This is a genomic window from Mesorhizobium sp. M0676 (assembly GCF_040320535.1).
Taxonomy (GTDB): Bacteria; Pseudomonadota; Alphaproteobacteria; order Rhizobiales; family Rhizobiaceae; genus Mesorhizobium.
Genome location: NZ_JAMYPU010000016.1, coordinates 1 through 109,087, shown reverse-complemented (window position 1 = coordinate 109,087; position 109,087 = coordinate 1). Strand labels below are relative to the sequence as shown.

The following is a 109,087-nucleotide window of genomic DNA, read 5'->3' as shown; positions in this document are numbered from 1 at the left end:
CGAACACCGAGACCAGAAGCACCTTGTCGGCCATCGGATCGAGATAGGCGCCGAGTTCGAATGCTGGTTGAAGCGGCGGGCGATGAAGCCGTCGACGCCATCGGAAATTCCGGCAACGAGAAATCCGGCAAAGCCCAGTCCCAGCGCATGTTCAGCATCGCCAGCACCAGCACGAAGCGCAGGATGGTGATGAGGTTGGGAATGGTCAAAGGCATGTCCCGCCATGCTTGTTCTGCAGATCGATGGTGGAGATGGATTGTGGCTGCAAGGACCAGCGGTGAAGGGGCGACTGTCCACGTATTTATCTTGGGCAAAAGCCCGGTATCCTGTCGTCATCCTTGCCCCCCGAAACCATTCATGCGAAGAGCCGCCGAGGGAAACAGGGATGCGCCGACGATGAGCAAGGGCGACCGGGCCAAGCGCAAGAACGGGCTCACCTATGCCGAGGCGGGCGTCGACATCGATGCCGGCAACCTCATGGTCGAGAAGATCAAGCCGCTGGTGCGCGCGACGCGCCGGCCGGGCGCCGATGGCGAGATCGGCGGTTTTGGCGGCCTGTTCGACCTCAAGGCGGCGGGTTTCACGGATCCGGTGCTGGTTGCCGCCAATGACGGCGTCGGCACCAAGCTGAAGATCGCCATCGATGCCGGCAAGCACGACACGATCGGCATCGACCTCGTCGCCATGTGCGTCAACGACATCGTCGTGCAGGGCGCCGAGCCACTGTTCTTCCTCGACTATTTCGCCACCGGCAAGCTCGACCCCGACCAGGGGGCGGCAATCGTCGGCGGCATAGCAATCGGCTGCCGACAGGCCGGCTGCGCGCTGATCGGCGGCGAGACGGCCGAAATGCCCGGCATGTATCACGACAAGGATTACGACCTGGCCGGTTTCGCCGTCGGTGCTGCCGAACGCGGCCAGTTGCTGCCGACCGACGATATCGTCGAAGGCGACGTGCTGCTTGGCCTGGCTTCCTCGGGCCTGCATTCGAATGGCTTTTCGCTGGTGCGCCGCATCGTTGGCGTCAGCGGTCTTGCCTGGGGCGATCCGGCGCCGTTCAACGATGAGGCGACGCTGGCAGAGGCGCTGCTCGAGCCGACCCGCATCTATGTGAAGTCGGTCCTCAAAGCGATCCGTGGCACGCACGGCATCAAGGCGCTGGCCCACATCACCGGCGGCGGTTTCCCCGAAAACATCCCGCGCGTCCTGCCAAAGGACTTTTCCGCAGAGCTCGATCTCAATGCCATCGATGTGCCGCAGGTGTTTTCCTGGCTGGCGAAGACTGGCGGCGTGGCGCCGGAGGAGATGATGCGCACCTTCAACTGCGGTATCGGCATGATCCTCGTCGTCGCCTCCGGCCAGGCCGCACAGGTCGCAGCCGTGCTGCAGGAGGCCGGCGAGACGGTGACGCCGATCGGCCGCATCGTGCCGCGCCGCGACGCCGGCGTTATCTATCGGGGCTCGATCGGCCTATGAGCAGGAAACGCACGGTTGTTTTGATCTCGGGACGCGGCTCGAACATGACGGCGCTAATCGCGGCGGCGAGCGACCCGGCCTATCCCGCCGAGATCGTTGGCGTCATTTCCGACCGGGCCAACGCCGCCGGCCTCGGCATCGCGGCCGCGCGCGGTATCCCGACCAAGGTCATCGTGCGCGCCGACCATGCCAGCAAGGAAGCCCATGATGCGGCGATCGACGCCGCGCTGATTGCGTTCAATGCCGAGATCGTGGCGCTGGCCGGCTATCTGCGCATTCTCTCCCGCGGCCTGGTCGAGAAGTGGCAAGGGCGCATGCTCAACATCCACCCTGCCCTGCTGCCGGCCTTCAAAGGGCTCGATACGCATGCGCGCGCCCTGCGCGCCGGCATTCGCATTCATGGCTGCACGGTGCATTTCGTCACATCAGAGATGGATGACGGCCCGATCATCGCGCAGGCAGCGGTGCCGGTGATGGTCGGCGACAACGAAGACACGCTGGCCGCCAGAGTGCTGAAGGCCGAGCACCGGCTTTATGCGCTGGCACTCGGGCTGGTCGCCGACGGCAAGGCGCACATGGAAGGCGGCCGCACCGTGCTGGCGCATTTCGCCGACGATGCCGAAAACGGAACTTCCGTGGTGATGGCGCCCGACCCGCTGCGCGAAGAACGCGATCTCGAACATCTGGCGCGGATCACGCCGTAGGCCGACATGGCGACACCGAGACAATTGCTCCTGCTGCGCCACGCCAAGTCGAGCTGGGACGACCCGGCGCTTGCTGATTTCGACCGGCCGCTCGGGCCGCGCGGGCTGAAGACGGCGCCGCTGATGGGGAGCGAACTGGCCCGGCGCAGTTGGCTGCCTGACCTGGCGCTGGTGTCGCCGGCGCTGCGTACGCGCGAGACATGGCGGCTGGTCTCGGCGGAACTGTCGGCGAGCGTAACGGTGGAGTTCGCCGAGGCGCTTTTCGAAGCCACGGCTGGCGACATTCTGGCCGAGCTGCAGCAGGCAGTCGCATCGGCTAGCTGTCTCCTGGTGCTCGGCCATAATCCCGGCCTGGAGGACTTTGCCCGCCGGCTCGCCGGTCCGCGATCGGGTGTGGCTGCTCTCAGGAAACTTGAAGAGAAACTCCCGACCGGCGCCCTTGCCCGCTTTGTCATCGACGGCGACTGGGCGGATCTCGGCTTCGGCGCGGCCCGGTTGACGCATTGCATCAAGCCGAAGGATCTAAGCTAGACCAAGCTGCCTAACGGGCTAGCCGCAGGTGACAGCCGCAAACCGTGTTTTGAAAAGACCACGGTCAAACAAGGAGATAGGACCAATTGCTGGCGGATTGATTCAAGATCTTTGCGGCCCCGAGTCGATTGCATAAAAACAAGAGCGGTGGGCCGGGCCCACCGCTCTTTGTGGTCGTAGATTTCTCAGAAAATCAACGACCCCAGATGCCCTGGCCGGATTCCGGCTGGTTCGAGTCGCCCTTGATCGTGAAATCGCCGAGGCTGGCCGGCTTGCGGATCGAGGCGGTATAATTGTGATCGATGTTGCCGGCGGGCGCTGTTACAGCAGGCTGGTTGACGCTGTCGGAGCCGTAGTGGTCGCTGCCTGCGAAAGCGGTGCCGGTGGCAAGGAGGATGGCAGCAGCGGTAAGTGCGATCTTGGTCATTTCAGGTAATCCAGATTTTTCAGTTCTGTCCGTCAAGTGGCGTGCCTTGGGAGGAATTCGCGTCGCTCGGACCACCCCGAAATGGGTGTGCGTTGCTGCCATTGCCAATCACAAAAATGTGCGAACCGAACCGTTCGGTTCGGTCTAGGAAGGCGCGAAATGGCGTAGTTGTTGCTATATTCTATTCTCTATACGGCTCCGACCTCGCAACGCCCCTCGTTGCGTTACGCTTGCATCTCAAAAGGTCGTGAAGCCCAGTACGTCGCGCATGTCGTATTCGCGGGGCGGCCGGACGGCGACCCAGCGTGCTGCCGCAATGGCGCCGCGCGCGAACATCGAGCGGTCGGCGGCCGAATGGGAAAGCGTGAGCGTCTCGCCCTCGGCCAGCAAGCTCACGCTGTGCTCGCCGACGATGCTGCCGCCGCGCAGCACGGCAAAGCCGATCTCGCCGGCAGGGCGTGGACCTGTAACGCCGTCGCGGATGCGTTTCGCCACATCGTCCAGCCTGACGCCATGTCCGCGAGCGGCCGCCTCGCCCAGCATCAGCGCCGTGCCCGACGGTGCGTCGACCTTCATGCGGTGATGCGCTTCCAGGATTTCGATGTCGGTGTCGGGACCAAGTGCTCGCGCCGCCTGCTCGACCAGCCCGGTCAGCATGCTGAGCCCGAGCGAGTAGCTGCCGGAGCGAACGATGGCGACGGACTTCGAAGCAGTAGCGATGGCGGCGAGATCGGCCGGCTCGAAGCCGGTCGAGCCGATGACCAGCGCCGGGCCGCCGCGGGCCGCGCAAGCTTGTGCAAGATCGACGGAGGCCGCAGGCGTGGTGAAATCGATGACGACATCCGCAAGCGCCAGTGCTTCGTCGCGCTCGACCAGCCCCTCACCGATGCTGCCCGGCCTGTGAAAGCGGGCGACGAGCGCCAGCCTGGGATCGGTCTCGACGGCCAGCGCCATCTCCCTGCCCATGCGGCCGAGCGCACCGGCTATGGCTATTTTCAATGGATGCGGCATGGCGGCTTTCACTGGAAATGCGAGTCGCAACAATGATCTACCATGCCGCCCTGCCAGATTGATTCAGCCGGCGCCATGCGTCTTGAGCATCATGCCGGCGATCTCCTTGACCAGCTTGGCGGCAACCAGCGCGGTGAGATTGGAGACGTCCTGGCTTGCATTGTATTCGACGACATCGGCGCCGACGATGGGCTGGTCGATCCGCTGGATCAGGTTGATCACTTGCCGGGTTGTAAGACCACCGGGTTCGCGGTGCGACACGCCGGGCGCACAAGCCGGGTCGAGGCCGTCGAGATCGACCGAGAGATAGACCGGCGTCTTGAGATCGAGCTGCAGATCCTCGCTGAAATGCCGCGCCTCGATCATTTCGACGCCGAAGCGCTTGAGCTGGTCACGAAGCTCATCATTGAGGGTGCGCGAGCCGATCTGGATCAGCCGGTCGGCCAGCCCCTCCTCCAGGATGCGCGCGAAGGACGAGGTGTGGGACCGCCTGTTGCCCTGATAGGCATCGTAGATGTCGGGATGGGCGTCGATCTGGACGATCGTTAGCCTGGCATGGCGGCGGCGCACGGCACGCAGCACCGGCCAGGCGATGGCATGATCGCCACCGAGGCTGATCAACGGGTGGCCGGCATCCAGCGCGCGGCCGACCTCGGCCTCGATTCGCTCCCACGGATCGCCGGCGCCTGAAAAGTCGATGTCGCCGTGGTCGACGAAACTGTCCGCCACATCGAAGCCGGTTTCGCTCCACGAGCTGTGCGCGTCGCTTTTGAGTTCGCGCCGGATCAGGGCCGGCGCTGCAGCCGCGCCCTTGAGATAGGACGAGTTCTCGTCATGTGGTATTCCCAGAAGCGAAACCCTGGTCATCGGCGTGCGATCTCCGGCAACAGGCAATCTCCCTAAACCCGGCATCTGGCTGGCGATAGCAGTGCCGCTTGGGCCAGTTGCGAAGGCGATCAGGCGTCACTTCCCGATCGCGCCGCCCAGTCTTTGCCTGACGATCGCGATATGGAAATCCGTGCCGTGCAACAGCCCGTCATCGTTGAAGTCGTAGCTGGAATTGTGCAGCGGCGGCGAGGTCTCGCCATTGCCGAGAAAGACGAAGCAGCCCGGTACGTGATCGAGGAAGCGGGCGAAATCCTCCGAGGCGGTCATCGGCTCCGCCGCGATGCTGGCGGCGCCATAGGCCAGCACGCGCCTTGCGGCGACAAAGGCCGCGTCCACCAGGTCGGCATCGTTCTGCAGCGGCACGAATTCCCTGCTATAGGTCACGTCGGCGGCGACATTGTAGGCAGCGGCGGTGCCTGCCGCGATGACCCGCATCTGGCGCTCGATCTCGGCGCTGACCTCGGGACGAAAACTGCGGGCGTCACCGAGGATGCGGGCGAGGCCGGGCAATGCGTTGCGGGTGCCGTCGGTGATCAGTTCGGTCACCGAAACCACCGAAATGTCGGCCGGGCTCAGCCGGCGCGAGACGATGGTCTGCAGATTGGTGACCAGCGCGCAGGCGGCGACCAGCGTCTCGTTCCCGGAATGTGGCCGCGCCGCATGGCCGCCGATCCCCTTGAGCACGATCTCGAAATTGTCCTCCGCCGACATGAACGGGCCGGCACGGGTCTCGAAATGTCCAATGGGCAGGCCCGGCATGTTGTGCAGGCCAAAGATCTCGTCGAAGGGGAAGCGCTGCAGCAGCCCGTCATCGAGCATTGCCAGCGCGCCCTTGCCCCACTCCTCGGCCGGCTGGAAAACGAAACGCACGGTGCCGTCGAAACCGCCCTCGGCGGCGAGCAGCTTTGCCGCGCCGAGCAGCATGGTGGTGTGGCCGTCATGGCCGCAGGCATGCATGATGCCGGGGTTCTGCGAGCCATAGGCTGTCGCGGACTGCTCGGTGATCCGCAGCGCATCCATGTCGGCCCTGAGCGCAATCGCCCGGTTGCCGCTGCCGCGCTTCAACGTGCCGACGATGCCGGTGCCGCCGACCCCCTCTGCAACGTCGTCCAGCCCGAATTCGCGCAGCTTCGCGGCGACAAAGCCAGCGGTGCGCTTTTCCTCGAAACCGAACTCGGGGTGCGCGTGCAAATCGCGCCGCCAGCCCGTCATCTCCCGCTTCAGCGCATCACGATCGAGTTCAGCCATTTTTCTCCCCGACCTCTTTTGCAAGCTCACTGGCGACATCAAGCAGGATGTTGGCGCCGGCGACAAGCTCGGCATCTTCAGTGTGTTCGCGCGAATTGTGGCTGATGCCACCGGCGCTCGGCACGAAGATCATTGCCGCCGGCGCGAGGCGGGCCATCATCTGCGCGTCATGGCCGGCGCCCGATGTCATGCGCCTGACGCCGAGACCGCGGTTCTTCGCGGCCGCCTCGATCAGTTCGACGATGCCGATGTCGAACAGCACCGGTTCGAAGCGGGCGAGCCGCTCGACCGAGATCGATACGTTCTCCGAAACCTCAAGCTCCTCGAGATAGGCAGCAAGGGCCGCCTCATGCGCCTGCAGGCGCTGTTCGTCGGGATCGCGCAGGTCGATGGTGAAGACGGCGCGCGCGGGAATGACGTTGATGGCGTTGGGTTCGAAGCGCATCGTGCCGACCGTGGCCACGGTTGGCCCATTTGAAGCCCTGGCCCGATCGTGCAGGAAGGTGATGATGCGGGCGGCGGCGTGGCCGGCGTCGCTGCGCATCGACATCGGCGTGGTGCCGGCATGGTTGGCGGCGCCGTCGATGGTGATGCGCTGCCAGGAAATGCCTTGCAAATTCTCGACCGCGCCGATCGGCACGCCTTCACGCTCCAGCACCGGCCCTTGCTCGATATGAAGTTCGAGATAGGCATGCGGCTTGAGGAAGCCGGGTTCGCGGTCGCCGGCATAGCCGATGCGGGCGAGCTCCTGGCCGAGCACGCTGCCATCCGTGCCGATGGCGGCCAGCACGGCCTCGGCGCTGACGCCACCGGCATGGCATAGCGAGCCCATCATGTCAGGCGTGTAGCGCACGCCTTCCTCATTGGTGAAAGCGGCGACCGCGACCGGGCGCGACGGCGAAAAGCCCGAAGCCTGCAGCGTCTCGATCACCTCCAGCCCGGCCAGCACGCCGTAGCAGCCATCATAGATGCCGGCATCGATAACGGTGTCGATATGCGAACCGATGAGCAGCGGCGCCTGCCCGGCATTGTCGGGGCTTTGCCAGATGCCGAAAATATTGCCGACCCGGTCGATGGCGACTTCCAGCCCGGCCTGCCTGAGCCAGCCGACAAAGAGGTCACGGCCCTGTCTGTCTGTGTCGGAGGCGGCGAGCCGGATCAGCCTATCCTCACTGTCGCGGCCAACGGCGCCGAGTTCCCGGATGCGGCCAAGCAGACGCTGTGCATCGATCCCGATCATGGCTATGCCTCGGCCTTCAGCTTGCCGGCCAGCACATCGGCGGGGCTCTGCCCGACCAGCTCGGTATAGCGATGCGGGTCTGTGGCGCCTTCGGTGTTGATCAGCAGCACGCGGGATTTGTCGTCGAGCCCGAGCGCGGCCTTGTGGTCGGCCACCGCCCGGATCAGCCCGGCCAGACCGACGCCGCCGCTTTCGCCGGCGACGATCACTGGATCATTGCCAGCCGGCCGTGCCAGCCGCCGCATCACCGCGACCGCCTCCTCCTCATCCACTGTCATGAAGGCATCGGCAACCCGCGCCAGAACGCGCCAGGCAACTTGCGAGGCCTCGTAGCATTCGAGCATCGCCATCACCGTCGGCTGATCGTGTGCGACCTTGACCACGTGGCCCGCCCGGGCGGCTGCGACAACGCAGGCGGCGCGGGCCGGCTCGACGACGATGAAGGTCGGCCTGGCGTCACCGAGCACGATGGCGAGATGGCCGGCCAGGGCGGCGGCAATACCGCCGACACCGGCCTGCACGAAGACATGGGTCGGCGGCTGCGGCAACTGGCCCAACGCTTCGCGCACGATCGCCGTATAGCCCTGCATGACCAGACCGGGGATGCGCTCGTAGCCCGGCCAGGAGGTGTCGGACACCACGGTCCAGCCTTGCTCCGCTGAAACCTCGGCGGCCTGCCTGACCGAGTCGTCATAATTGCCGTCGACGCGGATCATCTCGGCGCCATAGCGGGCTATTGCTGCAATGCGCGCCTCGCTGACGCCGGCGTGAACGAAGATTGCCGCTTTCGCGCCAACCAACTGTGCACCTTGCGCGACCGAGCGGCCATGATTGCCGTCGGTGGCGCAGGCAACCGTCATGCCGGCAGCGACCGCCCGGACGTCGAACCGGTTGAGATCGGCCACGTCGACGGGCCGATGAAGCGATCGGCTCGCCTCCTCCAGCACCAGTCGAAAAACGGCATAGGCGCCGCCGAGCGCCTTGAAACTGCCGAGACCGAGGCGAAAGCCTTCATCCTTGATGTGGACGGCGCCGAGGCCGAGTTCGCCGGCCAGCGTCGGCAATGCATGCAACGGAGTTGCCAGGTGATTGTCGCGATGGGCCAGAAACCGCTCGACCGTATCGGCGCCGGCGTTCCCCAGCGTCTCGGCATCGACCGGATCGAGCGGCCGGCGGTGCAAGGCATTGCTGTTGAGCAGGAACACGGGTGGCCTCCTTTGGGTGTGACGAAATCATATTGCAGCCGAGGCGCAAATAGCGCTGTTATTGGCGCTTCGAAATGCAAGTTTGTTTCGCCGGGATAGCGCTTTGCCTCGATCGCCTTCGCTCGACAGTTTCGACCTCGCCATCCTTGCCATCCTGCAGCGGGACAACACGACGCCGCAGCGGCTGATCGGCGAAGCCGTCAACCTGTCGGCGCCGGCGGTGCAGCGGCGCATCAAACGCATGGAACAGTCCGGCGTCATTGCCGGCAACGTCGCCGTCATCAACCCCGTTGTGGTCGGCCAGCCCATCACCATTTTCGTCGAGGTCGAACTGGAGAGCGAACGCTCGGACCTGATCGACGCGGCCAAGCGGCAATTCTCGGCAGAGCCCGAAGTGCAGCAATGCTACTACGTCACCGGCGAGGCCGACTTCATCCTAGTCATCACCGCGGCCGACATGGGGGCCTATGAGGCCCTGACGCGCAGACTGTTCTTCGACAGCAAGAATGTCCGAAAATTCCGCACCTTCGTTGCCATGGACCGTGTCAAGGTGGGGCTGACGGTGCCTCTGCCGGGATAGCCAGTCTCTTTTACGCAATTCCGGACGGAAAACCGCTCACACTTTTCCTGGAGTTGCTTTAGCCCGCCGGCCGCAGCCAGACCTTGTTGTCGTGGAAGGCCGCACCGCCATAGGGCGCTGGTGCGTCGGCGCCGGTGAGCACATTGATGCCTTCGCCACGCTCATGCGCGCTGTTTGGCCAGATGCCCTCGGCGATCACCACGCCGCGCTTGAGGCCTTCGAACAGCTTTGCATGCAGCACCACCTCGCCGCGCCGGTTGCCGACCTCGATACGGTCGCCGTCGCCCAAGCCAAGCGCGGCAGCGTCGTCCGGATGCAACAACAATTCCGGCCGGCCTTCCTTGGCCTTCGACACCGGCGTTTCCGAGAAGGTCGAATTGAGGAAGTTGCGCGCCGGTGATGTCGTCAGCCGGAACGGATGCTCCGCATCCGCGACCTCGATCAGGTCGACATGGTCGGGGAATTCCGGGAGCTCCGCCACCGGCCCGAACAGGCCCATGATTTTCGGCGGCCGGTTGGGCGCCGCCTGCCCGCTCCAATTGGCGCGGAAGTGAAATTTCTTGTCGGCATGGCCGAAACCATCGATGAAATGCGCCGCCTCGAAATCCGGCTGCAGGTCGACCCATTTGTCTTCCTTGAGGCTGGCGAAGGAGCCCAGCCCGCGCTTGCCGAGGATGATGTCGATATGCTGCTGCTCGGTCAGGCCAAAGCCCGGCCGGTCTGCGACGCCGAGACGCTGCGCCAATTGCTCGATGACGAAATGGTTGGTGCGCGGCCCTTCCGGCGGTTCGATCAGCTTGGGACCGAGCGTGATGTGCTGGTTGCCACCGCCCTTGTAGACGTCGTCATGCTCGAGAAACATCGTTGCCGGCAAAACGACATCGGCGAGCTTTGCCGTGTCGGTCATGAACTGCTCGTGCACGCAGGTGAACAGGTCGTCACGCAGGAAACCCTGCTTCACCAGCCGCTGCTCGGGCGCGACATTCACCGGGTTGGTGTTCTGGATCAGCATCGCCGTCACCGGCGGGCCACCGTAAAGCGCGTCCGCTGCACCGGTCAGCACCGGGCCGATACGCGACTGGTCGAGATGGCGAATATTGGGATCGCGCATCGCGGCGCCTTCCAGCACATCCTGGTTGAGCTTGAAGATGCCGGAATTGGAATGGAAGGCACCGCCACCCTCATATTGCCAGGCGCCGGTGACGGCGGCGATGCAGGATGCCGCGTGCATGTTGACCGCGCCGTTGCGCTGGCGGGCAAAGCCATAGCCGAGGCGGAAATAGGTTTTCCTCGTCGTGCCGACGAGGCGTGCGAAAGCCTCGATCTCGGTGACGGCAAGACCGGTGATGGCGGAAGCCCATCCCGGCGTGCGCGTCTCCAGATGCGCTTCCAGCCCCTTCGGATCGTCGGTGTATCTTTCGAGATAGGCGCGGTCGGCCATGCCTTCCCTGAACAGCACATGCATGACCGCGCAGGCCAGCGCGCCATCGGTGCCGGGCTTCAGCACAAGGCCCATATCGGCCTGCTTCATCGTCGCGTTCTCGTAGACGTCGATAACGACGATCCTGGCGCCACGCTCCTTCCGCGCCTTGATGGCGTGGGTCATGACATTGACCTGCGTGACCACGGCATTGGTGCCCCAGATCACCACGCAGTCGGACTTCGCCATCTCGCGCGGATCGGGACCGCGCAAGGCGCCCGCTCCCATCATCCAGCCGGTCCAGGCCAGATTGGTGCAGATCGAGCCGAAGAAGCCGGAGTATTTTTTTGCATGGCGCAGCCGGTCGATGCCGTCGCGCTGCACCAGCCCCATCGTGCCGGCATAGTAGTAAGGCCAGACGGTCTCGGAGCCGTATTTTGCCTCGGCCGCGATGAATTTCTCGGCGACGAGATCGAGTGCGGACTCCCAGCTCGCTTCCTTCCAGATGCCATCGCCTTTGGCGCCGGCGCGGACAAGCGGCTTCAGCAGCCGGTCGGGATGGTGAACACGGTCGGCATAGCGGGCAACCTTGGCGCAGACGACGCCAGCCGTATACGTATTGGACTTGGCGCCATGGACACGGCCGATGCGGTTGCCATCGAGCAGTTCGACCTCAAGCGCGCAGGTCGACGGACAATCATGCGGACAGGCGGAGTGGCCGATGCGAAGCTTCGCGTGCTGGTTCATGAGGCGAGACTAGCTGGTTCCGGAGGCGGCGTGTAGGGCCAGAAGTGGCGCAGGCTTACCCTCTCCTGTTTCGACGCCTCGAAGCCGCGCCTTCGCATCTTGTTAGGCTCATATCCAAAATTCAACTGTAGATGGTGGTTTCTCAGAGTATTGTGGTGAGAGCTTTGCTGCGGGCGCCAAGGTCGGCGATCCCTTGGGGTGTGATCGAGAATGCGCAAGGAGGCGTTTGTCATCGGCGGGTTGGCGGTGCTTACGGGCCTGTGGGTGACGCTGATAGCGAGAGGTCTGCCTGGCAACTGGTCTTTTTCCGACGAGGCGCGTGTCGATCAAAGCACCTATTTCCGCCTGAAGTTCAACGTGGGCTACAAGGGCGAGCCGCAGCAGTTCGACATCGTGGTCGGCTGCAACGTGCACGACATCGTCTACAAGGATGGCAACACCACTCACGACGTCGGGCTGATCCCGACCGTCTATGGTCGGCGCATGAGCGACGGCAAGGCCCTCGTCGTACGCGCGCCGAATGCCTGCGGCGGTGAGACCACCGCCAACGGCCATGTGCCGCCCGACTTCACGCCGCTGCTCATCGTCTACGAGGATGCCAACAAGCTCGATTTCGGCGCCGCCTATCTTTCGCAGGATGCCTATGACAGCCCCTTGTCGCAGCTTCGCTTCGGCAAGGCCACGATCGAGGCGTCGACACGGGCGGCGTTCGATGCGTCCAGGAAAGTCGGCCCGCCCAACCTCATCCAGCCTGCGCAATACGCGCCCTGGTTCGGGACTGAACCCATGCCGCAGATGGCGCTCACCTGCTTCACCCTGGAGCGGTACCGGATCCCTGACGATATCCAAGCGAAGCTCGACCAAGTTCGTCCACCTGACGCGCCGCGCTTCTGGTGGCCAGCGACTGATGGGCGGCCGTCCCCGCTCAATGGCGCCGACTTCCAGAGGGACGATGGAGGCAAGGGCTACGACATCGGTCACTATGTGCATGAGGGTGTGAGCGATTATGGCGCGCCGCGGCGGAATGGCGGGGGTACGATCAGGCTTGGCTCAATGTCTGGCCGGCCCGCCGCTTCCTATTACCCCATCTCGATCCCCGAGTTCGGCCTGCCGGAGGGGCAGGGCGATGGCGGTCGGCCCGCGCCGGACGGAAATACGGACTACGTGGTCGACGCGCATGTCGAGAACGGCAAGTACCGTGGCTTCGCCTACTGCCCTCAGGGGCAGGAGATAGATCGATCGCGGAAGATCGTTCAACGGATCGATGGTGAGGTCGTGGCCGATGCGGTCGCGGGAAGCCGGAGTTCGATCGGGCCGCTCTTCGAGGAGCAAGAGTACTTCTACAGGTCTCAAACCATACATCTCGATTCCATGAGGGGAGGAATCTAATGCCTGAGACAGACATCAACGTTCAGGCACCTATGGAAGCTGCATTGCGGTCGTCCTGTACGGCCGAAATCTAAGTGACGGCTAAAGGCAACCCATGAAATATCGAAAGCTCGCAGTTGGACTGGTTCTTGCGGCTATCGGTGTGGCAGGCGACTTGCTCCTGTTGGGGGCATCTATTGCAAACCTCACCAGTTCCATATTCGGCGCATCTCGTATGATTTCCAGAAGCATTGGGGTGGGGTGCGGCGCAGACCCCCACCCGCTCCGCTTCACGGATCGACCGTCCCCATAAGGGGGAGGTAATCACTCCGCCGTGCCTTCCTCATATTCCGCCGACATGGTCAGCCACTTTTCCTCGTGGCCGGCAAGCTGCTGCGCCAGTTGCGAGCGCTCCTTGGCCAGTCTGGTCGCCGTCGACGAATCTTTCTCATAGACCGCCGGGTTGGAAAGCTCGTCCTCGATGCCGTCGATGCGCTTGCGCAGCCGGTCCATCAGCGCCTCCGTGGCGCGGATTTCCTTGGCCAGCGGCTCGAAGGTGGCGCGGCGCGCGGCCGCATCGCGGCGGCGATCGGCCTTTGAGGCCTTCTCGGCCTCGCGCTTGCCGCGGCGGTCGCCGGACACGCCGGTGACCAGCGTCTTGTAGTCCTCCAGGTCGCCGTCATACGGGTTGACCGCACCATCCTTGACCAGCCACAGCCGGTCGGCGGTGGCTTCCAGCAGATGGCGGTCGTGCGAGATCAGGATGACGGCGCCGGGAAACTCGTTGAGCGCATGGATCAGCGACTCGCGGCTGTCGATGTCGAGATGGTTGGTCGGCTCGTCGAGGATGAAGAGGTTCGGGCCTTCGAAGGCCGACAGGCCCATCAGCAGCCTGGCCTTCTCGCCGCCGGACAGGTCCTTGGCGGCGGTGTTCATCTTTTCGGTGGTCAGACCGAACTGGGCGACACGGCCGCGCACCTTGGATTCCGGCGCCTCCGGCATCAGCCGGCGGACATGCTCATAGGCATTTTCATCCGGGCGTAGGTCGTCGAGCTGATGCTGGGCGAAGATCGCCACTTTCAGGCCTGGCGCGACGGTCATGGTGCCGGTTTCCTGCTTCAGCCTGCCGGACAGAAGCTTGGCGAAGGTCGACTTGCCGTTGCCGTTGGCGCCGAGCAGCGCGATGCGGTCGTCGGCATCGATGCGCAGCGTCATCTTCTTCAGGATCGGCTGGCCCTCGGTGTAGCCGACATTGACGTTGTTCAAGGCAATGATCGGCGAGGCCACCGTTTTCACCGGCTCGGGGAAAGAGAACGGCCGCACCATATCGTTCACGATCGCCGCGATCGGCTTCATCTTCTCCAGCGCCTTGATGCGCGACTGCGCCTGTCGCGCCTTCGAAGCCTTGGCTCGAAAACGCTCGACGAAGGATTCCATGTGCTTGCGGGCGGCTTCCTGCTTGACGCGGCCCTTCTCCTGCAGCTCCTTCTGCTCGGTGTACTGGCGCTCGAACTGGTCGTAGCCGCCGCGCCAGAAGGTCAGCTTCTTCTGGTCGAGATGGACGATCGAGTTGACGGCGCGGTTGAGCAGGTCGCGATCGTGCGAGATCAGAAGCACCGTGTGCGGGTATTTCGAGACATAGTTTTCCAGCCACAGCGTGCCTTCGAGATCGAGATAGTTGGTCGGCTCGTCGAGCAGCAGAAGGTCTGGCTCGGCAAACAGCACGGCGGCGAGCGCCACGCGCATGCGCCAGCCACCGGAGAAGGACGAGGCCGGGCGGCGCTGCGCGGCATCGTCGAAGCCCAGGCCGGCCAGGATGGTCGCGGCACGGGATTCCGCCGAATGCGCGTCGATGTCGGCCAGCCGCATGTGGATGTCGGCGATGCGGTGCGCGTCGGTGGCGGTCTTTTCCTCCTCGAGCAGCGCGGTGCGCTCAAGATCGGCCTTGAGCACGATCTCGATCAGCGGCTCCTCGGTGCCGGGCGCTTCCTGCGCCACCTGGCCGATGCGGGTGCTCTTCGGCAGGCTGATCGAGCCTGTCTCGGAGGGAAAGTCGCCGGTGATTGCCTTGAACAGCGTCGTCTTGCCGGTGCCGTTGCGGCCGACAAGGCCGGCCTTGGTGCCGGCCGGCAAGGTCAGCGAGGCATGGTCGAGAAGCAGGCGTCCGGCCATGCGGAGCGAAAGATCGTTGATGATAAGCATGCCGGGGCTTTTGCACGGGAGGGCGGCGCTTCGCAAGGGCCTGGGCGCCGGCGGGGGAATAAGGCATGAAAACGGCGCGCCCAAAGCGCGCCGTCCATTGCAAACAGCAGACTGACTTTAGAGACTGCCTGGTTCAGGCTTTGGGTTTGCGCTTCGTCACCTTGGCCGCGGCGGCCGGAACGGCCGGCTTGCGGCCGAGGCCCGAGGACTTGGCCAGTGCCGAACGGGTCGCGGAGTAGTTCGGCGCCACCATCGGATAGTCCAACGGCAGGCCCCATTTGCCACGATATTCGTCCGGGCTAAGACCATGGTCGGTCATCAGGTGCCGCTTCAGCGACTTGAATTTCTTGCCATCTTCCAGACAGACGATGTGGTCGGGAAACACCGACCGCTTCGGATTGACAGCCGGGTTCAGCGCGGGGCTTTCCACGGCGGCAATGCTGCCCAGCTTGCGCACCGATGCGCTGACGCTGGCGATCAGATCCGGCAGGCCAGACGCAGGGAGAGGATTGTTGCCGACATAGGCTGAGACGATGTCAGCAGTCAGTTCCATAGCGGTCTTGCTGTCGATGGTGTGCAATTCTGTTTCTCCCGCCGGTCATGAAGTTGCCGGCTTTTTTTAAGACTTCTCTTGATGTATCGACCTAGCTGCACCCCCCAACGGGTCGCTAAGTCTCAATAAACGATCAAGAATCGGAACAGGAGGATGTTTCCACAAGAGGTTGCAACGTTGCAAATTAGAAAATCTAATACTTGGAAACGGCCGACTTCGCGCCAGCAGATTTCAACTGCACGGCCCCCGCAGGTTTGGAGTCGGCCAGTATCTCCAGAATGCGCTTCCAGCGGGCGCACCGGCCGAAATCTTTTTGCTCTATCGCCTTTTCGGCCTTCATGGCGGCGTAGAGCGGCGCCTCGGCGCCGAACTCCTTGAGCAGCCAGAATGCTTCCTGTCTGGCGAGGCGTTCATCGTCGTCAAGCATGTTCAGCCTCCGAGCGTTCTATGCCCACCGCAATACAGCTGCCGATGACGAGGACCGCACCGGCTATCGCGGTCAGCGTCAGCCTTTCGCCCGAAAATGTCAGCAGCAGCGTCGATGCGATCGGCGTCAGATAGGCGATGACCGCAACCTTGCCGCCGCCTTCAAGCTTCAAGGCGCGCGACCAGAAATAATATCCCAGCCCCATCGGACCGGCACCGAGATAGAGGCCAAGCAGGAGGTGCTCGCTGGATGGCCAGGCTGCGCCGTCGTGAATACACCACAGCAAGGTCAGGCCGACGCCGACCAACGCCGAAGGCAAAAGCAAACGCTCCGACGGTGTGGCCAGGCGGGCGACCGCAATCGAATAGAAGGCCATGCACAGCGCCGAGCCGAAGGCAGCGAGATAGCCTACGATGCTGCCCTGGAGAAAAGGCTGGCCGCGACCACCCGAGATCACCAGCGCCACGCCGACAAAGCCAAGCACGGCAGTCAAACCCAGCAGCGCGGGGCGTTGCCGCTTGCCCAGCACGATGACCGCCGCCGCGACCATCAGCGGCCAGGTGTAGGCGACGAGATTGGCCTCGATCACCGGCATGGAGGCAAAGGCGATGTATTGCAGCACCATGGTGCCGACCAGGCCAATAAAGCCGACCGCGACCGGCGCCAGGGTGCCGTCAGCACCCTTGGCAAAGGCTGCGTCTTGCGTGTCCCGCTTCCGGCTCGCCAGATGGATGACGGCGAACACCAGAGCCGCTCCACAAAATTGCAGCAACTGCACGAGCGACACCGGATGGCTGGCCAGCAGGGATTTGCCGACCAGCGCGTTGGTCGACCACAGGGCGACCGCGCCGGCGGCGAAGACCAGGGCCGACGGCGAGCCCGGTCCACCCCGGAATCGCCGAGACGGTGCCTTGTCCTTATCGCCGACCATGATGTTACCGACGGCCAAACCGGCGTCCACTTCTATGCTCTGGCTACCAGGATTCCCTTGACCCGCCCGGGACCGGCGCATCGGCCGCCGCCGTAACCGGACGTTCTTCCTCGAAGCGGCGATAGGCCGGCAGCTGGTTCGTCCAGACGTCTTCGGCGAGCTCGTTGACCCATTCGCGATCTTGATCATTGTCGGCTGCGAGATAGAACATGCGATTGTCGTCGACATAAGGCTTGGCCACCGAGCGCTGGTTGAGGACCAGCGTGACGCGCGAGCCGAGTTGGATCGGCGCGGTGCGGTGAAGGACGCCGAGAAACTGGCCGAGCGTGGCGTAGTTCATCTTGTGGTCGATGCGCATGACCTGGTTGCGCGGAACCTCGCGGCCGGATTCAAGGATGGCGCGGCCGGTCTCGGAATCGTCGCAGTAGATTTCGAGATGGCCGCCGACCAGCGGATTGCTGATCGACAGCGGAATGAGTTCGGTGACCGGGACACCGTCGCAATGCCAATCGACGGCGCCGTCCTTGGGATTCATGAAAGTGACGGTCGAGCCGACGATCGACAGCGGATAGGGCTCGAGCTTGGTGCCCATCATGTCGGACAGACGTTCCAGGCGCAGCTTGTCATGCAGCAGCTCCTTGATCTCCGGGATGAAGCGGTCGGCGCCGGTGATGAAGGTCAGGTCGAGGTGCTTGTGCACGGCGTGGCTGGCCTTGAGCTTCAACGCCGCCTCTTCGATGGCCGCCAGCAGCGCCGGGTCGTAGCCATGCAGATACTGCGCAACGCCGAAACCCGACACTTTCCAGGCCGTCTCATGACCGATAATGGCTTCTCGGCTCATCGCGTAGCGCAGTTCAGGTATGGTATGGGCGTTCATTCTACTTCTCCAGGATGGGGGCATCACTTGGTAAACTGTCGATTAATTTCCCTACCCCTGTAAAATTAGGAATGCTGGTGCTAGTGTAAGCCCAGCTTAAGGTCGAAACGCGTGCGTCTGCTCAGTCAGGTCAACCTCAATTCGCTGAAGATTGTCGAAAGTGCCGCCCGGCACCGTAACTTCACGCGCGCCGGCGAAGAGCAGTTTATTACTGCTTCCGCCGTCAGCCAGCGCGTTAAAAGCCTCGAGGACCAGCTGCGCTTCAAGATCTTCCAGCGCGGCGGCAATGCGGTGTCGCTGACACCCGAAGGCGAGACCTATGTGTCGCGCGTTCGCGAGGCGCTGGAGCGCATCGTGGCGGCCAGCATGGAGGCGACCGGACAGTCGCAGGCGCATGTGCTGAAGATTTCGGTGCTGCCGACGTTCGCGGCGCGCTGGCTGTTTGCCCGCCTGCCGCTGTTCCAGCGGCAATATCCCGAAATCGAGATGCGCGTCTCGACCTCCTACGCCACCAATGAGTTCGCAACCTCCGAGTTCGACCTCGAGATCCGCTATGGCGACGGCAGCTTTCCCGACCTCAAGGCGGACCTGCTGTTCAAGGAGGATTTGACGCCGGTGTGCAACAGGAAGCTGTTCCACGAAGTTCTCGGCGACAGGCCGCCGTCAAAGGTGACGCCGGACGACCTCAGGCATTTCACGCTGCTGCATTCCGACACCTGCACGCAGAACTGGCAGTCGTGGCTGGGTTTTGCCGGCGCGAGTTCCGTGCTCGGCGAGACCAAGAGCATCTATTTCGATTCCTGCATGATGTCCTATGAAGCGGCCAATGCCGGCATGGGCTTTGCAGTCGCCAACCGCGCCTATATGGCGAGCGAGATCCGCGCAGAGAGACTGGTGGCGCCGTTTGCCGTGCATCACCCCAACACCGCCGGCTGGTATTTCGTCTGCCCGGTCACCGCGCCCTACACGCGCAAGGTGGAACTGTTCAAGCAGTGGATAATGGCCGAGGCGGCGCTGACGCAGTGCCAGCTGGACGCCGGGATTGCCGGCGGCCCGGTGCTGCGCAAGGCCATTGCCTGAGGTCGGATTCTTTCCGCGGCCTTGCGGGATTTGCGGCCGTTTCTGCTGGTTTTGCGCAGACGGCACGAGCAGAACCGGCACGAAAACTGCCACCTCATGACGCAGGCGAGAGACTCAGCTATCTTCGGTTGTTGCGGCGGACCTGATATCCGCCTGGCCGGCGCTATCAGCTCACCTCCCAAGCGGCGCCGGCCTTCTTCTCCCGAAGGCTACCTCAGCCTTATCGTCCCGCTAAAACGATCATTGCGCCGGCTGATCGCCGCTGGCCGCCGGCTTTGGCGCCGAATCCGTCTGCGGGGTTTGGTCGAGCACCGGGGCTTTGGTTGGCTGGATGTCGCCGTCGCAGGCGGCGAGCGCCAAGCTGGCGGCCAACAGAATCAGAAGCCTCTTCATGGCGACCTCCTAGGTCTGCCCTCTCCTTCATAAGGCAACGAGGTGGTTCGGCTTTGGTTGCACGCTCGCAAACGACGCCGCGTCGGCTGGAACCAAACGGCGGCTCTGAGGTTGGTTGCCCAAAGGAGATCGCGCCATGATCCGTCTGCTCATTACCGGCCTTTTCGCTTACGCGACCTATCGCATAGCCAAGGAGATCATCAAGGACGTGCCCGACAATTTCGATCCGTTGCCGGTGCCTGGCGACGAACGCGCCACCTTGCGGCGCCAGTCGGCGGCAACGCGTGTAGCGCCACGGCGATAGGGGCGACTTCGGCCCGTTGCGAACAAAGCGGAAACGATGCTTGATAGGCGATGACCATCGCCATCAATGATTCGTCCTTGCAGCCCGCCTATCTGACGAAGCTCAACGCCGAGCAGCGGCTCGCCGTCGAACATGGCGACGGCCAGATCGCCGGGCCGCTGCTGGTGATCGCCGGCGCCGGCTCCGGCAAGACCAACACGCTCGCCCACCGGGTCGCGCATCTGATCGTCAAGGGCGCTGATCCCAGACGCATTCTGCTTATGACATTCTCGCGCCGCGCCGCCACCGAAATGGCCAGGCGGGTCGAACGCATCGCCGGCGAGGTGCTGGGCCGAGACGCGTCCGTCATCGCCGACGCGCTGGCCTGGGCCGGCACGTTTCACGGCATTGGCGCCAGGCTGCTGCGTGACTATGCGCTGACGATCGGCCTGGACCCCGCCTTTACCATCCATGACCGCGAGGATTCCGCCGACCTGATGAATCTTGCCCGGCATGAACTTGGATTCTCGAAGACCGAAAGCCGTTTTCCGACCAAGGGCACCTGCCTGGCGATCTATTCGCGCGCGGTCAACGCGCAGGCGCCGCTCGGCGAGGTGCTGGGTTCGGCCTTTCCGTGGTGTGCCGGCTGGGCCGAACAACTGAAGGCTCTGTTCGCCCGATATGTCGAGGCCAAGCAGGCGCAGAACGTGCTCGATTACGACGACCTCCTGCTCTACTGGGCGCAGATGGCCGCCGAGCCGGAGATCGCGGCGCATCTCGGCTCCCGTTTCGACCATGTGCTGGTCGACGAATACCAGGACACCAACCGGCTGCAGGCCTCGATCCTTTCGGCGCTGAAGCCGGACGGCGCCGGACTGACGGTGGTGGGCGACGACGCGCAGTCGATCTATTCGTTTCGCGCCGCGGAAGTGCGCAACATCCTCGATTTCCCGCAACAATTCGCGCGAGCCGCCGATGTCATCATGCTGGAGCGCAATTACCGCTCGACCGAGACTATTTTGGCGGCAGCCAATGCGGTCATCTCGGAGGCGTCGGAGCGCTTCACCAAGAACCTCTGGTCGGAGCGCAAATCCTCGCAAAAGCCGAAACTGGTCAGCGTGCGCGACGAGGCGGAGCAGGCGAACTATGTCTGCCAGGCCATCCTTGCCGAGCGCGAGGCCGGCACGGTGCTGAAGTCGCAGGCGGTGCTGTTTCGCGCCTCGCACCACAGCGGGCCGCTGGAGATCGAACTGACGCGCCGCAACATCCCCTTCGTCAAGTTCGGCGGGCTCAAATTCCTCGACGCCGCCCATGTCAAGGACGTGCTTTCGGTGCTGCGTTTTGCCGAGAACCCGCGCGACCGCGTCGCCGGCTTCCGCGTGCTGCAGCTCCTGCCCGGTATCGGCCCTTCGGCGGCGAGCACCATCGTCGAGGCCATGGCGACATCGCTCGACGAGGAAATGGGGCTGGCCCGCTACCGGCCGCCGCAACGCGCGGCTGAGGACTGGCCAGCCTTCGTTGCGCTTTATTCCGGCCTGCGCGCGCGGTCGGGGAAATGGCCGGCCGATCTCGAACAGGTCAGGCTGTGGTACGAGCCGCATCTTGAGCGCATGCACGATGATGCAACGACGCGGCGGGCCGACCTCATGCAGCTCGAGCAGATCGGTTCCGGCTATGCTTCGCGCGAGCGCTTCCTGACCGAGCTGACGCTGGATCCACCGGATGCGACCAGCGACCAGGCCGGGCCGCCGCACCGCGACGAGGACTATCTGATCCTGTCGACCATTCATTCGGCCAAGGGCCAGGAATGGAAGAACGTCTTCGTGCTCAACACCGTCGATGGCTGCATCCCGGCCGATCTCGGCGTCGGCACCAAGGAAGACATCGAGGAGGAGCGCCGGCTGCTTTACGTCGCCATGACGCGGGCCAAGGACGGCCTGCATCTGGTGACGCCGCAGCGCTTCTTCACTCACGGCCAGGCAGCGCGCGGCGACCGCCACGTCTATGCCTCGCGAACCCGTTTCATCCCGGCCTCGATTCTCGGCGCTTTCGAGCAGACCTCTTGGGCGAGCGTCCACGCAAAGGACGATCCGCGCCACAGACCTGAAGTCCGCGTCGACCTCGGCGCCCGCATGCGCGGCATGTGGAAATAGAAGCCGCCGCAACCGCGGATGCTGGCCGGGGAGCGACCTCAAGAAGCAAATCGTCCTGTCATGGCATCTCTCAGGGAACCTCGGGCCGCCGGCCGCGTTTTCTGGCGTCCAACCCGCGATCGGAGAGCGGCGACCGCCGCCTTTCCGCCCATCCAGAGAGGCCAGAATGCACGACGCGATGTTCTTCACCCCGGTTGCCGTTAGCGTTGGCGCCGGCCACAAACGCATGCTCGCCTCGCTGTTCGACATGCATGATTTCCTGACCGAATTTCCGCCATCACGCCGGCGCCTGAGCTATGGCGCGGCCGTGAGGGCCTGCGAGGCGGCGCGCGCCAGCGAAATCTCGACCGAGGCCGCACGCGATGCCCTGATCACCTTTGCAGTCACGGCAGGCATCCTCTGGCCCGCGGTCCAGCCGGCCGTCTCGGTCAAGCCGGTCGCACACGGTTATGGCGGCTACGCCGTCTGAGACGGCCGGGACCAGGCCTGCCCAGCAAAAAAGATCACTCGGACTTGCCGGCCGACGTCGAACGACAACACGTCTTGGTGATCCCACCAAGCGTCCACTTCATCTTGGAGTAACTCGGCATTGGAAGCGTCTTGAGATGTTTGATCACGAACCCAAGTTCCATGGCCATCATGCCGTATTCCTCAACCGCGATGTCGGCCTGTTCACTGTTCAATGCAAACCGAAAGCCAAATTCACTCGGTACGTCTCCATTTGAAGAAAAGGCAGGGATCGCGAGCCGTGAGTTGTGAAAACCAGAATGCCACCAGGCCGCACAAAGCTGAACAGACGAACCAGCCATCGCGCCCAGTTGTTATCGGCATGTGGGAAAAGAATGAAAGCGCAAGGACTGCATCATAGAGCCTGCCAAAAACTGCCTCCTCCGGTATCGATCGCGACTGAATGGCTTTAATCTTGAATTCGTTCGCCAGGAAAGAAATCGCTTGTGGATAATCGGAACTGACGAGATCGATGTCATCCTTACAAGGTGCCGCGTCACGCATCCATACCTTGAGGCGAACTCGAGGAGTGAAAAAGGCCCCCGGCCTAGATGCCGTGTTAAAATTCCTTTGAGTTTTTGCAGATGCTTGCCCATCTCTGAGATATTAACTGGCCCTTGAGACGTCAGACACAAATCCATTATGGCTGATCAGGAAGTTGAATATATCATGATCTTGATCAAAGGATGGAACAACGGAAACTCTACGGATTATTTCTTCTCTAACTAATTGTCATTCCAACAGTTTAGGCCGACTTCTGGATCACTGACTCATCCGATCTATGAGCAGTGGATAACGGTACAAGCCGCCGAGGCGGGTACCACGCGCGATAGCGAGCGACGCTGCAGCCACCGTTTCGCCATCGGGTTGATCCACACCTCGAAGCAGAAATGGACGGCCAACCCGCAAGCAGCGGCGGACGCAGCAAGCGAGGACTATTTTAGGTACATCTGAAGGCATCATATCGATGCGGCAGGCCAACGGATCGCAGCGCCAACCAGCAGACCGAAACACTTGCGTTAAGGAACGAGGCCTGCTGCAGTCGACACCATGGAAGCTGACGGCGCCCGCGCGTGTTCCAGGTCGCATTGCCGCGATCCGTTTGAAAAGCGCCTGCGCCCGACCGGAGCCTCGACTGGCGCCCGCATTTCAATGCAACGTCGGATCACCGGCCAGCAGGGCGCGCGGCCCGGTCGTTTCGAAACTGACCTGGTCGCGGCCGTTGGATTTGGCCTTGTAGAGGTGCCGGTCGGCCGTCAGGAACATGTCGGCATAGGTGGTGGGTCCGCTGAAGGCGACGCCACCGATGCTCACCGAGAGCGGACAGGGCCGTCCACCCGGAGCAAACTCGACCTCGCGGATGCGCCGCCGGATCCCCTCAGCAACCAGCCAGGACTGCGACGGGTCGGCGCCAGGCAGGAAGATGGCGAACTCCTCGCCGCCGATGCGTCCAACGATGTCGGCGCCGCGCAGCTGAGCCTTGATCGTCTGCGCGATCAGCTTGAGCGCTTGATCGCCGCAATCGTGGCCCAATCGATCGTTGATAGTCTTGAAATGATCGGCGTCGACGATCAGCAGGGCGCCGGCATCGACGACGGCCTGGCTGCGCGCCTGTTCGAGATAGGCCTCGACCAGCATCGAAAACGCGCCGCGGTTGAACACCGCGGTCAGGCTGTCGGTCGCCGCGACAATGCTCAGATTCTTCTGGGCGATCGCCAGCTGGCGCATCTTGTACATAAGGAAAGAGAAGAACGACCCACCCAGCACGAGCGGCAGCAACAGGTCGGTGAGCTGCGCCCAGCGCAATGCTTCGGGCGACAGCGACGGAAAATTGTAGGAATCGACAAGGAAGGCCGCCGCGATGCAGATCGCCGTGCCGACAACCGTGACTGCTATGACCCTGCCCCAGCTCGTGGGCGACAGATCGACCCGCATGCCAATTTCTCCCACTGTGTTCGCTATTTTGCAGCGGGAACACAAATGAAACCCTAAACCCTTGCCTTCAATTCTAATGTGGTTAACGGTTAATCGAAAGTGTGACCGATTGCCGTGAAGATGCCGGCGGTCACAAAAAGCCCGCCACTTGCGCGGCGGGCTTTCCGACTGGCCGGAGGCTTCTCGTCAGCGCATGTCCCTCGGGAAGTCTGGGCCATGCGGTAGGAGAGTGCCGTAAAGCCTCACGGCTGGTTCGACACTCCCGGCGAAACCTGTCTCAGCGACGCGAGATCATAAGGCATAGCTGCCGCAGATCGCTGTCGTAGGTGCCCTCACTGGCGAGCACATCGACGCAGCGCTTCTTCATACGTGTCAGCTGGCTGTTCGACATGCTGGCGACGACACCGGGTGTCCCAGGTGTGCCTGGTGTTCCAGGAGTTCCTGGAGTGCCGGGCGTACCCGGCGTACCGGGCGTGCCCGGCGTTCCGCCAATGCCGACGCCGACGCCGACGTTGATGCCGCTGCCGACGTTGACGCCGACACCGGCCTTGATACCTCCGCTGCCGCCGACCGTGGCCCCAACACCGGCCTTGATGCCACCGGCTCCGCCGACCGTCGCGCCAGCGCCGGCCTTGATGCCGCTGCTACCGCCGACTGAGGCGCCGAGGCCCGCAGTAACGCCGCTATTGCCGCCGACCGTTGCGCCAGCACCCGCCTTGATACCGCCGCTGCCGCCGACCGAGGCGCCGGCACCGGCCTTGACCCCGCCGCTGCCGCCTATCGAAGCGCCAACACCTGCATTGATGCCGCCAGCACCGCCGATAGATGCGCCGACACCGACGCCAATTCCGCCTCCTGCATTCGCGGGAGCGGCAAAAATAACGATAATTGCACCCGCCGCCAGTGTTCTAGCGATTTTCTGGGTGATATTAACCATGACACTCTCCTTGTTGCCGTTCTGCTTTGCGCATTGCAATATGCCAGCAAACCAAAGCAGACATATGCTTATGCACTCACAGCTACGCACGAGTCTTCCTTATAGTTTCTTTATTTTTTTCGACATAGGCCGTTGTAGTTCTCAATCAGTGTACTCGGTTTCTAAAAAAAAATATGTTTTTGCTTCAATATTTAAACTTTGTTGAATTTATTAAATAGAAACTCTACTGAAAAATGGAGCAGGTTGTAGCGGCCCGCCGAGCAAGGGGCGGCGCCAAAGGGCGGCACAAGCCACCGGGCAGCGTCGTGCAAACCACGGGCTTCAAAAACCCGGCTTGGGATTCTTTGGCGCTGTCCGTCGCGTCCAGAGGCGTTTCACTGGTATCGGCGGCCAGGTCGCAGACGGATGGCACAAAGGCACCGAGGGATGTCGCCTCCGGCGTCTTCAAACGCAAACCGCGGTCAAGAAATCAGGCGTAGGCGCGGCCTTCGTCGGTGCGTTGGAAAAAGGCCAGGTCGAGCTGCACCGAAGGCCGGCCGAGAATGGTCAGGATGGCGTGCGCCTGGCCGCGGTGATGGGTCTGGTGGTTGAAGACGTGTCCCAGCGCCGGCGCCAGCCGCTGCGAGACGGTGCGCATGTCGGAAACGGTCATGTAGGAGAAGCGGCCGGACAAAGCCTTTTCGGTCAAACCGCCGACCCAGTCGACGATCCGCCTGTCCTCGGCCTCACGCGCCAGCTTCAAGCCAGGCAACGCGCGGTGCAGGATGGCGTCGAGTTTTGCCGGCGCGTCGCCCTCGCCGGTGAAGCGTTTCATCCAGATGCGGTCGGTGGCCAGCAGATGGTTGAGCGTGCCCATCATCGAGCCGAAAAATGCGCCGACATCGCGGTTGAACTCTTCTTCCTCAAGTGCGGCGACGGCATCGTAGATGCGGCCATTGGCCCATTGATTGTAGGCCGCGAACATCATGAAATGCTGTTTCATCTTTTTCCCGCCGACGAGTTCCGCTTCAGCCGCAGGCGACTAATTAGACCGCGAGGGCGCAGCCGCCAATGACCATTCTGTTCAATGAACTCGTCGGACACGACGCGACCCGTCCGTTCAGCCCGCATTGCTGGAAGGAGGCGGCGGCAGCAGCTTAGGGAGTAGGCAGTAGGCAATAGGGTCCGAGCGCTGTACTGCCTACTGCCTACTGCCTACTGCCCACTGCCTACTGCCTACTGCCTGCTGCCTATTCCCCACACAAGTCTCCTGATCGCCATGCCACCACCCCTCGATTTCACCGATGATTTTCGCGCCGGGCTGGTCACGCTGCTGCGCTGGCGCCGGGATGTGCGGCGCTTCGAGCGGACGGCTTTGCCCGAGGGTACGCTGGAGCGGCTGCTGGAGCTTGCCAGCATCGCGCCGTCCGTCGGTCTCAGCCAGCCGTGGCGCTTCGTGGTGGTCGACAGCGCCGAGCGGCGGGGCGCGGTGAGAGACTGTTTCGAGCGCTGCAATGCCGAGGCGCTGGCATGCTTTTCGGGCGAGCGCGCCGCGCTCTATGCCCGGCTGAAGCTCGCCGGTCTCAATGAAGCGCCCTGCCAGTTCGCGGTTTTCGCCGACCGCACGACGCAACAGGGCCATGGGCTCGGCCGCATGACGATGCCGGCAACCATCGACTATTCGGCCGTCATGGCGGTGCACACGCTGTGGCTGGCGGCGCGGGCGGAAGGCATCGGCATGGGCTGGGTGTCTATCCTCGACGCGGCCGAGATGGCCGCAATCCTGGACACCCCGCCTGAGTGGACGCTGATCGGCTATTTCTGCCTCGGCTATGCCAGCGAGGAGCATGATCTGCCGACACTGGAGCGCGAAGGCTGGGAGCAGCGGCGGCAGCCGGTGGTGATCAGGCGGTAAGGCTGCCGATCACTTCGTCTCTTCCTTGGCGATGAGCTTGACGCAGATCGGGTCGCCCTTCGGCATCGGGGTGCATTGCCATTCGGGGCCGAAGCCGAAGTTCGTATTTGTGCGGCGACCCAAAAAGAGCAGCAGAACAATGCCCACGGCAGCAAAAATGCCGATAGTCAATAGGCTCCCTTTTATGTCGCCCGGCCTGAGGTGGTGGTAGGGCCAGCGCGTCCCGTCAAACATGGTCCGATGTCTTTCCGTTCCGTGCGTGCCTGCGCAATCGCCATTTTCCCGCAAGCCTTGCCTTTGACCAGAGCGTTGCGAACAGCCATGCGGGCGGTCGCGGCCGAATAACGCTGCCGGGGCGCGTCCCCTTGGCAATGGGCCGGGCGGCTTGTATAGAGCCCGCCACTCCACATTCCGATCTCAAGACTTTCCATCTCAAGACAAGGACGACCCCATGGCGCTCGAACGCACCTTTTCCATGATCAAGCCGGACGCGACCCGGCGCAATCTTACCGGCGCCATCACCAGGATGCTGGAAGAGGCCGGCCTGCGCGTCGTCGCCTCACGTCGCGTGTGGATGAGCCGCCGCGAGGCCGAAGGCTTTTACGCCGTCCACAAGGATCGTCCGTTCTTCGGCGAACTGGTGGAATTCATGTCATCGGCGCCGACCATCGTGCAAGTTCTGGAAGGCGAAAACGCCATTGCCAGGAACCGCGAAGTGATGGGACCGACCAACCCCGCCAACGCCGCCGAAGGAACCATCCGCAAGGTCCACGCGCTGTCGATCGGCGAGAATTCCGTGCACGGCTCCGACGCGCCGGAAACCGCTGCTGAAGAGATCAAGTACTGGTTCTCCGACACCGAGATCGTCGGCTGAGCCGACGCGAACCAATGTATGCAAGAGGCCGGCACTTCGCCGGCCTTTTTCTTTGGTCAGGTCCCGGCTTCGGCTTCATGCCGCTTTCAACGGATGAGCGGCGTGTCCCAGAGGTCGCCGAGCAGCGTTTTCAGCTCCGTGAAACGCTTCTCGCCCAGTTCCTCGGCCCATTCCCGTTCGATGTCGAGCAGGATGTCGGCCATCTTCTGGTATGCGGCGCGCCCGCGGTCGGTGAAGTGGACGACGGTCCCGCCGCTCTCATCGGGTGCCGCCGAGCGAGTGATATAACCCATCGCTTCCAGCGTCTTCAGCAGTTGATTCATGGCCTGCTTGCTCATCGCGGCGCGCTCGGCGAGCGCGCTCGGCCGAAGGCCATCCGGGCCGGGATATTGGATCACCGCCATATGCGGCGGGCTGAGGTCCTCGAAACCCGACGCCCTGAGATCCCTGATCAGCTTGCGGTGAATGGCCATGGCCGGAACGCGCAGCAGTGCACCGATCAGCGGTGGCTTCTTTGGCGGTTCTTCCCTGGAAAATGGCATTGACACTCGGGTAAATTGAGTTTACTCATTTCGGTAAATCCGATTTACCACATGGGAGGGTGAAATGCTAGACAGAGCTAGCCAGATCAGCGTCAATCCGGCCGACGAGACAATCAGCCATGGCGGCCTTGCCGTGCGCTTCCTGCTTACCGGCGACCAGTCGAACGGCAGCATCGCCGCCTTCGAACTGACGGTCGCCGGCTCGCAGCGCCTGCCCGCCCCGGCGCACAGCCACGATCACTATGAAGAGACGATGTACGGGATCGAAGGCGTGCTGATGCTGACCGTCGACGGACACCGGCACGATATCGGGCCGGGCCAGGCGCTGTGCATTCCGCGCGGCGCGGTTCACCGCTTCGACAACGACACCGCCGCGACCGCCAAGGTGCTGTGCGTGGTGACGCCGGCGGCGATCGGCCCGGACTATTTTCGCGGGGCCTTCGCCATCTTCAGCACTGGCGGCCCGCCAGACCGCACCAGGCTGATGGACCTGATGCGCCGGTTCGGCCTGACGCCGGCGCCCCCGCCGCCGCAGTCTTGATCTTAACTCGCTGCGTTGAAGCGCAAGATGTCGCGGCCGTCCTTGTCGGCGATGATCAGCTTGCCGCCATCGACACGGTATGACGCCGCCTTGGCGAGCGCCTCGAACAGCGCCTTTTCCTCGGCCATGATCTCCGGCGCGCAGGCTTTGTAGGTCGAGCCGATGTCGCTGATGACGATGGTCTCGCCATCGACCTTGGCGGTGGCGAAATAGGCGTTGCACGGGCCGCTGCCGCCCGCCTTGCCGGCTTCGCTGACCCGGAACGTCGCCTGCGGCTCCGAAATCACGCCGATACCGTCGATATACTCGACCAGCCAGCTCTGGCCGAACAGCGAGGCCGAGGTCGGCTTGTCGCTCGGCGCCACCATTTTCAGCACAATGGCCTGCGGCGCGTCGCTGAGCGGATCGACCTGATAGCGCGAGTCCGTGACGAACAGCAGCTTGTCGTCGGCGGTGATGCGCGCCTGCAGCGCATAGGTCATGTTGGGCCGGATCACCGTTGAATCGAAGCTGATCTCGAACTTGATCGGCACCTGGCCGGCCGGCGCTACCTTGCGCTCGCCGACAATGGCGGCCGGCCCATCGGCCAGCGATACATCGGCAAGTTGAACCGACAGCACGGCGTTGGGCGGCAGCGCGATGCGCTCGCGATACATCACCTCGCCCTTCAGGGTCTTCTCGGCGGCGACGGAAGGCTCGGGAACGGCCAGAACGCCGATAACCAGCGGCACAAAACCGAGACGAAGAATTCGGCGATCCTGTCCAGCATGCCCTTGCTCCCTTTTTGCCGATGCGATTTGGCCAAGGGAATGCGGTCAATACATGGCTGCGCCGAGATTTATTCGGGCCGCGCCTTCCAGCGCGCCGCAGCCTGGTCGTCGGCGTCCTTGGCCTCGACCCAGCCGCCATCGGTGCCGTCCACGCGGTGCTCCTTCTTCCAGAAGGGTGCACGAGATTTCAGGAAATCCATCAGGAAATTGGCCGCTTCGAACGCCGCCTGCCGGTGCGAGGACGCTGCCACCACCAGCACGATGTTTTCGCCCGGTGCGATCTTGCCGTGGCGATGGATGACGGTCAGCCCTTGCAGCGGCCAGCGCTGAAGCGCCTCGCCGGCGATCCGGCTGATTTCGGCCTCGGCCATGCCGGGATAGTGCTCGAGTTCCAGGGCCGACAGCTGGCCCTGCTCGTCGCGGCAAAGTCCTGAGAAGGACACTACGGCGCCGATGTCGGCGCGACCCTCGGTCAGTTTCGCGATCTCGGCGGCAACGTCGAAATCGTCGCGCTGGATGCGCACCGTCGGCGCGCCGGACATGGTGTCAGCCCCCGGTCATCGGCGGAAACAGCGCGATCTCGCGCGCGCCGGCTATCTTCTCGCGATGCTCGACATGTTCCTGGTTGATGGCGACGCGGATCACATCAGGATATTGCAGCGCGTGCTCATATTCCTCGCCACGCGATTTCAGCCAGCGCAGGAGGTCGGCCACCGTCTCGATACCGGCGGGCAGTTCGACATCCTCTTCCGGCTTGCCGATCCGTTCGCGCACCCAGGCGAAATAAATGAGCCGGGTGATCATCTCACTCGTCCATGATGTGCTTGAGGCCGGCGCGGAAATAGTCGTAGCCGGTGTAGAGCGTGACGAGGGCTGCGATCCACAGCAGCACCAGTCCGGTCTGCGTGGTCAGCGGGAAGATCTTGTCGCCGGCAGGCCCAGCCAGCAGGAAGGCGATGGCGACCATCTGGATGGCGGTCTTCCATTTGGCGAGTTGCGTCACCGGCACCGAGACTTTCAATGCCGCCAAATATTCGCGCAGCCCCGAAACCAGGATTTCGCGGCACAGGATGATGATTGCCGCCCACAACGACCAGCCTGCGATGCCGGCATGGCGGTCGGTGTCGGCGGCGAGCAGCAGCAGGCAGGTGGCGACCAGCAGTTTATCGGCGATCGGATCCAGCATCTTGCCGATGTTGGACGTCTGCTGCCAGGCGCGCGCCAGATAGCCGTCGAGATAGTCGGTGATCGAAGCCAGCAGGAAGATGATCAACGCCGACCAGCGGGCGAAGTCGCTCGATTTCAGATGCCCCTCGAGAAAAAAGCACAGCACCACCAGCGGCACCGCGACGATGCGGGCATAGGTAAGCATGTTAGGCAGGTTGAACGCGCGCTTGGCCATATCTCAGGGACTCTTTCTGCCTGCGTACTCAAATCAGAACCGGATGTAGGGGGTCAACAGGCGAGATTCGATTGGCCAGACGAAAATAGCGCGCGATTGCCGGGATTCGAGTGGCCTGCGAGAAAAGAACGGCTGCTGCCATTTGATCGGGACAGCGGCGTCACCGGCGCTCAGCTCTCATGGAAATGATTGTAGACGAGCTTGGCGACCTGCTCTGAAATACCGTCGACCTTGACCAGATCCTCGACTGCCGCGCGGCTGACCGCCTTCGCAGTGCCGAAGGCCAGCAGCAGCGCGCGCTTGCGGCCGGGACCGATGCCGGCGATCTCGTCGAGCGGGCTCTTGACCAATTCCTTCTTGCGCCGCGCGCGGTGCGAACCGATGGCGAAGCGATGGACCTCGTCGCGCAGCCGCTGGACGAAATAGAGCACGGGATCCCGCACGGGGAGCGAAAACGAGTCCCTGCCTCTGACGAAAAAACGCTCGCGGCCGGCATCGCGGTCTTGGCCCTTGGCGATGCCGATGGCCGCCACGCGATCCTCGATGCCGAGGTCGGCGAGGATCTTGCGCACCGCGCTCATCTGGCCCTGGCCGCCATCGATCAGGATGACGTCCGGCCAGGCCGGGAAGCTGCCGGAGATGTCTTCCTCAATGTCGTCGCCTGCTCCACCGGCTGCCGCGTCGTCGGGAACGACATCGCCATGTTCCTTCAGCAGCCGCGAAAAGCGCCGTTCCATCACCTCGCGCATCATGCCGAAATCGTCACCGGGCGTGATCTCGGTCGAGCGGATGTTGAATTTGCGGTACTGGTTCTTCACAAACCCTTCCGGCCCGGCGACGACCATGGCGCCAACGGCGTTGGTGCCCATAATATGCGAATTGTCATAGACCTCGATGCGCACCGGCGGCTTCGGCAGGCCGAAGGTCTCGGCAAAGCCGGCGAGCAGCCGGCCTTGCGTGGAGGTTTCGGCCAGCCGGCGGCCGAGCGCCTCGCGGGCATTCTGCAGCGCGTTGTCGGTCAAATCCTTCTTCTCGCCGCGCTGCGGCACCGAGATCGACACTTTACGGCCGGCGCGGGTGGACAGCGCTTCGGCCAACAGTTCCTGATCCTGGACGCCTCGCGACAGCAGAATGTTCCGTGGCGTCGGCTTGTCGTCATAGAACTGCGCCAGGAACGAGCCCAGCACTTCCGCCCCCTCCAGTGCCGGATCGGCCTTGGGGAAATAGGCGCGGTTGCCCCAGTTCTGGCCGGTGCGGAAGAAAAACACCTGGATACAGACCTGGCCGCCCTCCTGATGGATGGCAAAGACATCGGCCTCGTCGACGGTGGCCGGGTTGATGCCCTGATGGCTCTGCACATGCGACAGCGCTGCCAGCCGATCACGATAAATGGCGGCGCGCTCGAAATCGAGCTCCTGCGAGGCCTGCTGCATGGCGGCAGAGATTTCGGTCTTCACCTTCTGGCTGCGGCCCGACAGAAAATCCTTCGCCTCGCTGACCAGCTCGGCATAGTCGCCATGCGAGATTTCGCCGGTGCAGGGACCGGCACAGCGCTTGATCTGGTAGAGCAGGCACGGCCGGGTGCGGTTTTCGTAGAAGGAGTTGGTGCAGCTCCTGAGCAGGAAGGCGCGCTGCAGCGAATTGATGGTGCGCCCGACCGCGCCGGCCGACGCAAAAGGTCCGAAATAGTCGCCCTTGCGCGAGCGCGCACCGCGATGCTTGTAGATGCCGGGCGAGACGTGATCGCCGGTCAACAGGATGTAAGGGAACGACTTGTCGTCCCGCATCAGCACATTGAAACGCGGCCGCAAGCGCTTGATGAGATTGGCCTCGAGCAGCAGCGCTTCGATTTCGGTGCGGGTGACGACGAACTCCATCGTCGATGTCTCGCGCACCATGCGGCCGATGCGGGCGGTGTGGAACCGGCCTTGCGCGTAGTTGGTCACCCGCTTCTTCAGGCTGCGCGCCTTGCCGACATAAAGCACGTCGCCGGCAGCGTTCATCATGCGGTAGACGCCGGGCGCATTGGGCAGCCGCTTGACCAATGTCTGGATGACCTCGGCGCCGACCATGCCGTCGGCGTCGCCGGCATGCGGCGCCCAGTCTATCGCTGTGAAGGCGACATCGGGCCCGGTGGCCTCGGGCTCGACGATCTCCTCGACCGCTTCATCCTCAAGGTCGATGTCGGGCGGCATATCGTCGGCGGCGCCGGCGCGCGTCTTGTGTTTCTGGTCTGCGGGACTCATTCCACCATGCCTGTCACATCCGGCGTCTGCCATGCAAGATGCTGGCCGCCGTCAAGCGCGATCATCTGGCCGGTCACCGAGCGCGCATCCCAGAGATAGCGAATGGTGGCGCCGAATTCGGCCAATTGCGGGCCGCGCTTCAGAATCAGGCCATCGACCTGCTTCTGGAAATCATCATCTTCCTGGCGCGCATTCTTCAGCGTTGGACCGGGACCGATGGCGTTGACGCGGATGCGCGGACCGAGCGCCTGTGCCAGCATTTCGGTCTGCGTCCACAAGGCCGACTTCGACAGCGCATAAGAGAAATAGCGCGGCGTCGGCCGCCAGACGCGCTGGTCGATGATGTTGACGATCAGCCCCTCCTGCCCTGGCGGCAAGGCGCGGGCGAAGTTTTGCGCCAACAGCGCCGGCGTCTTCACATGGATGGCGAAGTGAAGGTCCCATGCCGCCCAGTCGAAGTCCTCGACGCTATCGTCGACGAACAGCGACGCATTGTTGACAAGTAGCGTGACCGGGCCGAGCGCTGCCGCGGCGCGGCCGACGAGATCGCCAACCGCATCCATGTCGGTCAGATCGGCGGCTACCACGCCGGCGCGGGCGCCTCCGTCCCTGATGCTCGCAGCCAGCGCGTCGGCCTCGGCGGTCGAGCGGTTGGCGTGGATGGCGACGGCAAAACCGTGCGCGGCCAGATCCTCGACGATCGCCTTGCCGATCCGCTTCCCCCCGCCCGTCACCAGCGCCGTTCCGGCGGCTTCGATCATCTGTCAATCCTCAATCTGCGCCTCAATTCGGCTAGCGGCACATTGTGACGCGTCCAGGGGTTAAATGCCGTTTCCACCTGGGGCAGGAATGTGGCGAAACGGCTTTTTCGCCGCCGGCACCGCCCCGGATTCGGGTCGGCAGGACCGCAATATAGGACGCTGAACCCGTTGCACCAAGCCGAGTGCAGTGCAGCATCGCCTGCGTACTGACATTTCGCTGTTGCGAAGATGCAACGTCAAGCTTCGGCCTCATTCGTGCCGGGGAATGACCCATTTTCAGGTTCGCTGCCGCCGCATTTTGACACGACATTCGGAACCGTTGAGTGCCAGATCCGTTTCACCCCCCGGACGGGTTGATGGCGCTCAGGACAAACCAGCCTACGTGTCTTGTGGCTTAAGGAGTAAACAACAATGCAAACCAATCTCAAATTCGCGCCGCTCGCGGTTGCGCTCGGGCTCTTCGCCCTCAGCGGTACCGCTTTTGCTGCCGATGTCGTCTCGGAAGAGCCCCCGGCGCCGGCCCCGATCGCCGAGCTCCCCGTCGCTTCCTGGGCCGGCCCGTATGCCGGTCTCAGCGCCGGCTACGGCTTCAGCGGTCATGCCAAAGTCCAGGACGGCGGCCCCGACATCAAGACCAAGGGCTTTGTCGGCGGCGTTTTCGGCGGCTACCAGTGGCAGCAGGAAAACTTCGTGTACGGTGCTGAAGCCGATCTCGGCTACAATGGCGTCAAGGGTGACAGCGGCGGCGTCAATTCCAAGGGCGGCTTCGAAGGCTCGCTGCGCGCCCGTCTGGGTTACGCCGTGACCCCGGAAATCCTGCTCTACGGCACCGGCGGCGGCGCCCTGAAGAACCAGAAGGTCTCGGTCCCCGGCGACAGCGACAGCAACACCATGCTCGGCTGGACGGCCGGCGTCGGCACCGACATCAAGATCACCGACAATGTGTTCGGCCGTGTCGAGTACCGCTACACCGACTTCGGTTCCAAGAGCTTCGACAGTGTCGGCACCAAGGTCAAAGAGAGCGACAACCGCGTCACCTTCGGCGTCGGTATGAAGTTCTAACTGTCGTTCAAGCCACGACACAAGAAAGCCGGGCCTCGCGCCCGGCTTTTTTTGTTTCGCCCGTTAGGCCGGCACAGCCACCTTCAGCCCCGGAAACTTCTCATCGAAACGCGCTGCCCAGCGGGTCAGGCGGCCGCGGCCCTTTTCCCATTTGCCGGCGAAGCGCAGAGAGAGGTAGCCGAGGCAGGCACGCAACGCCAGCTGGCCAAGCGTGATCTTCTTCGGCAGCTTCGGCGGATTGGCGTTGAGGAAATCGAGTGCGGCGGTGATCTTGGTCCACTGGCGATCGAGCCAGGGTTGATAGACCATCTCCTCCGGACGCGTGCGCCGCTCATAGACCATCGACAGCGCGCAGTCGCATATGCCGTCGGCCAGCGCCTCCAGCACTTCGGCCTCGAGGCGCTTGTCGGCATTGCGCGGCAACAACAGGCTCTTCGAAGCGCGGTTGAGATGCTGGGTGATCGCGCGGCTGTCATGGATCGAGCGGCCGTCGTCGAGCACCAGCACCGGAATCTTGCCGAGAGGATTGGCTGACATCAGTTCAGCAGGCTTGTCCTCGGTCTTGACTGGCACGAGCTCGACGGCAATGCCGGCATGGAGTGCTGCCATGCGCACCTTGGAACTGTAGGGGGATGAGGACGCGTAGAGCAGCTTCGGCATGATCGGTTCCCTGTTTTCGGACGGCCAGTGCATGTCGCTCAAAAATGCGGTTCCGGTCTTGAGAACGACGCGCGTAAAACAAAGGTCTAGAGCGCGTCGCCTGAACCCCATCGGATGCGACCGCCTTAGTGTTGGCCGATCTTCCCTGAGGGGCAACTGCCAGAAGGGCAAAACCAGGCGGCCAATCCGCCGACAATGAAGTCCCCAATGCATGTCGCATAGAATTGGCGTCGATTGCGAGAGAACGACATGCATCAAAACAAGACCTAAATCACAACAAAAAAGCTCCCGGGAATCTGCCAGTCGGCAAAGTTCCCGGGAGCTTTGAGATGGTCCGCTGTTACTTCTTCTTGGCGGCTGGCTTTTTGGCCGGTGCAGCCTTCTTCACAGCTGCCGTCGACTTGGCGGCGGCGGCCTTCATCGGAGCCTTGGCGGCGGGTTTTGCCGCTGCCTTGGCTGCCGGCTTCTTGGCGGCGGGCTTGGCTGCTGCCTTCGCAGCAGGCTTCGCCACAGCCTTGGCGGCCGGCTTCTTGGCGGCGGGTTTCGCTGCTGCCTTGGCGGCGGGTTTTGCAACTGCCTTAGCTGCCGGCTTTGCCGCTGCCTTGGCGGCCGGCTTTGCCGCTGCCTTCGGTGCTGCCTTCTTTACTGCTGCAGGTTTCGCGGCAGCTTTCGGTGCCGCTTTCTTTGCCGGCGCTTTCGCCGCCGGCGCCTTCGTCGTGGTCTTTGCCATGCGATGCCCCTTGCGTTTGTGCCGATGGCCGTGAGTGACCCGGCGAGCTAATGCATATCTGACTCGTGCGTATCTAGCCAGCGAAGCATTACATAGAATTTCGCAGATTAAGTTTCGGTTACGCTGAGAGCATTATCGCAATGATCGGCACAGAAATCGGCAAAGAATCTTCCCGCTCCGCAGCGAACTATTGCGAGAGAAATCTCTGATATCGCGACTCACACGATCTTCTCGTCAAGCTCACATTCTCTTGCAACGCCGTCGATCTCACGCGGTCATCGGCGGCCTATCGGATTGGCAACAATCATCGCACCGCAGAGGCTGATCTTGCTTCATCCCCACGGTTGCAGGAACAGCACTAAACTAGACGCGAGCTTTTTACTCGTATATCGAAAGTGGTTGGATGGAAGCCAGGAAAGACAGCACTTGAAGGGACAGCCTGTTGTGTCGGACGTTTCCCAGACGAGAAGGGAGATCGCCAGCTTCGGCGCAAGAGATGCCTAACGGAAATGGGAAACGAAGATCGGGGAATCCTCCTTCCCAGGAAGCCGCGATCCCTTGGAAGCCAAGGGGTGCAGGCCCCTAAGCGCCAACCCGCTCGCGCACCTGCAGCCGGCGCGAAGGCTCGGTCTGGTGGAGGTGGACGGCAAACGTATCCCACGGCGGCGCAATGCCGATCTGCATCAGGATCCGCCCGATCTCGCCGCGGTGATAGCCGCCATGCGTGACGACATGTGTCGGCATTTCCTGGCGTGACATCATCGCCCTGTCGCCGTCGGTGAAGGTGAAAGGCACAGGCTCTGACATGAGCTTTGGCGAGGCGGCTTCGATATAGTCGAGATACCAACGATCCATCGCAGCGACATCAGCGCTCAATTCATCGAGTGCCGGTGTGTCCTCGGTGTTGTCGGACGCATAGCCATGACGCGTGCCGGAAAGATGCGCGGCGAATATCTTCGATACGACAGGTTGTGGTTGATGAGACGGGTCGCCGTGTGGCGCTGATCGATATGCTCCTGCTGGTCGAGGCCCGCAAGCTTCTCCAGCAATTCACCATTCGCCCAGGCTTGATAAACGAAGAGGCTGCGGAGCAAATCCAGCGCGTCTATGGTCTATATCCTTTGCAAGAAATGTGAGTATGTTGTCTATATTCTTGGCTGCTGGAGCAGACATGTCTACTCGCATTGCAAAGCCGCGCTCACGCATGCGCAAGCAGCCGCGCCAGGCGCGTTCGAGAGCGACGGTCGAGGCGATCATCGAAGCCGGTGCTCATGTTCTGAGCGCGCTCGGCTGGGCCGGCTTCACCACCAACAAGGTGGCCGATGCGGCCGGCGTCAGCATCGGCTCGCTCTATCAATATTTTCCCGACAAGCTGTCGCTGGTCGAAGCAATTCGCCGGCGACATTTCGATCAGGTGCTGTCGGTGATCGCCGAATCAGCAGAAGGCGACAAGCCGCTCAAGCGATTCGCGCAGGAGCTGGTGCGCGGCATGATCGGTGCGCACAGCATCCATCCGACGCTGCATCAGGTGCTGCTCGACGAGGCGCCGGGCGATCGGGGCTCACGCGCCGCCCATGCCTCGTTCCAGTCGCGCTATCTGGATCACTACACGGCGGCGGTGGCGCAATATCGCAGGCGCAGAAAGGACAATGAGACCGTGGCCCGGGTGCTGTCCTCAGCGGTCGAGGGCGTCATCCACAATGCCGCGCGGCGAGACATGCTCGACGCGCCGGAACTGCAGAAGCAGTTGGTCGAGCTGATCTGCGCTTACGTGTCTGGTGGGAAGGCGTTGTGAGGCAGCGGCAGCAGTTCGGAGATTGGCGAAACCGGAGCGACATCAGATCTCCCCCTTGCGGGGAGATGGCAGGTTCAACTGCGGTTTTTATCCGACCTTAGCGCAGGACGCGGCAGCGGCCGTTGTAGACCATCCAGCGGTCGAAGCCCGAGACGCAGAATTCGACATTGTCGCCGATCGAGGCAAAACCCTGGCCTTCCTCGATCAAGTACCAGATCGTGCGGGCGCGGCCATCGGAAAGGCTGACGGTGGCGCCGCAATAGCGGCGGCCGATCGGCCATTCTTCGCTGGCCGGGAGATAGCGATGCTGGTGGATGCGCTGGAAATCGGTGATCGAAACATCCGGCAGATGCGGCACGTGATGCACCTGGTAGGAGAAGCGGCTGGAGATTTTGCTTAGCACCCAGGCCTCGCCGCAAACGCCGCTGTCCTCGTCGGAATAGACGGAAAGATCGGCGGCCTGCGCTGGCTGGCCAAGGGGTGCGGCCAGCGGCGTGCAAAGCGAAATCAGGGCAGCAAGAGCGGATTTGGCAAAGCGAGTCATGGCAGCCTCTCAAAGGTCGACTGCGCCCACTTTGCGGATTCGGCGGCGCGCGGTCAAGCGGTCGCGCTGACGATGGTTTCCCGCTCCGCAACCGGTTTTGCCGGTGCGAAGCTGTGAAACCACGTTCTGAGCCTTTGAAAAAGCTCGCCTTGCCCATTTAGGAAGCGGCCTGCCATGGCCGGCGGGGCGCCGAAACCCGGTTCAGCTTTGCTTGGCGTCGCCCTGCGGTACGGCGGCCGGGTCCATCCACATCGCTTCCCAGACGTGGCCGTCAGGATCGGCCAGGCTGCGATTGTACATGAAGCCATAGTCCTGCTGGGCGTTGATGTCGGCGGCGCCGCCATTTTTCGCCGCCGCCTCGTTCATCGCATTGACCGCCGCGCGGCTGTCGCAGGACACGGCAAGCATGACCTCGCTCGAGGTGGCCGGTGGGATGGGGCGATCGGTGAACTGACGCCATTTGGCATGGGTGAGCAGCATGACGTTGATCGTTTCGCTCAGCACCATGCAGGCTGCGGTGTCGTCGGTGAAGTGCGGGTTGTTGTCGAAGCCGAGGGCTTTGTAGAATGCCATCGACGCAGCGAGATCGGCGACGGGCAGGTTGACGAAGATCATGCGGGGCATAGGGTCTCCTTGACAGTACACAGTTGAAACCGGACCGGCGTTTCGCCGGACCATCCTCCGATGCCTTCTCTCAACGCACCGGTTTTGCTTTGCCGCGCACCCTCTCGGTCTGCGCCTTCTGCATCGCTTCGACCTCTTAGATGAAGCCGAGCAAAAACTGCATCTCGGCCGCCGAATATTCTCCAGCAATGCGGCGCCCGCCTCGAGGATCGGATGGTAGCAGCGCCGGACGAGTTCCTCGGTCTTCTTGCCCGCCGCGACCATGACCTTGCGCCTGTCATCGGGATCCGGCTGACGGCTGACGAAGCCGCGCTTTTCCAGCCGGTCGATCAACGTCGTGACCGCCGCCGGCGTGAGATTTGTCTCCCTCGCTACGAGGTTTTCCGGCCCCGCCGGCCGTGATTGATCGCACCGAGACAGCGGCGCTCGGCAGCGCTCAGCACATAGATTTCGGCGACGGTCCCATCGAACGTTTCGACGGCATCCTGCCAGCGCGACATCGCGAAGCCTATCGCGTTAACCAGTTCCTCTTCTGTCGATCTTGGCTTCGATTCGAAATCTAATAATTAGATATCTATCTATCTGATTCTGGGATTAGCGTCAACGCCGAGCCGATTAGATGTGCATCTCCATGGTTTCGGTTCGTTGAACACAGCTGAGCATTCGCGGATGGCGCCCACCGTCAAAACCTCTAGCGACTTTGTGTCTTTGCCGCGGGCGTCGCCCGCTGCGAAGCGTCGCTACTCCCCGGCCAGCCATTCCAGCGACCAGTGCGCCGGCTTTTCGACCGCCAGCAATCTGTGCAGGACCGGCAGCACGATGCGCAGTTCGCGCTCCAGCGTGAAGGGCGGGTTGACCACCACCATGCCGCTGCCGTCGAGGCTTGGTTCACGCGATGCCGGCCGGATCTCGAACTCGATGTCGAGCAACTTTGGGACGCCGGATTGCTTGAGCGCCTTGCGGAAGGCGATGATCGCTTTGCGATCCTTGATCGGATACCACAGCGCGTAGATGCCACCCGGCCAGCGCCTGTGCGCTTTCTGCATGCCGTCGACCAGGCGGTCGAATTCGCCGGCTTCCTCGAACGGCGGATCGATCAGCACCAGGCCGCGCTTTTCCTTCGGCGGCAGATGCGCGCCAAGCGCCAGCCAGCCGTCGAGTTCGATCACCCTTGTCTGGAAATCGCCGGCAAACAGCGTCTTCAGCCTGGCAGCATCTGCCTCGTGCAGTTCGATCGCCGACAACCGGTCCTGCTTTCGCATGAGGTGCCTGGCGATCAATGGCGAGCCCGGATATCTCTTCACCCCGCCATCGGGATTGAGCGAACGCACCGCTTCAAGATAGGGGGCAAGCAGCGCGGCCGCCGATTTTTCGATCGGGGCGTCGATGAGGCGGCCGATGCCGCCTTGCCATTCACCGGTCTTTTGCGCTTCCGCCGACGACAGATCGTAGCGGCCAATGCCGGCATGAGTGTCGACGACACGGAACGCCTTGTCCTTCTGCTTCAGATAGTCGAGCAGAAGGCTGAGCACGACATGCTTGACGACGTCGGCGAAATTGCCGGCGTGATAGGCGTGACGGTAGTTCATGCCGCGCTCATGTCGAGGAGCCTCTGCCCCAACGCGGCGGTGGCGGCTTCGAGTTCGGGTTCTCCGGCCGGCGACCGCCAAAAGCCAGAGCAAGCAGGAAGCCGATCAGGCCGACGGCCATCAGCCCGTAGCCGACCGGCCGTGCGCGTTGATCGATCTCACCGGCGCCGGAGCGCAGTATCAGATCCACTGCGCGTATCGGGATATCGTCGGCGTCGCCCGGGCCGGCGGTGAAGAGATAGGCGCCGGGACTGACGGTTTCTATCACGCCGGCCTCGTCGCGAAAGATCTTGTCGGGCAGTTGCGGGCTGACCTGGCGCGGATTGTCGGCGTGGTTGAATTGCAGCGTCGAGGCAAGCACCGTGCGGCCGGCTGTGGCGGCAGTCAGCGTCAGCACGGTGCGCTGCTGCGAGACAATGCGCTCGGCCTTTGCCGTCAGGTCGACCAGCACTCTGACCGGCGCGTCGCCAGCTTTCAGCGTCACCGTCACAGGCCTAAACCGTCCCTGGTCGTAGACGCGCCAGGCGCCGATCTCGTGGCCGGAGAAATTGCTCATGGCCCAGGGATAGACGAAGCCAATGGCGGCGCCGGCAAGCAGTATCAAGACAAACAGAAGGCGCATTGAGGAGATCCGGGTGTTCGACAGATTGCCAATAACGCCCTGAAGGCCAAAAAGCGATGGCTGACGCAGCGGAGCCACCTTTGTGGAGTCCGTTGGCGGCACGCAAGCCATGTGGCACTTATGGCGAATGAAGCCTTCCGCAGAAGCATCGACTTGTCTTTTCCAACCGATGCCGGTGGCTCATGCCCAATAGCACCGTGCTGATCACCGGTGCCCGCGCGCCGGTGGCGCTGCACCTGGCGCGGCTATTGCATGGCGCCGGTCGCCGGGTGATCTTGGCCGACAGCCCGGCCCGGCCGATCGCCGCAGCGAGCACGGCCTGCGCCGCCTACCATCGCCTGCCGCCGCCGCGCTTTGCCGCCGACGCCTATGCCAAGGCGGTGGAAGCGCTTGTCCGCGCGGAAGGCATCGAACTCGTTGTCCCGACCTGCGAGGAAGTCTTTTATCTCGGTCGTCTCTGGCAGCACCGCGCCATGCCGGCCCGCCTCTTCGCACCCGAGATGGCGATGCTCGCCCGCGTTCACGACAAGCATGCCTTCATCCGGCTGGCGCAGAGCCTTGGGCTCGACGTGCCGGAAACGATACTGCTGCAAAGCGAGGCCGATCTCGACGGCGTTCGTGGCCAATCGCGCGAATTGGTGTTCAAACCTGTGTGGTCACGTTTTGCCCGTGACGTACTGCTGCGGCCATCGCCGGACGAACTCGACGCCGTCCGCCCCTCGCCCGCCGCTCCTTGGGTGGCGCAGCGCTACATCGCCGGTGAAGAGATCAGCGCCTATGCGGTGGCGATCGAGGGTGAACTCAAAGCGCTGGCGCTCTACCGTTCGCTCTATCGCGCCAGCAAGGGCGCCGGCATCTGTTTCGAGCCGGTCGAGGATATCGCGGCGCGGCGCTTCGTCGAAATCTTCGTCGCCGGCGCCGGCTGGAACGGCCAGATCTCCTTCGACCTGATGCGCGAGAATAACGGCACGGTGCTGCCACTGGAGTGCAATCCGCGCGCCGTGAGCGGCCTGCACTTCTTTCGTGCTCCGCGGCGCTTCGCCGACGCGGTCCTGGAGGATGGCGCCGAGGTGAAGCCCGACGTGACGGCGCCGCAGACGGTGAGGCTGGCGATGTGGATCTACGGGCTGCCGGCGGCACTGCGCTCCGGTGGTCTCGGCCGCTTCCGTCAGGCGATGCGCGAGTCTGATGAGTTGCTCGCCTGGCCGGGCGACCCCGCGCCGAAGCGGGCGCAATGGCGCACTCTGGCCGAGATCGCCGGCACAGCACTGCGCCAGCGCATCAGCCTTCAGGCTGCGTCGACGCGCGATATCGAGTGGAATGGGCCGGAGCAGGACTAGTCGAGTTGAAGCGGAACTTCCCGTTTTCAGCTGAGTGCGTAAGTCCTGCTAAGGTTGCCTAAACGGGATTAACTGGCTTTGCGGACAATTGCAGGCCAAGCGCCTTGGTTACGCCCAGCAATGTACTGAGGCGCGGATCGCCCTTTTCGCTCAGCGCCTTGTAGAGTGCCTCTCGGGTCACGCCGGCGTCCTTCGCTATGCTTGTCATGCCGCGGGCGCGCGCGACAATGCCGAGGGCGTGCGCAATATAAGTCGCGTCCCCGGTCTCGAACGCATCAGCGAGCAGTTCGGCTTGAGACTCAGCATCATCAAGATATTCGGCGGCGTCGAATGGTGTGGTTCTGAGGGTCATATCAAACTTCCTTTGCCATTTTCCTGGCTTTTCCGATGTCCTTGTCCTGCGAGCCTTTGTCACCGCCGCAGAGCAGGATAATGACCGTGTTGCCGCGCCGGACGAAGTACACGCGGTATCCCGGACCGTAATCTACGCGCAATTCTCCTATGCCATCGAAGAACTTGGCGTCTCCCAACAGCCCAGCCTGAACGCGGACAATCCGTTGGGTGATCTTCTTTACGGCGCGAATGTCCGTGAGCCCTCTGAGCCATTTTCGGAATTCGTCAGTGGATCGAACTTCGATCATCCGTGAACTATAATTTACAGCAGAACTGGAATCAAGTGCCGTGAACTTTAGATTACAGCTCGATTTGGTGCACCCGCGGCTCTGCCGCCGCCGGTGGCATCTTGCCGTCGATGATCGCCGCTATGTCGCGGCGCAGGAAATCCAGCGGGCCGATCGCCGGCTGAACCTGCGGCGATATACGGGCGTTGTCGCTGGCCGATTTCAGCACACGGCGATCCTGCTGCAGGGCAAAGGCAAAGAGCGGCCGGAAAGCAAGCGCCTTGAGTTCGCCGAACAGGCCCTGTCGCGGGCCGATCAGCCAGCCGACGCCTTCGAGGGTCCGTTCGTCCGCCTGACGCAAATGGAAAGTGGTCGCCAGCGCCAAGCCGCCCTTGCCCCAATATTCGAGTTCGACGATGCCGGGATGGCGGTAGCGGCCGATGGTCCTGGCGCGCTCGCCTTCCAGCAGCCGGCTGACCAGCCCCTGTTGGCGGTCCTCGCCGGTGTAGCAGCTTTCGACCCAGCCCTTGCCGCCGGTCACCTCGACGCGCACGAGATGGCGCTTTGCGATCAGGCCGCGCAGCACACCCTTGTGGGTGAAGTGGGTGTGAGTGGCGTCGAGAATGTTCTCGGCGGCGTCGAGCACCGTCGATCGCGCCGAGCTTCGCACCCGCTTCACGACGACATCCTTGCCTTGCATGCAATGGAGATAGGGCTCGCCCTCAGGCGTGCCTGCCGAGACGAAGACGACGCCGTCGCGCTCGATCGCGCTGTAGCGGCGGACACGGTAATGCGGGACGTCGCCGACATGGCCGGGAATGGCGGTGCAGCGCCCTTCCCCATTGTAGCGCCAGCCATGATAGGGACATTCGATCTCGCCACCGACGACCTTGCCGGTCGAGAGTTCGACCTGGCGGTGAGCGCAGCGGTCGAAGAGGGCTGCAATCCCCTGCGCCGAGCGGAACAGCACCAGCGGCGTGCCATCGAACAGGATGCGCTTCGGCTTGCCTTTGATATCGACTGACCGCACTACCGCCTGCCAATAGTCTTTGTCTTTTTGCTGCCGGGCTTCGCTCAAAGTTCAAATCTCCTAAGCAGAGGGATGCCGATCTTCGCGAGCACAGATTCCATGATACGCACTGCAGCGCGCTGGCGGCGCCGAAGATGGCCGGCATAGACGGCGTTGTACTCCACTGTTGCCACGGCGCCGCGCAAGCGTTTGAAGGCGGCGGCACCGGCGCTCATGTTGAAGAACAGGCCGTGCACCATCGCATGATCCTGAGCCAGCGCCATCATCATGCGGTAAAGGCCTTCGCTCACCGGGAGGCCGGTGTCGTAGCCGACGATGGGCTGCGTCAGTGTCCTGCCGTTCTGAGACAAAGCGGCGACGGCGACCAGTTCACCGCCGGGACGACGCAGGCCTGCCAGTTGCAGGATGCCGCGACGGTGCGTCTCGCCGATATAGCGGGCGGTGTAGTGCGGGTTGAGCGGCGTGTATTTGTCGAGATAGAGCATCCGGTAGAGCGCTTCGGCGCGCGCATAGTCGGCCTCGGTGAAGTCGCCATTGCCGACCCGCTCGAACGGCGTCGTGCGCAGCCGCTTGCGGTCGCGCTTCATGTCGTTGGTCATGACCGAACCGCGGCCGGCGAAGATGTAGATTTGCCGCGCCGCCAGCATTCGAAAACCCTCCGCCTTCAGCGCTGCCATTGTCGAGGGATCGGCGATCTCGTTCAGGGAGCGGATGAGAACAGCGCGATCGGGAAAACGCGCCGTGAGATCGTCGCGGATCGCAGCGACCGCGTTGCGATCGAGCAGCGGCACCGGATTGGTCGAATAGAGCCAGTTGTTGACCTGAACCTGATGGTCGAGGCCGCTCATCCTGACCAGCGGCGCGCACAGGCCAATCAACATGCGGATCGCTCTTTGCAGCATGGGCGACGAGACGAAATTGCGGGTCTCGTCGATGGCGTAGTCGATATAGGCGCTGGACGGGCAGCAGACATAGCAGTTCGGCGCCTCGCTTCTGTCGTTCAGCGTCAGTGGAAAGAAGCGGCCAGCGATCTCGAGGGCCTCGACGGCGACCGTCAGATTTCGCACGAGGTCGCGCACCGGCACCTCGTTGAATAGCTGAACGAAGGCTTCGACCTCACGCGGGTTGTTTTCAACCTGGTCCAGTTGAGCGACTGGCAATGCGGCAGGCCGATTCACGTCCTCATCCCCAGTCGGCATTCTACACGGCGCAGTTTACGGCTGGTCTCCAGCGGCAGGCTCTTGCGCAGGAGGCTGACTCTCACCGTCGCCTGGCGCGCGGCCAGTAGCGTTCGCACGGCTGCATGCGCGGCAGTGGCGGCTTCGTCGGCGAGCTCGGGCGCAAGGCTAAGTTCGATGACGTCGGCAGCGGTCTGGACCAGGCGGAAATCGTCGATGCGCCGGTCGGCCTTGAGCACCGCATTGCGTAGTATGTCGGGCGTGACGAGGAGCTGCCCGTGCGGCGAGGCGAGCCGGAAAGCGTCGTCCATGCGGCCGACGATCTCGTCCAGCGTGCGCAGCGGCGAGCCGCAGCGGCATGGCTTTTCGGACAGCCGCAGCAGATCGTTCATCCGGTAGCGCGCCATGATCTGGGTCCGGCGGCGAAAGGCGGTGATCAGCGGCATGACCAGGCCGTCGCCGGCCGGTTCGAACTCGAAGAACACCGAATCCTCGGCCAGATGCAGCCCGCCCTGGGGGCAGGTGACGGCGAACAGCCCTTCCGTCGCCATGTAGATCTGGTCGAGCTGACGACCAAAGAATGCCTGGATGACCGGCCGGTCAACCGGGTCGAGCGTTTCGGCGGCGCTGAAGACACGCTGCGGCTTGAGCCTAAAGCCCTCGGCCGCGAAGTGCCGCAGCATCTTCGGCGGCGCGATGATCACCGTCGGCGCGAAACCTTCGAGAGCGCCGCGCCAGCTCTCCGGACCGCGCGTCAGATCGAAGAAGCGCAGGTCGATACGCCGCGATTTGCGCGCGCTATCGTAGAGCCCGGTGTTTTGCGGCAGGATCACCGCAACGCGCTGCCGGCGCCAGAGCAGATCGGGCACTGCTTTGGCCAGGATGGTGCCCAGCCAGCGGTATTTTTCCGCTTCGGAAATGATGAACAGGCCACGATTGCCCGACGTGCCGGTGCTGGCGCCGACTGTCAGTTCACCAATGCGGCCATCGCCTGCCTGCGCCTTCCAGGCCTCGGCGGCCGAGACGCCGCGGATGTTGAAGCGCTCGAAATTGCCCATCAGCGTCGCCTTGTCGGTCACCGGCAGATCGCCGAGATGACGCGGCGTCTTGCCGTAGAACGGCGCGCGCGGCAGGTCGCGGTCGAGAAAGCGGCGCAAGGCATGACCTTGCCAGCGTTCGAAATTCTCACGGCTCTTGCGCGAGAGCCATTGCGTCAACACAAACGAACGGGCCGCTTCCGTCGGCCCGTTCATGCGCTCTCTCCGGCAAGATCGTAGGCCGTCACCGCCGGATCATGACAAAGAACAACCTCGCCGCCGGTCGCCAGAAACCGGCGCAACATTACGCTGGTCGGCTCGATCGCGGCGGCATCCTCGGCCAGCAGGGTTGCCGGCAGACCGGGAGTTCGGTTTTCGACAAGGGCCGCGAACAACCATTGCGCGTCGACGGCGTAGAGCAGCGGCCGCTCCAGATTTGGGAACGAAAGGCCGAACTGGCCATCGGCATGGCCGGGCAGATCGACTGCGATGACGCTGCCGTCGCCGAACAGATCGGCGCCGCCTGGCACGCCGCCGCGAGGTTCGATCCGCCGCTTCGACGACAGCCCGTCGAGCCGGCTCTCGAAATCGGGCGGGAACAGTTCCTTGAAGACGCCATGGCGCAGATTCTGCCGGGAAGTCTTGGCCTTCGCCCGCGCCCAGGCGGTGTCATTGGCGATAAGCCGAGCGTTGGGAAACAGCGACAGGCCCGACATGTGGTCGGCATGGAAATGCGTGACAATGACGGTGCGCACATCCTGCAAAGACAGGCCGAAGCGCGCCAGTACCGCGAGCGGCTGCTCGGCTTCGTTGAGCTGGGGCCGGAGGATCGCACTGTAAAGACGCAGCGCCGTGCTGCGCTCGCTGCCTTGTGTCACATGCGGCGTGTAGCCGGTATCGATCAGTACGGGGCCGGCCTGCGGATGCATGATCAGGCCGTAGCGGACACGTAGCCTGACCTTCGCCCAGCTGCCGCCGCGCAGGATCAGGCGCTCGGCTGCGCTGACAGAGGCGCTGTTGGCGAAGACGATCTTCACGCAGCCTCCCTGCTTTCCGTCGCCTTGCCGAATGTGCGATCGAGCCCTTCCTCGAACGACACTTTCGGCGCCCAGCCGAGGATGCGGCCTGCCTTGGAAAGATCGAGGCTCTGCGCATAGGCGAACAGGCCAAGACCGTAGCGCGTCACCGGCGGTTCCGGGCGGCCGGGCAATATATTCGCTACCGTCTCCGCTATCCCGGCCGCCAGCATGGCGGGCCAGAGCGGCATTCTGCGCCAGCGCGGCTGCACGCCGGCGCGGGCGCAGGCCGCCTCGGCAATGCGGCGGACCGGCACCACTTCGCCGCCGGAGACGTTGAATATCTGTCCCTCGGCAGCGCTGCCAGCGGAGAGCGCGGCAAGCACGGCATCGACGACATCCTCTACATAAGTGAGATCGATGCGCGCCTTGCCGTCGCGAAACAGCGGCAGCGGGCGCTGCCGTGCCACCTGCAGCAGGCGCGGCAGCAGCGTGCGGTCGCCGGGACCGTAGAGGCCGCGCGGCCGCAGCACCACCGGGCTGATCTCAGGCGCCGCCAGCACGATCTCCTCGGCCTGCCGCTTGGTGCGGGCATAGTGGTTGACCGGAGGGGGCAAGGCCGCATTCTCGGAAACTCCGAGCTGGTCGCGATAGGCGAAACAGACCGTCGGGCTGGAGATATGGACGAAGCGGCGCACGCCTTGCCCGCGCGCGAAATCGCTGAGGTTGCGGGTAGCTGTGACATTTGCCGTCTGGAAATCCGCCAACCTGCCGAAGGGCGCGGAAAGTGCCGCGCAGTGGATGATCGCATCGACGCCGTCGAGAGCGCGCGCGGCAGCTGCATCGAATGGTTGAGACAAATCGAGCCGAACGACCCGATGACCAGCGGCTTCGAGCGCCGCGCAGCGTTTGGCGTCCCTGCCAAGACCCAGCGCCGGTGTACCCAGTGCAGCCAGCCGCGCCATGACATGCGCGCCGAGGAAGCCGCTGGCGCCGGTGACGAGGACGCGTCCCACGGTCATGCTTCCAGCGCCATGCCGCCGAACGACACGCCGGCCGAGGTGCCGAGGAACAGCACTTTGGCGCCGGGCACAATGCGTTGTTCGCGGCGCGCGACGTCGAGCGCAAAGGGGATGGAAGCGGCGATCTGATTGCCGTAGCGCGCCGCGATGTCGACGAGCTTTTCCCTGGCGAAGCCGGTCTGGCGCGCCATGTGGGCGAGCGCGAAAGGGCTTGCCTGATGCGGCACGACGAGGTCGACATCGTCGTGCCGCCAGCCGGCGCGATCGAGCAACTCCGCTACAAAGCCGTTGAAATGGCGTGACGTGACGCGAAACAGTTCCTTACCCTCCATGTGGAACAGGCTGTGGCGGGCGAATTCCTCAGGCTCACGATGAAAGTCGAACCGGGTGCCGCCGGAGCCGATGCTGCAGGCCTCATAGGCGGAAGGGTAGGTGCGCATCAGGTTGGCCGCGACTCGACCCTCGGCAGGGGCTGCCTGTTGCAGCACGGCGGCCGCCGCGCCATCGCCGAAGAGGGCCGCAATTTCCGGCTGGTCCTGCCACGGCAGCGCGCGCGAGGCGATTTCAGACGAGAACACCAGCGCCGTCCGGCATTGCCCGGCCTCGATCAGGCGCGACGCGGTCTCGAAGGCTGTGAGGAAGCCCAGGCAGGTGCTGTTGACGTCGAAAGCGGCCGCCGACCCATCGGCAAGGCCGAGGCGCTGCATGACCAGCGGCGCCGTCGACGGCAACGGCTGGTAAGGCACGCCGCAACCGCCGATGACCAGATCGACACTGCCTGCCTCAAGTTCGGCATCGGCAAGCGCCAGACGGGCTGCGGCACAAGCAAGGTCGACCTGCGATTCGGCGTCGCAGACATAGCGTTCGATGACGCCGGTCGCGGCCTCGAAATGTCCATCCCCAAACCCCAGCCGCGCATCGAGGGCGCGCGACGTCACGCATCGAGCCGGCACGGCCCGCCCGGTTCCGATGATCCTGATCCGCATTCTCAGCCCGCCCAATGAGCCTGCATCCAGTCAATCCATAAAACGGATCCAATGTGATGGCCATCATCAAGACGAATGCGTGGGAACTATGGAGCCTTCAGTGGATTGCGGCTAGAATCTCTCGCAAGTATAAAGACCCGTACGGGGCGATTATGGCCAGATCTTTTTTCCGCTTTATTTCTTCAATTTTTGGCGCGTCCGACGCCAGACAGGAAGGAAAAGCCGAGGCCAACAGAGCCAATACAGGGGGCTTGATCAGAGCCGAATGGCCCCATGACTATCAGTTCCTCTTTATCGAACCACCTGCGAACGAAGTCGCGGAAGCGTTGGACGGCTGGAAGTGGATCGGACTGGATGGCCTTGAACCAGCTGCGGTGTCAGCTTTCGGCGACATATTTTTCCGTGCCGGCGACGGGTCGGTTCGTCATCTCGATATGCTCGACGGGAAATTGACCAGAATTGCGGGTCATTGGGCGGAATTTCAGGCCGACTTGCAGAATGAAGCGCGCCGCGACGAGTTGCTGCTGGCGGGCCTTGTCGTTGCCGCCCGAAAGAACCGACTGATTCCGGCAGCCGGCCAATGCTATGATTTCAAGAAGCCGCCGGTGCTTGGCGGCGAAATGAGTCTGCGAGAGATGGAAACGACGTTTTTCGTTGTGAAGGTGCATATCGCCGGCCAAATCCATCGGCAGGTGAAAGATCTCCCGCAGGGCGCGAAGATAAACAAGGTTACGATCAGCAACCGATAACGCGACTTACGCCTTGCGCTCCCAGCGACGGTCGGGCGTCTGCTGCCAGTAGGTGACAGCGTGGCCCGCTTCTTTCAACACCTTCCAATGCGTCCGCGCCCCTTCGACCTGGGCCGCGTCATGGCCGTCGAACAGGAACACGGCGCGTTCGTAGCCGGCGAGATCGGCGGGTGCGGCGCCATCGACGAGGAAGCGTATCTGCGCCTGGTTGGGGTTGGCGTCGCTCGTGGTGAGCAGGATTGGCTGTTCGGCCGGATGGGCTTCACGGTCGGTCGCGTGCGCGAGGAACGAATCGTCCCTGAATGTCCACAGATGCAGGTCGAGCGCATCGCGCCGCTCCTCGGTCCCTGTCTGCACCACGGCGCGCCAGCCGCGATCGACGCTGCGCTCGAGCAGGCCGGGAAGCGCATCCTCCAGCGTCGATTCGGTCAGGTGGTAGAACAGGACATCGGCCATTCCCTGCCTTATCCCTCGTAATTGTCGCGCACCAGCCGGTCGAGCAGCCTGACGCCGAAACCCGAGCCCCAGGACTGGTTGATCTCGCTCGGCGGAGAGCCCATCGCGGTGCCGGCGATGTCGAGATGCGCCCACGGCGTTTCCTTGACGAAGCGCTGCAGGAACTGCGCGGCGATGATGGCGCCGCCATAGCGGCCGCCGATGTTCTTCATGTCGGCGTTCTTGGAATCGATCAGCTTGTCGTATTCGGGCCCAAGCGGCATGCGCCACAGCCGCTCCTGACTCGCCTGGCCGGCCGCCGTCAACCTGTCCGAAAGTTCGTCATTGTTGGAGAACAGGCCGGCATAATGCTGGCCGAGCGCGACCATGATGGCGCCGGTCAGCGTCGCCAGATTGACCATGAATTTCGGCTGGAAGCGGTCGTTGCAATACCACAGCGCGTCGGCCAGAACGAGGCGTCCTTCGGCATCGGTGTTGAGCACCTCGATGGTCTGACCCGACATCGAGGTGACGATGTCGCCGGGGCGCTGGGCATGGCCGTCGACGGCATTTTCCACCAGCCCGACGATGCCGACGACATTGGCCTTGGCCTTTCGCGCGGCCAGCGCCTGGATGAGCCCGATGACGGCCGCGGCACCGCCCATGTCGCCCTTCATGTCTTCCATGCCGGAGGCCGGCTTCATAGAATTGCCGCCGGTGTCGAAGGTGACGCCCTTGCCGACGAAGGCGACCGGTGCGTCCTTGGCCTTGCCGCCCTTCCATTGCATGACAGCCATCCGGGCGCCGCGCGGCGAACCCTGCGCGACACCGAGGAGCGAGCCCATGCCGAGCTTCTTCATTTCCTTCTCGGTGAGGATCTCGACCTCGACGCCGAGCGCTTCCAGTTCCTTGGCGCGGGCGGCGAATTCGATCGGGCCGAGCGTATTGGCCGGTTCGTTGACAAGGTCGCGCGCCAGAAGCACGCCGTCGATGACCGCAACCTCGTCGGCGAAGGCCTTTTTCGCCGCGGCAGGATCGGCGGTGTGGATGGTCACCTTGACCGGTTTCTTCGGCTCGGCATCGTCCTTGTCTTTCCTGGTCTTGTATTTGTCGAAGGAGTAGCTGCGAAGAATGATGCCGGCGGCAAGGTTCGCCGCTTGCCTGCCGCCAATCTTTGCGCCCGGCACATCGAGGATGACGGCCACCTCCGCTGCCTTGCGCAGGGACGCGGCGATGGTGCCGCCAAGCTTCAGCCAGGCAAAGTCATCGAGGCCGGCGACCTTGCCGGCGCCGACCGCCACCAGTCGGTCGAGCGATGTTCCCTGCGGCGCCAGCACTTCGACGACACCGGCGAATTTTCCGGAAAACTCCGCCACCGGAAACGCCCGCGCCAGCGTTCCTGAGGGGTCGCAGGCCTTTGCCGGTTCGCCAAGACCACCATCGTCGGCCGCCAGCACGATGATGCTGCCCTTTTTGGGTGCGGCAAATTTGGCGAAGGCGATCAATGGTCTCAAAGTCATCAGGTCCTGCTTTCGGGAAACGGCTCAGATTTTCAGGAAAAATGCATTCTCAGGGAAGATGCGCGACATTTGGTCGTTTTCCTTGATTTGGCAAGACTTTGCCGGAATCAGGGCTCATATGCGCAGCGGAATCGATAACGATTCGTCGCGGCACGGCTCCGCTTTCCTGCCGCAACCTTTTGTTAACCATTGATGTTCTCCCTTTCTTATTCATTGCCGCCGACACTCCGGCCTGCGGAACGGGCGATGTGGGACGGAGAATCGGATCGAACCGCCTGAAAGAAATGGCCAAACGCACCCAGTTGTACAGCCGCAGCCGGACGACTACCTTGTGGGCGGGCATGATGCCGTTCGGCAAATCGAGAAAAGCCTTACATGAAGGTCGTTGAACGCTACATCATGCGTCGCGCACTGGCGGTGTTTCTCGCTGCGCTGATCTGGACGCTGGCCATTGTCTGGACGACGCAGGTGCTTGCCCGCATCGACCTGGTCACCGACAGTGGCCAATCGGCGCTCACTTTTTTCGAGGTCGCGGGCCTCATCATCCCCACCATCATCCCGATCGTGGTGCCATTCGCCCTGGTGGTGGCGGTGGCCCAGACGCTCAGCGTCATGAACTCCGATTCGGAATTGGCCGTCATCAACGCCGCCGGCGCCTCGCGCTGGACGATTGTGCGGCCGGTCCTGCTGATCGCGCTGGCGGCCAGCGTCTTTTCCTTCGCGGTCGACAATGGCGTCGAACCCTATGCCAGGCAGAAGAACCGCCAGCTGATAGCATCCTCGCGCGCCGATCTCTTGTCGCTGATCATCCAGGAAGGCACGTTCCGCAAGATCGACGACGGGCTGTTCCTGCAGATAGGCGAGCGGCTGCCGGACAACCGGCTCGGCGGCATCTTCGTGGCCGATTCGCGCGAGGAAGGCGCCAATCTGATCTATTATGCCAAGAGCGGCAGCGTCGTCGAAAAGGGTGACGAGAAGGTGCTGATGATGAATGACGGCGTCATTCATCGCAAGACGCTGACCGGCGACCTGTCGGTCATTCGCTTCACGTCCTACGCCTTCGACCTTTCCGCCTTCATGTCGGCGGCGAACGATATCATGCTCCTGCCCAAGGACCGAACGACGCAATACCTGCTCAACCCGGATCCGAACGACAAGATCTTCCAGCGCAGGCCCGGCGCCTACAAGGCCGAGCTCGACCAGCGCTTTTCCGAATGGTCCTATTCGCTGGTGTTCGCGCTGATCGCGCTGGCCGTGGCAGGCGATGCGCGCTCACACCGCGAGGCGCGCATCCACCCGCTGATCACAGCCATCGCCATTGCGCTGTTCGTGCGCTGGCTGGGCTTCTTTGCCGCCGGCAAGGCCGACAAGATCCCGCAATACGCCTATATGGTCTATGGCGTGCCGGTCATCGCCTCGGCGGTCGCCATCTGGTTCATCGTCACCTCGCGAAGCATGGAACTGCCCGGCAGCTGGGCCGACTGGATGACGAATTTCGCCGGCCGCGTCAGCGATGGCTGGACGGCGCTCAAGCTGCGCCTCAATCGGCGCTACACATCCGGCCAGGGAGCCTGACGATGGGCTGGACCCTGGGCCGCTACTTCTTCTTTCGCTACGTGTCGATCACGATCTGGTTCTTCATCGGCCTTCTGGCGCTGGTGTTCCTGATCGACTTCACCGAGCTGTCCGGCCGCATCACCGGCCTGCCGGGCTTCACCTACGGCACGGCGGTCGCCATCTCGGCGCTGAGGATGCCGATGATCATGCTGCAGACGGTGCCGTTCGTCGGCCTGTTCTCGGCGATGGCGACGCTGGTCTCGCTCAACCGAAAATACGAGCTGGTGATTGCGCGCTCGGCCGGAGTGTCGGCCTGGCAGTTTCTGTTGCCCTGCTGCATCGGTGCGCTGTTATTCGGCATATTGTCGGTCGGCGTGCTCAATCCGATCGCCGCGCATGGCTTCTCATGGTCGGAGCAGATGGAAAACCAGCTGCGATCCGGCAATTCGAACGCGGTGGCGGCCGATGCCACGCCGTGGATCCGCCAGAAAACCAACTCCGGCGATACCATCATCGGCGCCCGCGCCATCCTGAACCAGGGCCTGGAAATGGCCGACACCGTGTTCTTCGTCCTCGATCCGCAGGGCAATATCGTCGAGCGCAAGGACGCCGCCCGGGCCTTTCTGCGCGACGGCTACTGGGAATTGCAGGACGTCAAGGTGTTCAAGGATGGCAACATCCGTTCCGAAACGACCGACCAGTTGCCGACCAACCTCAAGCCGGAATTCGTGCAGGAACGGCTGGCGCGCCCCGAAACCATCCCGTTTTACGACCTTCCCGGCAAGATTGAGGTTGCCCGCTCCTTCGGCCTCAAGGCAAATGCCTTCGCCATGCAGTTCGATTCGCTGGTGGCGTTACCGTTCCTGCTTGTGGCCATGACGCTGATTGCGGCAACAGTTTCAATGCGATTTGCGAGGATGGGGCAGTCGGCAACGATGATTCTGGGTGGCGTCCTCGCCGGCTTTCTGCTTTATGTCGTTTCGGTATTGGTCAAGGCATTCGGCGTTGCGGGATTCGTGCCCACAGCCGTGGCTGCATGGGTTCCGGTTGTCGTGGCTATGTTCTTTGGGGTGACATTCCTGCTATACAAGGAAGACGGCTAGTGAGGGAGGCGGCTTTGCGCAGCCATAGGCAGGCCGGTTTGGCGCGCCTCTATTCGGCGAGCGCCTTGGCATGCCTGCTCGCCTGCGGCGTGCTGACGGGCCCTGCGCTGGCGCAGGACGTTACCGACGTGGCAACGAAGGTTCCCTCCGGCTCCCAGATGCTGCTGTCGGCCGACACGCTCGTCTATAACAACGACAACCAGACGGTCACCGCCATCGGCGGCGTCCAGATCGACTATGGCGGCAACAAGCTCGTCGCCCAGCGCGTCGTCTATGATCGAAACACCAAGCGGCTGGTTGCCAGCGGCAATGTGGAGATCGTCAACAGCGACGGCACCAAGATCAACTCGCAGCATATCGACATTACCGACGATTTCGCTGACGGTTTCGTCAATGCGCTGCGCGTCGAAACGCCCGAAAAAGCCTATTTCGCCGCCGAAAGCGCCGAGCGCATGGGCGGCGTGCTGACAACGTTCCACAACGGCGTCTATACGGCCTGCGAGCCTTGCGAAGACAAGCCGGACAAGGCGCCGACCTGGCGGATCAAAGCCAGGAAGATCATCTGGAACGGCGAAAAGAAAACGGTTCGCTTCGAGAACGCGAATTTCGAATTCTTCGGTTTCCCGCTGGCTTATCTGCCGGCGTTCGAGATCGCCGACCCGACGGTCAAGCGCAAAAGCGGCTTCCTGATCCCCAGCATCGGCTACAACAATCGTCTCGGCGTCGGCGTCAAAGTCCCCTACTACTTCGCTTTGTCGCCGACCTACGACCTCACCGTTACCGGCAGCGGCTATACCAAGCAGGGTTTCCTCGGCGAGGCCGAGTGGCGCCAGCGCTTCAACAATGGCCAATACACGCTGAAGCTTGCCGGAATCAACCAGCAGGACCCTGGCGCTTTCCGTGATTTCGCGGCTTTCCCCGGCGGCTACAATGTCAATTCGGGGCCAGCAGGCGATCCGAACAAGTTCCGCGGCATGATGGGCACCAAGGGCCAGTTCGCCATCAATCCGCGCTGGGACTTCGGCTGGGATATCCTGCTTCAGACCGACAAGAATTTTTCGCGTACCTATACGATCGAAGGCTACAACGACGCCGTGCATCAATCGTCGGTCTACCTGACCGGCCTAAACGACCGCAATTATTTCGATGTGCGCGCCATGCGCTTCCAGGTTCAGGAGAACACACCGGACGGCAACGTCGCATCGCGCAGCGACAAGCAGCCCTGGGTGTTGCCGTCGCTCGATTATGCCTACATTCCCGACATGTCGGTGGCCGGCGGCCAGCTGTCGTTCAACGTCAATGCACGAGTCATTCGCCGCGACGATCTCGATCAGGCCTATTTCGTCCCCTATCAACCAAATGCGCCAGACTCGGGCGTCCAGCGCGTGCGCGGCATCGAGGGTGAATCCGGCCGTCTCACCGCCGAAGCCGAATGGAAGCGCACCTTCACCACCGACGGCGGACTGCAGCTGACGCCGCTTCTGGCTCTGCAGGGAGACGTCGACTATCTCAATGCATCCTCAAGTTCGCTCGCTGCCATTGATGCGATGGCCGCCGATCATCGAATAGACACCACCGCCGATATGAGATCCTCGTTTGCCCGCTATATGGCGACCGCCGGACTTGAAATGCGCTGGCCGGTGCTGTTCTCGATGACCGGCTCCAGCCATATCGTCGAGCCGATGGCGCAGGTCTTCATGCGCCCGAATGAGCAGTATGTCGGCGGGCTCGCCGTTCCCAACGAGGATGCACAGAGCTTCGTCTTCGACGCCACGACCCTGTTCGAGCGCGACAAGTTCTCCGGCTACGACCGCGTCGAAGGCGGCAGCCGCGCCAATGTCGGGTTCCGCTATTCCGGCGCCTACGACAGTGGCTGGGGCACCAACGCGATCTTCGGCCAATCCTACCAGTTGGGCGGGCGCAACTCGTTCGATTCACCGGATCTGGTCAATGCGGGCGCCGATTCCGGCTTGGAGACTTCGACCTCCGACTATGTCGGCCTTGTCGGCTTCAGCAGCCCGAGCGGCTTCTCCGGTTCGCTCAGCGGCCGCTTCGACGAGCAGACCTTCGAAGTTCGCCGTGCCGAGGTGAAGGCCGCCTATTCCGGGCTGCCGGTTTCGCTGAGCGCCAAATACGCCTTCATCCAGGCGCAGCCGCTCTATGGTTTCACCACCGACCGCCACGAAGTCACGCTCGGCGCCTCGACGCACCTGGCCGAAAACTGGCGCGTCTTCGGCACCGGCACCTACGACCTGCAACAAAGCGTGCTGGTCAAGGACGGCGTCGGCTTTGCCTACAATGATTCCTGCTTCACCTACCTGATGACGTACTCGGAATCACGCGACATCAACACCAAGGAAGTGTCGCAGAATGTCGGCTTCAACCTGTCGTTCCGCACGCTCGGCGATTTCGGCTCGTCCCAAAGCTCGATCGACTCCATCCAGTAGAGCCGGCTGACGACATCGTTTTGCCGCATAAAGCGGGCACGGATTTCGCCAATATCGGGCTGGAATCGGCCAAAACCGGGCTAGAATGGGATGCTTTCGATGAGGAAATACCTGTTTTCGGCAGGATTCGCGCTCCTGTTCGCGGCGACCTCGGTCTCTGTCACCACGATGGTACCGCCGGCCTTCGCCAGTGAAATCAAGTATGTCGTCAACAACATGCCGATCACCACCGGCGACATCGCGCACCGGGCTGCCTTCCTGAAACTGCAGCGCAAGAAGGGTGACGCGGGTCAGGAAATGATCGACCAGACGCTGCGTATGGCGGAGGCCAGGCGTCTCGGCATCCGCATCTCCGACGCCCAGGTAGAGGCTGCCTATCAGCGCTTTGCCTCGAGCAACAAGATGCAGCTCAAGCAGCTCGACGGTGTCATGGCGCAGTCCGGCGTGACCAAGGAGCATTTCAAGGAATTCATCCGCTCCCAGATGGCGTGGAACCAGGCGCTGAGCGCACGCTACGGCGGCGGCGGCGGGGAGGTGAGCGAACAGGATCTGGTCAAGCGCATGCTCGAAAAAGGCGGCGCCAAGCCAAGCGCCACCGAGTACATGCTGCAGCAGGTGATCTTCGTGGTGCCGAAGGCCGAGCGCAGTGCCACACTCGCCAAACGCAAGCGCGAGGCCGAAGCCATGCGAGCCCGCTTCAATGGCTGCAACACCACGCGTGAATTCGCCAAGGGCCTGATCGACGTCACCGTTCGCGACCTCCCCCGATTGCTGGCGCCGCAACTGCCGCCGGACTGGGCCGAGCAGATCAAGGCCACCAAGCTGGGCGGCGCCACGGCCGTGCGCGAGACCGATCGTGGCATTGAATTCATCGGCATCTGCTCGTCGCGCGAGGTTTCCGACGACAAGGCGGCCCAGATGGTGTTCCAGAGCGAAGGCAGCGACAAGAACGCCGACGAGCTCTCGGCCAAATATGTCGAAGAGCTGAAGGCGAAAGCCAAGATCGTTACGCGCTGAACCGGCCCAGCCGTGCGTGAGACAGAGCTTCCGCTGGCGCTGAGCGTCGGCGATCCATCCGGCGTCGGTCCGGAAATCGCCATTGCCGCGTGGCAGAGCGCCCGCGGTTCCGGTGCCGCGCCCTTCTATCTTCTCGCCGATCCGGCGCTGATTGCCGCGCGGGCGCGCCGGCTCGGCGCGGCGGTGGCAATCGCCGAGACGGTGCCGGCCCAAGCAGCTGGTGTCTTTCAACACGCCTTGCCCGTGGTGCCGCTGGCGGCCCACTTCACCGACGATCCCGGCCGGCCCGACCCGGCCAATGCCGCCGGCATCATCGAGGCCATCGATCGCGCCGTCGCCGACTGCCTTGCCGGTCACGCGGCCGCGGTCGTCACCTGTCCGATCGCGAAGAAGCCGCTTTACGATGCCGGCTTCGGCTTTCCCGGTCACACCGAATATCTGGCGCATCTGGCCTCGCTCCACACCGGCGGCACGGTGACGCCGGTGATGCTGATCGCCGGCCCCGAATTGCGCACCGTTCCTGTCACCATCCACATCGCGCTGGCCGAGGTGCCGAAGACGCTGACGACGGAGCTGATCGTTGCCATCGCGCGCATCACCGCCGGCGATCTTGCACGCCGTTTCGGCATCGCCAGGCCGAGGCTCGCGCTTGCCGGCCTCAATCCGCATGCCGGCGAAAGCGGCGCCATGGGGACAGAGGACGAGCGCATCATTCGTCCTGCGGTCGACATGTTGCGGGCGCAAGGCATCGATGCCTTCGGGCCGCTGCCGGCCGATACGATGTTTCATGCGCGCGCCCGCGCCGGCTACGACGTGGCGGTCTGCATGTACCATGACCAGGCGTTGATCCCGGCCAAGGCGCTGGCCTTCGACGAGGCCGTCAACGTCACGCTTGGCCTGCCGTTCATCCGCACCTCGCCCGATCACGGCACAGCCTTCGACATCGCCGGCAAGGGCATCGCACGTCCCGACAGCCTGATCGCGGCGCTGAAGCTGGCCCGCCGGCTGGCCGATACCGGCGCAAAGCCCGCAGCTGCATGAGCCAAAAATCATGAGCCCAAATCATGAGCCCAAAATTCATGAGCATTGACGGGCTGCCGCCGCTGCGCGAGGTGATCGAGCGCCATGGACTGCAGGCAAAGAAGGCGCTTGGCCAGAATTTCCTGCTCGACCTCAATTTGACCGGCAAGATCGCGCGGGTCGCCGGCGACCTCAGCGACAGCACGGTGATCGAGGTCGGCCCCGGCCCCGGCGGGCTGACCAGGGCGCTGCTCGCTGCCGGTGCCGGCCGCGTCGTCGCCATCGAGCGCGACGAACGCTGCCTTGCGGCCTTGGCCGAGGTCTCCAACCACTATCCGGGCCGGCTCGAGGTGATCAGCGGCGATGCGCTGAAGACGGATTTTGCCGCTCTTGCCAAGACCGCGTCACAAGACGGCCCGGTGAGGATTGCCGCCAACCTGCCCTACAATATCGGCACCGAGCTGTTGATCCGTTGGCTGACCGTGGCGGACTGGCCACCCTTCTATCAATCGATGACGCTGATGTTCCAGCGCGAGGTGGCCGAGCGCATTGTCGCCGGTGCCGGCAGCGATGCTTATGGCCGGCTCGGCGTGCTGGCGGGCTGGCGGACCGAGGCGAGGATCGCCTTCGACGTGCCGCCGCAAGCGTTCACGCCGCCACCCAAGGTAACGTCCTCGGTGGTGCATCTGGTGCCGCGCGCCAGCCCTTTGTCAACCGACGTGAAAAAACTCGGTCGCGTCACCGAAGCCGCTTTCGGCCAGCGCCGGAAGATGCTGCGGCAGAGCGTGAAGAGCCTGGGTGGCGAGGCACTGCTGACGCGCGCCGGCATCGATCCGACCCGGCGTGCGGAGACGCTCAGCGTCGAGGAATTCGTGCGGCTGACAAACGCGGTTTGACCGGCGGCGCTGGCGCGGCCTAGCAATCGTCATTCAAACGAATTGCATTGACGTCGAAGGAGATTGCCATGCCAGCAAATGCACTGGTCCAGACGCGTATCGACGCCGACATCCGGGATCGAGCTTCGGCGGTGCTCGAAAGCATGGGGCTGACGGTCTCGGATGCGGTGCGGATATTGCTCACCCGAACCGCCAACGAGGGTGCGCTGCCCATCGATCTCGTCACAAACAACGAGGCGTATGATTTATGGTTTCGCGCCAAGGTTCGCGAAGCGCTCGACGACACCCGACCAGACATTCCTGATGATCAAGTCGAGGCGCATTTTGCCGAGAGACGCGCCGCGGCGCGGCGTTCGGGTGAACCTAAATCTTGAAGATCGTCTGGTCGCCATTCGCGCTTTCAGATCGCGACGGCATCTTCGCGCATATCGAGGCCGACAATCCTGCGGCCGCGATCGCCACCGATGAGCGGATCGTCGCCGCAATCAACCGTCTTCGGACTTCCCCAAAGCGGCCGGATCGGCAGGCGTGCAGGGACACGAGAGATCGTCATCGTCGGCACGCCATATGTCGCGGCCTATCAGCTGACCAACAGCACGATTCGAATCCCGCGCGTGCTTCACGGAGGCCGGACGATCTGCCAGGCAGCTGATGCGGCTAATTTAGATTGCCAGCGGTGGACGAGCTATTCCGTCTTCTCGTCCAGCAACCCCGAGACGAAATCGAACAGCCCGGGCCGGCGGTCGCGCCGCAGCCTTTCCGCCGTCACGATGCCACGCACTTCGGCGAAGGCGCGGTCGAGATCGTCGTTGACGATGACAAAGTCATATTCCTTCCAGTGCTCGATCTCGTTGCGGGCGTTCTTCAGCCTGGTCTCGATCACGTGCTCCTGGTCCTCGGCGCGGCGCTTGAGGCGCGACTTCAATTCCTTCATCGACGGCGGCAGGATGAAGATCGAGACGATGTCGGCGCGCATCTTCTCCTTGAGCTGCTGGGCGCCTTGCCAGTCGATGTCGAAGAGCATGTCACGGCCCTGCGCCAGCGCCAGTTCGGCCGGCTCGCGCGGCGTCGCGTAGCAATTGCCGTGCACCTCGGCCCATTCGAGCAACGCGTCGGAATCGCGCAGCCGCTCGAACTCGCGCGTGGTGCGGAAGTGATAGTGGACGCCCTCGATCTCCGAGCCGCGGCGTGGCCTGGTGGTGACCGAGACCGATAATTCCAGGCTGCCGTCGCTTTCCAGCAGGTTGCGCGCGATCGTCGACTTGCCGGCGCCCGACGGCGACGACAGGACCAGCATCAGCCCGCGGCGGCGAATGCGGGATCCGAGATCCCTGGCAACCATCGGCTCCTTGGCACCCATTCGGGTTTACTCCAGATTCTGGACCTGTTCGCGAAACTGGTCGACCACCGCCTTGAGTTCCAGCCCGATGGCGGTGACAGTGGCGGCGTTTGACTTGGAACACAGCGTATTCGATTCGCGGTTGAATTCCTGCGCCAGAAAATCGAGCTTGCGGCCGATGGCGCCGCCATTTGCCAGCAGCGCTCTGCCCGACGCCACATGCGTCTTCAGCCGATCGATCTCTTCACGGATATCGGCCTTGGTGGCCAGGAACGCCGCTTCCATGTGCAGCCGGCCGGCATCGAGATTGGCCGACGCATCCATCAGCAGCCGCACCTGTTCGGCGATCCGCTCGCGGATCGCCGCCGGTTCGCGCGACGGGTCGGCCTCGGCTTGAAGCGTCAGCGCCTCAATGGCGTCGATATGGCCGGAAAGCAGCGAACGCAGCGCTTCGCCCTCGCTCTGGCGTGCCTGCTCGAGACCTGTAAGCGCCGTTTCCAGCGCCGACAGGATTGACGCGTCGAGTGCTGCCCGCACCTCCTCGGTTTCGCTGGTTTCAGGGATATCGAGCACGCCGCGCAGAGAAAGCAGACCGTCGGCAGTTGCCGGACCAACACCGAACTGGTCCTGCAGCCGCTTGGCCAAGCCCGCCAGATCCCTGAGGAAGGCTTCGTTGACCACCGGCTGCGCCTGCTGGCCGGCGGCGCGGCCGACGGTCAGCGTCGCCTGGAAATTGCCACGCGAAAAGCGCTTCTGCAGCGTCTGCCGCACAGTCGGTTCGAGCCGCTCGAAACCTTGCGGCAACCGCAACCTGACCTCGACGCTCTTGCCGTTGACCGACTTGACCTCCCAGGCGATCGAGGCGCCGTCATGTTCGGCAACAGTGCGTGCAAATCCGGTCATGCTCTGCAAATTCATGATGCGGCTCGTGTCTCCCTGATGGTCCGATTCTACAAATCGCGCATGCGTTCGATATCACGGGCGGCGCGAATGTCAGAATCGCAATACCGGCAAGATGTTGATTTCCGCTGTCGTTTCGATCTCGCAGGGCTGAAATCGAGAAGCAGAGGCACCCGAGCAAGACCGAAAACGCTTCGAACCCCGCTGTTCGTTCAAAGCAGCAGCGCGTCCGCCTCTGTCCGCATCGCTTAAGGTCGATCCGTCTGAAAGCGCCGGCCTGCTATTGGGCGGCACCCCTATCGCCGGCATCACCGCTGTCACCGGCGGCATCGCCACTTGCGTCACCGTTGTCGTTGCCATCCGCCGGTGCATCGGTCTGGCCCGGAGTCTTGGCGCCCTTGGCGGCGTCTTCAGCCTGCTTCTTCTGCAGTGCCCGGTAGCGGGCAACGTTCTCATTGTGCTCGGCAAGCGTGGTGGCAAAGACGTGGCCGCCGGTGCCGTCGGCGACGAAATAGAGATCATCGGTCTTCGACGGGTTGGCGACGGCTTCGAGCGCGGCGCGGCCGGGATTGGCGATCGGCGTCGGCGGCAGGCCGTTGATCAGATAGGTGTTGTAAGGCGTCTGTTTCTGGATGTCAGACTGATAAATCGGCCGGTCGGCGGGTTTGCCCTTGCCGCCGAACAGGCCGTAGATGATGGTCGGATCGGATTGCAGCCGCATGCCCTTGGCCAGACGGTTGAGGAAGACGGCGGCAACGCGCGAGCGCTCGTCGCCCCGGCCGGTTTCCTTTTCGACGATGGAGGCCAAGGTGACGAAGTCGTCGACATTGGCCAGAGGCAGGTCGGGCGCGCGCCGCTGCCAGACCTCGTCGACCAGCTTCTTCTGGTCGGCGAGCAGCTTGTCGACCATCTGTTGGCGCGTGGCGCCGCGGGTAAAGCGCAGCGTGTCGGTGGCGAGGCTGCCCTCAGCCGGCTTGGCGGCCGGCATGTCGCCGGTCAGCGCATCCTGCTCGGCGATGCGCTGCAGCGCCTGCTCGACCGTCAGGCCCTCGGGAATGGTCAGCGAATACATCACCGACTTGCCGCTCTTCAGAAGCTCCATGATGTCGCGCATGGAGGCGCGCGGCTTTATCTCGTATTCGCCTGCCTTCAGCGCTGAATCATTGCCATAGACCCGCACGGCGATGCGGAAGATGCGGGCATCGCTGATCAGCCCACGCCGTTCGAGCTGGTCGGCAATATCCTGGACGCCGGTGCTCGGCTTGACCAGGAAGGTGTCGCCGGCCACCGACGGGCCCGGTTCGTTGAATGCCTGCTTGCCGAAATAGAGCGAAACGCCGGCGGCGAGGATCATCAACATCACCGCGGAGATGACGAAGTTCATGAACACGACGACTTGGCTGCGCGAGGCGCGCGAGCGCTTTGGTGGTGGTGTGCCGGCTTCCGGGCGCAAAGCTTCGGCCGCGGTCTTCGGCACGATCGGGCCGGTCTGCTGGTTTTGTCCGAATTGTCCGCTGCCGCCCGGATTGGTGTTCATTAGCGCCCTACCATCTGATCTCTTAGAGCGACCATGCGCCCGATTGGACGCACAGCGTGCCCTAACATTTCAAGCCTACGCATCGTGCTTTTAAAAAAGCGCCTTCGGTTTCAGGCCGATGCGACGAATCCCCAGCGGCAGAGTAGGCTTGAATATGGCAAAATTGACGACAGACCGCTGGCGCGCCGGTCGATACCGCAATCAGCCTGTATAACGCTGGAATACCAGCGAAGCGTTGGTGCCGCCGAAGCCGAAGGAGTTGGACAGCGCCACGTCGACCTGGCGATGCCGTGGCGTGTTCGGAACAAGATCGATCGCGGTTTCGCGTTCCGGGTTGTCAAGATTGATGGTGGCTGGCGCGATGTTGTCTCTGATAGCGAGGATCGAAAAGATCGCCTCGGCGGCGCCCGCGGCACCCAGGAGATGGCCGATCGACGACTTGGTCGACGACATCGAGATTTTCGAGGCGGCGTTGCCGACCAGCCGCTCGACGGCGCCGAGTTCGATCGTGTCGGCCATGGTCGAGGTGCCGTGCGCGTTGATGTAGTCGACGTCGGCGGGCGTCAGCTTGGCCCGGTTCAGCGCCGCCGTCATGCAGCGGAAGGCGCCGTCGCCGTCTTCGGCCGGTGCGGTGATGTGATAGGCATCGCCGGTCAGGCCGTAGCCGGTGACCTCGGCATAGATCTTGGCGCCGCGCGCCTTGGCGTGTTCGAGTTCTTCCAGCACCACGACGCCGGCGCCCTCGCCCATGACGAAGCCGTCACGGTCGCGGTCATAGGGACGCGAGGCCTTCTCAGGCGTGTCGTTGCGGTCGGTGGACAGTGCCCGGCAAGCAGCGAAGCCGGCAAGCGATAGTCTGGTCACCGGCGATTCCGCGCCGCCGGCCAGCATCACGTCGGCATCGCCGAAGATGATCAGCCGGGCGGCATCGCCAATGGCGTGCGCGCCGGTCGAGCAGGCGGTGACGACGGCGTGGTTGGGGCCTTTCAGCCCATGCCGGATCGATACCTGGCCAGATACCAGGTTGATAATGTTGCCGGGAATGAAGAATGGACTGATACGGCGCGGTCCGCGCTCTTTCAGGATGATAGCGTTCTCGGCGATGCCCTCGAGGCCGCCAATGCCGGAGCCGATCATGACGCCGGTGGCGCAGCGCTCGGCTTCGGTGCTGGGCTCCCAGCCGGAATCCTTCAGCGCTTCGTCGGCGGCCGCAATCCCGTAAAGGATGAAGTCGCCGATCTTGCGCAGTTCCTTGGGCTCGAGCACGGCTTCGGGATTGAGCGTGCCGTTGGTGCCGTCACCGCGAGGAATGACGTGGGCGATCTTGCAGGCAAGATCTTCCACTTCGAACTCGGTGACGCGCTTGGCGGCGCTGCGGCCGGTCAGAAGTTCCTTCCAGCTGTGCTCGAAGCCCATGCCGAACGGCGAAACCAGGCCAAGGCCCGTGACGACGACACGCCTCATCGCAGGTCCTCCCCGGTGATGACTGCGGATAGTGTCAGGCCGAAGCCTTGTCGATGTACTTCACGGCATCGCCGACGGTCAGGATGGTCTCGGCCGCATCGTCCGGAATCTCGACGCCGAACTCTTCTTCGAAGGCCATGACGAGTTCGACCGTGTCGAGGCTGTCCGCGCCCAGATCATCGATGAAGCTCGCCTGCTCCGTCACCTTGTCGGCATCGACGCCAAGATGTTCGATGACGATCTTCTTGACGCGCTCTGCGGTGTCACTCATTTGGGGCATCCTCGTCTTTTGTTTGTCTGTCTTCGTTAGCGGGCAGAATGCCGCTAATCAAGCTGAAAGATGGTCCTGCCGGAAACGCAACGATGCCGGACCGGTTTTTGCCCGAACCGCCGGGTTGCGGGCCGCATTACACGAAAAATGGCCGAGGTCCAAGGCGAAATGGTCTCTTTTCACAAGCCGGCCATGTCTTCTTATCACCCGGCAATATCCTGTCAGATCATGGCCATGCCACCGTTGACATGGATGGTCTGGCCGGTGACGTAGGCTGCCTCGTTGGAGGCGAGATAGGCGACGGCCGACGCCACTTCAACACTCGTGCCCATGCGGCGCGTCGGGATCGCGGCCATTATCGCGTCTTTCTGCTTGTCGTTGAGCTTGTCGGTCATGGCCGATTCGATAAAGCCCGGGGCGACGCAGTTGACGGTGATGTTGCGGGTGGCGATCTCCTGCGCCAGCGACTTGGAAAAGCCGATCATGCCGGCCTTGGAGGCGCAATAATTGGTCTGGCCAGGATTGCCGGTGACGCCGACCACCGAGGTGATGTTGATGATGCGGCCATGGCGGCGGCGCATCATCGGATGGGTCAGCTCGCGGGTCAGCCGGAACACGGCGGTGAGGTTCACCTCCAGCACGCTGTCCCAATCCGCGTCCGCCATGCGCACGAACAGGCCGTCCTTGGTGATGCCGGCATTGTTGACCAGTATGTCGACGCCTTCGAGTTCGGCTTCGGCCTTCTGGCCAAGCGCCTTGACCTCGTCACGGTCGGCAAGATTGGCCGGGAACAGCTTTACCCGGTCGCCGAGTTCGCCGGCCAGGGTCTCCAGTTTCTCGACGCGGGTGCCGTGCAAGCCGACAATGGCGCCTTGCGCATGCAGCACCCGGGCAATCGCCTCGCCAATGCCGCCCGATGCGCCGGTGACGAGCGCCTTGCGGCCGGTCAGTTCGAACATTTTCGTCTCCTGATCTTAAGAGAACACCCTTCCCACGGGAGGGGTTGAATCGCCAGTGGATTATGCAAGCGCGGCCAGCGCCGCCTCGACATCGGCCGGCGTGCCGACGGCCGATGTGGCGATGTCGCGGCTGATCCGCCGCGCCAGGCCGGAAAGCACCTTGCCGGCGCCGATCTCAAAGAGCGTGGCGACGCCATTGGCGCCGAACCACTCCACCGTTTCGCGCCAGCGCACGCGGCCGGTGATCTGCTCGACCAGGCGGCGCGCGATCTCGTCGGGGTCGCTGGTCGGGACTACAGTGACGTTGGAGACGACGGGCACCACCGGTGCATTCTTGGTCACGCCGGCCAGCGCCTCGCGCATGACATCGGCCGCCGGCGCCATCAGCGCCGAATGGAAGGGTGCGGAGACCTGCAGCATCAGCGCCCGCTTGGCGCCCTTTTCGGTGCACAGTTTCGCGGCGAGTTCCACCGCCGCCCTGGCGCCGGAGATCACCAGCTGGCCGCCGCCATTGTCGTTGGCGATCTGGCAGACCTTGCCGGATCCCGTTGCGGCCTCGGTGCAAGCGGCTTCGACGTCGGGCTGTTCCAGTCCGATGATCGCCGCCATGGCGCCCTCGCCGGCCGGCACCGCCGCCTGCATGGCGTTGCCGCGGATGCGCAGCAGCCGGGCGGCATCGGCGACCGAAACGAAACCGGCCGCGGCAAGGGCGGAATATTCGCCGAGCGAATGACCGGCAACGTAGGCAACCTTGTCCTTCAGCGAAAAGCCGCGCGCTTCCAGCGAGCGGATTCCCGCCAGCGAGACCGCCATCAGCGCCGGCTGGGCATTGGCAGTCAGGGTCAGCGCCTCTTCCGGGCCTTCCCAGATCAGTTTCGACAGCTTTTCGCCCAGCGCATCATCGACTTCCTCGAACACCCTGCGTGCCTCGGGGAAGGCGTCGGCGAGGTCCTTGCCCATGCCGACAGCCTGGCTGCCCTGTCCCGGAAAGGTGAATGCGACGGCCATTTGGGCGCTCTCCAGCGGCTGATTTTTCCTGCCTGTGACGCAAGGCGGACCGCCAAGTCAAGCCCGAAGGCGGCATTTCGGCTCTCGCTTGAACCGGAGCTGACCTCGAGTCCCTGTTCCCAAAGGCTTTTTGCCGATCACACCTGATGAAAACCGCTCACGAATCGTTTGCTGGCTCTTCTTATTTTCGCCACAGGCGCTAGCTTTTGCATGACAGTTCTATGACAGAACGGTGGCGCGAGTGGAAATGCGCGTTGCTTGGGCCGGGGGAAGAGACGTGGCTAGGATCAGGAAGGGCGCGACCGTACCCGCGCCACAGTTCTTGGAAGACGATCCGTCCACCGGCTACCTGCCGGGGCGCAGATGGCCGGTCATCCGCTACGGTCTGGTCACGCTGCTTGCCTCCGCCATCCTGGTGTTCGCCATCGAATGGATCGTGCGCGGCGACTTCTTCGGCACGGTCGACTTCTTCCTGCAGCCATTCAAGCCGGGCTGGACCACCATCATTGTCTTTGCATTGGTGCTGATGGGACTGGACGCCGTGCTTGGCCGCAGTCACCAGAGCCTGATGATCGTGGCGCCGCTGACGCTGGCGCTGGCCTTTGTCGGGCATCAGAAGTCGCATTATCTCGGCGATCCGCTCTACCCAACCGATTTTCTTTATTCGCGCCAGATCATGGCACTGATGCCGCTCCTGGTGCGCGAACGGCCCTGGACGGCGCTCGCCATGGCGGTCGGCATCGTCGCCGGCCTGTCGCTGCTGATCTATGGCTGGCGGTTGTGGCGCCGCAAGGTTCCGATCCTCAGCCGCAAAGGGCGGCTGGCGCGGCTGACGCTGGCAGTGCCGCTGCTCGCCTTCTTCGTCTCAATCATGGACTACGCCACCTTCTCGTGGACCCGCGACCGGCTGCAGATCATCCCGATCATGTGGGACCAGAAGGAGAACTACGCCTCCAACGGGTTTGCGCTGGCCTTCGCGCTCAACGTGCCGATGGCGCATGTCTCGGCGCCGGCGGGCTATTCCGACAAGGCGATCGACGCGATCGACAGGCCTGCTGTGGCGGCCTCGGTACCGGATGAGAAACCCGACATCATCGTGGTGATGAGCGAATCTTTCTGGGATCCGACCAAGCTGCCCGGCGTCACAATCACGCCTGACCCGATCCCCAATGTGAGGGCGCTGCGTTCCGGCTATATGTTTTCGCCGGAATTCGGCGGCATGACCGCCAACATCGAATTCGAGGCGCTGACCGGCTTTTCCAATGCCTTCCTGCCGGCGGGCTCGATCCCCTACCAGCAATATGTGCGCACGCCGACGCCGTCGCTGGCGACCTTCCTGAAAAGCGAGGGCTACCGGGCGCGCGCCATCCATCCGGGCACCAACTGGTTCTGGAACAGGGGCGCCGTCTATGCCGATTTCGGCTTCAACGATTTCCGCTCGGAAGAGACGCTGCCGCCACTGGAAAAGCGCGGGCCGCTGGCTTCCGATGCCTCGATGACCGACGAGATCATCGCAGAGGCCGACGCCAGCGAGCGGCCGGTGTTCTTCTTCGCCGTCAGCCTGCAGAACCACGGTCCCTACGAGCCGTACCGCTATTACAATCCGACCCACAAGGTCGCGGCGCCGATCAGCACATGGGCGCGGGAATCGCTGCTCAGCTATGCCGAAGGCTCCGCCGATGCCGATCGCGGCCTCGAGCGGCTGATCGAATGGGCGAAGAAGCGCGACCGGCCGACGGTCATCGCCTTCTTCGGCGACCATCTGCCGCCGCTCGGCCCCGTCTATGTCGAAACCGGTTACCTGAAGGACAATGTCGCGCCGCGCAAGGAACCGACGCCGGCGGCGGCACTGGAGCATCATCAGACGCCGCTGGTCATCTGGTCTAACCGCACCGGTCCGGCGCAGGATATGGGCGCCGTGAGCCCGGCCTTCCTGCCCTACCACATCCTGACAACGGCCGGGATCACGCACCCCTACTACACCGGCTTCCTGGGCGCGCTGCGCGAACGCTATCGCGTCGTCGACCGCAATCTGCTTTTGACACCGTCAGGTGAGGCCACGCCGGACTGGGCGCGGCAGAAGGACGTTGATCCGGCGATCAACGATTACCGCTTGCTGCAATACGACATGATGTTCGGCAAGCGTAAGGCGGCTCCGGACTTCTTCCCCGAAACGATCAACGGTGGTACCCCGCATACGAGTTGATGCCTGGTCTTTATCCAACCCTGCGACGCCAGGACGCTGTCCGGAGCATGCGTTACCCTTGCCTTCCAGCCAAATTGCTATATAGACGCCCGCAATCTGCCGGTCCTTGCTGGGGGCTGAACGGAGGGCCGGAGGTTTTACCCAAAACCTTCGTGTGAAGCCAGAAGCGCTTCCGCCTCCCGTGTCTCCGCTCTCGACCGTCTCGAAATGCTCCTTTCTTCCCCGCCCCTTCGGGATCAGCGGGTCAGAGAAGTTGCAGAGGCTTTTGCCGCGAGGATCCGGGAGAGAAACGAAGAAAGGCACTGAACCACTATGGCTCTATACGAACATGTGTTCCTTGCCCGGCAGGACCTCTCGCAGCAGCAGGTCGATGCGCTTGTCGAACAGTACAAGGGCGTCATCTCCGCAAATGGCGGGTCCGTCGGCCGGGTCGAGAACTGGGGACTGAAGTCCCTCACCTACCGGGTCAACAAGAACCGGAAGGCTTACTACACGCTTATGGACCTCAACTGCCCGCCGGCAGCGCTCAACGAGATGGAGCGCCAGATGGGCCTGTCCGAGGACGTGCTGCGTTTCCTGACCGTCAAGGTCGAGGCGCATGAGGAAGGCCCGTCGGCCATGATGCAGAAGCGCGAAGAGCGCTCGGAACGCGGCGGCTTCGGCGACCGCGACCGTGGTGATCGTGGTCCGCGCTCGTTCGGCGACCGTGATCGCGGCGACCGTGGCGATCGTCCGCCGCGCTCATTTGGCGACGCCGGTGGCGATCGTGGTCCGCGCCGTCCGCGCGAAGGCGTTGAAGGAGGTGCAGAATAATGGTCGACATCAATCAGATCCCGACCCGGCGCCCGTTCCATCGCCGCCGCAAGACCTGCCCGTTCTCCGGCGCCAATGCGCCCAAGATCGACTACAAGGACGTGCGTCTTCTGCAGCGCTACATTTCCGAGCGCGGCAAGATCGTGCCGTCGCGCATCACCGCCGTCAGCCAGAAGAAGCAGCGCGAACTCGCCAAGGCGATCAAGCGCGCCCGCTTCCTCGGCCTGCTGCCCTACGTGGTTCGCTAAGATCTCCGAAGCAGGCGGTTCGCCGCCTGCTTCCTTCTCCCACGGCGACGGGCGCCGCAGGGGTAATTTGATGATGCATGTCGTTGTCCCAAAACCGGGCCCACTCTTGGCGACGTGCATTGAAATCCCGAGTTGAGGTGAAAAGCCTCTAACTGCCGCGACAGGCAGGACAGCGACACCGGCGCCAAGGCGCTCAGAGCTTCCTGACCTGTTCCATTCAATTCGGCGCCGATCCCGCGGTCGGTGCCCAGACGAAGGAACAAGACCATGCAAGTGATTCTTCTCGAACGCGTTTCCCGCCTCGGCCAGATGGGCGATACCGTCAAGGTCAAGGACGGCTTTGCCCGCAACTTCCTCTTGCCGCAGGGCAAGGCGCTGCGCGCCAACGAAGCCAACAAGAAGAAGTTCGAAGGACAGCGCGCGCAGCTCGAAGCCCGCAACCTCGAGCGCAAGTCGGAAGCCAGCCAGGTTGCCGAAAAGCTCGACGGGAAGAGCTTCATCGCCGTACGTTCGGCCGGCGAGACCGGCCAGCTCTACGGTTCGGTGTCGACCCGCGACATCGCCGACCTGCTGACCGCCGAAGGGTTCTCGGTCAACCGCAACCAGATCCAGCTCAACCAGCCGATCAAGACCATCGGCGTCACCAATGTGGCGATTGCGCTGCATCCGGAAGTCGAGGTCACCATCAGCCTCAACATCGCCCGCACGGCCGACGAAGCCGAGCGCCAGGCCAAGGGCGAGACGCTGACCACCGCCGAAGCCATCTATGGCGACGACATCAACGACAATGCGCGGCCGGAGAACTTCTTCGACCCGAACACCGAGTTCGAAGGCGGCGAAGAAGACAACGCCTGATCCCGCACGGGGCCTGATCGGGAAGCGAGGGGAGCAGCGCTCCAATCACTTTCTCGTCTTCCAGCCTTTCTGGACCAATGCCCGGGCCTCTCGCCCGGGCATTTTTGTGCCAAATGGAACTTTTCGAACCCCTATATATTGTTGCAGAATTGGTCCGCCAGTCTGACCGTGAGGGGACATTTGGTGATGAATATTCTGTTGAAACGCGTTCTCGACCGCCTAGTGCGTACGGGCAATCTGAAAGTCACCGGCCCGAAGGGCTCGACAGTGGTTTTCGGCGACGGCAGCGGCGAGCCGGTGCATATGCACATCAAGACCGCGCATGCCGAGCGCGCCATTACCTTCGATCCGATGCTGGCCGTGCCGGAAGCCTATATGGACGGCGAACTCGACATCATCGAGAGCGGCGTACTGGGTATGATGCGCATCGCCTTCCAGAACATGGGCAGCGGCGGTATCGACGCCACCTGGTCGAAGGCCATCGAGGGTCTGCGCCACGCCTTTCGCCGCCTGCAGCAGATCAACACCGCATCACGGGCGCGCCGCAACGTGCAGCGCCACTATGATTTGTCGGGTGACCTCTACCGGCTCTTCCTCGACGACGACATGCAGTATTCCTGCGCCTATTTCGAACAGCCGGACATGACGCTCGACGAGGCGCAGATGGCCAAGAAACGCCATATCGCCGCCAAGCTCAGGCTGAAGGCCGGCCAGACCGTGCTCGATATCGGCTCCGGCTGGGGTGGACTCGGCCTCTATCTCGCCAAGGCTTTCGATGTCGACGTGCAAGGCGTGACGCTGTCGACCGAGCAGCACGGCGTCGCCACCGACCGGGCGCATGCGCAAGGCTTGCAGGACCGCGTGCATTTCGATCTCAAGGACTACCGCGAACTCAACGAACGCTTCGACCGCATCGTCTCGGTCGGCATGTTCGAGCATGTCGGCGTCAACCACTTCCGCACCTTCTTCGACAAGTCGGCGACGCTGTTGAAGCCCGACGGCGTCATGCTCTTGCACACGATCGGCCGCTCCGGCGTGCCGTGGGCGACCAGCGCCTTTATCCGCAAGTACATTTTTCCGGGCGGCTACATTCCCTCGCTGTCGGAGGTGATGCCGGCGATCGAGAAGTCGGGGCTTGTGGTCACCGACATCGAGATTCTGCGGCTGCACTATGCCGATACGCTGAAGCATTGGGGCCAGCGCTTTGCCGCCAACCGCGACAAGGCCAAAGCCATCTACGACGAGCGCTTCTGCAGGATGTGGGAGTTCTATCTGGCGGCTTCGGAAGCCGCCTTCCGCTGGCAGGATCTGGTGATCTTCCAGATCCAGATCGCCAAGAAGAACGACACGCTGCCGATGACGCGCGACTACATGGCCAAATGTGAAAAGGCGCTCGAAATGCGCGAAATGGGGCATCGTCAGGAGGCGGCGGCCGCCGAGCCTGCTGTCGCCAGGTCTGTGCCTGCCAGGTCCGTTGCTGTCAGGTCCGTTGCGGCCAAGCCAGCTCGCCGTCGCAAGGTGGCGGATCGCGAATAACGCCTCGATTGCGATTGCCGCTTGCCATTGACGGCTCTGACACTGAAAAAGGTCTCGTTCTCGCGAGACCTTTTTTAATGACCTGCCTGCCCACCATCGCCACCACCCTTGTCGAGTTCGCCCGCGCCTCGGTGCTCGCGGCACGCGGAGCCTGAGCGTGGAACTCCCCGCCTCGCTGCGACAAGGCGTCGAGCGCCTGCTCGAAACGATACCGCTGGCGGTGCTGCGCCAGGCGGCGAAGACGCTGTCTGACCGCTACCGCGCCGAATTGCGCGACGGCCGCCTGCACATGGCCGAAGAGATGGCGGTAAAAGCCTATCTGGCGACGCGGCTGCCGGCGACCTACGCGGCGGTACGGGCCGGTCTCGACGAACTCGCCTATGCGCGGCCCGATTTCCAGCCAACGAGCTTGCTCGATGTCGGCGCCGGTCCTGGCACGGTGCTTTGGGCCACTACAGACCTGTGGCCCGACCTCGAACAGGCGGTTCTGGTTGAAGCAAGCGCCGCGGTGCGCAAGGTTGGCCAGTCGCTCGCCCTTGATACCATCGCCACCAGGATGGACTGGCGCGCCGGCGACGTGACCATCGACCTTGCCGATCTCAAGCCTGCCGATCTGGTCACCTGCGCCTATGTGCTGGACGAGATCGCGCCGGCATCGCTGCCGAAGCTTGTCGGCCGGCTCTGGCATTTGACCGGCGACACACTGCTGATCGTCGAGCCCGGCACACCGGCAGGCTGGCAGCGCATCCTGGCAGTGCGCAGGCAATTGCTGGAGGCCGGGGCGCATGTGCTGGCGCCTTGTCCGCATGAGGCGCCCTGCCCGCTTGAGCCGCCCGACTGGTGCCATTTTTCGCGCCGCGTCGCTCGCTCGCGCCTTCATCGCCTGGCCAAGGACGCGGACGTGCCGTGGGAGGACGAGAAATTCATCTACGTCGCGGCGTCGCGGCAACCCGCGCCTGTACATCCGCCCCGCGTGATTGCGCCGCCGAAATCGGGCTCCGGCAAGGTGCTGCTCAAACTGTGCCAGCCGGATGGCGGCGCCGGCGAGACACTTTTCACCAAGCGCGAGGGCGAGCTGTTCAAGGCAGCGCGGCGGCTGGACTGGGGCGATACACTGGACGGAAGAAGCGGATGATCACCGAGATTGTTCTTGCTCTGTTCCAACGACTCGGATAAAAGTCAGCGCCTTTCTGAGTCAACCGGAATCGGGGCGCGGAAACACTCTTCTGTGGACGGTTTGCCGCCCCTGTGAACAACGGGCATCGAGGTTGATTGGTCGTGCGGTGATGCAGAAAGGTCAGCACCGATTTATCTCGTTCTGATATCGAGAAGCCGGGATCAAAATCGGGGACATCATGGCAGAGGCAGCGCGAAAATTCGGCGTGGCGGAGCAGCAACCGCTTTATCGTGAAGCGCCGAACAACATCGAGGCCGAACAGGCGCTGCTCGGCGCCATCCTCGTCAACAACGATGCCTTCTACCGCGTCTCCGACTTCCTCAAGGCCGGCCATTTCTACGAGCCGCTGCACCGGAAAATCTTCGAGGTCGCGGCCGAGCTCATCCGCATGGGCAAGGTGGCGACGCCGATCACGTTGAAAACCTTCCTGCCGGCCGACGAGAAGGTCGGCGACATGACGGTGGCGCAATATGTGGTTCGTCTGGCGGTCGAAGCCGTCACCGTCGTCAATGCCACCGATTATGGCCGCGCCATCTACGATCTGGCCACGCGCCGGGCGCTGATCACCGTCGGCGAGGACATGGTCAACATCGCCTATGACGCGCCGGTCGACATGGCGCCGTCCGAACAGATCGAGGATGCCGAGCGGCGGCTGTTCGAACTGGCCGAAACCGGCCGTTACGATGGCGGCTTCGAGAGCTTCACCGACGCGGTCAAGACCGCCGTCGACATGGCCAACGCCGCCTATATGCGCGACGGCCATTTGTCGGGCCTCGCCACCGGCATGCGCGATCTCGACCGCCGCATGGGTGGCCTGCAGGCGTCGGATCTGATCATCATTGCCGGCCGTCCGGGCATGGGCAAGACATCGCTGGCCACCAACATCGCCTTCAACATCGCCGAGATGTATGAGCCGGCGCAACAGGCCGACGGCTCGTTCAAGGCAGCCAATGGCGGCGTCGTCGGCTTCTTCTCACTGGAAATGTCGTCCGAGCAGCTCGCCACCCGCATCATTTCCGAACAGACGGAAATTTCGTCGTCAAAAATCCGCCGCGGCGAGATTTCAGAGATGGATTTCGAAAAGCTGGTCGCCTGCTCGCAGACCATGCAGAAGATCCCGCTGTTCATCGACCAGACCGGCGGTATCTCGATCGCGCAGCTGTCGGCGCGGGCGCGGCGGCTGAAGCGTCAGCGCGGCCTCGACCTCATCGTCATCGACTATATCCAGCTGATGCAGGGGTCGAGCGCGAAATCGTCGCAGAACCGGGTGCAGGAAATCACCGAGATCACTACCGGCCTCAAGGCGCTGGCCAAGGAACTCTCCGTTCCGATCATCGCGCTGTCGCAGCTGTCGCGTCAGGTCGAAAGCCGCGAAGACAAGCGCCCGCAGCTGTCCGATCTTCGCGAATCCGGTTCGATCGAGCAGGACGCCGACGTGGTGATGTTCGTCTACCGCGAGGAATATTATCTGAAGAACCGCGAACCGAAGCCCGGCACCGACGAATACATCAAGTGGGAACACGAGATGAACGAGATGCGCGGCAAGGCCGAAGTCATCGTCGCCAAGCAGCGCCACGGCCCGACAGGTTCGGTGAGCCTCGCCTTCCATGGCGAGTTCACACGGTTTTCCGACCTCGCCGAAGAGCATCATATTGCGGAGAGGTTCGAGTAGCTTTTTGGCCTACCGCAGCGCTCCGTCACACCCCCCTCTGGCCTGCCGGCCATCTCCCCCGCAAGGGGGGAGATCAGCAGCTTTGCGGATGGCGCTCATCTTGCGACGTTGGCGATTGGCGAAAGCAGCGACGATAGCCAATCTCCCCCCTTGCGGGGGAGATGTCCGGCAGGACAGAGAGGGGTGTGCAGGATCACCCTCCTTCGGTCATTTGCAGGCAGCATCACTCCATGGCTAAATCGCGCGTCCAGTTCATCTGCCAGAATTGCGGGTCGGTGCATCAGCGCTGGGCCGGTAAATGCGATGCCTGCGGCGAGTGGAACACACTCGTCGAGGAAGGCACGTCCGGCGGCATCGGCTCGGGACCGGCCAACACGCGAAATGCGCGCAAGGGCCGCGCCGTGGTGCTGACCAGCCTGTCCGGTGACATCGAGGATGCGCCGCGGATCATCTCCGGCATTGGCGAACTCGACCGCGCCACCGGCGGCGGTTTCGTGCGCGGCTCGGCGCTGCTGGTCGGCGGCGATCCCGGCATCGGCAAGTCGACGCTGCTTACCCAGGCCGCAGCAGCATTGGCGTCAAAAGGCCACCGCATCGTCTATGTCTCGGGCGAAGAGGCTGTCGCGCAGATCCGGCTGCGGGCGCAGCGGCTTGGCGTGGCCGACACGCCGGTCGAACTTGCCGCCGAGACCAATGTCGAGGATATCCTGGCAACAATAGCCGACGGCAGAAGGCCGGACCTCGTCATCCTCGATTCCATCCAGACGCTGTGGACCGACATGGCCGACTCGGCGCCCGGCACCGTCACCCAGGTGCGCGCCTCGGCGCAAGCGATGATCCGCTACGCCAAATCCACCGGTGCTGCCATCGTGCTGGTCGGCCATGTCACCAAGGAAGGCCAGATCGCCGGTCCGCGCGTCGTCGAGCACATGGTCGACGCCGTTCTCTATTTCGAAGGCGAAGGCGGCCATCACTACCGCATCCTGCGCACGGTGAAGAACCGTTTTGGGCCGACCGACGAGATCGGCGTCTTCGAGATGTCGGACAAGGGCTTGCGCGAGGTCGCCAATCCGTCGGAGCTGTTCCTCGGCGAACGCCACGCAAAATCGCCGGGTGCCGCGGTATTTGCCGGCATGGAAGGCACACGTCCGGTGCTGGTCGAGATCCAGGCGCTGGTGGCGCCGTCCACATTGGGCACGCCGCGCCGTGCCGTCGTCGGCTGGGACGGCGCACGGCTGTCGATGATCCTTGCCGTGCTCGAAGCCCATTGCGGCGTGCGCTTCGGCACCCACGATGTCTACCTCAACGTCGCCGGCGGCTACCGGATTTCCGAGCCGGCGGCCGATCTGGCGGTTGCCGCTGCACTGGTTTCGTCGCTCACCGGTCTTGCCCTTCCCGCCGATTGCGTCTATTTCGGCGAAATCAGCCTGTCGGGCGCAGTGAGGCCGGTTGCGCATGCGCAGCAGCGCCTTAAAGAGGCCGAAAAGCTGGGTTTTGGAAGTGCGGTTCTGCCCTTGGGCAGCGAGGAGGTTGTCGGGGGGATCGGGGCCGGCGCTTTCCAGCCGACCGAACTTGCCGATCTCGTCGCACGCATAGCCGGCTCACGGCGCAGCCGTGTCGACGTGGAAGATTGACGCGGCTCGCCCGAGCCGTGAAAAGACAATCTGAGTGGGGCGAAAGACATGCCGATTACGCTGCTGGACGGAATTCTCGTCGGCTTCACCCTGGTCTCGGCGATGCTCGCCATGGTTCGCGGCCTGTCACGCGAAATCCTGTCCGTCGTGTCCTGGGCGGCTGCCGCCGCGGCGGCATTCTTCTTCTACAAGCCGGTGCTGCCTTACGTTCAGCCCTATGTCGAAAGCGACAAGATCGCCATGGCGGCATCCGCCGGCATCGTCTTCCTCATCGCGCTGATCGTCGTTTCCGTCATCACCATGAAGCTAGCCGACTGGATCATCGATTCCAGGATCGGCGCGCTCGACCGTACGCTGGGCTTCCTCTATGGCGCCGCGCGCGGCGTCCTCGTCGTCGCCGTGGCGCTGCTGTTCTTCAACTGGCTGGCCGGCGCCAAGGCGCCTGCCTGGATCGCCAACGCCAAGTCGAAGCCGCTGCTCGAGACCATCGGCGCCAAGCTGGAAAGCCTGCTGCCCGAAGATCCGGAAAACGCTATCCTGAAGAAGCTCAATCCGAATCAGCCGGCAGCCGAGACGCCTCCGGCGGCCGGTGCACCGGCGGCGGATGCTCCGGCAACCGGTGACGATACGCCGGCGCCCGACGACGAGACCGACGCTCCGGCCGATAACGCACCCGCTGCTCCGGCTCCGGCCCCAGCCGCGCCGGCAAACTGATACGGACGGATGGTGCCGGACAGGCGCCATCCCGGCAGTTCCGGCCTGACTATGGTGTGAACGGCGCACGACGTGCGTTGCTTTCGCGGTGCTATCGCACTATATGGCCATTTTAGCGGAGCTTGAGCCCCATGGCAGTTTCGAAGGCAGACGCGGACGACGTGCTTTCCGCCGAAGCAGACGATCATTTCCACGATGAATGCGGGGTGTTCGGCATTTTCGGCCGGCAGGATGCTGCGGCGATCGTCACACTAGGCCTGCATGCGCTGCAGCATCGCGGCCAGGAAGCGGCCGGCATCGTCTCCTATGACGGCACGCAGTTCCATGTCGAACGCCATGTCGGCCTGATCGGCGACACCTTCACCAAGCAGCACGTCATCGACAGCCTGCAAGGCAACCGTGCCATCGGCCACACGCGCTATGCCACGACGGGCGGTGCCGGCATGCGCAACATCCAGCCCTTCTTCGCCGAACTCGCCGATGGCGGCTTTGCCGTCGCCCATAACGGCAATCTCACCAACGCCATGACCGTGCAGCGCGCGCTGCAGAAGCAGGGCGCGATCTTCTCGTCGACCTCCGACACCGAGACGCTGCTGCATCTCGTTGCCACCAGTAAGGAACGCGATTTGAATTCGCGCTTCATCGACGCCGTGCGTCAGGTCGAAGGCGCTTTCTCGCTGGTCGCGATGACCTCCAAGAAGATGATCGGCTGCCGCGATCCGCTCGGCATCCGCCCGCTGGTGCTCGGCGACCTCGACGGCGCCTGGATCCTGGCCTCCGAAACCTGCGCGCTCGACATTATCGGCGCCCGCTTCGTGCGCGACCTGAAGCCCGGCGAAATGGTCGTGGTGACCTCGAAGGGCATCGAGAGCCTGTTCCCCTTCGAGCCGCAGAAGACCCGCTTCTGCATCTTCGAATATGTCTATTTCGCCCGCCCGGACTCCTCGGTCGAAGGCCGCAATGTCTACGAAGTGCGCAAGCGTATCGGCGCCGAATTGGCACAGGAAAGCCCGGTCGAGGCCGATATCGTCGTGCCGGTGCCGGATTCCGGCACGCCGGCGGCAATCGGCTTCTCCCAGGCGGCAGGCATCCCCTTCGAACTCGGTATCATCCGCAACCACTATGTCGGCCGAACCTTCATCCAGCCCGGCGATTCGATCCGCCATATGGGCGTCAAGCTCAAGCACAACGCCAACCGCCGGATGATCGAGGGCAAGCGCGTGGTGTTGGTCGACGATTCGATCGTGCGCGGCACCACCAGCCAGAAAATCGTGCAGATGGTGCGCGACGCCGGCGCCAAGGAAGTGCATATGCGCATCGCCTCGCCGCCGACCAGCGCGTCGTGCTTCTACGGCGTCGACACGCCGGAGAAGTCGAAGCTTTTGGCATCGCGCATGTCGATCGAGGAAATGGCCGAGTTCATCCGTGTCGATTCGCTCGGCTTCCTCACCATTGACGGGCTCTACCGCGCCGTCGGCGAAGCCAGCCGCGACAATGAGCAGCCGCAATTCTGCGACGCCTGTTTCACCGGCCAGTACCCGACCCGCCTGCTCGACTTCGAAGGCCACGACAATGTGCGCACGCTGTCGCTGCTGGCGAACAACGGGGCGTAAAGCCCAACTGCTATCCTTGAAAGCGCTCGCATGACCCTCGACCTCTCCGGCCGCGTCGCGGTCGTTACCGGCGCCTCGCGCGGCATCGGCTACTTCATCGCCAAGGAACTTGCCGCCGCCGGCGCGCATGTCATTGCGGTAGCCCGGACCGTCGGCGGGCTGGAAGAACTCGACGACCAGATCAAGGCCGAGCGCGCGAAAACCGGCAAGGGCGAAGCGACGTTGGTGCCTCTCGACCTCTCAGACATGGCCGGCATCGACCGGCTGGGCGGCGCCATTCACGAGCGCTGGGGCAAGCTCGACATTCTGGTGGCCAATGCCGGTGTGCTCGGCGTGATCTCGCCGATCGGCCATGTCGAGGCCAAAACCTTCGAGAAGGTTATGACCATCAATGTCACCTCGACCTGGCGGCTGATCCGCTCGGTCGACCCGCTGCTCAGGCTGTCCGACGCCGGCCGCGCCATTCTCATGTCGTCCGGGGCCGCGCATTCGGCGCGCGCCTTCTGGGCGCCCTATGCGGCGTCGAAGGCGGCTGTGGAAGCCATGACGCGTTCCTGGGCGCATGAGACGCAGAGCCTGGCGCTCCGCATCAATGCGGTCGACCCCGGCGCCACCCGCACCGCCATGCGTGCGCAGGTCGCGCCCGGCGAGGATCCGGAAACGCTGCCGCACCCGTCAGAGGTGGCAAAACGCATCGTGCCGCTGGCGAGCCCCGAGATGAAAGAGACGGGGCTGATCTACCAGGTCAAGAACAACCGCTTCGTCGCCTACCGGCAGCCGGAATAAACCGGGTTGTAGCGGGATTAAACAGGCCTCCAGTAACGTTTCTTCGAATGTAGGACATTCGAAACCGGAGGACCGACATGCGTAGACTTCTTCTCGTTGCCGCCGCCGCGATTGCCGCCACAGCCGGCGTGGCGCTGGCGCAAGACGCCAAGATGAGTTTCTTCGTCACCAGCGTCGGTTCCGGCAAGGGCGCCGATCTCGGCGGTCTCAAGGGTGCCGACGCGCATTGCGCCTCGCTGGCGGAAGCGGCCAGGGTTAAAGGTAAGGAATGGCACGCCTATCTTTCGAGCACCAATGTCGATGCGCGCGACCGTATCGGCAAGGGTCCCTGGGTCAACGCCAAGGGCGAGAAGATCGCCGATGACGTCGCCTCGCTGCACAGCGACGCCAACGCCATCACCAAGCAGACGGCGCTCAACGAAAAGGGCGAGGTGGTCAACGGCCGCGGCGACAAGCCGAACCGGCACGACATTCTGACCGGCTCGAAGCCCGACGGCACCAAGATCGCCGACCAGACCTGCGGCGACTGGACCTTGAGCGGGGCGGAGGGCGCGGCGATGATGGGCCATCACGACCGCACCGGCCTCGACGAGTCGGCGGCGGCGAAATCCTGGAACTCCTCGCATGCCTCGCGCGGCGGCTGCAGCCAGGAGGCGCTGAAAGGCACCGGCGGCGACGGCCTGTTCTACTGCTTTGCCGCGAACTAAGCGGGCTCGGGAGCGGTTCTGTTCACGGGTCTGTGATGGTCCGGCGAGCCGCTCCCCCATCGCCCTGCTTTCGCCATCAGCCGGGAGTTGCTAGGGTCAACCGACTCCGACACCCAGCAAAGCGAGGAATTCCCATGGCTGCTCCCAGCGTAGCATTGGTCTGGTACCTGGTGATCGCCGGCCCGCAAGGCGGCATGGTGGTGCTGCCCAGCACCTTCGACACCCGCGAACAGTGCACCAACGCCATCACCGAATATCAGAAGCAGCCGACGCCGGCCGGCTGGGCGGTGAACTGCGTGCCGAGCGCCTCGCCTTTCACCGATGAGGGTGATGCGGAAGAGCCGGCGGCGCAGTAGCGCAATCTCCCCCCTCGAGGGGAGATGGCCGGCAGGCCAGAGGGGGTCGCCTCGCGTAGAGTGCCAACCTCCTTCCGCACAAAGGGCGTCGCGTCCAGTCGGCCCGACCCCCTCTGTCGCCTTCGGCGACATCTCCCCTCAAGGGGGGAGATCAGGCGCGCGCCTTCACCGTCAGCTCCGGCTTGCTGTTGATGGTCTGGAAGACCACGCAATAGCGTTCCGTCAGCTTGATCAGCGAATCGATGCGATCCTGCGGCTCATCCGTGTCGAGGTTGAAATTCAGCCGGATGGCGCGAAAGCCCACGGGGGCGTCCTTGGCCACGCCCAGCGTGCCGCGAAAATCGAGATCGCCTTCGGCCTCGACGGTCGCCGCGCCGAGTTTGAACTCTAGTGCGGTGGCCACCGCCTTCAGCGTCACCCCGGCGCACGCCACCAGCGCCTCCAAAAGCATATCGCCCGAACACAATTCCAGCCCGGAACCGCCGGTCGCCGGATGCAGGCCGGCGACCGCCAGCGCCCTGCCCGTCTCGACCTTGCAGGCAATCGACTGGTCGTCGATGGAGCCTTTGGCGCGAAGCGTGATCAGCGCTCGAGAGGAATCGTCGCGATAAGCCTCCTTGATCGGTGCCTGCATGGCCTTGAGTGCGGTGGCGTCCATGTTGCATTCCTTTTCGAGTCCGTCGCGCTTTGATAGCACTGATATGCCGGCGAAACAGCGCCCCCCTCTGCCTGCCGGCCACCTCCCCACAGGGGGGAGATCTGCAGCTCCGCCGATGGCGCTTTCTACGCCGGCGATTAGCGAAGGCGGTCGCGACATCCAATCTCCATCCCTGTGGGGGATGTCCGGCAGGACAGAGGGGGCGTGAAGGAACGCTAGCTCGCGAAGAGCTACTTTGACTTCGACCGCCCGAGCCATACTTAAGCAAAGTCATTCCCGCGGAGGCATCATGCCGTTCAAGCTGAAACTGATCTCGCTTACCCTGTTGGTGCTTGCAGCCTTCGCGCAGCCAGTCCTCGCCGAAACGCCCGAGCGCCCCGCACCGGCAGGCGGCGTGCTGTCGCTGCTGCCGGCACCGCAGACGACCAGCCATTCAATCACCATTGCCGGGCGCAAGCTGGACTATCAGGCTAAGGCCGGCACGCTGTCACTGCTATCCGGCAAGGGCGAGGTCACCGCGGAAATCTTCTATGTCGCCTATACGCTGCCGCCACTGGCGGGCGCGGAGAAGGCTCGCCCCATCACCTTCGTCTTCAATGGCGGCCCGGGCGCGGCATCCGCCTATCTGCATCTCGGCGCACTCGGCCCGCGTGTCGTCGCGACCGGCGCCGATGGCCAATTCCTGCCGCCGCCGCAAAAGCTGATCGACAATCCCGACAGCTGGCTCGACATGACCGACCTCGTCTTCGTCGATCCGGTCGGCACCGGCTACAGCCGCGAGGCCCCCGGCCAGGACACAAAAGATTTTTGGGGCGTCAGCCAGGACGCCAGTTCGATCGGCGCTTTCATCCGGCTCTATCTCGCCCAGAACGGCCGCACCGGATCGCCGCTCTTCCTTGCCGGCGAAAGCTATGGCGGGTTCCGCGCGGCACTTCTCGCCAGGACCCTGCAGGAAGATGTCGGCCTGAGCCCTAACGGCATCGTGCTGATCTCGCCTGCACTGGAGTTCACGCTGGTGCTGCCCGACGAATTCCAGCCACTGCATTGGGCGCTGGAACTGCCCTCGCTGGCGGCGGTGCGCCTGCGCAGCGAAGGCCTCAGCGGCGAAGCACTGCGCGAAAAGCTCGCCGAGGTCGAAAAGTATGCGCTGGGCGACTACCTCACGGCTCTGACCGGCGGGCTGGAACAGGGCGGGCGGCTGGCCGGCCAGCGCGTGGCCGAGATCACCGGCCTGCCGCTCGACCTCGTGCAGCGCAATTTCGCCCGCATCCCGACCGGCCTGTTCGCGCGCGAATTCCAGCGCGCCAGTGGCAAAGTGCTCAGCCCGTATGACGGCACCATCGCCACCAGCGACATCGCCCCGGAGAGCGCCCGCAGCGCCGGCCCGGATCCGGTGCTCGACCGCAGCGTGCCGGCGCTGACCTCGGCCTTTGTCGGTTATGCGCGCGACGAGCTGAATTTTCGCACCGATGTCAGCTACCGGTTGCTCAATGGCGATGTGACCCACGCCTGGGACTATGGCGGCTCGCGGCAAGGCTATGCCGGGGTGATGGACGATCTGCAGCGGGCGCGCTCGCTCAACCCGGGGCTCGGCGTGGTGATCGTCAACGGTGACACCGATCTGGTCACTCCCTATCTGGCCTCACGCTATCTGGTGAGCCAAATCCCGACGCTCGGCGGGGCAAAACCCATCCGTCTCGACGTCATCGAGGGCGGCCACATGATGTATCTCAGGCCGGGCGGCCGACGCGCCCTGAAGGAGGCCGCTTCACAGCTCTACCAGGCAACACAGTGAACGGCGTGCCCACGCTGTCGGCCAGGCTGCGCAAACGCAAGCTTGCCACTGGCGTAGCGCCCCGCAGGCTTTCGCCCGTATAGCCTGCAATGGGAGCCTGATTGGCGCAGGCTTCTTCTTCGTCCTCTTGACAGCGCCGGACACGCCGCATGGCCGATATTGCCATTCTGGAAACCCGCGAAAGGGTGCTTGCCGGCATCCTGTTCACCGGCTGCGCCTATTTCCTGTTTTCGACGCAGGACGCCGCGATCAAGCTTCTGGTCGTCGGCATCAGCGTCTGGCAGATCATGTTCTTCCGCTCGATCGCTGTGCTTATCGGCTGTGCTGCAATCGGCGGACCGCCCATCTTTGCCGACACAATGCGCTCGCCCATCGTGCGGCCGATGCTGGTGCGCAGCGCCTTCACGCTCGGCGCCTGGCTCTGCTACTACAACGCGGCCCGCTCCCTGCAGCTGGCCGAACTCACCACCATCTATTACGCCGCCCCGATCATCGTCACCGTGCTGTCGGTGGTGATGCTTGGCGAAAAGGTGCCGCTGTTGCGCTGGCTGGCGGTGTTCATCGGCTTCGTCGGCGTCTTCATCGCCTGTGATCCCACTCGTCTCGGCTTGTCCGTGCCGATGCTCTTGGTACTGGCTGCGGCAGTGCTGTGGGGCATTGCCGTGGTGCTGTTGCGCAAGACGGCGCTGGCCGAGCGCACGCTGATCCAGCTTGTGCTCAACAATTTCTACTTCCTGGTGTTTTCCGCGGTGCCGGCGCTGTTGGTCTGGCAGATGCCGGACTGGCGCCAGTTGCTGCTTTTGATCAGCGTCGGCGCGCTCGGCGGCGTGGCGCAATTTATGCTGTTCGAAGGCATGAAGCGGGCGCCGGTGTCGATCGTGGCGCCGTTCGAATACACCTCATTGGTCTGGGCCTTCGGGCTCGGCTTTGCGATCTGGGGCGACGTGCCGCGTCGCGAGGTGTTTCTGGGGGCGGCGTTGATCGTCGGCGCCGGCCTGCTGATCATCGGCAACGAGCATTTCCGCAAGCGGCTATGAGTACCCCCGTGCTGACAGCATGGTGGCAGGAGAAGACGGATAGGCTGCTGAGATGACGGAAGCGCTCGACGGCCCAGGCACCACAGATACCGCTGCCGAGCGTACGCTCGGCATCATGCTGGTGGCGGCTTCGGCGGCTTTCTTCGCCCTCACCGGCGTGCTGACCAAATCGATCCACGCCGACCCGCTGACCATCACTTGCTGGCGCGGCTTTGTCGGCGCGATCCTGATCACCTTCTATGTGCTGTGGCGCCGGCGCCGCTCCGGCGGGCGGGAAAGCTTGCGGCTTGGCTGGCGCGGCTGGCTGCTGGCCCTCGAGGGCGCCGCGGCCAGCATCGCCTTCATCTCGGCGTTCAAATTCACCTATGTCGCCAATGTCGCGGTCATCTACGCCACCGCGCCTTTCATCACCGCGCTGCTCGCCTTCGTGCTGGTGCGCGAGCCGTTCCGGGCGCAGACGCTTGCCGCCGCCGCCGTTTCGCTGTGCGGCGTAGTGATCATGGTCGGCTCCGGCTTCGGCAGCGGTCATCTGTTTGGCGATGGGCTCGCGCTGCTGATGACCGCCGGCAGTGCGCTCTACATGATCATGGTGCGCGCCTTCCGCGACAAGCCGGTGGTGTGGGCGGGTGCAGTCTCGGCGCTTCTGCTGTTCGTGCTCGGCTGGTTCGTCACCGACCCCCTGGCGATTTCTGCTCGCGACGCCGTGCTGCTCGTCGCCTTCGGAGGATCGTTCGCAGCGGCGTCGATCCTGTGGACAGAAGGCTCGCGGCTGATCCCGGCGCCTGAGTCCGGCCTTCTCGGTGCCGCCGAAGTGCCGTTTGCGATCCTGTTCGCCTTCCTGTTCCTCGGCGAGATCGCGCCGGCCGCCAGCCTGATCGGCGGCGCCATAGTACTCTGCGCGGTTTTCGCCCATGCGGGGCGCGACTGGCTGGCTGCGAGAAAAAGTGCGGCAACCCAATAATTATTTTCCAAGTCATGGAACCATCATGCGGATCAGGCAGTTTTATGTGCGACGGGTCACCCCCCAAGTCCCCCCAAACCCCTCGACCCGTCCTCCTCAAAGCCGACCGTAAAGGTCGGCTTTTTCTTTGGACATCAGCCGGCAAAGCCGGGCAAGGCGAGGTTGTCGCTGAGCAGGATGGCAAGATCGCGTGCCGGCCGCTCAGCGCCCTGGCCGAGTTTTATCGCGAATTGCGCTGTCGGCACCGGCGGCAGGGCGAATTCGCGCGGTGCTTCGGCAATGCCTGAATGGGCAAAGCGGGCGGTGCGCAAGGTCAGCGCGATGCCGGCATTGACCGCCGTACGCAAGCCGGCAAGGCTGGCGCTGCCGGCGGCGATGCGGTAGCGGCGGCCGGCAGCATCGAGGGCCGCGAGTGCTGCTTCGCGAAAGCCGCAATAGGGGTCGAGCAGCGCCAGCGGCAATTCCTCTTCCCGCACGGCAAGCCCTTTTTGCGAGCACAGCCACAGCATCGGCTCACTGAACAGCCCGACTTCGTCATTGGCCGGCGTCTTGCGCATGACAACGGCCAGATCGAGCTGCCCGGCCTGCAGCGCCTCGCCAAGCTCGGCCGAACGGCCAACGCGGAGTTCGACCCTGACGCGCGGATGGCTGGTCGCGAAGGCGCGCAGCAGCTCCGGCAGGCCGCTATCGGCGAAATCCTGTGTCGTGCCGATGGCGACGCGACCAGCGGCACGCGCGCCCTTGAGCGCCAGCCAGGCCTCGCTGTGCACGGCAAGAATGCGGCGGGCATGACCGACAAGATCCTCGCCGGCCGGCGTCAGCCCGCGCCCGCGCCCCTGCGCCACCAGCAGCGGTTCGCCGACGATCTCCTCCAGACGCTGCATCTGCGCGGTCACCGCCGAGGGCGAGCGGCCGACAGCAGACGCAGCCTGAGCCAGCGAGCCGCCATCGACAAAGGCAAGGAAGGTTTTGAGCAGATCGGGATCGAGAGCTTGCATGCTTCGATAATACAGAACCTTTTGTTCGAAACAATTCGATTTTTTTGATTCAAAGATGATGGCATTGTCTCTCCAACGGCAAACAGACGCCGCTCAAACGAAGGAGAGAAAAATGCCCATCATCAACATCAGCGTCACCGGCAAGCCCGACGCCAAGCTGTCCGCCACAATCGCCAAGGAAATCACCGAGCTGACGGCAACCCATCTGCGCAAGGACCCGACGATTACCGCCGTCGCCGTCACCTATGTCGACCCGCAGCATTGGTTCGCCGGCGGCAAATCGCTGGCGGAGCATGGCGCCAACACCTTCTGGCTCGACATCAAGGTGGTCGACGGCACCAACACCAAGCTGGAACTGGAGGCTTATCTGAAGGCGATCTTTGAGGCCTTCGGTAAGTTGCTGGGTGGTGTGCACGAGGAAAGCTATGCCTTCGTGCATGAAGTCCCGGCCGCGGCATACGGTTATGGCGGCAAGTCGCAGGAGTTCCGGTTCATCAGTGGGCGGCTGAAGGCCACGGCCTGATTGCTACCCAGCGGGAGGATGAAGCCTTGTATCAAGCACGAAATCCTCCCGGAGATGCAAGCTATAAAGGCCTGCCGCCCGGTTGGGATCGAACACCAGGTTCCAGCTGTGCTGGGATACCGCGCTGGGGATCAGAAAGAACGGATGCTTTGCCAGCAGACCATCGCCGAACTGCTGCTGTCCCGCGCCCGGGATGCCGGGACGCAGCCAGTTCGCGTTCGGAATATCGTCGGTTTGGACCACATAAATCTCTGATGGATCGACGATGTCGAATGCCGTCAGCACGTGAGGGACAGTATCCAGCGTGCGAAACCCCTTGTGGACCGCCACCTCCAAGATGGCGGTCGATGGGTCGATGGACGCATATACGGCTCTGATCCCTTTGCTGTTCCACCTTCCCCCAAGCTTGAAGGCTCCTTCGCCACTGTCCCAGCTCGCCTTGAAGCGTCTGTGATCAAGCCTCCAGCCCAACAACTGCCCTGTTCCGAGGGAGCCCGGCAAAGGCGTCACGCGTAGACACCATAGTCGAGCCGCTCAAGAAACTCCTGCACAAGCGCAGTGCCCGCCGCCGTGGCCAGCAGATCGATCGGCCGGCGATTGTCCAAACCCATGGCAGACTCGATCATCCATTTTTCCGCGTCTTCCTGAGTCCCGAGCACGGACGTGGCCTTTGTCAGGAGCTTGGCGAAGTTCCAGGTTCTGGAACCTTGCTCCCGACTGAGGGTCTTGGAGTGATCCGATTTGTGCCGCTGAAATGTCCGCTCGCTCATGCCGAATGCGGTCTCAAACGCATCGGCGGGATCAATGACCATCAGATGCCTGACGAGGCTTTCGAGCGCCTGGCCCGGAATTCCATGCAGGATCATTTCATGTGCCTCAAGAGGACTGGCTACCGAGAATCCAAGAACCTTCCGTCCACCAAACAGGTCGACCATTCGTTCGAACTCCGGCTCCATATGTGGTGCCTCGGCAAAACCCAGCGGGGAACTGGCCATATTACCTCTCCGTCACGTGTCGCTTTATTTACGACACGTGTCGCAACATTTCAAGGCCTGCGTTTGGGTCATTGCCTGGTGAGGTCAGGTGGAACACCGCTCCCTCGCACCCGCGCATTGACCTTGCTCCCCATTGCGCTACCCTCTGCTCTCGAAGCGGACGAAGAGCCGCATACCGGACCGTTGGGAGAGACGCGGCATGATCCTGACACTGGCGCTGCTTGCAGGCCTCGTGCTGGCCTGGCTGCTGATTGGCGCTATCGAGACGTTTCGTCTCGACCTGCGCTTTACCCAGGCGCTGCTCTATGTGCCGTTCAAGCTCGCCTACCGGATCGATGACCGGCGCATCCGCATTGCCCGCAACGCGCCGACGCCGGTGATCTATGTGGTCTCGCACCAGTCACGCTTCGAGCCGGCGCTGATGCTGTCGCTGCTGCCCGACGACACGCTGCACATTCTCGACGAGGCCTCGGCGCGCTCGCCCTGGATGGAGCCTTGGCGCGAGCTTGGCCGCACCATCGCCTTCAACGCCGAGCATCTCTTCGTCAGCCGGCGGCTGGTCAGGGTGCTGAAGGGTAAAGGCCGGCTTGCCGTCTATCTGCCCGGTGACGTCGAGCCCGATGTGAAGACGTTTCGCCTGTTCCGCGCCGTCACCCGCATCGCCATGCAGGCCGACGCCCGCATCGCGCCGATCTTCGTCACCGGCGCGCGCGACCTGCCGGTTTCCTTGACGCCAAAGAACCGGGCGCCGCGCCACTGGTTCCCAAAACTCTCGATCAGCGTGCTGGAACCAATGACGATTGCCGAACTGGTGGCGCGCAACCCCGACCAGGCTTCCAACACAAATGCCTTGTTCGACCGCATCGCCGAGGCGCGGCTTTATGGCAGCAACCTCGATCGCGGCCTGTTCCTGGCCATGCGCGATGCCGCGGATCGCACCGGCGCCTCGCACCCGATCATCGAGGATGTGATCAGCGGCTCGCTCAGCTATCGAAAAATGTTCATCGGCGCGCGCGTGCTCGGCCGCCGTTTCGAGGCGGTGGCGGCGCCCGGCGAAGCGGTCGGGGTTTTGCTGCCCAACGCCAATGGCGTGGTGCTGTCCTTCGTCGGCCTGCTCTCGGCCGGCCGGGTAGCGGCGATGATCAACTACACGGCAGGGCCGGCCAGCGTCACGGCCGCGGTCCGCACCGCAGTCATCCGAACGGTGGTTTCCTCGCGCGCGTTCGTCGAAAAGGCGGCGCTTGCCGACATCATCGCCGCGGTCGAGGCCGGCGGCGCCAAGATGCTGTGGCTGGAGGATGTGCGCGCAAGCGTCACGACGCTGGAAAAGCTCGCAGCAGCGGTGCTCTGGCGGTTCCCGCTGCAGCGGCAGGATGCGGCCAAGCCCGCCGCAATCCTGTTCACCTCAGGCTCGGAAGGCACGCCCAAGGCCGTGGTGCTGTCGCATCGCAATCTCCACGCCAACGCCATGCAGGCTGAGGCGCGCATTACCATTTCGCCGTCCGACATCCTGCTCAACGTGCTGCCGGTTTTTCACTCTTTCGGCCTGACCGGCGGTACCATCCTGCCGCTGGTGACCGGGGTAAAACTGTTCCTCTACCCGTCACCGCTGCACTACAAGATCATCCCGGAGATCGCCCGCAAGGTGAAGCCGACCATCATGTTCGGCACCGACACTTTCCTCGCCAACTATGCCCGCACCGCCAAGGATGGCGATTTCTCCAGCCTGCGCTTCGTCGTCGCCGGCGCGGAAGCGGTGAAGCCGGAGACGCGGCGCGTTTATCGCGAGCGCTTCGATGCCTCGATCATCGAGGGGTTCGGGCTGACGGAGGCCGCTCCCGTCGTCGCCGTCAACACCGCCATCCATGGTCGCGACGGCACGGTCGGACGGCTGTTGCCGGCGATGCGCATGAAGCTCGAACCGGTCGAGGGTATCGAGGGTGCCGGCCGCCTGTGGCTCGACGGGCCGAATTTGATGATGGGCTACATGACCGCTGACCGGCCCGGCGAATTGCAGCCGCTGGACGGCTGGCACGACACCGGCGACATCGTCTCGGTCGACCGCGAAGGCTTCATCACCATTCGCGGCCGGGCAAAACGCTTCGCCAAGATCGCTGGCGAGATGGTGTCGTTGGGCGCCGTCGAGATGCTGGTGCAGTCGCTGTGGCCGGAAGAGCGCCACGCCGCGGTGGCGGTGCCGGACAAGAGGCGGGGCGAGCGCATCGTGCTGGTCACCACCGCCGACGACGCCGATCCGGAAGAACTGCGCGCCTTCGGCAAGAAGGCAGGTGCGGCCGAACTGATGGTGCCCAACGACATCGTCAAGGTCGAGGAGATCCCGGTGCTGGGTTCCGGCAAGACGGATTATGTCTCGACGCGGAACCTGGCGATCGAGAAGCTGGGGCTGGGCCTGGCGGCTTAGCGTATCTCCCTCCTTGAGGGGAGATGGCCGGCAGGCCAGAGGGGGTCGCCTCGCGTGAAGCGCCGACGTCCTCTTCGCTCAAACGAGGTCGCGTCCGGGGCGTACCGACCCCCTCTGTCGCCTTCGGCGACATCTCCCCCTAAAGGGGGGAGATGTCAACTACCCAATATCCGACGGCGGCACTTTTTCGCCCTCGCGCTTGGCGCGCTTCGAATACGCCCGCACGCTGAAAGGCAGGAAGATGAGATAGCCTGCGACAGAGGCGGTCAGCGTGTACCAGGGATAGGTCATCAACAGCAGGACGTAGAGAACGACCGCCAGGATGATCGGCAGCACCTTGTCGCCCGGCACTTTCAGGCTTTTGCCGGAATAGACCGGCAGCCGGCTGACCAGCAGGAAAGCGACCAGGACGGTGAAGCCGGTGGCGACGAAGGCCGTCAAGCGGTCGGGCTCGAGACCGAGCCGCAGGAACGACAGATAGAGCGGCAGCATAACCAGCACAGCGCCGGCCGGCGCCGGCACGCCGACGAAGTATTCGCTCTGCCAGATCGGCCGGTCATGGTCTTCGTCGAGCACGTTGAAGCGCGCCAGCCGCAGGCCACAGGCGATGGTGAACAGAAGGGCTGCGATCCAGCCGAATGAGCCGGCGCGGTCGAGCAGGAAGGCGTAGAGCACCAGTGCTGGTGCGACGCCGAAATTGACGATGTCGGCCAGCGAATCCATCTGCGCGCCGAATTTGGATGTCGCCTTCAACATGCGCGCCAGGCGCCCGTCTATGCCGTCCAGGAAGGCGGCGAGCAGCACCATCACCACGGCCGGCTCGAAACGGCCCTCGAAGCCGAAGCGGATGCCGGACAGGCCGGCGCAGATGGCAAGCACGGTGACCAGATTAGGCAGCACCATGCGCATCGGAATCTCGCGGATGCGCGGGCCGCCGCTGCCATGGGCCTCGAACTTTTTGAACGGCGCGCCCACCGCTTACGAAATCCTGACGAGCGGGGTTGCGGAGACGCCGCCGAATTCGGCGAGCACGGTTTCACCTCCGACCGCCGTCTGGCCGACGGCGACGCGCGGCACCGCGGTCGACGGCAGGAAGACATCGACGCGCGAGCCGAAGCGGATCAGGCCAAAGCGTTCGCCGACGGCAATGGAGCCGCCGGTCTCGGCCCAGCAGACGATGCGGCGCGCCACTAGGCCGGCAATCTGCACGGCGACAACGATGCCGTTGGGACTGTCTATGACCAGCCCGTTGCGCTCGTTCTCCGAGCTTGCCTTGTCGAGTTCGGCGTTCAGGAATTTGCCCGGCCGGTGCTCGATTTTGGTGATGCGGCCGCGCACCGGAGCGCGGTTCACATGGCAGGAAAAGACGTTCATGAACACCGAGATGCGGGTCATCTCGGTGTTGCCGAGGCCAAGCTCGCGCGGCGGCACGGCCGGGCCGACCGCCGAGATGACGCCGTCGGCGGGACTGACCACCAGCCTGTCATCGACCGGGGTGACACGCTCGGGGTCACGGAAGAAATAGACGCACCAGGCGGTCAGGATCAGGCCGATCCAGAACAGCACCGAGGAGAAATAGCCCAGGAACAGCGTGCCCGCACCAAAGGCGGCAATGAACGGATAGCCCTCGCGATGGATCGGAACGAAGGCATTCTTGATCGAATCGACAAGGCTCATCGGATGGGGCTCATGGGATGGGGGCGGTCCCTGTTTCAGGTCCGGCCTCAATACCGGAAAGGCTCCGCTGCCGCAACGCAACATTGGGCAAGGCCGCATCGTCCGCAGCCGGCAGGAACGGTGACGTGCTTGCCTGTCGGCTGCTTTGCCGCCAGAATTCGGGTCAACGCCGGCTGAACGCGCGGCGAAAAGGCCGACTGCCATGGCGCCAAATTCAGGCAAAACGTATCTTGTTGCCATACGATCGTCAGCCGTGGGTGCCGTTTTGACCGTACTTGTGGCAGCGAGCGACCACGCAGTTGCGCAAGGCAAGCCATCCTTCGACTGCGCCAAGGCCGCCAGCGTGGCGGAAAAGGCCATTTGCGCCGATCCGGTCCTGGCGCAAGCCGATGCCGACGTCGCGAAGAATTATACCGCGCTGCTGAAGAGGCTCGATGCTCATGCCGGCAAGGCGCTGCGGGACGACCAAAGCGATTTCATCGCGTATCGCGACCAGATCGCCGGCTTCAACGAAAGTTCGCCCAAGAACCAACAGACTTTCGATCTCGGCGAATTCCTGCGCGACCGCGCAACCTTCCTGTCCGGCATACGCAAGCCCCCCGATGCAGGTTTGATCGGCACATGGAGCAGCGTGCGCGGCAGCGTCGACATCAAGGCTGTTGGCGGAGGCAAGGTCGAAATCTCGGAAGATGTCGTTTCCAATCCAGTCTGGGGAAGTGGGTCATGCGAGATCGACGGCACGGTCGAGGAGCGCAACACTCTGCGGCTGGTCGACCGTGCCGTCGACAACGACAACCCAACCGGTTTTGTCTTTACCTTCCGACGCGACGGCGATGCGCTTGTCGTCGAGCAGAGCGGCGCCGGCAAGGATGGCAAATCGGAGCCCCTGTCATGCGGTGCCAACGGCCATGCCGATGGCACGTTCTTCCTGACGGAGAAAAAGTAGGCTTGCTGTCGCTAACCCGCCGCAGCGGAGCGATCAAAGTGGGCATTGAGCTCGGCCATAGCGGCCTCAGCGAGGCTTTCATCATCCTTGCCGCGCAAGAGCACACCGCCGTTCCGCAACGATTGGAAAAGGAAGACTTGGCCTGATGCCAGCACCACCCAATTCACGATTGCTCCTTCCTCCTTCTGCACCACCGAATTCGCAGAAACGATGGCATCCGTCGGGTCGAAGCCTGCCTTGCGGAGCAGGAGGTCGACGGCGGCGGGAGCATGGTATTGTTCCGCCAGCTCAATGACCGCTGTGATCTCGGGCTCTTCAGCAATGCCAAGCTTGGCGCCAACTTTCGGGGCGTTAGCCGCTAGCGGGCTCTCGCCTGGCGGTATGACAAGCAACTCTTCTGGAGCGATGTACTCGTAGACCGTGACGTGTGTCTCCGTCGCACTGCATAGTCGGGTCTTCTTCGCGCTGGTCTGAAGTTGAAAAACCAGCTGTTTCTCTCCTTCTATGTTCAGCATCCTTGCCGTGCCGAACGCGATTTTGATCTCGGGCGGCGCGATCTTGGCGCAGGCAAGGCCGGCCCCGACATCGCGCCAGCTCAAGATCATCTGGCCTGCCAAGTTGCCAACGGAGTTATGAAGAAGCCTGCTTCGCGCTTCGGATTGGCCATCACCAGCCGGTGTATGACGTCGTCGTAATCGTCACTATCGACAACTTGCAGATCAGGCCATGACGCGATCCAGCGCGCCAAAAGGTTTTCCATGGGCGCGGCCTCATCCGCAACGTAGAACGCATGATCAAGTGTATCGAGAAAATCATCCCGCCCGCCCTCGAAGCCCGTCTGCTGGGCGGCTTCGTTGGGTGGTCTGCAATCCAGCTGGACATCTTTTCCAAAGTCGCAAGCTGGCCCTTTGCGCCACAAGCAGTGAGTCCAGCTCGTGCGTTGGCAATCATGGCGCCGATTTCCTGCCCGGCATTGTGGATGAATTGACCGTTCTTTACCTCCGAAGAGTACGAGTCGGCATGAAGGACCTGCATCGCCTTGGTGTCGATTTCGGGATAACGATAGAGTCCTTTGGAAACCATCGCTGTGACGAATTGCATGACAGCGAAGACGAGAAAAACGGCTCTTCATCAGGATCCTCGACGTTCGAACGCAGTACGACGACCGGCAACGGCAGGCCGAATTCCAACTGCTTTCCAGAATCTGATGCCGACTTCTCGGGCGTTTTCTTGGATTTGCGGGAAAAGAAACCGAACATCGAAAATACTCTCTTGGTCGCAAAACTTGCGCGAACGGGTTATTTCCGACGCGACAATATCAGCTGCCCTCAAGGATTAAAGGCACTCTGATCCAGAGGCATCCGCACGATGGTTTGCCGAAATTGTCGACGGTGTCGGGGCGCCACAGATTCATACGTCCTTGGCAGGAAAGCGCTTCGCGACAATGCCGAATTGCGGCGAGTCGACAAACCAGGGTCAGAGATGCCATCCTCGAAATCAGTCGCCCTGAACGCCAAGGTCATTACAGAAGGCCTCGCTTTCGGAGAGTCTCCCCGCTGGCACGACGGACGCCTGTGGCTCTGCAACTGGGGAACCGGAGAGATCGTCGCGGTGGATGAGGACGGCGGGAACCAGGTGATGCTCACCGTGCCGGCCATCCTGCCCTATTCGATCGACTGGTTGCCGGATGGCCGATTGCTGATCGTCTCGGGTCGGGATGGCTTGTTGCTGCGGCAGGAGGCGGATGGAACGCTGGCCACCCATGCCGATCTTCGGTCGCTGTCAAACAGCCCGTGGAACGAGATCGTCGTCGACGGGCGCGGCAACATCTATGTCAATGGCGGCGGGTCGGCGCCTGCACCGGGCGAGCATTTCGGGCCCGGCACCATCGTGCTGATCACGCCGGACGGCTCGGTTCGACAAGTGGCCGAGAACATCGCTTTCGCCAACGGCATGGCGGTGACGCCGGACAACAGGACACTGATCGTGGCGGAGTCGCATGCCAACCGGCTGACCGCCTTCGATATCGCGGAGGATGGCGGGCTTTCCAACCGCCGGGTCTGGGCCGATCTCGATGGCTTTCCCGACGGCGTCTGCCTCGATGCCGAAGGAACTGCCTGGTATGCGGATGTTCCCAACAAACGCTGTGTGCGGGTGCGCGAAGGTGGCGAGGTGTTGCAGACAGTCGATGCCGATCGCGGCTGCTTTGCCTGCATGCTGGGCGGGCCGGATGGCACGACACTGTTCATCGTCGCCGCCGAATGGCGTGGTTTCGAGAACATGATCAGCGATGTCCGCACCGGCCAGGTGCTGAGCGTCGAGGCGCCAGCACCTGGCACGGGCTGGCCCTCCTACATCTCAGGCAGACGCTGATAGTTGGCGAAATCGGCCTTCACACCCAGCCGGGCAATGGTCTCCTGCGGGTTGAAGCCCGCCCGCTCGTGGGCCGCCTTGACGATCGGCACGACATTGTCGACGGCCGCCTGGTTTTCCCATTCGACAATGGTGACCAGGTTGAACTCACCCGGACCCGAAAATTGCTCGAGCACGAAATCCTGGACGAAGCCTTGCTGCAGGCGCAGCAGTTCATGCGTTGCCCTGACCTTGCGAAGGATTTCTTCACGGGCCTCGGCAGGAACGACGAATTTGTCGACCCTGAACACGGCTGCCTCGGCAAGTTTATCCATTTGAATCTGTCTCCGTTCTTGAACGACTTGGGTTCGGTGGCTCAGGAACGGTTTGCGATCTCAACTTAGGTTGAGGTCAAGGGGAAATTTTCCGTGGTGATGATGGCGACGACGCTGCATATCTCCCCCCTTGAGGGGGAGATGGCCGGCAGGCCAGAGGGGGTCGGTTCGACTGGATGCGCCCCCCTTGCGACCGATGAAGGTTAGCGCTCCACGCGCGGCGACCCCTCTGTCGCCTTCGGCGACATCTCCCCCTCAAGGGGGGAGATTGGCGCTCCGCCGCCTAGCTCACCTCCGAAGTCCGCCTGCGCACAACCACACCCAGCTCATCGCTCTCGCGTGCAACTCGAAGCCTCTCTTCGGCTTCTGTCGCTTCGCGCTGGCGGTCCCACATCGACGCGTAGAGGCCATGCTTTTGCATCAGCTCGGCATGGGTGCCGCGCTCGGCGATCTCGCCGTCCTTGAGCACGATGATCTCGTCGGCGGTGATCACCGTCGACAACCTATGCGCAATGACGATGGTGGTGCGGCCCTTGCTGACCAGGTCGAGGGCGGCCTGGATTTCCTGTTCGGTGTGGCTGTCCAGCGCCGAGGTCGCCTCGTCGAGCATCAGGATCGGCGGCGCCTTCAAAATCGTGCGGGCAATCGCCACGCGCTGCTTTTCGCCGCCCGACAGCTTTAGCCCGCGCTCACCGACCATCGAGCGATAACCTTCCGGCAGCCGTTCGATAAACGGGCCGATCTGGGCAAGCTCGGCGGCTTTCTGCATATCCTTTTCGCTGGCACCGATGCGACCGTAACGGATGTTGTAGGCGATGGTGTCGTTGAACAGCACGGTGTCCTGCGGCACCATGCCGATCGCGCCGCGCAGGCTCTGCTGGGTCACATCCCTGACATCCTGGCCGTCGATCAGCACCTGACCGCCCTGGACGTCGTAGAAGCGGAATAGCAGCCGCGAAATAGTCGACTTGCCGGCGCCGGACGGTCCGACAATGGCGACCGTCTTGCCGGCCGGCACCTCGAAGGAGACACCTTTCAGGATCTTGCGGTTCGGATCATAGGCAAAATGCACGTCGCGGAACTCGACCTTGCCGGCTGTAACGGCGAGTAGCTTGGCATCGGGCTTGTCGGTGATCTCCTGCGGCACATCGAGCAGGTCGAACATCTGCTCGATGTCGGTCAGCCCCTGGCGGATTTCGCGGTAGATGAAGCCGATGAAATTGAGCGGCACCGAAAGCTGCATCAGCATAGCGTTGATGAAGACGAAGTCGCCGACCGTCTGCGTGCCGGCCTGCACCTCCAGCGCCGACATGCACATGACGATGACGGTGCCGAGGCCGAAGATGATGCCCTGGCCGAAATTCAGCCAACCGAGCGAGGTCCATATCCTGGTCGCCGCCATTTCATAGCGCGCCATCGAACGGTCGAAGCGCTCAGCCTCCATACCCTCGTTGTTGAAGTATTTGACGGTCTCGTAGTTGAGCAGCGAGTCGATCGCCTTGGTATTGGCGTCGGTGTCGCTGTCATTCATGTCGCGGCGGATCGAGATGCGCCAGTCGCTGGCGCGCACCGTGAACCAGACGTAGAGCCACACCGTGGCCGCCACCACGACCACATATTTCCAGCCATAAGTGTAGGCGAAGATGCCGGTGGTCAGCGCGAATTCGAGGATAGTCGGCGCCGTGTTCAGCATGATGAAGCGCACGATCGTCTCGATGCCCTTGGTGCCGCGCTCTATGATGCGCGACAGGCCGCCGGTGCGGCGCTCGAGGTGAAAGCGCAGCGACAGCTGGTGCATGTGAACGAAGGTGCGGAACGCAAGCTGGCGCACCGCATACTGGCCGACGCGGGCAAACAGCGCATCGCGCAGCTGGTTGAAGCCGAGTTGCACCAGCCGCACGACATTGTAGGCGACGACCAGCATCACCGGCGCCAGCAGGAAGGATGGCAGCGGCGGCGGCGATTTGGCGTCACCGGCCAGAGAATCGGTCGCCCATTTGAAGAAGTACGGCCCGGCAACCAGTGTCAGCTTGGCAACGACCAGAAGCAGCGTTGCCCAAGTGACGCGTGCCCTGAGATCGGGGCGGTCGGCCGGCCACATATAGGGCCACAGATTGCGCAAGGTGCTGAAGGTCGAGCTATCGGAAACGGTTTTTTCTGCCACTTGTCTTGCCTTTTGGGTGAGAAATCAGCGGCCGGAGCAGCAGGAATTGACGAGTGCGGTCAGCGATGCGGAAACGTCGGCGAGCGCGGCGCGGTCGAGTTGATAGCGCGAGCGCTGGCGGTCGGGCTCGAAGCGGACCAAGCCTGCTTCGACCAGGATTTTCAGATGCTGGGAGACCGTCGACTGCGCGAGGTCGAGATGGTCGACAACCTCACGGCAGCAGCAGGAGCGGCTGGCCGACAGATGTCTAAGGATCTCGATGCGCGCCGGGTGCGAGAGTGCGGCGAAGCTCGCGGCAACGGCGCGGCTTTGGGGCGGTGCGCAGTTTGCGTGGTCTGGTTCAGCGAGCGAGTCTGCCATCGTTCATCGGCGATAGACGATGAACGGGTGCGTGGCAAGCTATCCCGATGGGTAGAGCGACCTAATCTCCCCCCTCGAGGGGAGATGTCGCCGAAGGCGACAGAGGGGGTCGGTACGTCCTGACGCAACGTCGTTTGCAGCAAAGAGAAGGTCGGCGTTCTATGCGCGGCGACCCCCTCTGGCCTGCCGGCCATCTCCCCCTCAAGGGGGGAGATCAAGCGCTCGGCCGCTACTGCGTCTTCACCGGCGCCGTTGTCACCTGCTCGCCCATCGCCTTGAGGTCGGCGGCTTCGCCTTCCTTGGACTTTTCCGGAACCTTGAACACCTGCCCCGGCCAGATGCGGTCGGGATCACTGATCTGGTCCTGGTTGGCGAGATAGATGGTCGAGAAGCGCACGCCGTGACCGTAGACGCGCCGTGAGATCCGCCACAGCGTGTCGTGCCTGCGGATGATCACCGCGCCGTCGGCATGTTCAAGCTTTGGCGCCACCGTCTCTGGCACATCGGGCGTTGCCGCCGCGACGACGGCTGGAACCTCAGCGGCAGGCGCTGCCGGTGCCGCAGGTGCCCCGGCAACCGCCGGGGCAGCCGGAGCCGGCGCTTCAGCCGCCGGTGCGGCTGGTGCGGATGCGGCAGCAGCTGGTGCGGGCTTCGCAGGGGCAGCCGCGATAGTGGCTGGCGCCGCAGGCTTCGGAGCGGCCGGTGCTTCGGCAGCAGCCGGTGCGGCCGGCTCAGCAGGCTTTGCTTCGGCGGGCTTGGTCTCGGTGGGCTTGGCCTCCGCGGGCGCCACGGCGGCGATCGCCTCGCCGGGTTCGCGCTCGAACGGCACGGCGGCACGCGCTACCACCTTCACGCCGTCGGCATCGAGACCGTCGACATGGATGGTGTAGTTGCCGACCGGGATATCGCGCGTTGCCTCGACCAGGAAATGACCGTCGGGCGAGGTCACCGCATCGCCAAGCAGGATATCGTTGGCATAGGCGCGCACCTTGCGGCCGGCGTCAGCCAGACCGGCAACGAAGATCTTGTTGCCGTCGATCTCGACCGCTTCGACGACGATCTTGGGTTCAGCCACGGCGGCAGCCGGCGGCGTTGCAGGTACTGCTGGCGCTGCAGGGGCAGTTGCGGCTTCCACAGCCGGAGCAGCAGGTGCTGTTTCAGCGGGAGCGGCAGGCGCTGCCGCGGCCACGGCAGGCGCTGCCGTAGCAGGCGCCTCAGCGGCTGGGGCAGCAGCCTGATCGCCGGCCGGTGCCGCGGGCTTGGTCTCAGGCGCCGGGACGCTAAGCAGCTCGGCCGGCTTGCCGGGTTCCTCGACCATCGCCAGCACCTGGCCGGCGGCGTCCTTGGGAACCGAAACGACGGCGGTCTGCACCGAAGGCGTAACCACTTCGCCGGTCGTCGAGCGCAGCGCAATCGTATAGTCGCCGGGCTTCAGTGGATCGTCGAGGACGATGACGAAGGCGCCGTCCGGACCGGCGACCGTCGAGCCGAGCACCGTCGAGCCGTTGAGAATCTCCACCTTCGCATTCGGGGCCGCATTGCCGGCAATGACGATCGAGCCATTGCCTTCGACGCGCACGACGTCGAAGCTCGGCGCAACCGGCCCGGCCGTGGCCGGCGCGGGAGTTGCTGGGGCTGCAGCCGGCGCGGCAGGTGCCGCCGGAGCCGCAGCTTCGGTCGCGGGAGCGGTTGCGTCCGCAGGTGCAGCCGGAGCCTTGACATCGGCGGGCGCGGCAGGCGCCGGCGGCAGCCTTCCCTCGGTCCCGGAATCGGCCGGCTTCTCAGCCGGCGGCGTCAGCGCTGCAATCTCCGCTGGCGGCTTGGGGTTGAGATACGGGTCGAGTGCGCCCGATACATAGGCGGTTCCGACGATCGCGACGGTCCCACCCGCCGCGAACAGAAACGCCTTCAAAGGATTAATTGCCATATTTCCCTGCCCCTTAGCCACCTAAAGCCGGTCTAGCGTGTTTTATCTGGACCGACAAGAAAAAGCCCGGGCTTGTCAGCCTCAGGGGCTTGACCCCGCATTCAGACCCAATCACCAATCACGCATGAACACGATTCGATCCGTCTGCGTCTACTGCGGCTCGTCGCCGGGCCGCGATGAAATCTATGCCAAGGCCGGGCACCTGCTTGGCCGCTCGCTCGCCAAAGCCGGCCTGCGGCTGGTCTATGGCGGCGGCACCAAAGGCATTATGGGCGCAGTCGCCGAAGGCGCGCTCAAGGCCGGCGGCAAGGTAACGGGCATCATTCCGCGCTTCCTCATCAACAAGGAGGCGACCGAAACCGCGCTTGACCGGCTCGACGAGTTGCTGATCACCGACAACATGCACGAGCGCAAGCACAAGATGTTCGAGAAATCCGACGCCTTTGTGGCGCTGCCCGGCGGCATCGGCACGGTCGAGGAAATCGTCGAGATCATGACCTGGGGCCAGCTCGGCCATCACCGCAAGCCGATCGTCTTCGCCAACGTTCAAGGGTTCTGGGATCCGATGCTGGCGCTGCTCGACCATATGGCCAGCGAAGGCTTCATCCACACCGCACAGCGGGTCAGGCCGCTGGTGGTCGAAGACCCCGAGGCAATCGTCGCCGCCATCATGGTGGCGGGGTCGTCGGTCGATGCCCCGACGGAAGGCGTGCAGTCGGTGATTGATAAGATGTGATAGTGAATAGTGAGAGAGGCCCCGCTGCCCATCACGCCGTAGCGCGAAGATCCTCGACGATAGTGCCGGAGGCAGCGACCTCCTCCGCTTCATGGTCCGGCTCCCGCCAAGTCTCGGCGAGACCCGCCGCATACCAGTCCTGCATCGCCGGCAGGCCGAGCAATTGCGCGGGATAGGCGGCAGCAGCACCTTCGAAAGACAATCCATAGGACTGGACGCGGAACGCCACCGGGGCGAAGAAGGCATCGACTGCGGTGAAATGGCCGCCGGCAAGGAACGGCCCGCCGAACAGGGCAAGGCCATCGTTCCAGAGATCGCCCAAACGGAACAGATCCTGCTTCAGCGCGTCCGACATCGGCAACGGTTTCACCCGCAAGCCGCAATTCATCGGGCATGCGCCGCGCAAGGCCGTGAAACCAGAATGCATTTCGGCGGCGGCCGAGCGCGCCCAGGCTCGCGCCTTGGCCTCGGCAGGCCACACACCATGGTGGCGCTCGGCGAGATACTCGGCAATAGCCAGCGAATCCCAGACAGCCCAGCCGTCATCCACCAGGCAAGGCACGCGCCCGCTGGGCGAGAACGCCCGGTAGAGATCGAAACTGGGCCCGGTCGGAAACGGCGTCAATTGCTCCTCGAACGGAATGTCGAGGGTGCGCATCAGCACCCATGGCCGCAGCGACCATGACGAATAGTTCTTGTTGGCGATATGCAGCACGTACATCGAAAGGCTCCCTACTTCGGGGCCAACGCCACCGGGCGGATTTCACGGCCACGAAACATCGACCAGGAATACATCGCCAATGCCGCCCAGATCAGCGCGAAGGCAATTGCTTGCGTGGTGCCGAACGGCTCGTCGAAAATCAGCACGGCGATCAGGAACACCATGGTCGGTGCGATGTACTGCATGATGCCGATGGTGGAGAGGCGCAGAAGCTTGGCGCCGAAGGCGAACAGAAGCAGCGGCACCGAGGTGACTGGGCCGCAGCCGATGAGCAAAGCCATATCGGTGCCGTTGCTGGAGATGAAATGGTCCTGGCCGTTGACGACCAGGAAGACGATGTAGGCAAGCGCCGGCACCGAGAGCAAAAGCACTTCGAGCAGAAAGCCCTGGCTCGGGCCGATCGGCAGCGTCTTGCGGAAGAAGCCGTAGGCGGCGAAGGAAAAGGCCAGCGCCAGCGACACCCAGGGCAATTTGCCGGCGTCAACGGTGAGCACGGCAACGGCGATCGCCGCCAGTGCCACGGCCGCGATCTGCAGCCGGTCGAGCTTCTCGCCGAGAAGAGCCGCGCCGACGACGATGCTGACCAGTGGGTTGATGTAATAGCCGAGCGCGGTCTCGACGGTGCGGTCGACCGAGATCGCCCAGACATAGATGGCCCAGTTGACGGAGATCAGGGTCGCCGTCAGCGCCGCCATGGCGATGCTGCGCGGCGAGCGGATCGCCGCCTTGAAATCGGCTGTGCGGCCGGCCCAGACCAGCACTGCAGCAGCAATCGGCACCGACCAGACGATGCGGTGGGCGATCACCTCGATCAGCGGCAGATGCGCAACCGCCTTCATGTAGAAGGGCAACAGGCCCCATAGCAGATAAGCGCCGAGCGCGAGGAGAAAGCCGCTGCGGGCTTTGGAGTCGGCGTCGGGCTGGATCGTGTCGCTGGCCATGGCAAACGCTATGGCCCAGTGGGCCATCCAAAACCATCGCAAAATTATGATGGATCAATGGACTTCCGCTGATGGCTCAAGGGGCGGCGCCAGTTCCTCGCCCCACTTCGGGGGGCGAGGAAACCCACGTCTTGCAACCCTACTCCGCCGCCACCAATCCCGCCATGTCGCGGTTCTTCATCAGCTTGTAGACGATCGAATCCATCAGCGCCTGGAAGGAGGCGTCGATTATGTTTTCCGACACGCCGACCGTCCACCAGCGTGCGCCGGTGCCGTCATGCGATTCGATCAGGACGCGAGTGATCGCCTCGGTGCCGCCATTGAGGATACGCACCTTGAAATCGGCGAGCTCCATGTCGGCGATCTCGCTCTGGAATTTGCCGAGGTCCTTGCGCAACGCGATGTCGAGCGCGTTGACCGGGCCGTGGCCTTCGGCCACCGACATCTTCTCCTCGCCCTCGACCATCACCTTGACGATGGCTTCGGAGACCGTCTTCAACTGGCCGTTGGCATCGAAGCGGCGCTCGACCATGCAGCGGAACGAAGTGACGTTGAAGAACTCCGGCAGGCCGTGCAGCATTTTGCGCGCCAACAGCTCGAAGGAGGCATCGGCGCCCTCATAGGCGTAGCCCTCGGCCTCGCGCTCCTTGACCACCGAGATCAGCGCATCGAGACGATGGTCGTCTCTGGGCACATCGATGCCGCGCCGCTTCAGCTCGGCGAGGAAATTGGCCTTGCCGCCCTGGTCCGAAACCATAACGCGGCGGCGGTTGCCTACCGCCTCGGGCGGCACATGTTCATAGGTCGCCGGCTCCTTGGCCAGTGCGGAGGCATGGATGCCGGCCTTGGTGGCGAAGGCCGAGGCGCCGACATAGGGCGCCTGCGCTTCCGGAGCGCGGTTCAGCAATTCGTCGAAGGCGCGGGAAAGCCGTGAAATACCGGTCAACGCTTCAACCGAGATGCCAGTTTCGAAGCGATTGGCGAAGGCCGGCTTCAGCGCCAGCGTCGGTACGATCGAGACCAGATTGGCGTTGCCGCAGCGCTCGCCGATGCCGTTCAGCGTGCCTTGGATCTGGCGCACGCCGGCCTCGACGGCGGCGAGCGAATTGGCCACCGCCTGGCCGGTGTCGTCATGGGCATGGATGCCGAGATGGCCGCCCGGAATGCCTGAAACAATGACCTTGTCGACGATGGCGCGCACTTCCGAGGGCTGCGTGCCACCATTGGTGTCGCACAACACCACCCAGCGCGCGCCGGCATCATAGGCGGTCCTGGCGCAGGCCAGCGCATAGTCGGGATTGGCCTTGAAGCCGTCGAAGAAATGCTCGCAATCGACCATCGCTTCCTTGCCGGCGGCAACAGCTGCTTCGACCGACGCGTTGATCGAGTCGAGGTTTTCCTCATTGGTGCAGCCGAGCGCGACGCGGACATGATAGTCCCAGCTCTTGGCGACGAAGCAGATGGCGTCGGACTTGGACTGCACGAGCGCTGCCAGGCCCGGGTCGTTGGACGCCGACACGCCTGCCCGCTTGGTCATGCCGAAGGCGACGAACTTTGCCTTCGCCGTTCGCTTCTGCTGGAAGAAGGCGGTGTCGGTCGGATTGGCGCCGGGATAGCCGCCTTCGACATAGTCCATGCCGAACTCATCGAGCAGCTTGGCAATCGCGATCTTGTCCTCGACGGAAAAGTCGATGCCCGGCGTCTGCTGGCCATCGCGGAGGGTTGTGTCGAAGAGATAGAGGCGTTGCTTTGTCATTGTTCTGTTGGCGCGCGAGCACCCCCCTCTGGCCTGCCGGCCATCTCCCCCTCAAGGGGGGAGATCGGCAGCTTTAGCGTCGGATCTTTTCCCGCAGCGACGGAGATTTGCGAAAGGCCCGATGACAGGCAATCTCCCCCCTTGAGGAGGAGATGTCCGGCAGGACAGAGGGGGGTGCCGCGCGCTGTCATTTCCCCGCAAACCCATCCGTCGCGCGTATCAGCCGATCCAGAATCCCCGGCTCCGAATAGGCATGGCCGGCGCCTTCGATGAGGTGGAAATCCGCCTTCGGCCAGGCCTTGTGCAGGGCCCAGGCATAGCGCGCCGGGCACGGCATGTCGTAGCGGCCGTGGACGATTGTGCCGGGAATATCCGCGAGCTTATGCGCATCGCGGAGAAGCTGCCCCTCCTCCAGCCAGCCGGCGTGGACGAAATAGTGGTTCTCGATGCGGGCAAAGGCGATGGCGAAGTCGTCCTCGCCGAACTTGTCGCTGGTCTCCGGCTCCGGTAGCAGCGTGATCGTCTCACCTTCCCACAGGCTCCAGGCAAGCGCGGCTTCCATCTGCGCATTGCGGTCGGAGCCAACAAGCCGTTTGCGGTAGGCGGCCATCATGTCGCCGCGCTCGGCTTCAGGGATCGGCGCCTGGAAACGCTCCCATTTGTCGGGGAACATTTCGGAGACGCCGAACTGATAGTACCATTCGAGTTCGGCGCGGGTCAGCGTGTAGATACCGCGCACGACAAGCTCGCTGACGCGATTAGGATGCTTCTCGGCATAGGCCAGCGCCAGCGTCGAGCCCCACGAGCCGCCGAACACCAGCCATTTTTCGAAGCCGCACATCTCACGCAGCCGCTCGATGTCGGCAACCAGGTGCCAGGTGGTGTTGGCCTCGAGCGAGGCGTTGGGTGTCGATTTCCCGCAGCCGCGCTGGTCGAACAGGATGACGTCGTAAAGCTTCGGGTCGAACAATTGCCGATGTTTTGGCGAGAAGCCGCCGCCAGGACCGCCATGCAGGAACACGGCCGGCTTGGCGCCCCTGGTTCCGGAGCGCTCCCAATAGATATGATGGCCGTCGCCGACATCGAGCATGCCGGACTCGAAGGGCTCGATCTCGGGATAAAGAGTACGAAGTTCACTGTTCATTTCATTGCTCATATCTTCAGGCCGTGCGCGGGCCAGTCCGTGGTTTCGTGGTCGGGATGCTGGAACGAGATGATCTGCTCCTGGCGGGAGTAGAAATCCGGATCCTGATGCACGGGCTGGTCAAAGATCGTTTCCACCCAAGGCAATCGGACCGCGTAGTTGACCTGGATCTGCGGCGCCAGATCGGAGCGGTCGTCGAAGGCGCCGATGGCGATCTCCAGTGCGCCAGGTTGGCGATAGGTCAGCGGTGTACCGCAGCGGGCACAGAAGCCGCGATCGATGTTGACCGACGACTGGAAGTAGGTCGGCTCCTCGCGCACCCATTCGACGCCATCCTTGGGCACTGTCACCAGGGCGCCAAAAAAAGACCCGAACTGTTTCTGGCACATGCGGCAATGGCAGATGGACGCCCGGCCAAGCTTGCCCTTGATGCGGAAACGCACGGCGCCGCACTGGCAGCCGCCGGTTCGAACTTCATCGGTCATGATTTTCCCTCTGGCGGCCGGTGTTCGGTGTCCCATTGGTCGGTGTCATGGTCGGGATGCTGGTAGGAGACGAGATCGGCCAGATACGGAGCCGACGACATGTCGGCCATAGTGTCCTCGCCCGGCAATTGCGGAAGGGTGTCGACATAGGGAAGTTTTGCCTCCATGCCCCACTGGATCAGCGGCACGATTTCGGCCGGATCGTCGAAGGCGCCAATGGCGAGACCAACGCCATCGGGCGCGGTAAAGGTCAGCGGCGTGCCGCAATTGGCGCAAAAGCCACGATCGACATGGCTGGACGAGGCGAAATATTTCGGTTCGCCGCGCGTCCAGTCGAGTTTGGCGCCACGCACCGAGACCAGGGGCGCGTAAAATGAGCCGAACGCCTTCTGGCACATGCGGCAATGGCAGATTGAGGCGTCACCCAGCGCACCCTCGACGCGAAAGCGCACCGCGCCGCACTGGCAGCCGCCGGTGTAGATCGGCCGGTTGTCGAGGCTCATGGCGTTTCACTCCGTTTCATAGTCATTCGGGCGCATGGCAGACGGCCTCGACATTGTTGCCGTCGGGATCCAAGACGAAGGCGCCGTAATAGTCCGGGTGATAGTGCGGGCGCAGCCCCGGCCCGCCATTGTCCTTGCCGCCGGCGGCGAGCGCCGCGGCATGGAAGGCGTCGACCTCGGCGCGGCTGCGCGCGGTGAAGGCGACGTGCTGATGGGTCCTCGGCTTGTCATCGCTGGCCTGCAGCCAGAACACCGGCCGGTCGCGGCCATAACCGCCGACCTTGGCGCCGCCGGTATATTCCAGTGGCACCATGTAGATCAGCGAGGCGCCAAGCGGCGCTATCGCCTGGTCATAAAAGGCTTTCGACGCGTCGAAGTCGGCGACATTGATGCCGAGATGGTCGATCATGCAACAAGCTCCTCCCTTGCTGGCGCCGGCACGTCGGCGCCGGCCAAGCCGGCCCCGATGACGATGTGCTGGCAGGCATTGTCGATATCGCGGATGACGTCGTCGTTCCAGAAGCGCAGGATGGTCCAGCCACTGGCACTCAATTGAGCGCTGCGTGCCTTGTCGCGTTCTGCATCTTCTACGTCGGCATGCTGACTGCCATCAACCTCGACTACGAGGTGGTGGGCCGAACAGGCGAAGTCGACAATGTAGGGTCCAATCGGTACCTGTCGGCGAAAGCTCATCCCCATCAGCCGGTGAGCCCGCAACTCATTCCACAGTTTCAGCTCGGCATCGGTCATGACGCGACGCATGGACTTTGCATTCTTGCGCTGACGCGATGGAACGAGGTCGTGACCCATGCTCAGGCCACTCCGCGCTGGCGATTAGCGAAAACCGAGGCGAGGGCTGATCTCCCCCCTTGCGGGGGAGATGTCCGGCAGGACAGAGGGGAGTGCTGTCCCGCCAGCGTCTCAACCGGCAGCCATTGCGTTCTCAGAAAGTGACCGAAATGAAAGTGGGCAAGAAGGAACGCTGGCGTTCCTTTACACCCCCCTCTGTCCTGCCGGACATCTCCCCCGCAAGGGGGGAGATTGGCTGTCGCTCCGGCCTTCGCCAATCTTACAACGGTGTCTCGCGCCACCCTCACCGCTTCA

At 63.4% G+C, this 109,087-nt stretch carries 117 protein-coding genes and 3 pseudogenes (1 of these 120 cut by a window edge); 48 read left to right on the top strand and 72 right to left on the bottom strand.

Going from position 1 to position 109,087, the window contains the following annotated elements:
* Positions 1–209, bottom strand: a pseudogene (locus NKI35_RS19090) (CDP-alcohol phosphatidyltransferase family protein) (it extends 332 nt beyond the left edge of the window).
* Positions 210–396: 187 nt separating this feature from the next.
* Between NKI35_RS19090 and purM the strand changes: the two are divergent.
* From purM to NKI35_RS19075, 3 genes are read left to right on the top strand one after another with little or no spacing between them, the layout of a single operon-like run.
* A complete protein-coding gene (purM, locus tag NKI35_RS19085; protein WP_023689059.1) occupies positions 397–1,476 on the top strand; it encodes a phosphoribosylformylglycinamidine cyclo-ligase in 1,080 nt (359 codons plus the stop codon).
* Positions 1,473–2,180: a phosphoribosylglycinamide formyltransferase gene (gene purN, locus NKI35_RS19080; RefSeq protein WP_023689060.1), complete on the top strand. Its 708-nt coding sequence runs from the start codon at positions 1,473–1,475 to the stop codon at positions 2,178–2,180. Before purM ends, purN begins: the two co-directional genes overlap by 4 nt.
* Before the next feature lie 6 nt (positions 2,181–2,186).
* Positions 2,187–2,711, top strand: a complete 525-nt coding sequence (locus NKI35_RS19075) for a SixA phosphatase family protein (protein ID WP_352741241.1) — start codon at positions 2,187–2,189, stop codon at positions 2,709–2,711.
* Between the two features lie 193 nt (positions 2,712–2,904).
* Here the strand turns inward: NKI35_RS19075 and NKI35_RS19070 are convergent, their stop codons facing one another.
* The 6 genes from NKI35_RS19070 to NKI35_RS19045 all read right to left on the bottom strand — a co-directional run bounded on the left by NKI35_RS19070 (position 2,905) and on the right by NKI35_RS19045 (position 8,730).
* Entirely contained in the window at positions 2,905–3,138 is a 234-nt protein-coding gene (locus tag NKI35_RS19070; RefSeq protein ID WP_023689062.1) for a DUF680 domain-containing protein, read from the bottom strand.
* 237 nt (positions 3,139–3,375) lie between these two features.
* Positions 3,376–4,149 (bottom strand): 4-hydroxy-tetrahydrodipicolinate reductase, encoded by a 774-nt coding sequence (gene dapB / locus NKI35_RS19065; protein WP_023695553.1) that lies wholly within the window; start codon positions 4,147–4,149, stop codon positions 3,376–3,378.
* Positions 4,150–4,212: 63 nt separating this feature from the next.
* A complete protein-coding gene (speB, locus tag NKI35_RS19060; RefSeq protein WP_023733898.1) occupies positions 4,213–5,016 on the bottom strand; it encodes an agmatinase in 804 nt (267 codons plus the stop codon).
* A gap of 96 nt (positions 5,017–5,112) precedes the next feature.
* Positions 5,113–6,285, bottom strand: a complete 1,173-nt coding sequence (locus NKI35_RS19055; protein WP_352741240.1) for an amidohydrolase — start codon at positions 6,283–6,285, stop codon at positions 5,113–5,115.
* Complete coding sequence (locus NKI35_RS19050; RefSeq protein ID WP_031196559.1) at positions 6,278–7,525, bottom strand: Zn-dependent hydrolase; 1,248 nt, start codon at positions 7,523–7,525, stop codon at positions 6,278–6,280. The genes NKI35_RS19055 and NKI35_RS19050 overlap by 8 nt, the downstream gene beginning before the upstream one ends.
* Positions 7,526–7,527: 2 nt before the next feature.
* Entirely contained in the window at positions 7,528–8,730 is a 1,203-nt protein-coding gene (locus NKI35_RS19045; RefSeq protein ID WP_023752542.1) for a diaminopropionate ammonia-lyase, read from the bottom strand.
* Between the two features lie 103 nt (positions 8,731–8,833).
* Here NKI35_RS19045 and NKI35_RS19040 point away from each other — a divergent pair, with 103 nt between their 5' ends.
* Positions 8,834–9,310: an Lrp/AsnC family transcriptional regulator gene (locus NKI35_RS19040; RefSeq protein ID WP_023738646.1), complete on the top strand. Its 477-nt coding sequence runs from the start codon at positions 8,834–8,836 to the stop codon at positions 9,308–9,310.
* Positions 9,311–9,368: 58 nt separating this feature from the next.
* Here NKI35_RS19040 and NKI35_RS19035 read toward each other — a convergent pair whose 3' ends face one another.
* On the bottom strand, positions 9,369–11,477 hold the full coding sequence (locus NKI35_RS19035; RefSeq protein ID WP_352741239.1) for a molybdopterin-containing oxidoreductase family protein: 2,109 nt from the start codon (positions 11,475–11,477) through the stop codon (positions 9,369–9,371).
* Between the two features lie 210 nt (positions 11,478–11,687).
* On the opposite strand from NKI35_RS19035, the gene NKI35_RS19030 reads away from it, so the two are divergent.
* Positions 11,688–12,866, top strand: coding sequence for a hypothetical protein (locus tag NKI35_RS19030; protein WP_352741238.1), 1,179 nt, complete (start codon positions 11,688–11,690; stop codon positions 12,864–12,866).
* Between the two features lie 303 nt (positions 12,867–13,169).
* Here NKI35_RS19030 and NKI35_RS19025 read toward each other — a convergent pair whose 3' ends face one another.
* The 5 genes from NKI35_RS19025 to NKI35_RS19005 all read right to left on the bottom strand — a co-directional run bounded on the left by NKI35_RS19025 (position 13,170) and on the right by NKI35_RS19005 (position 17,835).
* Complete coding sequence (locus NKI35_RS19025; RefSeq protein ID WP_352741237.1) at positions 13,170–15,047, bottom strand: ABC-F family ATP-binding cassette domain-containing protein; 1,878 nt, start codon at positions 15,045–15,047, stop codon at positions 13,170–13,172.
* 133 nt (positions 15,048–15,180) lie between these two features.
* Positions 15,181–15,600 carry a Ros/MucR family transcriptional regulator gene (locus NKI35_RS19020; protein ID WP_502897153.1) on the bottom strand — a complete coding sequence of 140 codons (420 nt, stop codon included), beginning with the start codon at positions 15,598–15,600 and terminating at the stop codon, positions 15,181–15,183.
* A gap of 193 nt (positions 15,601–15,793) precedes the next feature.
* Positions 15,794–16,027: a hypothetical protein gene (locus tag NKI35_RS19015; protein WP_352741235.1), complete on the bottom strand. Its 234-nt coding sequence runs from the start codon at positions 16,025–16,027 to the stop codon at positions 15,794–15,796.
* Positions 16,020–16,988: a DMT family transporter gene (locus NKI35_RS19010; protein WP_352741234.1), complete on the bottom strand. Its 969-nt coding sequence runs from the start codon at positions 16,986–16,988 to the stop codon at positions 16,020–16,022. The genes NKI35_RS19015 and NKI35_RS19010 overlap by 8 nt, the downstream gene beginning before the upstream one ends.
* Positions 16,989–17,001: 13 nt before the next feature.
* Entirely contained in the window at positions 17,002–17,835 is an 834-nt protein-coding gene (locus NKI35_RS19005) for a hypothetical protein (protein WP_352741233.1), read from the bottom strand.
* Positions 17,836–17,946: 111 nt separating this feature from the next.
* Between NKI35_RS19005 and NKI35_RS19000 the strand changes: the two genes are divergently transcribed.
* Positions 17,947–18,915 (top strand): LysR substrate-binding domain-containing protein, encoded by a 969-nt coding sequence (locus NKI35_RS19000; protein WP_352741232.1) that lies wholly within the window; start codon positions 17,947–17,949, stop codon positions 18,913–18,915.
* Positions 18,916–19,155: 240 nt separating this feature from the next.
* On the opposite strand, the gene NKI35_RS18995 is transcribed toward NKI35_RS19000, so the two are convergent.
* On the bottom strand, positions 19,156–19,308 hold the full coding sequence (locus NKI35_RS18995) for a hypothetical protein (protein ID WP_023693936.1): 153 nt from the start codon (positions 19,306–19,308) through the stop codon (positions 19,156–19,158).
* A 136-nt stretch (positions 19,309–19,444) separates the two neighbouring features.
* On the opposite strand from NKI35_RS18995, the gene NKI35_RS18990 reads away from it, so the two are divergent.
* The 3 genes from NKI35_RS18990 to NKI35_RS18980 all read left to right on the top strand — a co-directional run bounded on the left by NKI35_RS18990 (position 19,445) and on the right by NKI35_RS18980 (position 22,213).
* Positions 19,445–19,612: a hypothetical protein gene (locus NKI35_RS18990; RefSeq protein ID WP_023831119.1), complete on the top strand. Its 168-nt coding sequence runs from the start codon at positions 19,445–19,447 to the stop codon at positions 19,610–19,612.
* A gap of 50 nt (positions 19,613–19,662) precedes the next feature.
* On the top strand, positions 19,663–21,744 hold the full coding sequence (locus NKI35_RS18985; protein WP_352741231.1) for an ATP-dependent helicase: 2,082 nt from the start codon (positions 19,663–19,665) through the stop codon (positions 21,742–21,744).
* Positions 21,745–21,910: 166 nt separating this feature from the next.
* On the top strand, positions 21,911–22,213 hold the full coding sequence (locus tag NKI35_RS18980) for a DUF982 domain-containing protein (RefSeq protein ID WP_352741230.1): 303 nt from the start codon (positions 21,911–21,913) through the stop codon (positions 22,211–22,213).
* A gap of 233 nt (positions 22,214–22,446) precedes the next feature.
* On the opposite strand, the gene NKI35_RS18975 is transcribed toward NKI35_RS18980, so the two are convergent.
* The 4 genes from NKI35_RS18975 to NKI35_RS18960 all read right to left on the bottom strand — a co-directional run bounded on the left by NKI35_RS18975 (position 22,447) and on the right by NKI35_RS18960 (position 26,105).
* The gene (locus NKI35_RS18975; protein ID WP_352741229.1) at positions 22,447–22,755 is read right to left on the bottom strand and encodes a hypothetical protein; all 309 of its coding nucleotides are present in this window, start codon (positions 22,753–22,755) and stop codon (positions 22,447–22,449) included.
* Between the two features lie 645 nt (positions 22,756–23,400).
* A complete protein-coding gene (locus NKI35_RS18970) occupies positions 23,401–24,186 on the bottom strand; it encodes a GGDEF domain-containing protein (protein ID WP_023738635.1) in 786 nt (261 codons plus the stop codon).
* A gap of 277 nt (positions 24,187–24,463) precedes the next feature.
* Positions 24,464–25,123: a hypothetical protein gene (locus tag NKI35_RS18965; RefSeq protein ID WP_023814918.1), complete on the bottom strand. Its 660-nt coding sequence runs from the start codon at positions 25,121–25,123 to the stop codon at positions 24,464–24,466.
* 469 nt (positions 25,124–25,592) lie between these two features.
* Positions 25,593–26,105 carry a DinB family protein gene (locus tag NKI35_RS18960; RefSeq protein WP_023684734.1) on the bottom strand — a complete coding sequence of 171 codons (513 nt, stop codon included), beginning with the start codon at positions 26,103–26,105 and terminating at the stop codon, positions 25,593–25,595.
* A 68-nt stretch (positions 26,106–26,173) separates the two neighbouring features.
* On the opposite strand from NKI35_RS18960, the pseudogene NKI35_RS31335 reads away from it, so the two are divergent.
* Positions 26,174–26,260: pseudogene (locus NKI35_RS31335) on the top strand (glutathione S-transferase family protein); the annotation flags it as partial.
* Between the two features lie 121 nt (positions 26,261–26,381).
* The gene (gene bluB, locus NKI35_RS18955; protein WP_352741228.1) at positions 26,382–27,017 is read left to right on the top strand and encodes a 5,6-dimethylbenzimidazole synthase; all 636 of its coding nucleotides are present in this window, start codon (positions 26,382–26,384) and stop codon (positions 27,015–27,017) included.
* Between the two features lie 9 nt (positions 27,018–27,026).
* On the opposite strand, the gene NKI35_RS18950 is transcribed toward bluB, so the two are convergent.
* On the bottom strand, positions 27,027–27,251 hold the full coding sequence (locus NKI35_RS18950; protein WP_352741227.1) for a hypothetical protein: 225 nt from the start codon (positions 27,249–27,251) through the stop codon (positions 27,027–27,029).
* Positions 27,252–27,468: 217 nt separating this feature from the next.
* On the opposite strand from NKI35_RS18950, the gene ndk reads away from it, so the two are divergent.
* Positions 27,469–27,891 (top strand): nucleoside-diphosphate kinase, encoded by a 423-nt coding sequence (ndk, locus tag NKI35_RS18945; protein ID WP_352741226.1) that lies wholly within the window; start codon positions 27,469–27,471, stop codon positions 27,889–27,891.
* Between the two features lie 86 nt (positions 27,892–27,977).
* Here ndk and NKI35_RS18940 read toward each other — a convergent pair whose 3' ends face one another.
* On the bottom strand, positions 27,978–28,433 hold the full coding sequence (locus NKI35_RS18940; protein ID WP_352741225.1) for a MarR family winged helix-turn-helix transcriptional regulator: 456 nt from the start codon (positions 28,431–28,433) through the stop codon (positions 27,978–27,980).
* Between the two features lie 64 nt (positions 28,434–28,497).
* Here NKI35_RS18940 and NKI35_RS18935 point away from each other — a divergent pair, with 64 nt between their 5' ends.
* Positions 28,498–28,974 carry a cupin domain-containing protein gene (locus tag NKI35_RS18935; protein ID WP_352741224.1) on the top strand — a complete coding sequence of 159 codons (477 nt, stop codon included), beginning with the start codon at positions 28,498–28,500 and terminating at the stop codon, positions 28,972–28,974.
* A 2-nt stretch (positions 28,975–28,976) separates the two neighbouring features.
* On the opposite strand, the gene NKI35_RS18930 is transcribed toward NKI35_RS18935, so the two are convergent.
* From NKI35_RS18930 to NKI35_RS18905, 6 genes are all read right to left on the bottom strand, one after another.
* On the bottom strand, positions 28,977–29,705 hold the full coding sequence (locus NKI35_RS18930; protein WP_352741223.1) for a YbaY family lipoprotein: 729 nt from the start codon (positions 29,703–29,705) through the stop codon (positions 28,977–28,979).
* A gap of 107 nt (positions 29,706–29,812) precedes the next feature.
* On the bottom strand, positions 29,813–30,286 hold the full coding sequence (locus NKI35_RS18925) for a molybdenum cofactor biosynthesis protein MoaE (protein ID WP_352741222.1): 474 nt from the start codon (positions 30,284–30,286) through the stop codon (positions 29,813–29,815).
* A 4-nt stretch (positions 30,287–30,290) separates the two neighbouring features.
* Complete coding sequence (gene moaD / locus NKI35_RS18920; protein WP_023673448.1) at positions 30,291–30,548, bottom strand: molybdopterin converting factor subunit 1; 258 nt, start codon at positions 30,546–30,548, stop codon at positions 30,291–30,293.
* A 1-nt stretch (position 30,549) separates the two neighbouring features.
* A complete protein-coding gene (pgsA, locus tag NKI35_RS18915; RefSeq protein ID WP_023673449.1) occupies positions 30,550–31,146 on the bottom strand; it encodes a CDP-diacylglycerol--glycerol-3-phosphate 3-phosphatidyltransferase in 597 nt (198 codons plus the stop codon).
* A gap of 170 nt (positions 31,147–31,316) precedes the next feature.
* A complete protein-coding gene (gene uvrC / locus NKI35_RS18910; RefSeq protein WP_023752534.1) occupies positions 31,317–33,392 on the bottom strand; it encodes an excinuclease ABC subunit UvrC in 2,076 nt (691 codons plus the stop codon).
* On the bottom strand, positions 33,389–34,153 hold the full coding sequence (locus NKI35_RS18905) for an SDR family oxidoreductase (protein ID WP_023738625.1): 765 nt from the start codon (positions 34,151–34,153) through the stop codon (positions 33,389–33,391). Before NKI35_RS18905 ends, uvrC begins: the two co-directional genes overlap by 4 nt.
* A 411-nt stretch (positions 34,154–34,564) precedes the next feature.
* Here NKI35_RS18905 and NKI35_RS18900 point away from each other — a divergent pair, with 411 nt between their 5' ends.
* Complete coding sequence (locus NKI35_RS18900) at positions 34,565–35,215, top strand: outer membrane protein (protein WP_023673452.1); 651 nt, start codon at positions 34,565–34,567, stop codon at positions 35,213–35,215.
* Between the two features lie 63 nt (positions 35,216–35,278).
* Here the strand turns inward: NKI35_RS18900 and NKI35_RS18895 are convergent, their stop codons facing one another.
* From NKI35_RS18895 to NKI35_RS18885, 3 genes are all read right to left on the bottom strand, one after another.
* Positions 35,279–35,875: a glutathione S-transferase family protein gene (locus tag NKI35_RS18895; protein ID WP_023689091.1), complete on the bottom strand. Its 597-nt coding sequence runs from the start codon at positions 35,873–35,875 to the stop codon at positions 35,279–35,281.
* A gap of 340 nt (positions 35,876–36,215) precedes the next feature.
* Positions 36,216–36,605, bottom strand: coding sequence for a hypothetical protein (locus tag NKI35_RS18890; RefSeq protein ID WP_023673454.1), 390 nt, complete (start codon positions 36,603–36,605; stop codon positions 36,216–36,218).
* A gap of 582 nt (positions 36,606–37,187) precedes the next feature.
* A complete protein-coding gene (locus tag NKI35_RS18885; RefSeq protein ID WP_352741221.1) occupies positions 37,188–37,481 on the bottom strand; it encodes a DinB family protein in 294 nt (97 codons plus the stop codon).
* 119 nt (positions 37,482–37,600) lie between these two features.
* On the opposite strand from NKI35_RS18885, the gene NKI35_RS18880 reads away from it, so the two are divergent.
* Together NKI35_RS18880 and NKI35_RS18875 are read left to right on the top strand one after the other, a co-directional pair.
* Positions 37,601–37,741, top strand: a complete 141-nt coding sequence (locus NKI35_RS18880; RefSeq protein ID WP_352741220.1) for a hypothetical protein — start codon at positions 37,601–37,603, stop codon at positions 37,739–37,741.
* Positions 37,742–37,809: 68 nt separating this feature from the next.
* Positions 37,810–38,400, top strand: coding sequence for a TetR/AcrR family transcriptional regulator (locus NKI35_RS18875; protein WP_352741254.1), 591 nt, complete (start codon positions 37,810–37,812; stop codon positions 38,398–38,400).
* Between the two features lie 97 nt (positions 38,401–38,497).
* On the opposite strand, the gene NKI35_RS18870 is transcribed toward NKI35_RS18875, so the two are convergent.
* The 5 genes and pseudogenes from NKI35_RS18870 to NKI35_RS18850 all read right to left on the bottom strand — a co-directional run bounded on the left by NKI35_RS18870 (position 38,498) and on the right by NKI35_RS18850 (position 41,779).
* Positions 38,498–38,944, bottom strand: coding sequence for a hypothetical protein (locus tag NKI35_RS18870; RefSeq protein WP_023673457.1), 447 nt, complete (start codon positions 38,942–38,944; stop codon positions 38,498–38,500).
* A gap of 201 nt (positions 38,945–39,145) precedes the next feature.
* Positions 39,146–39,568, bottom strand: a complete 423-nt coding sequence (locus NKI35_RS18865) for a VOC family protein (RefSeq protein ID WP_352741219.1) — start codon at positions 39,566–39,568, stop codon at positions 39,146–39,148.
* Between the two features lie 276 nt (positions 39,569–39,844).
* Positions 39,845–39,988 (bottom strand): annotated as a pseudogene (locus NKI35_RS18860) (MarR family transcriptional regulator); the annotation flags it as partial.
* 320 nt (positions 39,989–40,308) lie between these two features.
* Positions 40,309–41,157, bottom strand: a complete 849-nt coding sequence (locus tag NKI35_RS18855; RefSeq protein ID WP_352654453.1) for a 23S rRNA (adenine(2030)-N(6))-methyltransferase RlmJ — start codon at positions 41,155–41,157, stop codon at positions 40,309–40,311.
* 7 nt (positions 41,158–41,164) lie between these two features.
* A complete protein-coding gene (locus NKI35_RS18850) occupies positions 41,165–41,779 on the bottom strand; it encodes a hypothetical protein (RefSeq protein WP_352654451.1) in 615 nt (204 codons plus the stop codon).
* Between the two features lie 182 nt (positions 41,780–41,961).
* Here NKI35_RS18850 and NKI35_RS18845 point away from each other — a divergent pair, with 182 nt between their 5' ends.
* A complete protein-coding gene (locus NKI35_RS18845) occupies positions 41,962–43,119 on the top strand; it encodes an ATP-grasp domain-containing protein (protein ID WP_352741218.1) in 1,158 nt (385 codons plus the stop codon).
* Positions 43,120–43,177: 58 nt separating this feature from the next.
* Here NKI35_RS18845 and NKI35_RS18840 read toward each other — a convergent pair whose 3' ends face one another.
* Genes NKI35_RS18840 through NKI35_RS18805 form a run of 8 tightly spaced genes read right to left on the bottom strand, consistent with a single transcriptional unit; the run spans position 43,178 to position 49,960 of the window.
* Positions 43,178–43,471 (bottom strand): addiction module antidote protein, encoded by a 294-nt coding sequence (locus tag NKI35_RS18840; protein ID WP_023672747.1) that lies wholly within the window; start codon positions 43,469–43,471, stop codon positions 43,178–43,180.
* 1 nt (position 43,472) lies between these two features.
* Complete coding sequence (locus tag NKI35_RS18835) at positions 43,473–43,760, bottom strand: type II toxin-antitoxin system RelE/ParE family toxin (RefSeq protein WP_352654447.1); 288 nt, start codon at positions 43,758–43,760, stop codon at positions 43,473–43,475.
* A 52-nt stretch (positions 43,761–43,812) separates the two neighbouring features.
* Positions 43,813–44,769: a Rieske 2Fe-2S domain-containing protein gene (locus NKI35_RS18830; RefSeq protein WP_352741217.1), complete on the bottom strand. Its 957-nt coding sequence runs from the start codon at positions 44,767–44,769 to the stop codon at positions 43,813–43,815.
* A gap of 44 nt (positions 44,770–44,813) precedes the next feature.
* Positions 44,814–45,947 (bottom strand): GNAT family N-acetyltransferase, encoded by a 1,134-nt coding sequence (locus NKI35_RS18825; protein ID WP_352741216.1) that lies wholly within the window; start codon positions 45,945–45,947, stop codon positions 44,814–44,816.
* Positions 45,944–47,200, bottom strand: coding sequence for a F390 synthetase-related protein (locus NKI35_RS18820; protein ID WP_023685700.1), 1,257 nt, complete (start codon positions 47,198–47,200; stop codon positions 45,944–45,946). The genes NKI35_RS18825 and NKI35_RS18820 overlap by 4 nt, the downstream gene beginning before the upstream one ends.
* Entirely contained in the window at positions 47,197–48,021 is an 825-nt protein-coding gene (locus NKI35_RS18815; RefSeq protein WP_023727343.1) for an MBL fold metallo-hydrolase, read from the bottom strand. The genes NKI35_RS18820 and NKI35_RS18815 overlap by 4 nt, the downstream gene beginning before the upstream one ends.
* Positions 48,018–49,022 (bottom strand): NAD-dependent epimerase/dehydratase family protein, encoded by a 1,005-nt coding sequence (locus NKI35_RS18810; protein ID WP_352654440.1) that lies wholly within the window; start codon positions 49,020–49,022, stop codon positions 48,018–48,020. Before NKI35_RS18810 ends, NKI35_RS18815 begins: the two co-directional genes overlap by 4 nt.
* Entirely contained in the window at positions 49,019–49,960 is a 942-nt protein-coding gene (locus tag NKI35_RS18805) for a 3-oxoacyl-[acyl-carrier-protein] synthase III C-terminal domain-containing protein (protein WP_352497168.1), read from the bottom strand. Before NKI35_RS18805 ends, NKI35_RS18810 begins: the two co-directional genes overlap by 4 nt.
* Before the next feature lie 104 nt (positions 49,961–50,064).
* On the opposite strand from NKI35_RS18805, the gene NKI35_RS18800 reads away from it, so the two are divergent.
* Complete coding sequence (locus tag NKI35_RS18800; RefSeq protein WP_352741215.1) at positions 50,065–50,757, top strand: T6SS immunity protein Tdi1 domain-containing protein; 693 nt, start codon at positions 50,065–50,067, stop codon at positions 50,755–50,757.
* Between the two features lie 6 nt (positions 50,758–50,763).
* Here the strand turns inward: NKI35_RS18800 and NKI35_RS18795 are convergent, their stop codons facing one another.
* Genes NKI35_RS18795 through NKI35_RS18785 form a run of 3 tightly spaced genes read right to left on the bottom strand, consistent with a single transcriptional unit; the run spans position 50,764 to position 53,055 of the window.
* Positions 50,764–51,213, bottom strand: a complete 450-nt coding sequence (locus NKI35_RS18795) for a DNA polymerase III subunit chi (protein WP_023672739.1) — start codon at positions 51,211–51,213, stop codon at positions 50,764–50,766.
* A gap of 8 nt (positions 51,214–51,221) precedes the next feature.
* Positions 51,222–52,712 carry a leucyl aminopeptidase gene (locus tag NKI35_RS18790; RefSeq protein ID WP_023695590.1) on the bottom strand — a complete coding sequence of 497 codons (1,491 nt, stop codon included), beginning with the start codon at positions 52,710–52,712 and terminating at the stop codon, positions 51,222–51,224.
* A 49-nt stretch (positions 52,713–52,761) separates the two neighbouring features.
* Entirely contained in the window at positions 52,762–53,055 is a 294-nt protein-coding gene (locus NKI35_RS18785; RefSeq protein WP_352741214.1) for a hypothetical protein, read from the bottom strand.
* Between the two features lie 32 nt (positions 53,056–53,087).
* On the opposite strand from NKI35_RS18785, the gene lptF reads away from it, so the two are divergent.
* The 8 genes from lptF (at position 53,088) to NKI35_RS18745 (ending at position 61,404) form a co-directional block, all read left to right on the top strand.
* Positions 53,088–54,287, top strand: coding sequence for an LPS export ABC transporter permease LptF (gene lptF, locus NKI35_RS18780; protein ID WP_023672737.1), 1,200 nt, complete (start codon positions 53,088–53,090; stop codon positions 54,285–54,287).
* Between the two features lie 2 nt (positions 54,288–54,289).
* The gene (lptG, locus tag NKI35_RS18775; protein ID WP_023695591.1) at positions 54,290–55,372 is read left to right on the top strand and encodes an LPS export ABC transporter permease LptG; all 1,083 of its coding nucleotides are present in this window, start codon (positions 54,290–54,292) and stop codon (positions 55,370–55,372) included.
* Entirely contained in the window at positions 55,372–57,819 is a 2,448-nt protein-coding gene (locus NKI35_RS18770; RefSeq protein ID WP_352741213.1) for an LPS-assembly protein LptD, read from the top strand. The genes lptG and NKI35_RS18770 overlap by 1 nt, the downstream gene beginning before the upstream one ends.
* Before the next feature lie 90 nt (positions 57,820–57,909).
* The gene (locus tag NKI35_RS18765; protein ID WP_023705354.1) at positions 57,910–58,836 is read left to right on the top strand and encodes a peptidylprolyl isomerase; all 927 of its coding nucleotides are present in this window, start codon (positions 57,910–57,912) and stop codon (positions 58,834–58,836) included.
* Positions 58,837–58,848: 12 nt separating this feature from the next.
* On the top strand, positions 58,849–59,877 hold the full coding sequence (gene pdxA, locus NKI35_RS18760; RefSeq protein ID WP_031196567.1) for a 4-hydroxythreonine-4-phosphate dehydrogenase PdxA: 1,029 nt from the start codon (positions 58,849–58,851) through the stop codon (positions 59,875–59,877).
* Positions 59,878–59,915: 38 nt separating this feature from the next.
* Positions 59,916–60,752 carry a 16S rRNA (adenine(1518)-N(6)/adenine(1519)-N(6))-dimethyltransferase RsmA gene (gene rsmA, locus NKI35_RS18755; RefSeq protein ID WP_023705356.1) on the top strand — a complete coding sequence of 279 codons (837 nt, stop codon included), beginning with the start codon at positions 59,916–59,918 and terminating at the stop codon, positions 60,750–60,752.
* Positions 60,753–60,820: 68 nt separating this feature from the next.
* Entirely contained in the window at positions 60,821–61,126 is a 306-nt protein-coding gene (locus NKI35_RS18750; protein ID WP_023689109.1) for a type II toxin-antitoxin system RelB/DinJ family antitoxin, read from the top strand.
* Positions 61,123–61,404 carry a type II toxin-antitoxin system RelE/ParE family toxin gene (locus NKI35_RS18745; protein WP_502897151.1) on the top strand — a complete coding sequence of 94 codons (282 nt, stop codon included), beginning with the start codon at positions 61,123–61,125 and terminating at the stop codon, positions 61,402–61,404. Before NKI35_RS18750 ends, NKI35_RS18745 begins: the two co-directional genes overlap by 4 nt.
* Before the next feature lie 33 nt (positions 61,405–61,437).
* Here NKI35_RS18745 and gmk read toward each other — a convergent pair whose 3' ends face one another.
* The 7 genes from gmk to fabD form a co-directional block, all read right to left on the bottom strand.
* The gene (gene gmk, locus NKI35_RS18740) at positions 61,438–62,112 is read right to left on the bottom strand and encodes a guanylate kinase (protein WP_031193552.1); all 675 of its coding nucleotides are present in this window, start codon (positions 62,110–62,112) and stop codon (positions 61,438–61,440) included.
* A 6-nt stretch (positions 62,113–62,118) separates the two neighbouring features.
* Entirely contained in the window at positions 62,119–63,009 is an 891-nt protein-coding gene (locus tag NKI35_RS18735; RefSeq protein WP_023695597.1) for a YicC/YloC family endoribonuclease, read from the bottom strand.
* A gap of 262 nt (positions 63,010–63,271) precedes the next feature.
* Positions 63,272–64,528, bottom strand: a complete 1,257-nt coding sequence (mltG, locus tag NKI35_RS18730; RefSeq protein ID WP_023752524.1) for an endolytic transglycosylase MltG — start codon at positions 64,526–64,528, stop codon at positions 63,272–63,274.
* Positions 64,529–64,729: 201 nt separating this feature from the next.
* On the bottom strand, positions 64,730–65,992 hold the full coding sequence (gene fabF, locus NKI35_RS18725) for a beta-ketoacyl-ACP synthase II (protein ID WP_023685687.1): 1,263 nt from the start codon (positions 65,990–65,992) through the stop codon (positions 64,730–64,732).
* 34 nt (positions 65,993–66,026) lie between these two features.
* Positions 66,027–66,263, bottom strand: coding sequence for an acyl carrier protein (locus NKI35_RS18720; protein WP_006203723.1), 237 nt, complete (start codon positions 66,261–66,263; stop codon positions 66,027–66,029).
* A 221-nt stretch (positions 66,264–66,484) separates the two neighbouring features.
* Positions 66,485–67,222 carry a 3-oxoacyl-[acyl-carrier-protein] reductase gene (fabG, locus tag NKI35_RS18715; protein WP_023705359.1) on the bottom strand — a complete coding sequence of 246 codons (738 nt, stop codon included), beginning with the start codon at positions 67,220–67,222 and terminating at the stop codon, positions 66,485–66,487.
* Between the two features lie 60 nt (positions 67,223–67,282).
* Entirely contained in the window at positions 67,283–68,230 is a 948-nt protein-coding gene (gene fabD / locus NKI35_RS18710; protein WP_023705360.1) for an ACP S-malonyltransferase, read from the bottom strand.
* A 277-nt stretch (positions 68,231–68,507) separates the two neighbouring features.
* Between fabD and NKI35_RS18705 the strand changes: the two genes are divergently transcribed.
* The 13 genes from NKI35_RS18705 (at position 68,508) to NKI35_RS18645 (ending at position 82,547) form a co-directional block, all read left to right on the top strand.
* The gene (locus NKI35_RS18705) at positions 68,508–70,436 is read left to right on the top strand and encodes an LTA synthase family protein (RefSeq protein ID WP_023705361.1); all 1,929 of its coding nucleotides are present in this window, start codon (positions 68,508–68,510) and stop codon (positions 70,434–70,436) included.
* Positions 70,437–70,748: 312 nt separating this feature from the next.
* On the top strand, positions 70,749–71,249 hold the full coding sequence (gene rpsF / locus NKI35_RS18700) for a 30S ribosomal protein S6 (protein ID WP_023672722.1): 501 nt from the start codon (positions 70,749–70,751) through the stop codon (positions 71,247–71,249).
* On the top strand, positions 71,249–71,497 hold the full coding sequence (rpsR, locus tag NKI35_RS18695) for a 30S ribosomal protein S18 (protein ID WP_006203718.1): 249 nt from the start codon (positions 71,249–71,251) through the stop codon (positions 71,495–71,497). The genes rpsF and rpsR overlap by 1 nt, the downstream gene beginning before the upstream one ends.
* A gap of 267 nt (positions 71,498–71,764) precedes the next feature.
* Positions 71,765–72,352 carry a 50S ribosomal protein L9 gene (gene rplI, locus NKI35_RS18690; protein ID WP_023672721.1) on the top strand — a complete coding sequence of 196 codons (588 nt, stop codon included), beginning with the start codon at positions 71,765–71,767 and terminating at the stop codon, positions 72,350–72,352.
* Between the two features lie 186 nt (positions 72,353–72,538).
* Entirely contained in the window at positions 72,539–73,888 is a 1,350-nt protein-coding gene (locus NKI35_RS18685) for a cyclopropane fatty acid synthase (protein ID WP_352741212.1), read from the top strand.
* A gap of 157 nt (positions 73,889–74,045) precedes the next feature.
* Complete coding sequence (locus tag NKI35_RS18680; protein ID WP_352741211.1) at positions 74,046–75,023, top strand: small ribosomal subunit Rsm22 family protein; 978 nt, start codon at positions 74,046–74,048, stop codon at positions 75,021–75,023.
* Positions 75,024–75,243: 220 nt separating this feature from the next.
* Complete coding sequence (locus tag NKI35_RS18675) at positions 75,244–76,737, top strand: replicative DNA helicase (protein ID WP_023672717.1); 1,494 nt, start codon at positions 75,244–75,246, stop codon at positions 76,735–76,737.
* 230 nt (positions 76,738–76,967) lie between these two features.
* Entirely contained in the window at positions 76,968–78,371 is a 1,404-nt protein-coding gene (gene radA / locus NKI35_RS18670; RefSeq protein WP_023672716.1) for a DNA repair protein RadA, read from the top strand.
* Positions 78,372–78,419: 48 nt separating this feature from the next.
* Positions 78,420–79,085: a CvpA family protein gene (locus NKI35_RS18665; RefSeq protein ID WP_023735491.1), complete on the top strand. Its 666-nt coding sequence runs from the start codon at positions 78,420–78,422 to the stop codon at positions 79,083–79,085.
* A gap of 131 nt (positions 79,086–79,216) precedes the next feature.
* Entirely contained in the window at positions 79,217–80,698 is a 1,482-nt protein-coding gene (gene purF, locus NKI35_RS18660) for an amidophosphoribosyltransferase (RefSeq protein ID WP_023672714.1), read from the top strand.
* Positions 80,699–80,728: 30 nt separating this feature from the next.
* Positions 80,729–81,484, top strand: a complete 756-nt coding sequence (locus tag NKI35_RS18655) for an SDR family NAD(P)-dependent oxidoreductase (protein WP_352741210.1) — start codon at positions 80,729–80,731, stop codon at positions 81,482–81,484.
* 77 nt (positions 81,485–81,561) lie between these two features.
* Positions 81,562–82,191 (top strand): hypothetical protein, encoded by a 630-nt coding sequence (locus NKI35_RS18650; RefSeq protein WP_352741209.1) that lies wholly within the window; start codon positions 81,562–81,564, stop codon positions 82,189–82,191.
* 134 nt (positions 82,192–82,325) lie between these two features.
* Complete coding sequence (locus NKI35_RS18645; protein ID WP_023689120.1) at positions 82,326–82,547, top strand: hypothetical protein; 222 nt, start codon at positions 82,326–82,328, stop codon at positions 82,545–82,547.
* 151 nt (positions 82,548–82,698) lie between these two features.
* Here NKI35_RS18645 and NKI35_RS18640 read toward each other — a convergent pair whose 3' ends face one another.
* The gene (locus tag NKI35_RS18640) at positions 82,699–83,205 is read right to left on the bottom strand and encodes an OsmC family protein (RefSeq protein ID WP_352538076.1); all 507 of its coding nucleotides are present in this window, start codon (positions 83,203–83,205) and stop codon (positions 82,699–82,701) included.
* A 289-nt stretch (positions 83,206–83,494) separates the two neighbouring features.
* Between NKI35_RS18640 and NKI35_RS18635 the strand changes: the two genes are divergently transcribed.
* The 3 genes from NKI35_RS18635 (at position 83,495) to NKI35_RS18625 (ending at position 86,998) form a co-directional block, all read left to right on the top strand.
* The gene (locus NKI35_RS18635; RefSeq protein WP_352741208.1) at positions 83,495–85,000 is read left to right on the top strand and encodes a S10 family peptidase; all 1,506 of its coding nucleotides are present in this window, start codon (positions 83,495–83,497) and stop codon (positions 84,998–85,000) included.
* Between the two features lie 149 nt (positions 85,001–85,149).
* On the top strand, positions 85,150–86,037 hold the full coding sequence (locus NKI35_RS18630; protein ID WP_023685677.1) for a DMT family transporter: 888 nt from the start codon (positions 85,150–85,152) through the stop codon (positions 86,035–86,037).
* A 52-nt stretch (positions 86,038–86,089) separates the two neighbouring features.
* A complete protein-coding gene (locus NKI35_RS18625) occupies positions 86,090–86,998 on the top strand; it encodes a DMT family transporter (RefSeq protein ID WP_352741207.1) in 909 nt (302 codons plus the stop codon).
* A gap of 134 nt (positions 86,999–87,132) precedes the next feature.
* On the opposite strand, the gene NKI35_RS18620 is transcribed toward NKI35_RS18625, so the two are convergent.
* Complete coding sequence (locus NKI35_RS18620) at positions 87,133–87,996, bottom strand: LysR substrate-binding domain-containing protein (protein WP_023693978.1); 864 nt, start codon at positions 87,994–87,996, stop codon at positions 87,133–87,135.
* A 112-nt stretch (positions 87,997–88,108) separates the two neighbouring features.
* Between NKI35_RS18620 and NKI35_RS18615 the strand changes: the two genes are divergently transcribed.
* Positions 88,109–88,519, top strand: coding sequence for a tautomerase family protein (locus tag NKI35_RS18615; protein ID WP_023672705.1), 411 nt, complete (start codon positions 88,109–88,111; stop codon positions 88,517–88,519).
* A 3-nt stretch (positions 88,520–88,522) separates the two neighbouring features.
* Here NKI35_RS18615 and NKI35_RS18610 read toward each other — a convergent pair whose 3' ends face one another.
* Positions 88,523–89,029, bottom strand: a complete 507-nt coding sequence (locus tag NKI35_RS18610) for an RES family NAD+ phosphorylase (protein ID WP_023685674.1) — start codon at positions 89,027–89,029, stop codon at positions 88,523–88,525.
* Positions 89,026–89,514 carry an Xre family toxin-antitoxin system antitoxin gene (locus NKI35_RS18605; RefSeq protein WP_023727360.1) on the bottom strand — a complete coding sequence of 163 codons (489 nt, stop codon included), beginning with the start codon at positions 89,512–89,514 and terminating at the stop codon, positions 89,026–89,028. Before NKI35_RS18605 ends, NKI35_RS18610 begins: the two co-directional genes overlap by 4 nt.
* A gap of 199 nt (positions 89,515–89,713) precedes the next feature.
* Here NKI35_RS18605 and NKI35_RS18600 point away from each other — a divergent pair, with 199 nt between their 5' ends.
* Positions 89,714–91,936, top strand: coding sequence for an AMP-binding protein (locus tag NKI35_RS18600; RefSeq protein WP_352741206.1), 2,223 nt, complete (start codon positions 89,714–89,716; stop codon positions 91,934–91,936).
* 159 nt (positions 91,937–92,095) lie between these two features.
* Here the strand turns inward: NKI35_RS18600 and pssA are convergent, their stop codons facing one another.
* A complete protein-coding gene (pssA, locus tag NKI35_RS18595; protein ID WP_023672701.1) occupies positions 92,096–92,911 on the bottom strand; it encodes a CDP-diacylglycerol--serine O-phosphatidyltransferase in 816 nt (271 codons plus the stop codon).
* 3 nt (positions 92,912–92,914) lie between these two features.
* Positions 92,915–93,697, bottom strand: coding sequence for a phosphatidylserine decarboxylase (locus tag NKI35_RS18590; protein WP_352741205.1), 783 nt, complete (start codon positions 93,695–93,697; stop codon positions 92,915–92,917).
* A gap of 181 nt (positions 93,698–93,878) precedes the next feature.
* On the opposite strand from NKI35_RS18590, the gene NKI35_RS18585 reads away from it, so the two are divergent.
* Positions 93,879–94,559, top strand: a complete 681-nt coding sequence (locus NKI35_RS18585) for a lysozyme inhibitor LprI family protein (RefSeq protein WP_023743472.1) — start codon at positions 93,879–93,881, stop codon at positions 94,557–94,559.
* Between the two features lie 11 nt (positions 94,560–94,570).
* On the opposite strand, the gene NKI35_RS18580 is transcribed toward NKI35_RS18585, so the two are convergent.
* Both NKI35_RS18580 and NKI35_RS18575 read right to left on the bottom strand, forming a co-directional pair.
* The gene (locus NKI35_RS18580) at positions 94,571–95,164 is read right to left on the bottom strand and encodes a hypothetical protein (protein WP_352741204.1); all 594 of its coding nucleotides are present in this window, start codon (positions 95,162–95,164) and stop codon (positions 94,571–94,573) included.
* Between the two features lie 61 nt (positions 95,165–95,225).
* Entirely contained in the window at positions 95,226–95,594 is a 369-nt protein-coding gene (locus tag NKI35_RS18575) for a DMP19 family protein (protein WP_502882119.1), read from the bottom strand.
* Here NKI35_RS18575 and NKI35_RS18570 point away from each other — a divergent pair.
* Positions 95,580–95,909 carry a hypothetical protein gene (locus NKI35_RS18570; protein ID WP_023743469.1) on the top strand — a complete coding sequence of 110 codons (330 nt, stop codon included), beginning with the start codon at positions 95,580–95,582 and terminating at the stop codon, positions 95,907–95,909. The genes NKI35_RS18575 and NKI35_RS18570 overlap by 15 nt on opposite strands.
* 132 nt (positions 95,910–96,041) lie before the next feature.
* On the top strand, positions 96,042–96,932 hold the full coding sequence (locus tag NKI35_RS18565) for an SMP-30/gluconolactonase/LRE family protein (RefSeq protein ID WP_352741202.1): 891 nt from the start codon (positions 96,042–96,044) through the stop codon (positions 96,930–96,932).
* Here the strand turns inward: NKI35_RS18565 and NKI35_RS18560 are convergent.
* From NKI35_RS18560 to NKI35_RS18545, 4 genes are all read right to left on the bottom strand, one after another.
* The gene (locus NKI35_RS18560; protein WP_352741201.1) at positions 96,911–97,246 is read right to left on the bottom strand and encodes an antibiotic biosynthesis monooxygenase; all 336 of its coding nucleotides are present in this window, start codon (positions 97,244–97,246) and stop codon (positions 96,911–96,913) included. The genes NKI35_RS18565 and NKI35_RS18560 overlap by 22 nt on opposite strands.
* A 283-nt stretch (positions 97,247–97,529) precedes the next feature.
* Entirely contained in the window at positions 97,530–99,410 is a 1,881-nt protein-coding gene (locus NKI35_RS18555; RefSeq protein ID WP_352741200.1) for an ABCB family ABC transporter ATP-binding protein/permease, read from the bottom strand.
* Between the two features lie 24 nt (positions 99,411–99,434).
* Entirely contained in the window at positions 99,435–99,770 is a 336-nt protein-coding gene (locus NKI35_RS18550) for an ArsR/SmtB family transcription factor (RefSeq protein WP_023685665.1), read from the bottom strand.
* Positions 99,771–99,999: 229 nt separating this feature from the next.
* Positions 100,000–101,697 (bottom strand): LysM peptidoglycan-binding domain-containing protein, encoded by a 1,698-nt coding sequence (locus NKI35_RS18545; protein WP_352741199.1) that lies wholly within the window; start codon positions 101,695–101,697, stop codon positions 100,000–100,002.
* 124 nt (positions 101,698–101,821) lie between these two features.
* Between NKI35_RS18545 and NKI35_RS18540 the strand changes: the two genes are divergently transcribed.
* On the top strand, positions 101,822–102,433 hold the full coding sequence (locus NKI35_RS18540) for an LOG family protein (protein WP_023705376.1): 612 nt from the start codon (positions 101,822–101,824) through the stop codon (positions 102,431–102,433).
* Positions 102,434–102,464: 31 nt separating this feature from the next.
* Here the strand turns inward: NKI35_RS18540 and NKI35_RS18535 are convergent, their stop codons facing one another.
* The 8 genes from NKI35_RS18535 to NKI35_RS18500 all read right to left on the bottom strand — a co-directional run bounded on the left by NKI35_RS18535 (position 102,465) and on the right by NKI35_RS18500 (position 108,793).
* Entirely contained in the window at positions 102,465–103,154 is a 690-nt protein-coding gene (locus NKI35_RS18535) for a glutathione S-transferase family protein (protein ID WP_352741198.1), read from the bottom strand.
* 11 nt (positions 103,155–103,165) lie between these two features.
* A complete protein-coding gene (gene rarD, locus NKI35_RS18530) occupies positions 103,166–104,095 on the bottom strand; it encodes an EamA family transporter RarD (protein ID WP_023742610.1) in 930 nt (309 codons plus the stop codon).
* A 139-nt stretch (positions 104,096–104,234) separates the two neighbouring features.
* Positions 104,235–105,851 carry a citramalate synthase gene (cimA, locus tag NKI35_RS18525; RefSeq protein ID WP_023742611.1) on the bottom strand — a complete coding sequence of 539 codons (1,617 nt, stop codon included), beginning with the start codon at positions 105,849–105,851 and terminating at the stop codon, positions 104,235–104,237.
* A 187-nt stretch (positions 105,852–106,038) separates the two neighbouring features.
* Positions 106,039–106,995: a prolyl aminopeptidase gene (gene pip, locus NKI35_RS18520; RefSeq protein ID WP_023742612.1), complete on the bottom strand. Its 957-nt coding sequence runs from the start codon at positions 106,993–106,995 to the stop codon at positions 106,039–106,041.
* An 8-nt stretch (positions 106,996–107,003) separates the two neighbouring features.
* Complete coding sequence (locus tag NKI35_RS18515) at positions 107,004–107,480, bottom strand: GFA family protein (RefSeq protein WP_023684470.1); 477 nt, start codon at positions 107,478–107,480, stop codon at positions 107,004–107,006.
* Complete coding sequence (locus NKI35_RS18510; protein WP_023742613.1) at positions 107,477–107,983, bottom strand: GFA family protein; 507 nt, start codon at positions 107,981–107,983, stop codon at positions 107,477–107,479. Before NKI35_RS18510 ends, NKI35_RS18515 begins: the two co-directional genes overlap by 4 nt.
* 22 nt (positions 107,984–108,005) lie before the next feature.
* Positions 108,006–108,392: a VOC family protein gene (locus NKI35_RS18505; RefSeq protein ID WP_023673572.1), complete on the bottom strand. Its 387-nt coding sequence runs from the start codon at positions 108,390–108,392 to the stop codon at positions 108,006–108,008.
* Positions 108,389–108,793 carry an endonuclease domain-containing protein gene (locus NKI35_RS18500; RefSeq protein ID WP_023742614.1) on the bottom strand — a complete coding sequence of 135 codons (405 nt, stop codon included), beginning with the start codon at positions 108,791–108,793 and terminating at the stop codon, positions 108,389–108,391. The genes NKI35_RS18505 and NKI35_RS18500 overlap by 4 nt, the downstream gene beginning before the upstream one ends.
* Positions 108,794–109,087 lie beyond the last annotated feature (294 nt).

What these genes read in the sequence shown, in the direction of transcription:
- purM (WP_023689059.1), top strand. Translation starts at nt 397, where the DNA reads ATGAGCAAGGGCGACCGGGCCAAGCGCAAGAACGGGCTCACCTATGCC.
- purN (WP_023689060.1), top strand. Translation starts at nt 1,473, where the DNA reads ATGAGCAGGAAACGCACGGTTGTTTTGATCTCGGGACGCGGCTCGAAC.
- NKI35_RS19075 (WP_352741241.1), top strand. Translation starts at nt 2,187, where the DNA reads ATGGCGACACCGAGACAATTGCTCCTGCTGCGCCACGCCAAGTCGAGC.
- NKI35_RS19070 (WP_023689062.1), bottom strand. Translation starts at nt 3,138, where the DNA reads ATGACCAAGATCGCACTTACCGCTGCTGCCATCCTCCTTGCCACCGGC.
- dapB (WP_023695553.1), bottom strand. Translation starts at nt 4,149, where the DNA reads ATGCCGCATCCATTGAAAATAGCCATAGCCGGTGCGCTCGGCCGCATG.
- speB (WP_023733898.1), bottom strand. Translation starts at nt 5,016, where the DNA reads ATGACCAGGGTTTCGCTTCTGGGAATACCACATGACGAGAACTCGTCC.
- NKI35_RS19055 (WP_352741240.1), bottom strand. Translation starts at nt 6,285, where the DNA reads ATGGCTGAACTCGATCGTGATGCGCTGAAGCGGGAGATGACGGGCTGG.
- NKI35_RS19050 (WP_031196559.1), bottom strand. Translation starts at nt 7,525, where the DNA reads ATGATCGGGATCGATGCACAGCGTCTGCTTGGCCGCATCCGGGAACTC.
- NKI35_RS19035 (WP_352741239.1), bottom strand. Translation starts at nt 11,477, where the DNA reads ATGAACCAGCACGCGAAGCTTCGCATCGGCCACTCCGCCTGTCCGCAT.
- NKI35_RS19030 (WP_352741238.1), top strand. Translation starts at nt 11,688, where the DNA reads ATGCGCAAGGAGGCGTTTGTCATCGGCGGGTTGGCGGTGCTTACGGGC.
- NKI35_RS19025 (WP_352741237.1), bottom strand. Translation starts at nt 15,047, where the DNA reads ATGCTTATCATCAACGATCTTTCGCTCCGCATGGCCGGACGCCTGCTT.
- NKI35_RS19020 (WP_502897153.1), bottom strand. Translation starts at nt 15,600, where the DNA reads ATGGAACTGACTGCTGACATCGTCTCAGCCTATGTCGGCAACAATCCT.
- NKI35_RS19015 (WP_352741235.1), bottom strand. Translation starts at nt 16,027, where the DNA reads ATGCTTGACGACGATGAACGCCTCGCCAGACAGGAAGCATTCTGGCTG.
- NKI35_RS19005 (WP_352741233.1), bottom strand. Translation starts at nt 17,835, where the DNA reads ATGAACGCCCATACCATACCTGAACTGCGCTACGCGATGAGCCGAGAA.
- NKI35_RS18995 (WP_023693936.1), bottom strand. Translation starts at nt 19,308, where the DNA reads ATGAAGAGGCTTCTGATTCTGTTGGCCGCCAGCTTGGCGCTCGCCGCC.
- NKI35_RS18990 (WP_023831119.1), top strand. Translation starts at nt 19,445, where the DNA reads ATGATCCGTCTGCTCATTACCGGCCTTTTCGCTTACGCGACCTATCGC.
- NKI35_RS18985 (WP_352741231.1), top strand. Translation starts at nt 19,663, where the DNA reads ATGACCATCGCCATCAATGATTCGTCCTTGCAGCCCGCCTATCTGACG.
- NKI35_RS18980 (WP_352741230.1), top strand. Translation starts at nt 21,911, where the DNA reads ATGCACGACGCGATGTTCTTCACCCCGGTTGCCGTTAGCGTTGGCGCC.
- NKI35_RS18975 (WP_352741229.1), bottom strand. Translation starts at nt 22,755, where the DNA reads ATGCGTGACGCGGCACCTTGTAAGGATGACATCGATCTCGTCAGTTCC.
- NKI35_RS18970 (WP_023738635.1), bottom strand. Translation starts at nt 24,186, where the DNA reads ATGCGGGTCGATCTGTCGCCCACGAGCTGGGGCAGGGTCATAGCAGTC.
- NKI35_RS18965 (WP_023814918.1), bottom strand. Translation starts at nt 25,123, where the DNA reads ATGGTTAATATCACCCAGAAAATCGCTAGAACACTGGCGGCGGGTGCA.
- NKI35_RS18960 (WP_023684734.1), bottom strand. Translation starts at nt 26,105, where the DNA reads ATGAAACAGCATTTCATGATGTTCGCGGCCTACAATCAATGGGCCAAT.
- bluB (WP_352741228.1), top strand. Translation starts at nt 26,382, where the DNA reads ATGCCACCACCCCTCGATTTCACCGATGATTTTCGCGCCGGGCTGGTC.
- NKI35_RS18950 (WP_352741227.1), bottom strand. Translation starts at nt 27,251, where the DNA reads ATGTTTGACGGGACGCGCTGGCCCTACCACCACCTCAGGCCGGGCGAC.
- ndk (WP_352741226.1), top strand. Translation starts at nt 27,469, where the DNA reads ATGGCGCTCGAACGCACCTTTTCCATGATCAAGCCGGACGCGACCCGG.
- NKI35_RS18940 (WP_352741225.1), bottom strand. Translation starts at nt 28,433, where the DNA reads ATGCCATTTTCCAGGGAAGAACCGCCAAAGAAGCCACCGCTGATCGGT.
- NKI35_RS18935 (WP_352741224.1), top strand. Translation starts at nt 28,498, where the DNA reads ATGCTAGACAGAGCTAGCCAGATCAGCGTCAATCCGGCCGACGAGACA.
- NKI35_RS18925 (WP_352741222.1), bottom strand. Translation starts at nt 30,286, where the DNA reads ATGTCCGGCGCGCCGACGGTGCGCATCCAGCGCGACGATTTCGACGTT.
- moaD (WP_023673448.1), bottom strand. Translation starts at nt 30,548, where the DNA reads ATGATCACCCGGCTCATTTATTTCGCCTGGGTGCGCGAACGGATCGGC.
- pgsA (WP_023673449.1), bottom strand. Translation starts at nt 31,146, where the DNA reads ATGGCCAAGCGCGCGTTCAACCTGCCTAACATGCTTACCTATGCCCGC.
- uvrC (WP_023752534.1), bottom strand. Translation starts at nt 33,392, where the DNA reads ATGAGTCCCGCAGACCAGAAACACAAGACGCGCGCCGGCGCCGCCGAC.
- NKI35_RS18905 (WP_023738625.1), bottom strand. Translation starts at nt 34,153, where the DNA reads ATGATCGAAGCCGCCGGAACGGCGCTGGTGACGGGCGGGGGGAAGCGG.
- NKI35_RS18900 (WP_023673452.1), top strand. Translation starts at nt 34,565, where the DNA reads ATGCAAACCAATCTCAAATTCGCGCCGCTCGCGGTTGCGCTCGGGCTC.
- NKI35_RS18895 (WP_023689091.1), bottom strand. Translation starts at nt 35,875, where the DNA reads ATGCCGAAGCTGCTCTACGCGTCCTCATCCCCCTACAGTTCCAAGGTG.
- NKI35_RS18890 (WP_023673454.1), bottom strand. Translation starts at nt 36,605, where the DNA reads ATGGCAAAGACCACGACGAAGGCGCCGGCGGCGAAAGCGCCGGCAAAG.
- NKI35_RS18875 (WP_352741254.1), top strand. Translation starts at nt 37,810, where the DNA reads ATGCGCAAGCAGCCGCGCCAGGCGCGTTCGAGAGCGACGGTCGAGGCG.
- NKI35_RS18870 (WP_023673457.1), bottom strand. Translation starts at nt 38,944, where the DNA reads ATGACTCGCTTTGCCAAATCCGCTCTTGCTGCCCTGATTTCGCTTTGC.
- NKI35_RS18865 (WP_352741219.1), bottom strand. Translation starts at nt 39,568, where the DNA reads ATGCCCCGCATGATCTTCGTCAACCTGCCCGTCGCCGATCTCGCTGCG.
- NKI35_RS18855 (WP_352654453.1), bottom strand. Translation starts at nt 41,157, where the DNA reads ATGAACTACCGTCACGCCTATCACGCCGGCAATTTCGCCGACGTCGTC.
- NKI35_RS18850 (WP_352654451.1), bottom strand. Translation starts at nt 41,779, where the DNA reads ATGCGCCTTCTGTTTGTCTTGATACTGCTTGCCGGCGCCGCCATTGGC.
- NKI35_RS18845 (WP_352741218.1), top strand. Translation starts at nt 41,962, where the DNA reads ATGCCCAATAGCACCGTGCTGATCACCGGTGCCCGCGCGCCGGTGGCG.
- NKI35_RS18840 (WP_023672747.1), bottom strand. Translation starts at nt 43,471, where the DNA reads ATGACCCTCAGAACCACACCATTCGACGCCGCCGAATATCTTGATGAT.
- NKI35_RS18835 (WP_352654447.1), bottom strand. Translation starts at nt 43,760, where the DNA reads ATGATCGAAGTTCGATCCACTGACGAATTCCGAAAATGGCTCAGAGGG.
- NKI35_RS18820 (WP_023685700.1), bottom strand. Translation starts at nt 47,200, where the DNA reads ATGAACGGGCCGACGGAAGCGGCCCGTTCGTTTGTGTTGACGCAATGG.
- NKI35_RS18810 (WP_352654440.1), bottom strand. Translation starts at nt 49,022, where the DNA reads ATGACCGTGGGACGCGTCCTCGTCACCGGCGCCAGCGGCTTCCTCGGC.
- NKI35_RS18800 (WP_352741215.1), top strand. Translation starts at nt 50,065, where the DNA reads ATGGCCATCATCAAGACGAATGCGTGGGAACTATGGAGCCTTCAGTGG.
- NKI35_RS18795 (WP_023672739.1), bottom strand. Translation starts at nt 51,213, where the DNA reads ATGGCCGATGTCCTGTTCTACCACCTGACCGAATCGACGCTGGAGGAT.
- NKI35_RS18790 (WP_023695590.1), bottom strand. Translation starts at nt 52,712, where the DNA reads ATGACTTTGAGACCATTGATCGCCTTCGCCAAATTTGCCGCACCCAAA.
- NKI35_RS18785 (WP_352741214.1), bottom strand. Translation starts at nt 53,055, where the DNA reads ATGCCCGCCCACAAGGTAGTCGTCCGGCTGCGGCTGTACAACTGGGTG.
- lptF (WP_023672737.1), top strand. Translation starts at nt 53,088, where the DNA reads ATGAAGGTCGTTGAACGCTACATCATGCGTCGCGCACTGGCGGTGTTT.
- lptG (WP_023695591.1), top strand. Translation starts at nt 54,290, where the DNA reads ATGGGCTGGACCCTGGGCCGCTACTTCTTCTTTCGCTACGTGTCGATC.
- NKI35_RS18765 (WP_023705354.1), top strand. Translation starts at nt 57,910, where the DNA reads ATGCTTTCGATGAGGAAATACCTGTTTTCGGCAGGATTCGCGCTCCTG.
- rsmA (WP_023705356.1), top strand. Translation starts at nt 59,916, where the DNA reads ATGAGCATTGACGGGCTGCCGCCGCTGCGCGAGGTGATCGAGCGCCAT.
- NKI35_RS18750 (WP_023689109.1), top strand. Translation starts at nt 60,821, where the DNA reads ATGCCAGCAAATGCACTGGTCCAGACGCGTATCGACGCCGACATCCGG.
- gmk (WP_031193552.1), bottom strand. Translation starts at nt 62,112, where the DNA reads ATGGGTGCCAAGGAGCCGATGGTTGCCAGGGATCTCGGATCCCGCATT.
- NKI35_RS18735 (WP_023695597.1), bottom strand. Translation starts at nt 63,009, where the DNA reads ATGAATTTGCAGAGCATGACCGGATTTGCACGCACTGTTGCCGAACAT.
- mltG (WP_023752524.1), bottom strand. Translation starts at nt 64,528, where the DNA reads ATGAACACCAATCCGGGCGGCAGCGGACAATTCGGACAAAACCAGCAG.
- fabF (WP_023685687.1), bottom strand. Translation starts at nt 65,992, where the DNA reads ATGAGGCGTGTCGTCGTCACGGGCCTTGGCCTGGTTTCGCCGTTCGGC.
- NKI35_RS18720 (WP_006203723.1), bottom strand. Translation starts at nt 66,263, where the DNA reads ATGAGTGACACCGCAGAGCGCGTCAAGAAGATCGTCATCGAACATCTT.
- fabG (WP_023705359.1), bottom strand. Translation starts at nt 67,222, where the DNA reads ATGTTCGAACTGACCGGCCGCAAGGCGCTCGTCACCGGCGCATCGGGC.
- fabD (WP_023705360.1), bottom strand. Translation starts at nt 68,230, where the DNA reads ATGGCCGTCGCATTCACCTTTCCGGGACAGGGCAGCCAGGCTGTCGGC.
- rpsF (WP_023672722.1), top strand. Translation starts at nt 70,749, where the DNA reads ATGGCTCTATACGAACATGTGTTCCTTGCCCGGCAGGACCTCTCGCAG.
- rpsR (WP_006203718.1), top strand. Translation starts at nt 71,249, where the DNA reads ATGGTCGACATCAATCAGATCCCGACCCGGCGCCCGTTCCATCGCCGC.
- rplI (WP_023672721.1), top strand. Translation starts at nt 71,765, where the DNA reads ATGCAAGTGATTCTTCTCGAACGCGTTTCCCGCCTCGGCCAGATGGGC.
- NKI35_RS18685 (WP_352741212.1), top strand. Translation starts at nt 72,539, where the DNA reads ATGAATATTCTGTTGAAACGCGTTCTCGACCGCCTAGTGCGTACGGGC.
- NKI35_RS18675 (WP_023672717.1), top strand. Translation starts at nt 75,244, where the DNA reads ATGGCAGAGGCAGCGCGAAAATTCGGCGTGGCGGAGCAGCAACCGCTT.
- radA (WP_023672716.1), top strand. Translation starts at nt 76,968, where the DNA reads ATGGCTAAATCGCGCGTCCAGTTCATCTGCCAGAATTGCGGGTCGGTG.
- NKI35_RS18665 (WP_023735491.1), top strand. Translation starts at nt 78,420, where the DNA reads ATGCCGATTACGCTGCTGGACGGAATTCTCGTCGGCTTCACCCTGGTC.
- purF (WP_023672714.1), top strand. Translation starts at nt 79,217, where the DNA reads ATGGCAGTTTCGAAGGCAGACGCGGACGACGTGCTTTCCGCCGAAGCA.
- NKI35_RS18655 (WP_352741210.1), top strand. Translation starts at nt 80,729, where the DNA reads ATGACCCTCGACCTCTCCGGCCGCGTCGCGGTCGTTACCGGCGCCTCG.
- NKI35_RS18650 (WP_352741209.1), top strand. Translation starts at nt 81,562, where the DNA reads ATGCGTAGACTTCTTCTCGTTGCCGCCGCCGCGATTGCCGCCACAGCC.
- NKI35_RS18645 (WP_023689120.1), top strand. Translation starts at nt 82,326, where the DNA reads ATGGCTGCTCCCAGCGTAGCATTGGTCTGGTACCTGGTGATCGCCGGC.
- NKI35_RS18640 (WP_352538076.1), bottom strand. Translation starts at nt 83,205, where the DNA reads ATGGACGCCACCGCACTCAAGGCCATGCAGGCACCGATCAAGGAGGCT.
- NKI35_RS18635 (WP_352741208.1), top strand. Translation starts at nt 83,495, where the DNA reads ATGCCGTTCAAGCTGAAACTGATCTCGCTTACCCTGTTGGTGCTTGCA.
- NKI35_RS18630 (WP_023685677.1), top strand. Translation starts at nt 85,150, where the DNA reads ATGGCCGATATTGCCATTCTGGAAACCCGCGAAAGGGTGCTTGCCGGC.
- NKI35_RS18625 (WP_352741207.1), top strand. Translation starts at nt 86,090, where the DNA reads ATGACGGAAGCGCTCGACGGCCCAGGCACCACAGATACCGCTGCCGAG.
- NKI35_RS18620 (WP_023693978.1), bottom strand. Translation starts at nt 87,996, where the DNA reads ATGCAAGCTCTCGATCCCGATCTGCTCAAAACCTTCCTTGCCTTTGTC.
- NKI35_RS18615 (WP_023672705.1), top strand. Translation starts at nt 88,109, where the DNA reads ATGCCCATCATCAACATCAGCGTCACCGGCAAGCCCGACGCCAAGCTG.
- NKI35_RS18605 (WP_023727360.1), bottom strand. Translation starts at nt 89,514, where the DNA reads ATGGCCAGTTCCCCGCTGGGTTTTGCCGAGGCACCACATATGGAGCCG.
- NKI35_RS18600 (WP_352741206.1), top strand. Translation starts at nt 89,714, where the DNA reads ATGATCCTGACACTGGCGCTGCTTGCAGGCCTCGTGCTGGCCTGGCTG.
- NKI35_RS18590 (WP_352741205.1), bottom strand. Translation starts at nt 93,697, where the DNA reads ATGTTGCGTTGCGGCAGCGGAGCCTTTCCGGTATTGAGGCCGGACCTG.
- NKI35_RS18580 (WP_352741204.1), bottom strand. Translation starts at nt 95,164, where the DNA reads ATGATCTTGAGCTGGCGCGATGTCGGGGCCGGCCTTGCCTGCGCCAAG.
- NKI35_RS18570 (WP_023743469.1), top strand. Translation starts at nt 95,580, where the DNA reads ATGAAGGACCTGCATCGCCTTGGTGTCGATTTCGGGATAACGATAGAG.
- NKI35_RS18575 (WP_502882119.1), bottom strand. Translation starts at nt 95,594, where the DNA reads ATGCAGGTCCTTCATGCCGACTCGTACTCTTCGGAGGTAAAGAACGGT.
- NKI35_RS18565 (WP_352741202.1), top strand. Translation starts at nt 96,042, where the DNA reads ATGCCATCCTCGAAATCAGTCGCCCTGAACGCCAAGGTCATTACAGAA.
- NKI35_RS18560 (WP_352741201.1), bottom strand. Translation starts at nt 97,246, where the DNA reads ATGGATAAACTTGCCGAGGCAGCCGTGTTCAGGGTCGACAAATTCGTC.
- NKI35_RS18550 (WP_023685665.1), bottom strand. Translation starts at nt 99,770, where the DNA reads ATGGCAGACTCGCTCGCTGAACCAGACCACGCAAACTGCGCACCGCCC.
- NKI35_RS18545 (WP_352741199.1), bottom strand. Translation starts at nt 101,697, where the DNA reads ATGGCAATTAATCCTTTGAAGGCGTTTCTGTTCGCGGCGGGTGGGACC.
- NKI35_RS18540 (WP_023705376.1), top strand. Translation starts at nt 101,822, where the DNA reads ATGAACACGATTCGATCCGTCTGCGTCTACTGCGGCTCGTCGCCGGGC.
- NKI35_RS18535 (WP_352741198.1), bottom strand. Translation starts at nt 103,154, where the DNA reads ATGTACGTGCTGCATATCGCCAACAAGAACTATTCGTCATGGTCGCTG.
- rarD (WP_023742610.1), bottom strand. Translation starts at nt 104,095, where the DNA reads ATGGCCAGCGACACGATCCAGCCCGACGCCGACTCCAAAGCCCGCAGC.
- cimA (WP_023742611.1), bottom strand. Translation starts at nt 105,851, where the DNA reads ATGACAAAGCAACGCCTCTATCTCTTCGACACAACCCTCCGCGATGGC.
- pip (WP_023742612.1), bottom strand. Translation starts at nt 106,995, where the DNA reads ATGAACAGTGAACTTCGTACTCTTTATCCCGAGATCGAGCCCTTCGAG.
- NKI35_RS18515 (WP_023684470.1), bottom strand. Translation starts at nt 107,480, where the DNA reads ATGACCGATGAAGTTCGAACCGGCGGCTGCCAGTGCGGCGCCGTGCGT.
- NKI35_RS18510 (WP_023742613.1), bottom strand. Translation starts at nt 107,983, where the DNA reads ATGAGCCTCGACAACCGGCCGATCTACACCGGCGGCTGCCAGTGCGGC.
- NKI35_RS18505 (WP_023673572.1), bottom strand. Translation starts at nt 108,392, where the DNA reads ATGATCGACCATCTCGGCATCAATGTCGCCGACTTCGACGCGTCGAAA.
- NKI35_RS18500 (WP_023742614.1), bottom strand. Translation starts at nt 108,793, where the DNA reads ATGGGTCACGACCTCGTTCCATCGCGTCAGCGCAAGAATGCAAAGTCC.